Annotated in this window: 112 protein-coding genes, 4 pseudogenes and 1 riboswitch (1 of these 117 cut by a window edge); of the genes and pseudogenes, 32 read left to right on the top strand and 84 right to left on the bottom strand. The window is 67.7% G+C overall.

What is annotated here, in order from left to right; translation table 11 throughout:
• From rpoD to JKF87_RS11865, 4 genes are all read right to left on the bottom strand, one after another.
• Positions 1–928, bottom strand: the start of a protein-coding gene (gene rpoD / locus JKF87_RS11880) for an RNA polymerase sigma factor RpoD (RefSeq protein ID WP_201100111.1). Its footprint begins 1,016 nt before the window's first position; the window shows 928 of its 1,944 coding nt (coding positions 1–928); it begins with the start codon at positions 926–928; the stop codon falls past the left edge of the window.
• Positions 929–1,002: 74 nt separating this feature from the next.
• Complete coding sequence (gene dnaG, locus JKF87_RS11875) at positions 1,003–2,865, bottom strand: DNA primase (protein ID WP_201100110.1); 1,863 nt, start codon at positions 2,863–2,865, stop codon at positions 1,003–1,005.
• Between the two features lie 268 nt (positions 2,866–3,133).
• Complete coding sequence (locus JKF87_RS18595; protein WP_201100109.1) at positions 3,134–3,967, bottom strand: LD-carboxypeptidase; 834 nt, start codon at positions 3,965–3,967, stop codon at positions 3,134–3,136.
• Complete coding sequence (locus JKF87_RS11865) at positions 3,964–4,542, bottom strand: isochorismatase family protein (RefSeq protein WP_201100108.1); 579 nt, start codon at positions 4,540–4,542, stop codon at positions 3,964–3,966. The genes JKF87_RS18595 and JKF87_RS11865 overlap by 4 nt, the downstream gene beginning before the upstream one ends.
• A gap of 71 nt (positions 4,543–4,613) precedes the next feature.
• Between JKF87_RS11865 and JKF87_RS11860 the strand changes: the two genes are divergently transcribed.
• Positions 4,614–6,008 (top strand): UDP-N-acetylmuramate--L-alanine ligase, encoded by a 1,395-nt coding sequence (locus tag JKF87_RS11860; protein ID WP_201100107.1) that lies wholly within the window; start codon positions 4,614–4,616, stop codon positions 6,006–6,008.
• Between the two features lie 125 nt (positions 6,009–6,133).
• On the opposite strand, the gene JKF87_RS11855 is transcribed toward JKF87_RS11860, so the two are convergent.
• From JKF87_RS11855 to JKF87_RS11795, 13 genes and pseudogenes are all read right to left on the bottom strand, one after another.
• Positions 6,134–7,498 carry a sulfite reductase subunit alpha gene (locus tag JKF87_RS11855; protein WP_201100106.1) on the bottom strand — a complete coding sequence of 455 codons (1,365 nt, stop codon included), beginning with the start codon at positions 7,496–7,498 and terminating at the stop codon, positions 6,134–6,136.
• Positions 7,495–8,589, bottom strand: a complete 1,095-nt coding sequence (locus tag JKF87_RS11850; RefSeq protein WP_201100105.1) for an FAD:protein FMN transferase — start codon at positions 8,587–8,589, stop codon at positions 7,495–7,497. Before JKF87_RS11850 ends, JKF87_RS11855 begins: the two co-directional genes overlap by 4 nt.
• A 9-nt stretch (positions 8,590–8,598) precedes the next feature.
• Positions 8,599–9,399, bottom strand: coding sequence for a DUF4198 domain-containing protein (locus JKF87_RS11845; RefSeq protein WP_201100104.1), 801 nt, complete (start codon positions 9,397–9,399; stop codon positions 8,599–8,601).
• A gap of 11 nt (positions 9,400–9,410) precedes the next feature.
• Complete coding sequence (locus JKF87_RS11840) at positions 9,411–9,920, bottom strand: DUF2271 domain-containing protein (protein WP_201100103.1); 510 nt, start codon at positions 9,918–9,920, stop codon at positions 9,411–9,413.
• A 12-nt stretch (positions 9,921–9,932) separates the two neighbouring features.
• Complete coding sequence (locus JKF87_RS11835) at positions 9,933–10,610, bottom strand: PepSY-associated TM helix domain-containing protein (protein ID WP_201100102.1); 678 nt, start codon at positions 10,608–10,610, stop codon at positions 9,933–9,935.
• Positions 10,611–10,691: 81 nt separating this feature from the next.
• A complete protein-coding gene (locus JKF87_RS11830) occupies positions 10,692–12,701 on the bottom strand; it encodes a TonB-dependent receptor (RefSeq protein ID WP_201100101.1) in 2,010 nt (669 codons plus the stop codon).
• Positions 12,702–12,774: 73 nt separating this feature from the next.
• Positions 12,775–13,461, bottom strand: a pseudogene (locus JKF87_RS11825) (Fe2+-dependent dioxygenase).
• 75 nt (positions 13,462–13,536) lie between these two features.
• On the bottom strand, positions 13,537–15,837 hold the full coding sequence (locus JKF87_RS11820) for a TonB-dependent receptor (RefSeq protein WP_201100100.1): 2,301 nt from the start codon (positions 15,835–15,837) through the stop codon (positions 13,537–13,539).
• Positions 15,838–15,933: 96 nt separating this feature from the next.
• Positions 15,934–16,701: a peptidase gene (locus JKF87_RS11815; protein WP_236261343.1), complete on the bottom strand. Its 768-nt coding sequence runs from the start codon at positions 16,699–16,701 to the stop codon at positions 15,934–15,936.
• A gap of 80 nt (positions 16,702–16,781) precedes the next feature.
• Positions 16,782–17,621 carry a transglutaminase family protein gene (locus tag JKF87_RS11810; protein ID WP_201100098.1) on the bottom strand — a complete coding sequence of 280 codons (840 nt, stop codon included), beginning with the start codon at positions 17,619–17,621 and terminating at the stop codon, positions 16,782–16,784.
• Positions 17,622–17,623: 2 nt separating this feature from the next.
• Positions 17,624–18,562: an alpha-E domain-containing protein gene (locus JKF87_RS11805; protein ID WP_201100097.1), complete on the bottom strand. Its 939-nt coding sequence runs from the start codon at positions 18,560–18,562 to the stop codon at positions 17,624–17,626.
• Positions 18,563–19,984, bottom strand: a complete 1,422-nt coding sequence (locus tag JKF87_RS11800; protein ID WP_201100096.1) for a circularly permuted type 2 ATP-grasp protein — start codon at positions 19,982–19,984, stop codon at positions 18,563–18,565.
• A gap of 99 nt (positions 19,985–20,083) precedes the next feature.
• Entirely contained in the window at positions 20,084–21,289 is a 1,206-nt protein-coding gene (locus JKF87_RS11795; RefSeq protein ID WP_201100095.1) for an NAD(P)/FAD-dependent oxidoreductase, read from the bottom strand.
• 138 nt (positions 21,290–21,427) lie between these two features.
• On the opposite strand from JKF87_RS11795, the gene JKF87_RS11790 reads away from it, so the two are divergent.
• From JKF87_RS11790 to JKF87_RS11730, 13 genes are all read left to right on the top strand, one after another.
• On the top strand, positions 21,428–21,712 hold the full coding sequence (locus JKF87_RS11790) for a YerC/YecD family TrpR-related protein (RefSeq protein ID WP_201100094.1): 285 nt from the start codon (positions 21,428–21,430) through the stop codon (positions 21,710–21,712).
• A 10-nt stretch (positions 21,713–21,722) separates the two neighbouring features.
• Complete coding sequence (gene hisG, locus JKF87_RS11785) at positions 21,723–22,604, top strand: ATP phosphoribosyltransferase (RefSeq protein ID WP_201100093.1); 882 nt, start codon at positions 21,723–21,725, stop codon at positions 22,602–22,604.
• The gene (gene hisD / locus JKF87_RS11780; RefSeq protein WP_201100092.1) at positions 22,604–23,926 is read left to right on the top strand and encodes a histidinol dehydrogenase; all 1,323 of its coding nucleotides are present in this window, start codon (positions 22,604–22,606) and stop codon (positions 23,924–23,926) included. The genes hisG and hisD overlap by 1 nt, the downstream gene beginning before the upstream one ends.
• Positions 23,923–25,347 (top strand): imidazoleglycerol-phosphate dehydratase HisB, encoded by a 1,425-nt coding sequence (gene hisB / locus JKF87_RS11775; RefSeq protein ID WP_201100091.1) that lies wholly within the window; start codon positions 23,923–23,925, stop codon positions 25,345–25,347. Before hisD ends, hisB begins: the two co-directional genes overlap by 4 nt.
• Entirely contained in the window at positions 25,344–25,946 is a 603-nt protein-coding gene (gene hisH / locus JKF87_RS11770) for an imidazole glycerol phosphate synthase subunit HisH (protein WP_201100090.1), read from the top strand. Before hisB ends, hisH begins: the two co-directional genes overlap by 4 nt.
• Positions 25,940–26,671, top strand: coding sequence for a 1-(5-phosphoribosyl)-5-[(5-phosphoribosylamino)methylideneamino]imidazole-4-carboxamide isomerase (hisA, locus tag JKF87_RS11765; protein WP_201100089.1), 732 nt, complete (start codon positions 25,940–25,942; stop codon positions 26,669–26,671). The genes hisH and hisA overlap by 7 nt, the downstream gene beginning before the upstream one ends.
• Complete coding sequence (gene hisF, locus JKF87_RS11760) at positions 26,668–27,435, top strand: imidazole glycerol phosphate synthase subunit HisF (RefSeq protein WP_201100088.1); 768 nt, start codon at positions 26,668–26,670, stop codon at positions 27,433–27,435. The genes hisA and hisF overlap by 4 nt, the downstream gene beginning before the upstream one ends.
• A complete protein-coding gene (hisIE, locus tag JKF87_RS11755) occupies positions 27,432–28,058 on the top strand; it encodes a bifunctional phosphoribosyl-AMP cyclohydrolase/phosphoribosyl-ATP diphosphatase HisIE (protein ID WP_201100087.1) in 627 nt (208 codons plus the stop codon). Before hisF ends, hisIE begins: the two co-directional genes overlap by 4 nt.
• A gap of 60 nt (positions 28,059–28,118) precedes the next feature.
• Positions 28,119–29,576, top strand: coding sequence for a glucose-6-phosphate dehydrogenase (gene zwf / locus JKF87_RS11750; protein WP_201100086.1), 1,458 nt, complete (start codon positions 28,119–28,121; stop codon positions 29,574–29,576).
• Positions 29,569–30,285, top strand: coding sequence for a 6-phosphogluconolactonase (gene pgl, locus JKF87_RS11745; RefSeq protein WP_201100085.1), 717 nt, complete (start codon positions 29,569–29,571; stop codon positions 30,283–30,285). Before zwf ends, pgl begins: the two co-directional genes overlap by 8 nt.
• Positions 30,285–32,186 (top strand): phosphogluconate dehydratase, encoded by a 1,902-nt coding sequence (gene edd, locus JKF87_RS11740; protein WP_201100084.1) that lies wholly within the window; start codon positions 30,285–30,287, stop codon positions 32,184–32,186. The genes pgl and edd overlap by 1 nt, the downstream gene beginning before the upstream one ends.
• Before the next feature lie 29 nt (positions 32,187–32,215).
• Positions 32,216–33,187, top strand: coding sequence for a glucokinase (glk, locus tag JKF87_RS11735; RefSeq protein ID WP_201100083.1), 972 nt, complete (start codon positions 32,216–32,218; stop codon positions 33,185–33,187).
• Positions 33,188–33,260: 73 nt separating this feature from the next.
• On the top strand, positions 33,261–33,563 hold the full coding sequence (locus JKF87_RS11730; RefSeq protein WP_201100082.1) for a hypothetical protein: 303 nt from the start codon (positions 33,261–33,263) through the stop codon (positions 33,561–33,563).
• A gap of 77 nt (positions 33,564–33,640) precedes the next feature.
• Here the strand turns inward: JKF87_RS11730 and JKF87_RS11725 are convergent, their stop codons facing one another.
• The 5 genes from JKF87_RS11725 to JKF87_RS11705 form a co-directional block, all read right to left on the bottom strand.
• Positions 33,641–34,009, bottom strand: a complete 369-nt coding sequence (locus tag JKF87_RS11725) for a hypothetical protein (protein ID WP_201100081.1) — start codon at positions 34,007–34,009, stop codon at positions 33,641–33,643.
• Positions 34,006–35,304 (bottom strand): homogentisate 1,2-dioxygenase, encoded by a 1,299-nt coding sequence (hmgA, locus tag JKF87_RS11720; protein ID WP_201100080.1) that lies wholly within the window; start codon positions 35,302–35,304, stop codon positions 34,006–34,008. The genes JKF87_RS11725 and hmgA overlap by 4 nt, the downstream gene beginning before the upstream one ends.
• A 107-nt stretch (positions 35,305–35,411) precedes the next feature.
• The gene (locus JKF87_RS11715; RefSeq protein ID WP_201100079.1) at positions 35,412–36,530 is read right to left on the bottom strand and encodes an acyl-CoA dehydrogenase family protein; all 1,119 of its coding nucleotides are present in this window, start codon (positions 36,528–36,530) and stop codon (positions 35,412–35,414) included.
• A gap of 3 nt (positions 36,531–36,533) precedes the next feature.
• The gene (locus JKF87_RS11710) at positions 36,534–37,718 is read right to left on the bottom strand and encodes an acyl-CoA dehydrogenase family protein (RefSeq protein ID WP_201100078.1); all 1,185 of its coding nucleotides are present in this window, start codon (positions 37,716–37,718) and stop codon (positions 36,534–36,536) included.
• Between the two features lie 81 nt (positions 37,719–37,799).
• The gene (locus tag JKF87_RS11705) at positions 37,800–38,057 is read right to left on the bottom strand and encodes an Lrp/AsnC ligand binding domain-containing protein (protein ID WP_201100077.1); all 258 of its coding nucleotides are present in this window, start codon (positions 38,055–38,057) and stop codon (positions 37,800–37,802) included.
• Between the two features lie 243 nt (positions 38,058–38,300).
• Here JKF87_RS11705 and JKF87_RS11700 point away from each other — a divergent pair, with 243 nt between their 5' ends.
• Positions 38,301–38,978, top strand: coding sequence for a bifunctional 4-hydroxy-2-oxoglutarate aldolase/2-dehydro-3-deoxy-phosphogluconate aldolase (locus tag JKF87_RS11700; RefSeq protein ID WP_201100076.1), 678 nt, complete (start codon positions 38,301–38,303; stop codon positions 38,976–38,978).
• Here the strand turns inward: JKF87_RS11700 and JKF87_RS11695 are convergent, their stop codons facing one another.
• The 15 genes and pseudogenes from JKF87_RS11695 to JKF87_RS11625 form a co-directional block, all read right to left on the bottom strand.
• On the bottom strand, positions 38,979–39,494 hold the full coding sequence (locus JKF87_RS11695; protein ID WP_201100075.1) for a periplasmic heavy metal sensor: 516 nt from the start codon (positions 39,492–39,494) through the stop codon (positions 38,979–38,981).
• Positions 39,491–39,901, bottom strand: a complete 411-nt coding sequence (locus JKF87_RS11690) for a hypothetical protein (protein WP_201100074.1) — start codon at positions 39,899–39,901, stop codon at positions 39,491–39,493. The genes JKF87_RS11695 and JKF87_RS11690 overlap by 4 nt, the downstream gene beginning before the upstream one ends.
• Positions 39,898–40,494: pseudogene (locus tag JKF87_RS11685) on the bottom strand (RNA polymerase sigma factor); the annotation flags it as partial. The gene JKF87_RS11690 and the pseudogene JKF87_RS11685, both read right to left, overlap by 4 nt.
• A gap of 177 nt (positions 40,495–40,671) precedes the next feature.
• Positions 40,672–41,349: an EF-hand domain-containing protein gene (locus tag JKF87_RS11680; protein ID WP_201100072.1), complete on the bottom strand. Its 678-nt coding sequence runs from the start codon at positions 41,347–41,349 to the stop codon at positions 40,672–40,674.
• A 75-nt stretch (positions 41,350–41,424) separates the two neighbouring features.
• Positions 41,425–44,322, bottom strand: a complete 2,898-nt coding sequence (locus tag JKF87_RS11675; RefSeq protein ID WP_201100071.1) for a bifunctional [glutamine synthetase] adenylyltransferase/[glutamine synthetase]-adenylyl-L-tyrosine phosphorylase — start codon at positions 44,320–44,322, stop codon at positions 41,425–41,427.
• Positions 44,323–44,335: 13 nt separating this feature from the next.
• Positions 44,336–45,757: a sensor histidine kinase gene (locus JKF87_RS11670; RefSeq protein WP_201100070.1), complete on the bottom strand. Its 1,422-nt coding sequence runs from the start codon at positions 45,755–45,757 to the stop codon at positions 44,336–44,338.
• A 136-nt stretch (positions 45,758–45,893) separates the two neighbouring features.
• On the bottom strand, positions 45,894–46,565 hold the full coding sequence (locus JKF87_RS11665; protein ID WP_201100069.1) for a response regulator transcription factor: 672 nt from the start codon (positions 46,563–46,565) through the stop codon (positions 45,894–45,896).
• Between the two features lie 84 nt (positions 46,566–46,649).
• Positions 46,650–48,197: a Do family serine endopeptidase gene (locus JKF87_RS11660; protein ID WP_201100068.1), complete on the bottom strand. Its 1,548-nt coding sequence runs from the start codon at positions 48,195–48,197 to the stop codon at positions 46,650–46,652.
• A 107-nt stretch (positions 48,198–48,304) separates the two neighbouring features.
• Complete coding sequence (locus JKF87_RS11655) at positions 48,305–48,811, bottom strand: cytochrome c-type biogenesis protein (RefSeq protein ID WP_201100067.1); 507 nt, start codon at positions 48,809–48,811, stop codon at positions 48,305–48,307.
• Positions 48,808–50,796 carry a heme lyase CcmF/NrfE family subunit gene (locus JKF87_RS11650; protein ID WP_201100066.1) on the bottom strand — a complete coding sequence of 663 codons (1,989 nt, stop codon included), beginning with the start codon at positions 50,794–50,796 and terminating at the stop codon, positions 48,808–48,810. The genes JKF87_RS11655 and JKF87_RS11650 overlap by 4 nt, the downstream gene beginning before the upstream one ends.
• The gene (gene ccmE, locus JKF87_RS11645; protein WP_201100065.1) at positions 50,793–51,290 is read right to left on the bottom strand and encodes a cytochrome c maturation protein CcmE; all 498 of its coding nucleotides are present in this window, start codon (positions 51,288–51,290) and stop codon (positions 50,793–50,795) included. The genes JKF87_RS11650 and ccmE overlap by 4 nt, the downstream gene beginning before the upstream one ends.
• A gap of 70 nt (positions 51,291–51,360) precedes the next feature.
• Positions 51,361–52,182: a c-type cytochrome biogenesis protein CcmI gene (gene ccmI, locus JKF87_RS11640; protein ID WP_201100064.1), complete on the bottom strand. Its 822-nt coding sequence runs from the start codon at positions 52,180–52,182 to the stop codon at positions 51,361–51,363.
• A gap of 70 nt (positions 52,183–52,252) precedes the next feature.
• Positions 52,253–53,698: a sensor histidine kinase gene (locus tag JKF87_RS11635; RefSeq protein ID WP_201100063.1), complete on the bottom strand. Its 1,446-nt coding sequence runs from the start codon at positions 53,696–53,698 to the stop codon at positions 52,253–52,255.
• Positions 53,695–54,375: a response regulator transcription factor gene (locus JKF87_RS11630; RefSeq protein WP_201100062.1), complete on the bottom strand. Its 681-nt coding sequence runs from the start codon at positions 54,373–54,375 to the stop codon at positions 53,695–53,697. Before JKF87_RS11630 ends, JKF87_RS11635 begins: the two co-directional genes overlap by 4 nt.
• A complete protein-coding gene (locus tag JKF87_RS11625; protein ID WP_201100061.1) occupies positions 54,375–54,719 on the bottom strand; it encodes a hypothetical protein in 345 nt (114 codons plus the stop codon). Before JKF87_RS11625 ends, JKF87_RS11630 begins: the two co-directional genes overlap by 1 nt.
• 227 nt (positions 54,720–54,946) lie before the next feature.
• Between JKF87_RS11625 and JKF87_RS11620 the strand changes: the two genes are divergently transcribed.
• Positions 54,947–55,351, top strand: coding sequence for a hypothetical protein (locus JKF87_RS11620; RefSeq protein WP_201100060.1), 405 nt, complete (start codon positions 54,947–54,949; stop codon positions 55,349–55,351).
• A gap of 74 nt (positions 55,352–55,425) precedes the next feature.
• Here the strand turns inward: JKF87_RS11620 and mmsB are convergent, their stop codons facing one another.
• From mmsB to JKF87_RS11595, 5 genes are all read right to left on the bottom strand, one after another.
• Positions 55,426–56,319 (bottom strand): 3-hydroxyisobutyrate dehydrogenase, encoded by an 894-nt coding sequence (gene mmsB / locus JKF87_RS11615; protein ID WP_201100059.1) that lies wholly within the window; start codon positions 56,317–56,319, stop codon positions 55,426–55,428.
• Between the two features lie 29 nt (positions 56,320–56,348).
• Complete coding sequence (locus JKF87_RS11610) at positions 56,349–57,398, bottom strand: enoyl-CoA hydratase/isomerase family protein (RefSeq protein WP_201100058.1); 1,050 nt, start codon at positions 57,396–57,398, stop codon at positions 56,349–56,351.
• The gene (locus tag JKF87_RS11605) at positions 57,395–57,805 is read right to left on the bottom strand and encodes a hypothetical protein (RefSeq protein ID WP_201100057.1); all 411 of its coding nucleotides are present in this window, start codon (positions 57,803–57,805) and stop codon (positions 57,395–57,397) included. Before JKF87_RS11605 ends, JKF87_RS11610 begins: the two co-directional genes overlap by 4 nt.
• Positions 57,802–58,941 carry an isobutyryl-CoA dehydrogenase gene (locus JKF87_RS11600; protein WP_201100056.1) on the bottom strand — a complete coding sequence of 380 codons (1,140 nt, stop codon included), beginning with the start codon at positions 58,939–58,941 and terminating at the stop codon, positions 57,802–57,804. Before JKF87_RS11600 ends, JKF87_RS11605 begins: the two co-directional genes overlap by 4 nt.
• Before the next feature lie 136 nt (positions 58,942–59,077).
• Positions 59,078–60,580 (bottom strand): CoA-acylating methylmalonate-semialdehyde dehydrogenase, encoded by a 1,503-nt coding sequence (locus tag JKF87_RS11595; RefSeq protein ID WP_201100055.1) that lies wholly within the window; start codon positions 60,578–60,580, stop codon positions 59,078–59,080.
• A 125-nt stretch (positions 60,581–60,705) separates the two neighbouring features.
• Between JKF87_RS11595 and JKF87_RS11590 the strand changes: the two genes are divergently transcribed.
• Positions 60,706–61,599: a LysR family transcriptional regulator gene (locus JKF87_RS11590; RefSeq protein ID WP_201100054.1), complete on the top strand. Its 894-nt coding sequence runs from the start codon at positions 60,706–60,708 to the stop codon at positions 61,597–61,599.
• Here the strand turns inward: JKF87_RS11590 and JKF87_RS11585 are convergent.
• Complete coding sequence (locus JKF87_RS11585) at positions 61,596–62,216, bottom strand: LysE/ArgO family amino acid transporter (RefSeq protein WP_236261324.1); 621 nt, start codon at positions 62,214–62,216, stop codon at positions 61,596–61,598. The genes JKF87_RS11590 and JKF87_RS11585 overlap by 4 nt on opposite strands.
• A gap of 61 nt (positions 62,217–62,277) precedes the next feature.
• On the opposite strand from JKF87_RS11585, the gene JKF87_RS11580 reads away from it, so the two are divergent.
• Entirely contained in the window at positions 62,278–63,192 is a 915-nt protein-coding gene (locus tag JKF87_RS11580) for a LysR family transcriptional regulator ArgP (RefSeq protein WP_317134894.1), read from the top strand.
• Positions 63,193–63,198: 6 nt separating this feature from the next.
• On the opposite strand, the gene JKF87_RS11575 is transcribed toward JKF87_RS11580, so the two are convergent.
• Together JKF87_RS11575 and JKF87_RS11570 are read right to left on the bottom strand one after the other, a co-directional pair.
• Entirely contained in the window at positions 63,199–63,672 is a 474-nt protein-coding gene (locus JKF87_RS11575) for a cysteine hydrolase family protein (protein WP_201100053.1), read from the bottom strand.
• 9 nt (positions 63,673–63,681) lie between these two features.
• A complete protein-coding gene (locus JKF87_RS11570) occupies positions 63,682–64,530 on the bottom strand; it encodes a helix-turn-helix transcriptional regulator (protein ID WP_201100052.1) in 849 nt (282 codons plus the stop codon).
• Between the two features lie 97 nt (positions 64,531–64,627).
• On the opposite strand from JKF87_RS11570, the gene JKF87_RS11565 reads away from it, so the two are divergent.
• Complete coding sequence (locus JKF87_RS11565; RefSeq protein WP_201100051.1) at positions 64,628–65,527, top strand: SDR family oxidoreductase; 900 nt, start codon at positions 64,628–64,630, stop codon at positions 65,525–65,527.
• Here the strand turns inward: JKF87_RS11565 and JKF87_RS11560 are convergent.
• Both JKF87_RS11560 and JKF87_RS11555 read right to left on the bottom strand, forming a co-directional pair.
• A complete protein-coding gene (locus JKF87_RS11560; RefSeq protein ID WP_201100050.1) occupies positions 65,524–66,654 on the bottom strand; it encodes a cell wall hydrolase in 1,131 nt (376 codons plus the stop codon). The genes JKF87_RS11565 and JKF87_RS11560 overlap by 4 nt on opposite strands.
• A 158-nt stretch (positions 66,655–66,812) precedes the next feature.
• A complete protein-coding gene (locus tag JKF87_RS11555) occupies positions 66,813–67,397 on the bottom strand; it encodes a hypothetical protein (RefSeq protein ID WP_201100049.1) in 585 nt (194 codons plus the stop codon).
• 296 nt (positions 67,398–67,693) lie between these two features.
• Here JKF87_RS11555 and JKF87_RS11550 point away from each other — a divergent pair, with 296 nt between their 5' ends.
• The gene (locus tag JKF87_RS11550) at positions 67,694–68,296 is read left to right on the top strand and encodes a polysaccharide biosynthesis/export family protein (RefSeq protein ID WP_201100048.1); all 603 of its coding nucleotides are present in this window, start codon (positions 67,694–67,696) and stop codon (positions 68,294–68,296) included.
• 46 nt (positions 68,297–68,342) lie between these two features.
• Positions 68,343–69,152 (top strand): metallophosphoesterase family protein, encoded by an 810-nt coding sequence (locus tag JKF87_RS11545; protein WP_201100047.1) that lies wholly within the window; start codon positions 68,343–68,345, stop codon positions 69,150–69,152.
• Positions 69,153–69,168: 16 nt separating this feature from the next.
• Here the strand turns inward: JKF87_RS11545 and fliE are convergent, their stop codons facing one another.
• Genes fliE through JKF87_RS11530 form a run of 3 tightly spaced genes read right to left on the bottom strand, consistent with a single transcriptional unit; the run spans position 69,169 to position 70,336 of the window.
• A complete protein-coding gene (gene fliE, locus JKF87_RS11540) occupies positions 69,169–69,477 on the bottom strand; it encodes a flagellar hook-basal body complex protein FliE (RefSeq protein WP_201100046.1) in 309 nt (102 codons plus the stop codon).
• A gap of 14 nt (positions 69,478–69,491) precedes the next feature.
• Entirely contained in the window at positions 69,492–69,911 is a 420-nt protein-coding gene (gene flgC, locus JKF87_RS11535; RefSeq protein ID WP_370874346.1) for a flagellar basal body rod protein FlgC, read from the bottom strand.
• Between the two features lie 11 nt (positions 69,912–69,922).
• Positions 69,923–70,336: a flagellar basal body rod protein FlgB gene (locus JKF87_RS11530; RefSeq protein WP_201100045.1), complete on the bottom strand. Its 414-nt coding sequence runs from the start codon at positions 70,334–70,336 to the stop codon at positions 69,923–69,925.
• Between the two features lie 141 nt (positions 70,337–70,477).
• Between JKF87_RS11530 and JKF87_RS11525 the strand changes: the two genes are divergently transcribed.
• From JKF87_RS11525 to JKF87_RS11515, 3 genes are all read left to right on the top strand, one after another.
• On the top strand, positions 70,478–70,753 hold the full coding sequence (locus JKF87_RS11525) for a FliO/MopB family protein (RefSeq protein WP_201100044.1): 276 nt from the start codon (positions 70,478–70,480) through the stop codon (positions 70,751–70,753).
• 5 nt (positions 70,754–70,758) lie between these two features.
• Complete coding sequence (fliP, locus tag JKF87_RS11520) at positions 70,759–71,595, top strand: flagellar type III secretion system pore protein FliP (protein ID WP_201100043.1); 837 nt, start codon at positions 70,759–70,761, stop codon at positions 71,593–71,595.
• A gap of 114 nt (positions 71,596–71,709) precedes the next feature.
• Entirely contained in the window at positions 71,710–71,988 is a 279-nt protein-coding gene (locus JKF87_RS11515; protein ID WP_008263548.1) for an HU family DNA-binding protein, read from the top strand.
• A gap of 36 nt (positions 71,989–72,024) precedes the next feature.
• Here JKF87_RS11515 and JKF87_RS11510 read toward each other — a convergent pair whose 3' ends face one another.
• Positions 72,025–74,865 (bottom strand): tetratricopeptide repeat protein, encoded by a 2,841-nt coding sequence (locus JKF87_RS11510; protein ID WP_236261323.1) that lies wholly within the window; start codon positions 74,863–74,865, stop codon positions 72,025–72,027.
• Between the two features lie 172 nt (positions 74,866–75,037).
• Between JKF87_RS11510 and JKF87_RS11505 the strand changes: the two genes are divergently transcribed.
• Entirely contained in the window at positions 75,038–75,433 is a 396-nt protein-coding gene (locus JKF87_RS11505; RefSeq protein ID WP_201100042.1) for a DUF983 domain-containing protein, read from the top strand.
• A 183-nt stretch (positions 75,434–75,616) separates the two neighbouring features.
• Here JKF87_RS11505 and JKF87_RS11500 read toward each other — a convergent pair whose 3' ends face one another.
• The 5 genes and pseudogenes from JKF87_RS11500 to folP all read right to left on the bottom strand — a co-directional run bounded on the left by JKF87_RS11500 (position 75,617) and on the right by folP (position 78,593).
• Entirely contained in the window at positions 75,617–76,201 is a 585-nt protein-coding gene (locus tag JKF87_RS11500; protein ID WP_201100041.1) for a nucleotidyltransferase family protein, read from the bottom strand.
• A 3-nt stretch (positions 76,202–76,204) separates the two neighbouring features.
• Complete coding sequence (gene thiD / locus JKF87_RS11495) at positions 76,205–77,005, bottom strand: bifunctional hydroxymethylpyrimidine kinase/phosphomethylpyrimidine kinase (protein WP_201100040.1); 801 nt, start codon at positions 77,003–77,005, stop codon at positions 76,205–76,207.
• Positions 77,002–77,345 (bottom strand): annotated as a pseudogene (locus tag JKF87_RS11490) (DMT family transporter). Before JKF87_RS11490 ends, thiD begins: the two are co-directional and overlap by 4 nt.
• A 42-nt stretch (positions 77,346–77,387) precedes the next feature.
• Entirely contained in the window at positions 77,388–77,744 is a 357-nt protein-coding gene (locus tag JKF87_RS11485; RefSeq protein ID WP_201100039.1) for a DMT family protein, read from the bottom strand.
• A gap of 63 nt (positions 77,745–77,807) precedes the next feature.
• Positions 77,808–78,593 carry a dihydropteroate synthase gene (gene folP / locus JKF87_RS11480; protein ID WP_236261337.1) on the bottom strand — a complete coding sequence of 262 codons (786 nt, stop codon included), beginning with the start codon at positions 78,591–78,593 and terminating at the stop codon, positions 77,808–77,810.
• A gap of 277 nt (positions 78,594–78,870) precedes the next feature.
• Here folP and JKF87_RS11475 point away from each other — a divergent pair, with 277 nt between their 5' ends.
• On the top strand, positions 78,871–79,284 hold the full coding sequence (locus tag JKF87_RS11475; RefSeq protein WP_201100037.1) for a GreA/GreB family elongation factor: 414 nt from the start codon (positions 78,871–78,873) through the stop codon (positions 79,282–79,284).
• Between the two features lie 94 nt (positions 79,285–79,378).
• Here the strand turns inward: JKF87_RS11475 and JKF87_RS11470 are convergent, their stop codons facing one another.
• The 19 genes from JKF87_RS11470 to ruvC form a co-directional block, all read right to left on the bottom strand.
• Positions 79,379–79,975 carry a YdeI/OmpD-associated family protein gene (locus tag JKF87_RS11470; protein WP_201100036.1) on the bottom strand — a complete coding sequence of 199 codons (597 nt, stop codon included), beginning with the start codon at positions 79,973–79,975 and terminating at the stop codon, positions 79,379–79,381.
• On the bottom strand, positions 79,975–80,277 hold the full coding sequence (locus JKF87_RS11465) for a winged helix-turn-helix domain-containing protein (protein WP_201100035.1): 303 nt from the start codon (positions 80,275–80,277) through the stop codon (positions 79,975–79,977). Before JKF87_RS11465 ends, JKF87_RS11470 begins: the two co-directional genes overlap by 1 nt.
• 4 nt (positions 80,278–80,281) lie before the next feature.
• Positions 80,282–80,932 (bottom strand): hypothetical protein, encoded by a 651-nt coding sequence (locus tag JKF87_RS11460; protein WP_201100034.1) that lies wholly within the window; start codon positions 80,930–80,932, stop codon positions 80,282–80,284.
• 54 nt (positions 80,933–80,986) lie between these two features.
• Positions 80,987–82,201 (bottom strand): acyltransferase family protein, encoded by a 1,215-nt coding sequence (locus JKF87_RS11455; protein WP_201100033.1) that lies wholly within the window; start codon positions 82,199–82,201, stop codon positions 80,987–80,989.
• Positions 82,202–82,313: 112 nt separating this feature from the next.
• Positions 82,314–84,275 carry an ATP-dependent zinc metalloprotease FtsH gene (gene ftsH, locus JKF87_RS11450; protein WP_201100032.1) on the bottom strand — a complete coding sequence of 654 codons (1,962 nt, stop codon included), beginning with the start codon at positions 84,273–84,275 and terminating at the stop codon, positions 82,314–82,316.
• Positions 84,262–85,629, bottom strand: coding sequence for a tRNA lysidine(34) synthetase TilS (gene tilS, locus JKF87_RS11445; RefSeq protein WP_201100031.1), 1,368 nt, complete (start codon positions 85,627–85,629; stop codon positions 84,262–84,264). The genes ftsH and tilS overlap by 14 nt, the downstream gene beginning before the upstream one ends.
• Positions 85,620–86,471 (bottom strand): tetratricopeptide repeat protein, encoded by an 852-nt coding sequence (locus JKF87_RS11440; RefSeq protein ID WP_201100030.1) that lies wholly within the window; start codon positions 86,469–86,471, stop codon positions 85,620–85,622. The genes tilS and JKF87_RS11440 overlap by 10 nt, the downstream gene beginning before the upstream one ends.
• A gap of 40 nt (positions 86,472–86,511) precedes the next feature.
• Entirely contained in the window at positions 86,512–87,663 is a 1,152-nt protein-coding gene (locus tag JKF87_RS11435; protein ID WP_201100029.1) for a DUF3667 domain-containing protein, read from the bottom strand.
• A gap of 112 nt (positions 87,664–87,775) precedes the next feature.
• Positions 87,776–88,333, bottom strand: a complete 558-nt coding sequence (pal, locus tag JKF87_RS11430) for a peptidoglycan-associated lipoprotein Pal (protein WP_201100028.1) — start codon at positions 88,331–88,333, stop codon at positions 87,776–87,778.
• A gap of 143 nt (positions 88,334–88,476) precedes the next feature.
• Entirely contained in the window at positions 88,477–89,859 is a 1,383-nt protein-coding gene (tolB, locus tag JKF87_RS11425; RefSeq protein WP_201100027.1) for a Tol-Pal system beta propeller repeat protein TolB, read from the bottom strand.
• Positions 89,860–89,956: 97 nt separating this feature from the next.
• Positions 89,957–90,937 (bottom strand): energy transducer TonB, encoded by a 981-nt coding sequence (locus tag JKF87_RS11420; RefSeq protein ID WP_201100026.1) that lies wholly within the window; start codon positions 90,935–90,937, stop codon positions 89,957–89,959.
• Positions 90,938–90,941: 4 nt separating this feature from the next.
• Positions 90,942–91,397: an ExbD/TolR family protein gene (locus JKF87_RS11415; RefSeq protein WP_201100025.1), complete on the bottom strand. Its 456-nt coding sequence runs from the start codon at positions 91,395–91,397 to the stop codon at positions 90,942–90,944.
• A gap of 3 nt (positions 91,398–91,400) precedes the next feature.
• A complete protein-coding gene (gene tolQ, locus JKF87_RS11410; RefSeq protein WP_201100024.1) occupies positions 91,401–92,153 on the bottom strand; it encodes a protein TolQ in 753 nt (250 codons plus the stop codon).
• A gap of 196 nt (positions 92,154–92,349) precedes the next feature.
• Positions 92,350–92,775, bottom strand: coding sequence for a hypothetical protein (locus tag JKF87_RS11405; RefSeq protein WP_201100023.1), 426 nt, complete (start codon positions 92,773–92,775; stop codon positions 92,350–92,352).
• 24 nt (positions 92,776–92,799) lie between these two features.
• The gene (gene ybgC, locus JKF87_RS11400; RefSeq protein ID WP_201100022.1) at positions 92,800–93,261 is read right to left on the bottom strand and encodes a tol-pal system-associated acyl-CoA thioesterase; all 462 of its coding nucleotides are present in this window, start codon (positions 93,259–93,261) and stop codon (positions 92,800–92,802) included.
• 9 nt (positions 93,262–93,270) lie between these two features.
• Positions 93,271–93,633 (bottom strand): hypothetical protein, encoded by a 363-nt coding sequence (locus JKF87_RS11395; protein ID WP_201100021.1) that lies wholly within the window; start codon positions 93,631–93,633, stop codon positions 93,271–93,273.
• Between the two features lie 38 nt (positions 93,634–93,671).
• Positions 93,672–94,706: a Holliday junction branch migration DNA helicase RuvB gene (gene ruvB / locus JKF87_RS11390; RefSeq protein WP_201100020.1), complete on the bottom strand. Its 1,035-nt coding sequence runs from the start codon at positions 94,704–94,706 to the stop codon at positions 93,672–93,674.
• Positions 94,703–95,320 (bottom strand): Holliday junction branch migration protein RuvA, encoded by a 618-nt coding sequence (gene ruvA, locus JKF87_RS11385; protein WP_201100019.1) that lies wholly within the window; start codon positions 95,318–95,320, stop codon positions 94,703–94,705. Before ruvA ends, ruvB begins: the two co-directional genes overlap by 4 nt.
• Entirely contained in the window at positions 95,317–95,835 is a 519-nt protein-coding gene (ruvC, locus tag JKF87_RS11380; protein WP_201100018.1) for a crossover junction endodeoxyribonuclease RuvC, read from the bottom strand. Before ruvC ends, ruvA begins: the two co-directional genes overlap by 4 nt.
• A 96-nt stretch (positions 95,836–95,931) precedes the next feature.
• Here ruvC and JKF87_RS11375 point away from each other — a divergent pair, with 96 nt between their 5' ends.
• From JKF87_RS11375 to JKF87_RS18505, 3 genes are read left to right on the top strand one after another with little or no spacing between them, the layout of a single operon-like run.
• Positions 95,932–96,336 (top strand): MarR family winged helix-turn-helix transcriptional regulator, encoded by a 405-nt coding sequence (locus JKF87_RS11375; protein ID WP_201100017.1) that lies wholly within the window; start codon positions 95,932–95,934, stop codon positions 96,334–96,336.
• The gene (locus JKF87_RS11370; protein ID WP_201100016.1) at positions 96,329–97,558 is read left to right on the top strand and encodes an MFS transporter; all 1,230 of its coding nucleotides are present in this window, start codon (positions 96,329–96,331) and stop codon (positions 97,556–97,558) included. The genes JKF87_RS11375 and JKF87_RS11370 overlap by 8 nt, the downstream gene beginning before the upstream one ends.
• A complete protein-coding gene (locus JKF87_RS18505; RefSeq protein WP_275945253.1) occupies positions 97,555–97,683 on the top strand; it encodes a hypothetical protein in 129 nt (42 codons plus the stop codon). The genes JKF87_RS11370 and JKF87_RS18505 overlap by 4 nt, the downstream gene beginning before the upstream one ends.
• An 11-nt stretch (positions 97,684–97,694) precedes the next feature.
• Here JKF87_RS18505 and JKF87_RS11365 read toward each other — a convergent pair whose 3' ends face one another.
• The 3 genes from JKF87_RS11365 to JKF87_RS11355 form a co-directional block, all read right to left on the bottom strand.
• On the bottom strand, positions 97,695–98,144 hold the full coding sequence (locus tag JKF87_RS11365) for a hypothetical protein (RefSeq protein WP_201100015.1): 450 nt from the start codon (positions 98,142–98,144) through the stop codon (positions 97,695–97,697).
• Between the two features lie 12 nt (positions 98,145–98,156).
• The gene (locus JKF87_RS11360) at positions 98,157–98,675 is read right to left on the bottom strand and encodes a hemerythrin domain-containing protein (RefSeq protein ID WP_201100014.1); all 519 of its coding nucleotides are present in this window, start codon (positions 98,673–98,675) and stop codon (positions 98,157–98,159) included.
• Between the two features lie 157 nt (positions 98,676–98,832).
• Complete coding sequence (locus JKF87_RS11355; protein WP_201100013.1) at positions 98,833–99,606, bottom strand: YebC/PmpR family DNA-binding transcriptional regulator; 774 nt, start codon at positions 99,604–99,606, stop codon at positions 98,833–98,835.
• A gap of 134 nt (positions 99,607–99,740) precedes the next feature.
• On the opposite strand from JKF87_RS11355, the gene JKF87_RS11350 reads away from it, so the two are divergent.
• The gene (locus tag JKF87_RS11350) at positions 99,741–99,938 is read left to right on the top strand and encodes a hypothetical protein (protein ID WP_201100012.1); all 198 of its coding nucleotides are present in this window, start codon (positions 99,741–99,743) and stop codon (positions 99,936–99,938) included.
• Positions 99,939–99,985: 47 nt separating this feature from the next.
• On the opposite strand, the gene JKF87_RS11345 is transcribed toward JKF87_RS11350, so the two are convergent.
• Both JKF87_RS11345 and JKF87_RS11340 read right to left on the bottom strand, forming a co-directional pair.
• Positions 99,986–101,725 (bottom strand): cellulase family glycosylhydrolase, encoded by a 1,740-nt coding sequence (locus JKF87_RS11345; RefSeq protein WP_201100011.1) that lies wholly within the window; start codon positions 101,723–101,725, stop codon positions 99,986–99,988.
• Positions 101,726–101,824: 99 nt separating this feature from the next.
• Positions 101,825–102,259, bottom strand: coding sequence for an acyl-CoA thioesterase (locus tag JKF87_RS11340; protein WP_201100010.1), 435 nt, complete (start codon positions 102,257–102,259; stop codon positions 101,825–101,827).
• Between the two features lie 178 nt (positions 102,260–102,437).
• On the opposite strand from JKF87_RS11340, the gene JKF87_RS11335 reads away from it, so the two are divergent.
• Positions 102,438–103,568 (top strand): zinc-dependent alcohol dehydrogenase family protein, encoded by a 1,131-nt coding sequence (locus JKF87_RS11335; protein WP_201100009.1) that lies wholly within the window; start codon positions 102,438–102,440, stop codon positions 103,566–103,568.
• Positions 103,569–103,586: 18 nt separating this feature from the next.
• Here JKF87_RS11335 and JKF87_RS11330 read toward each other — a convergent pair whose 3' ends face one another.
• The 3 genes from JKF87_RS11330 to JKF87_RS11320 all read right to left on the bottom strand — a co-directional run bounded on the left by JKF87_RS11330 (position 103,587) and on the right by JKF87_RS11320 (position 107,924).
• A complete protein-coding gene (locus JKF87_RS11330; protein WP_201100008.1) occupies positions 103,587–106,052 on the bottom strand; it encodes an alpha/beta hydrolase family protein in 2,466 nt (821 codons plus the stop codon).
• A gap of 88 nt (positions 106,053–106,140) precedes the next feature.
• Entirely contained in the window at positions 106,141–106,989 is an 849-nt protein-coding gene (locus JKF87_RS11325) for a ribokinase (RefSeq protein ID WP_201100007.1), read from the bottom strand.
• A complete protein-coding gene (locus tag JKF87_RS11320; RefSeq protein ID WP_201100006.1) occupies positions 106,986–107,924 on the bottom strand; it encodes a nucleoside hydrolase in 939 nt (312 codons plus the stop codon). The genes JKF87_RS11325 and JKF87_RS11320 overlap by 4 nt, the downstream gene beginning before the upstream one ends.
• 83 nt (positions 107,925–108,007) lie before the next feature.
• Positions 108,008–108,117: riboswitch (TPP riboswitch) on the top strand.
• Between the two features lie 57 nt (positions 108,118–108,174).
• On the opposite strand from JKF87_RS11320, the gene thiC reads away from it, so the two are divergent.
• The gene (gene thiC / locus JKF87_RS11315; RefSeq protein ID WP_236261322.1) at positions 108,175–110,085 is read left to right on the top strand and encodes a phosphomethylpyrimidine synthase ThiC; all 1,911 of its coding nucleotides are present in this window, start codon (positions 108,175–108,177) and stop codon (positions 110,083–110,085) included.
• 240 nt (positions 110,086–110,325) lie between these two features.
• Here thiC and JKF87_RS11310 read toward each other — a convergent pair.
• Positions 110,326–110,407, bottom strand: a pseudogene (locus JKF87_RS11310) (IS5/IS1182 family transposase); the annotation flags it as partial.

The following is a 110,407-nucleotide window of genomic DNA, read 5'->3' as shown; positions in this document are numbered from 1 at the left end:
CATAAAGCTGCTCGACCAGCGCCTCGATGCGGTTGTTGTTCAGCTTCATCGTCTTCAGACGGTCCGAGATGGACAGCGTCAGCGCCCGATAGGCCTTCTCGTCCTTGGCGCTCAGAACCTCGCCCTTCAGGCGGGTCTGAACCAGCTTGTCCTGCAGGCCGCGGAACTCGCCGAAGTCGGCGGCGATGAGGTTCAGCACCTCCATCACGCCGTCGCGCAGCTCGGCTTCCAAAGCCGAGATGGACATGCCGCCGCCGTCGTCGAAATCATCGTCGTCGTCGTCGTCGGACTCAGGCTTTTCTTCAGCCGCCGGCTTGTCCTCGGCGTCTTCCTCTTCGCTCTCCGGCTGGGCGGCGCCCGGCAGGGAGGACGGGTTCAGAACGCCGTAGGTGGCGTCAAGGTCGATGACCTCGCGCAGCAGGATGCGGTTGTTCTCAAGCTCGTCGCGCCACACCATGATGGCTTCGAACGTCAGGGCGCTTTCGCACAGGCCCGAGATCATCGCATCGCGACCGGCTTCGATCCGCTTGGCGATGGCGATTTCGCCCTCACGGCTCAGCAGTTCGACCGAGCCCATTTCGCGCAGGTACATGCGCACCGGGTCATCGGTGCGGTCATAGGCGGCCTTGGCGGGCGCCTCGGCAACGCCGGTGGAGGCGGCGGCGGCGACGTCGGTGGACTGCTGCTCCTGCGCGTCCTCTTCGGCCTCGACGACGTTGACGCCCATCTCCGACAGCATGGCCAGGGTGTCCTCGATCGCGTCGGGGGTCACCTCTTCGGACGGAAGAACCTTGTTCAGCTCCTCCATCGTCACATAGCCGCGGGCTTTCGCCTGCTTGATGAACTTCTTGACGCCGGCGTCGGTCAGATCGAGCAGGGGGCCGTCGGTCGAAACCTCGGCGTCCTGCGTCTCGGTCTGTGCGTTCATATTCAGTCAGTCTCCAGCCGAGGGGGTGATCAATCCGCCCCGACGAAAAATATAATGCCTGGCGAGCCGTAAGGTTACGCGCCCGCGCTGTCTTCCCAAATCGTTCCGGCTTTGATCGCACGGCGAAGCGCATCCCGCTCGGCCTTCAGCCGACGGAAAGCTTCATCCTGCCCAGGCACATTGCGCGCCTGGGACAAGGCGTCCTCCAACGCCGCTACGCGGGTTGAAGCGTCGAACGCCTGCGACCATCGGACCCTTGCCTCGGCGAGGGGCGCATTTGCGGCCAGGAATGGCGCGCCGGACTTTGCCGCCGCCTTCTCGACCTCGCGCACTAAGGCATCATGACCCGATTGCGCCAGATGGCGTCGCAGGGCGGCAGAGTCAAGGCTCTGACCCGACAGACGCAGACGAACCAGTTCCTGAGCCAGTCCATCCAGCCCCTTGTCGCCGAATCCGTGCGCCGCGATCTCCTCCAGATGGTCGTCCATCCGCTCAGGATCATCGATGGCGCCGTGGGCCAGGGCGGCGGGCACCGGCTCTATGGCGCGGAACAGGGACTGCATCGCCTGCGCCCCCTCCGCCGTCTGGCCCAACTTGGGCGGCGGCCCGCCGAAACGCCCCTTGCCCTGCCCCGGCGTCCAGGGCGCGCGTTGCGGCGTGCGGGGGAACAGGGCGTCGAACCGCTCGAACAGATCGCGCCTGTACTGTTCGGCCAGATCCTTGTCCTGAATGGCCGAGGCGGTGTTGCGCAGCCGCGCCTTGAACCCGGCCTTGCGCTCGGGCGTGTCCAGCGGCTCCAACTCCTGTTCGCGGCGGAACAGCACCTCGGCGAACCCATGCGTCTCGGCCAAAGCCTGCCGCAACGCAGGCGCGCCCTTGTCGCGCAGAATGTCGTCAGGGTCTTGCCCGGCCCCCAGCAGCGAGAACCGGAAAGACCGCCCGGCCTTCAGCAGCGGCAGCGAGCGTTCGATGGCGCGATAGGCGGCGCGCAGGCCCGCCGCATCGCCGTCGAAACACAGAACCGGCTCATGCGACACGCGCCACAGCCGCTCCATCTGTTCCTCGGTCAGGGCCGTGCCCATCGGCGCCACGGCCGGCAGGCCCGCGCGCTGGCAGGCGATGACGTCCATATAGCCTTCGACCACGATGATGGCCTGATCGTTGCGGCTTTCAGCCCCCAGTATCCGCCGCGCTTCCGGCAGGCCGTAGAGCGTGGCCCCCTTGTGAAACAGCGGGCTTTCCGGGCCGTTCAGATATTTGGCCCGGTCGTCAGGGTTCATGGCCCGCCCGCCGAAGCTGACGATCCGCCCGCGCGCATCCAGGATCGGGAACATCAGGCGGTCGCGGAACCGGTCATAGGGTTGGCCGCCGCTTTCGGGCGAGATCAGCAGCCCCGCCTCGACCAGTTCAGCAGGCCGCGCGCCGCGCTGGATCAACGCCTGTTTCAGCCCCTCGCGGTCATTGGGCGCATAGCCCAGACCGAACCGCTCCCATTGATCCTCCGGCAGGCCGCGCTTTTCCAGATATTCGCGCGCCGCCTTGCCCGGCGTGCGGCGCAGGTTCGCGGCGAACCATTTCTGGGCCAGGTCCATCCAGTCGGACAGGCCCTGCCGTTTCTGCTCGCGCTCGGCCTCCTTGGGGTCTTCGGCCGGCAACTGCATCCCCGCCTCGCCCGCCAGCCGCTGCACCGCCTCGACAAAGCTCAGCCGCTCCGTCTCCTGCAGGAAACTGATGATGTCGCCGTGCTTGCCGGACGAGAAGTCGTGGAAGAAACCCTTGTCGTCGTTGACGAAGAAGGACGGCGACTTCTCCTTCGAGAAGGGCGACAGGCCGACATATTCGCGGCCCTGACGTTTCAGCTTCACCGTCCGCCCGATCACGTCGGACGGTCGAAGGCGGGCCTTCAGTTCGTCAATAAATCTTTCGTCGAAACGCACCGCGCGATCCTTAGGCCCTCAGGCCCTTCACGTCGATGGAGACAAGGGACGATCAGGCGGTTCATCCAGGCATCCCCCGAATTCCAGATGAACCGCCGCATCGCAGAAGGCGTAAGCCGCAGCGTCCCCCAACGCCTTGGCTTAACGAAGTCCTAACGCCTCGCGGACCCCCATCTGACGTTGAGACCGCGCGGCTGTCGAGAGGAGTGCAAGCTTAACCGTAACGATCAAGGCGAGACTGTGTCTTTTGCGCCGCGCACGGTTTGACTCAACGAGGGCCGAAAGGAACGATCTTGTTGGCGCCGTCATGCCCGATGTCGGCTGATCCCAGGTATTCTATTCCCGTTCTCACGCACCAGTAACGAACGATTTCTTCCGGGGTCAGACCAAAATCGGGATCATTTTCCGGGATTTCAGATACCCGTCCCAGGCGAATTCCGGCCACCCGTTTGATGCTGTCCTGCCCCGTCAAATGAAACATCATCCGGTCGACGCGGTAGGCGGCCTCGGCGACCTCCTCCAGCATCAGAACATGACCGCTAAGATCCGGCTCCAGGACCGTGCCCAGCAACTGGTCGATAATGGTCAGGTTGAAGGCGACGGCGGGTCGCGGATCCGCGGCCAGCGACGGTTCGATCCAGTCGCTGCGGCCCGTCGTCAGCCAGGCGATGGCGCCTTCAGCCGTTTCGTCATGCCGCACGGAATCCGAAGCCATCGGCCCGTGCGCCAGATGCTTGAACCCGGCCTTGTACATGCCCGCCAGCAGGCTGCCCGCGTCGGAATAGCCGAGATAGCGTTTGCCGCGCGCCACATCGTTCAGGCGCGGAATGACGGCTTCGGCGATTCGGCACGAGCCATAGCCGCCGCGCGCAAACCAGACGGCGTCGATGCGGGGATCATTGGCGTATTCGACGAAGGCGTCGGCGCGCGCCCGGTCGTCGCCTGCGAAATGGCCGTGCTTCAGGAAGCAGGCGGGATGGAAGACCACCGCCACCTCGCCGTCGGGGTAATGCTCGGCCATCCAGGCCTTGATCGCCTCGGCCCGCTCAGGCGCAAAGCGCGAACTGGCGCAGACGACGCCAATCTTGAACCCCGTGCTCACGCAGCCGTCTCCAGCGCGGCCAGGACCTCGGCGGTGGAACGCAGGCGCGAGACGCGCGGCAGGATCGCCGTGACCGAAAAGCCGTGCCACTCGGCCGAGAAGGTGCTGCACGCATCCTCGACCACCACCATATTGTAATCCAGCGACCAGCCCTCGCGCGCGGTGGACTCGACGCCGAAGTTGGTGGCCACGCCGGTCAGCAGCACGGTCGTGATCCCATGCCGACGCAGGGCCAGATCCAGCTCCGTGCCGTGGAAGGCGCCCCACTGGCGCTTGGTCACGATCAGATCAGGCTTCAGCGCCAGCACCTCGGGACGAAGTTCGGCGAAATCATCGGGCAAGGCAGGCAGCGCCTCCGCGTCGATCAGGCCCTTGGGCGCCAGCGATCCGCCTGGACCGAAATCCACCCGCACCGGCACAATCAGGCCGCCTGCGGCCTTCAGCGCGCGGGCGATGGTGATGTTGCGGGACAGTACGTCTTCGACCGAATGGGGCGCTCGCGGCGCACCCAGAATTCCCTTTTGCAGATCGATCATCACCAATGCGGTCTTGCGGGGATCGAGTTCCAGGGCCACGACATCTCCTGACGGATTCATTTGAGCTTCCAGGCGCCGCCGTCGGGCGCCGATGGCATTCCTATCGCACCATGACCGACACCGTCTCCTACTTCTTCTGCGGCATCGGCGGGTCCGGGATGCTGCCTCTGGCCATGATCGTCCAGGCGCAGGGCTTCCCCATCGAAGGCTCCGACCGGGCGCGGGATCAGGGCCGCACGCCCGAGAAGTTCGACTGGCTGCGCGCCCACGGCGTGACCCTGCACCCGCAGGACGGATCGGGCGTCACCCGCGCCAGCCAGCAGGTCATCGCCACCGGCGCCATCGAGGAGACGGTGCCCGACATCGGCGCCGCCAGACGCGCGGGCGCCCGCATCCAGACCCGCCCCGAACTGCTCAGCCAGTTGTTCAACGCCGCCCCGACCTCGATCGGCGTCGCAGGGACCAGCGGCAAATCCACCATCACCGGCATGATCGCCTGGATCCTGCACCAGACGGGCCGCAACCCGACCGTCGTCAACGGCGCGGTGATGAAGAATTTCGCCGACGCCGACCACCCCTTCGCCAGCGCCCTGATCGGCGGCCCTGATCTGTTCGCCGCCGAGGTGGACGAAAGCGACGGCTCCATCGCCCGCTACAATCCCACCGTCGCCGTCGTCTCCAACATCTCGCTGGATCACAAGTCGATGGAGGAGCTTCGGGACCTGTTCGGCGGCTTCGTCGACCGGGCCCAGACGGCGGTGCTGAACCTGGACAACCCCGAGACGGCCGCCCTGGCCCAGATGCTGTCTGCGGGCAAGGCGATCACCTTCGCGCTGGGCGAAGAACAGGCCGACCTGTCCGCCCACGACCTGCAGCCCCTGCCCACCGGAATGAAGTTCCGCCTGATCGCGGGCTGGAGCGAATATGACGCCGTCCTGAACGTTCCAGGCGCCCACAATGTCGCCAACGCCCTGGCGGCGCTGGGCGCGGTCAAGGCTCTGGGCGTGCCGGTGGGCGAGGCGGTCGCGGCCCTGGCGACATTTGCAGGCATCCGCCGCCGCATGGAGGTGGTCGGCACGGCGGGCGGCGTCACCGTCATCGACGATTTCGCCCATAACCCGGACAAGATCGCCGCCACCCTGAAGACCCTGCACGCCTTCGATGGCCGCCTGCTGATCCTGTTCCAGCCCCACGGCTTCGGCCCGCTGAAGCTGATGAAGGACGAGTTCATCGAAGGCTTCGCTGGTCTGATGCGCCCGGACGACGTGCTGCTGATGCCGGAGCCCGTCTATTACGGCGGCACCACCGACCGCAGCGTGGGGTCGCAGGACATCGCCTCGGGCGTCCGCGCCGCCGGCCGCAACGCCGAGGCCCTGCCCGACCGCGCCGCCTGTGGCGAGCGTATTTTGGAACTAGCCCAACCCGGCGACCGCATCATCGTCATGGGCGCCCGCGACGACACCCTGTCCACCTTCGCGGCGGAACTGCTGGGGCGCCTGGGCTGACTTTTAAGTCGTCATCCTCGCCCTTGTGGCGAGGATCCATACTCCCGATGGCGACCGTGTCTCACCTTCATCGACGGAGCGTATGGATCCTAGGCACAGGGCCTAGGATGACGGGTTTTTGGGACTCAATACACGTCGCGCCGATAGCGCCCGTCTTCCAGCATCTGCAGCAGTACCTCAGCGCCCAACGCCTGTTCCAGCGCGGCATGAACGCCCGACGCCATGCCCTCCAGGCTGCCGCAGACATAGATGACCGCGCCGCGCGAGACCCATGCCCGCAGGTCGTCAGACGCCGCCGTCACCAGGGCCTGCACATACCGGCCATCGCCTGCGTCGCGTGAGAAGGACCGGTCCAGCCGGGTCAGGACGCCTGACGTCAGCCAGGCCTGAAGCTCTGCATCGAAGAAGGCGTCGTGCGCCTGCGTCCGCTCGCCGAACAGCAACCAGGCGCCGCCCGCCGCCGACCTGGCCTTCAGATGCGCGCGCAGGCCCGCGATCCCGGTGCCGTTGCCGATCAGGATCATCGGGGTTTCGTCCGACGGGCCGTGGAAGCTGCGGTTGGCGCGCAGCCGCATGTCGATGACGTCGCCGACCTTCAGGTCCTGCGTCAGCCAGCCCGAGGCCAGCCCCGGCGTCCCGTCGGCATGGCGCATCAGGCGGATCAGGAACTCGACCCGGCCGTCCGACGGCAGGGAGGCGATGGAGTATTCGCGCGAACCGGGCGTTATGCCGTCACGCGGCGGCAGGCCGATTTCGGCTATGTCGCCAGCGGCCCAGTCGGGCAGGGTCCCGACAGGCTCGAACGCCAGATGATGCGCTTCTCCGCCCGGACTGCCCGGATTGGCCAGCACGCGCTCGACCAGTCGCCATTGATCATAGGCGGGCGGGGTCCAGTCGGGTGCGGTCACGCTGCCGGTGATCTGGTTCAACTGGTGCTGCCAGTGGCGGATGGCGCCCGCATCGCCGTCATCGACCTCAACCATGTCGAACAGGGGCTGAGCGCCCGAACGGAGCAGCCAGCCGTCCACTGCGTGACCGAAGCCGCAGAAGGCGTCATAGGACCGGTCGCCCAGCGCCAGCAGACCGAAGTGCAGGTTCGACAGGTCGGCCTCGGCGCCCATGATCTTGCGCACGAAGCGCACGGCGCTGTCCGGCGGATCACCCTCGCCCGTCGTCGACACGATCAGCAACGCCCGGTCTGTCGCCTTCAGCGTCTCGGCGTCCAGATCGCCGAACGACACGACCCGCGCCCCCACGCCGCCGTCGCCCAGCGCCCGCGCCGTCATCCAGGCCAGTTCCTCGCCAAACCCGGTCTGGCTGGCGAAGGCGACCAGCACCGCCTGGCCTTCGCCTGCCCCCGCCATGGCCGTGGATTGCGCACGCGCCGCCGCCCTGGCCCGACGCTGGCGCCAGACGGTCAGGGCGATCAGGGCCAGCCAGAGAACAACCGCCCCGACCGCCCACAGCCAGCGCTGCGGATCTGATGTCACCCGGCCTCATCCATCATGGCGGCGAAGGCGGGCGTCAGGCTTTCGACCAGACCGGCCTCGGTCCGCGCGACGAAATGGGCGGCCAGCCCAATCGCCTCGGCGTATTCAGGACCATCGACCGGCCCCAGCACCGTCAGGGCCGTGGCGTAGGCGTCCGCCATCATGGCCGAAGCGTGCAGCACGGTGACCGAGGCCAGGCCATTGTCGACTGGCTGTCCCGTCGCCCCGTTCAACGTATGCGGATAAAGACGGCCCTTGTGGGTGAAGGCGCGGCGGTAGTCGCCGCTGGTCGCCACGGCCAGATCAACCAGAGCCGCCACCGTGCGCGGCGCGGGGGAACCCTCGATGCGTTCGATCTCGACCCACCAGGGCTGGGCGTCCGGCTTGACGCCGCGCCCCTTCAGTTCGCCGCCGATCTCGATCAGGTGCGAGGTCGCGCCCAGGGCCGTCAGACGCTCCGACACCCGGTCAACCGCATAGCCCTTGGCGATGCCGGAGAAGTCCAGCTTCATCCCGCCGATCTGCACCACGGCCTGGGCGTCGCGGTGCATCCGCAGTTTCTGCCAACCCGAGACCTTGCGCGCCGCCTCGATCTCTTCATCCGAGGGCACGGGCAGCAGGGCCGAGCGCGGACCGGGCGGACCAAAGCCCCACAGATCAACCAACGCGCCCAGCGTCGGATCGACCGCGCCATTCGTCTCGTCGCCCAGGTCCATGGCTGCGTTCAGCACGGCCCACATCGGATCGGACACCGCCCATGTCCCTTCGGGCGCGGCGTTGAAGCGACTGATCTCGCTGTTGAACTCCCACGGGCTGAAGACGGCGACGACCGCAGCCAGTTCTTCTTCGATAGCGGTGCGGAGCGCCGCCTCGTCCACGCCAGGGGGTGCGATGACCCGCGCGCTCCAGGTCGTGCCCATGGTCTGGCCGTCAAGGGCGCGGATGAGGTCGCTGGGCGGACGCGGCGGGCCGCCTTCCATGACCGGGATCAGGACGCGATTGTCGGCCCGGTCCCCCAGCGGGACCGGGTCGCCGATGGTGATGGCGGGCGGCGCACCGCGCGAGCCGCGAGAGAATGGATTGTCGGACATGCCCCGGACTTAGGGCAGGACTTCCAGCGCCGCCACATAGCTGGCGTTCGTTCCCAACTCCTGACCCACGCCCGGCGTGCGGACCGAGGCGTTCAGCCAGTACAGGCCCGCCACCGGCCAGGTGATCGAGAAGGTGCCGTCTGCGCCGGTCGTGGTCGTGATCTCTTCGGGGGCGTTGCGGTAACGCTGACCGCCGCGCGCCACGGTGACCTCGACGCCCGACGCAGGCTGGCCGTCCTTCAGCAGCTTGAAGGTCGCCGCCTCGCCCTCGGCCAGATCATTGGGATGGGTCACCGGGACCAGTTCCAGACCGTGGCCGGTCGGGGCGAAGACGCTGTTGGTGGCGTTGTTCAGGGTGACGAAGGTTTCGATGCGGCTGGCGTTGCGGGTCGCCTGCACGTCGGTCGCGCCCGCAGGCAGGCCCGAAGGGAACTCCGCCGCCGCGCCGCGCCAGCGCTTCTGTTCGCCGTTCAGCTTGTAGCTGGCGTTCACGCCGCTGGAGACATTGGCGATCTTGTAGGTGCCGTTCTGCGTCAGATGCACGTCGAAGGTCGACCGATACTGCCCTTGCATCACATGTTCGGGCTGGACCGCCGATCCGTCAGGCGCGGTGATGGCCACATTGTCCAGACGCATGGCGGCGTGGTCGGCGCTGAAGACCTGGTTCGACGATCCGCCGTCGAAACCGACCCAGGCGTCATTGCCCGACAGAACGGTGGAGGTCGGGGCCAGCCAGGCGCGGTGGGCCTGAGCCGCCATCGGCGCGGCAAGGGCCGCAGCCAGGGTCAGAAGGGCGATGGTCTTCTTCATGGTTTCAGTCCTTAGCGAGAGACGGTGACGCTGACCGCGCCCAGTTCGGTTGAGCCTGCGGCGTTGGCGGTGTTGGCCGCGCCCCAGCGGAAGGGAACACGCACGACCTCGCGCCCGCCCAGTTCGCGGGCCGCCTCGACGACCAGGCTGTACTGGCCGGGCTGCAGGCCGTTCAGGCGCGCGGCGGGGACCGTGATGGTCTGGCGGCCCGGCGCACGGGTCGCGCCCGACACGCCGTCGGCAGGCAGGGCCATCGCGCGGCCGCCCTTGCGCCACCAGGTGCGCAGGTCCTTCAGCCAGTCCTTGCCGTCGCCTTCGTTGTTGCGGGTCTGCTGGTACCAGACAGCCAGGGTCCGTTCCGCCGTCTGGTCCGGCTTCTCGATCCACACGGCGACATAGGGCCGGTGATAGGATGCGGTGTTCAGGCGTGGAATCTCGACCGACACCGACAGGTCGGCGGCGAAGGCCGGGGCGGCGACTGCAAGACCAGCAGTCGTGATGACAACGGGGAGGATGCGCATCGGTTTACTCGGTCAATGAATGAAGATCAGGGCGATGATGACGGGAATGAGCAGGCCCAGCGCGGCCAGCGGCCAGGTCGACGGGCGGCCCCGGGCGTGCAGCCACATGAGGCCCAGCCCCGTCAGGGCGAAGAGGGTGCAGGCCACCGCAAAGACGTCGATGAACCAGAACCAGACCTCCCCGGTGTTGCGGCCCTTATGCAGGTCGTTGAGGTAGGCGATCCATCCACGGGTGGTCTTCTCATGCACAGCGTCGCCCGTTGAACGGTCGATGGTCAGCCATCCGTCGCCGCCGGGAATGGTCAGGGCCACATAGACTTCTTCCGGCGTGGTTTCGGTCGGCTTGCCCGCCACATCCACCTTGAAGGCGGTCTTGGCCCAGCGGGCAACCGCCTCGGGAACCGGATCGGTCGTCTCCTCGGGAAACGCGGCCAGCCGTTCCAGCAGGGGCGCGGGCAGTTGCGCCTTCTGCTCCACCGTCACCGGCGTGGCGGGGATGGAGCCCGCGTGGTTCAGGGTGATGCCGGTCACCGCAAACAGGATCATGCCCACCAGGCTGACCGCCGCCGAAATCCAGTGCCAGCTGTGCAGCTGCTTCAGCCAGAAGGAACGCGCGCTGTTCAGCGCCGCCTTGGGTTTTGCTCCCTTGACGGCGGATTCTGGCGGACGCTGTGTTGCGAGTTCGGTCACCTCGTGGCTCTGCCACTGCTGCGAACGGCTTTCAATAGCGATCCTCGCGACAAATCCTTCGCCGCCCCGCAGCCAAGCTGGTCAGTAGGTCAGACGCAGGCCCGCGCTGAGGGTGCGTGGCGGGCCGTAACCGGCGACGCCGTTGGCCGTCTGGGACACCTGCACGTCCTCATTGAACAGATTATCCGCCGCCACCCACAGCAGGGTCCGCTCGTTCACCGCCCACTCGGCCCGCGCGTCCAGGGTGAAGGCGGCGTCCAGAACCCGGCTGTTCAGATCGTCGTCGAACCGGGCGGATTCATAGCGCAGCGCTGTCGCCAGGGTCAGGCGCTGGGTCGCGCGCCAGTCCAGCCCCGCCGTCGCACTCCACCGCGGCGCCTGGGCGGGGCGCAGGCCCGTCAGTTGCGGCGCGGCGCTTCCGCCGTCCACTTCAGCGTCGGTCCAGGACACGGCGGCGTTCAGCGACAGGGCGGGCGTCAGCGCCGCCGATCCATTCAGCTCCACGCCCCAGGCGTCGATCGTCCCCGCGTTTTGGCGCTGGCGGGTCACGCCGGAGGCGTTCTCACTCAGGGTCACATTGACGATGGCGTCCTCGATCCGGTTCCAGAACAGACTGGCGCCCCAGGTCAGGCCGTCGCGGTCAAACGCCAGCCCGGTCTCCACGCCCGTCAGCACCTCCGGCTTCAGATCGGCGTTGGCGACCGTCTGATCATTGCCGACGCGGAAGGGGCGATAAAGCTCGTTCAGGGTCGCAGGGCGGAACCCGGAATAGGCGGCGACGCGAGCCGAGACATCCGGCGTCAGTTGTCGCCGCACCGCCAGACGCGCGCTGCCCACCTCGCCCGAGCGATCCTCGAACCTCACGTCGGCGCTGGGGACGCCGGTGGCGATCAGCCGTTCCAGGCGGAACCCGTTCTCATTCTTCCACTGATCCAGCCGCAAGCCCCCCGCGACCAGCCACGGCCCGCCGGTCCAGGATCCATCGACATAGGCGCCGACCACGGATGTCTCACCGCCCGCCAGCCGCTCGCGCGTGAAGCCCTGACCGACATAGGTGTAATATTCCTGGGTCTGGCCGTCGTTGAAACGGGCGTCCGCGCCGACCTCCCACTCCAGCCGCCCGCCGCCGATCTGGGCCACGCGGCGGCGCAGGGCGGCGTTCAGGCCCCAGCCGGTCGCCGGGGTCTTGTACTGGTCGTTAGCGGGGGTCGTGATCGACCGATCCGCCGAGACCGAGGCCGAACTATTGGCCAGATTGCTGTCGATCCGCCACGCCTGCAGCCGCCAGCCGTAGCCGTTCGGATCAGGCGCCTTGGCCGCCGTGGCGCTGAGGCTGTGGCCGCTGGCGTTGGCGCGGGTGTTCAGCAGACCCGATCCGCGATCCTCCTCCCAGGTCGCGGCCCGAAGCGACAGGGTCGCGCCGTGCAGGTGCAGCCCATCCAGCGGCGCATCGACCCGCAGGGCCGCGCTGCGACTGTCCAGATCCAGCGGCGTGTCCGCCGCCCCCGCCGCCGATCCGCGCACGGGCGTATAGCCGTTGCTGGTCTCATAAAGGCCCGACAGGGTCACCCCGACCGCCCCCAGCATGGTCGAGCCGGAACCCGCGAGCCGCGCCCCGCCTCGTTCGATCACCGAGGCGTCCAGCACCCCGCCTCTGTCGCGTTCGCTCAGCGCAATGGTTCCGGTCAGGGCGCCCGCGCCATAGGGTCCGGCCCCGGCGCCGCGTACGATGTCCACGCGCTCCAGCATCTCCGGCGCGGCCTGCGACCAGATCACCCAGCCCCCGAACGGATCGTTCAACGGAACCCCGTCCAGCGTCACCAATGTCCGCCCCGCCCCCGACGGCGCGATGGCGCGCAACGAAATCCCCTGGGTGGTCGGATTGGCCGCCAGACTGCTGGTGCGCCGGAACAGCGACACCGCAGGCACGGACCGCAGCGCCTCGTCCAGCCGCGTCGAGCGCGCCAGCACCGCCTGATCCAGCCGCACCACCGAAAAGGCGGCGTCGGCGGCCGCCGGCGGCAAACGCGCCGCCGTGACCACGACTTCAGACAATTGGGCGGGCGCAGGGGGCGGGAGATCTTGCAACATCAAGCGTTACAATAGGCCAGACCCGCAGACGGTTCACTGCGCTGGGCTTAAAAACCGCAGGGTGACCCCTGGGTCACACCTCGGACCAGCGCCGCAGCAGGTTGTGATAGACGCCAGTCAGTTCGATCACGGCCTGATCCTTGGGCCCCTTTTCGACCGCCACCCGCTGGGTTGCGATGTCCAGACGGAACAGGGTCTCGCGGTCGGCGTCGTCGCGCACCAGGCTCTGCAGCCACATGAAGGACGACACCCGCGCGCCGCGCGTCACAGGCGTAACCCGGTGCAGGCTCTAGGACGGATACAGGACCAGATCGCCTGCGGGCAGCTTGATCGACTGGGCTCCGTACATCTCCTCGATGATCAGTTCGCCGCCGTCGTAGTCCTCCGGCTCTGACAGGAACAGGGTCGCGGACAGGTCGCTGCGGATGCGGACGGTCCCGCCGTCGCGCGACTGGCGGATGGCGTTGTCGACATGAAGCCCGAACTCGCCGCCGCCTTCGTATCGGTTGAACAGCGGGGGGAAGATGGTGTGCGGCAGGGCCGCCGCCACAAACATCGGATTGGCGTTCAGCGCCTGCACCACCAGGGCCGAGACCTCCTTGGCCGCCACCGAGTCCTCGGGCAGTTGCTGGTTCCGTTTCGCCGTCGCCGACTGGTGGCCCGAGGTGACATTGCCGTCCACCCACGGCCCCGCGTCCAACCGTTCGCGCAACGCCTTCACTTCGGCCTTGGAGAAGACTTCAGGAATCTGGAGCAGCACGTCGAGCCTCGCTCAAAAAGAAGACGGCCCCGCGGGGAACACGGGGCCGTCCAGAATAGGCCGGGGAAACGGCCTTTAGAAGCGCAGGTTCAGGGCCAGGGTGGCCGAACGACCCGGCGCCGGATCGGCATGGTGAACGCCGTTGGTGCGGATGATGTAACGCTCATCACCCACATTCTGCACGTTCAGCTGCAGGGCCGCACGATCGGTCAGGGCGTAGGAAGCGAAGGCGTCAACGCGAGTATAGGCCGGGGCATAGACGCCATTGGCGCCGCCGCCTGCGCCACCCTGATTGCCGCCGTTCGAACGCGACACATAATAGACGCCGCCGCCCGCCGTGAAGCGCGAGGTGACCTTGTAGGTCGAGAACAGACTGACGTTGTGCTTGGGCGTATTGGCCAACTCAAGCCCGACAAGAGGATTGGGAACCACGACGCGCGGCGGGCCTGCCAGAACGCTCACGGCGCCCTTCACCAGTTCGGAATCCTGGAAGGTGTAGCCGCCGAACACCTGCCACTTGGGCGTGATGTTGCCCGACACGCCCAGTTCGACACCCTTGACCTCGACCTCGCCAGCCTGGGCATAGACGCCGTCGTCAATCTGGATCTGGGCGTTCTTTCGCGTCAGATGGAAGGCGGCGACGCTCAACTGCAGTTGATCGCGGAACAGGCTGGCCTTGGCGCCGATCTCGTAGCTGGTGGTGTCTTCAGGGTCGAGGACTTCGGTCAGCAGATTGCCGGTTCCATTGCCGCCGCTGTTGTTCTGGTCGCCCGCGCTGATGGTCGGCGGCGTCGAAGACGTGGCCCAGGATGCATAGACGCTGGTGTTCGGCGTCGGCTTATAGACCAGACCCGCCTGATAGTTGACGAAGTCCCAGGAATTCTTGGCGACCAGCTTCCCGGTCGAGTCAACGCCGCCTACGGCGTATTCATCCCACCGAACGCCCAGGTTCAGCAGCCACCGCTCGGTCAGCTCGATCGAGTCGAACGCGAAGACCGACTTGGTGGTGGTCGAGTTCTTGGTCACCGCGCCCAGAACCTTGGTCCCGGTCCACGGGTCGCTGGGGTTGGGATTATAAAGCAGGGTGCAGTCATAGGGCACGCCCGTCTGCAACTGCGTCGGGCAGCTGGAGCCCGATGTGGTCGTGACGGTCCACGACGCGTTCTTGTTGATCTCGTGCGTGAACTCGGCGCCCACGTCGAAGCTGTGCTTGATGGCGCCCGTGTTGAACGTGCCGAACAGTTCGGTGACGTTCGCCGTAGTGTCTGCGGGGTTCCAACGCGACTTCAGACCGCGCTTCATCCACCAGACGCCGTTGACCAGAACCGCATTGCCGCCATCGCCCGGGTTGGTCACGACATAGTCGTTCAGGGTTTCGGAATAGCGGGTGGTGTTGCGGATCGCCAGGTTCGGCGAGAAGCGGTGCTCCAGCTTCAGGGTCGCGCTCTTGACCGTATTGTTCAGATAATCGCGCGCCGTCAGCCCGTAGAAGGTGTCATAGGGCACATCCAGAACGCCCTGGGCGTTCTCACGCGGAGCCGTGGCCCCGCCGCGCTTGGTGTAGAGCGGGATGCCGTAGTCAGGCATCTGGTTGCTGTCGAGATAGTTGAAGCTGAGGGTCGCGGTGGTGTCCGTGCCCAGGCCGACACCCAGAGCGGCGGCGACGCCGAACTTGTCGTAATCGACGGCGTTGCGGCCTGCGACGTCACCCGACGCCGACAGGATGTTGATGCGGAAACCGGCCGTCTCGCCGATGCGCCAGTTCTGGTCGATGGTGCCGCGCCAGTAGGAGTCCGTGCCTCCGCCCAGCGAGACATTGGTGAAGTCGGTCAGCTTGGGCGACTTGGACGACAGGTTGATCGACCCGCCGCCAGAACCACGGCCCGAATAGACCGAGTCAGGCCCCTTGATGACTTCGACCTGCTCCAGGTTGAAGACTTCGCGCTGCTGGCCGCCCGTGTCACGAATGCCGTCGACGAAGATGTTATTGCCCGAGGCCTGACCACGGATGAACGGACGGTCGGCCAGCGGCTGGCCGCCCTCGCCTGCGCCGAAGGTGATGCCGGGCGAGGTGCGCAGCAGGTCCTGCAGCGAGGTCGCGCCGATCTGTTCGATGACCTGCTGCGGAATGACGGTGACGGCGCGCGGGGTGTCGACCAGCGGCGCAACATATTTCGAGCTCTGCGGCTCACGGCGCTGCGCATGACCGTTGACGTCGACGGTGCCCAGGTTCGTGGGCTGTTGCTGCTCAACCGCCGCGACGGTCGCGCCAGCTTCAGCGGCGTCGGCGGCTACGGCCGGAGCAGCGACCAGCATCCCGGCTGCGCTGGAGGCGAAAAGAAGTGCGCGGAGAGACGATGCGCGAGAGTCGGACATATTGCTGCGACCTTTTGGTCTGATTTTGCGATGCGGTCGCAATAAACAGCTTCAATATGTCGCACAAGCAAAATTGCGAACACCTCGCAGTCTTAGCTAGGTCACAATCGTCATCGGCCTCAACGCAGGCTCTTCATTCAGATCCAGCCAGGTCGGATCGGGCATGGCTCTGTGTGCGGACGCCAGGGCTTCGGACCAGCGGCGGCCCAGGTCTCGGAAATAGGGATCATCGACGTCGATGCGACGCTCCATCCCTGACAGTTTGCCGCGCGGGATGACGATCAGGTCCAGCGGCGCGCCCACCGCCAGGTTGGAGCGGATGGTCGAATCGAACGAGATCAGCCCGATCTTCACCGCCTCGGACAGGGGGGTGGAGTTATGCAGGGCGCGGTCCAGGATCGGCTTGCCGTACTTCAACTCTCCGATCTGGAGGAAGGGCGTGTCGGGGCCGCATTCGATGAAATTGCCCTGACCATAGATCAGATACAGCCCCATCTTGCCGTCGCCGATCTGGCCGCCCAGCAGCATGGAGGCGTTGACGTTCAGCGCATCGGCAGTGGGCGAAGGCGGGGTGTTGATCGTGGCCCGCACCGTCGCCAGCGCATGACCCAGAATCTGGGCGGCGCGGAACAGGGTCGGCGCCGTCTCCAGCGTCTCGGGCGCATTGGCGTCCGGCAGCTTCACGCCCTCAGCGACCATGGCCAGAGCCGTCTGGGTCACCGACAGATTGCCCGCCGTCGCCACGGCCAGAATACGCTCGCCCGGCGTCTTGTAGATGTGAAGCTTTCGGTAGGACGAGATGTTGTCCACGCCCGCGTTGGTCCGAGTATCGGCGATCATCGCCAATCCCTCGTCAACCAGCATACCCACGCAATAGGTCACTTCGCTCTGACTGCTCCCCGATGCGAATCCGACGACGCTAACAGATTCGTCGGACTTGCCTATTAACCCCAACCTCTGGACTGCAGTTGCTGCTGGCTCTGTTGCACAGGCCGCACATGAAGGGCGACCGTCAGGCTTTCCTGGCCGCCGCCGTAGCTGGTCCCGCGGATCGGCGTCGCGCCCAGCGCATCCAGCCCCACCGCCACCCGCACATACTGATCCGTCGGACAGATGCCGTTGGCGGGGTCGAACCCGACCCAGCCCAGCCCCTCGATCCAGGCTTCGGCCCAGGCGTGGGCGGCGTCCTGATCGTGCTGGCCGTCGGAACGGTTCAGGTGGCCAGAGACATAGCGAGCCGGAACCCCCAGCCTGTGCGCCGCCGAAATGAAGATCTGGGCGTGGTCCTGACAGACGCCGCGTCTCTGGGCGAAGGCCTCGGCGGCGGTGTGCGTGGCGGAGGTGGAGCCGACCTCGAACGCCACATCCCTGTGCAGCGCGCCCATCAGGCGGTGCATCCGGTCCAGCGGATCGCCCTGCCCTATCGCCTGGGCGAAATCCAGGATGGCGGCGTCGGCGCGGGTCAGGGCCGTGTCACGCAGGAAGACCAGGGGCGACAGGCGTTCAGACTGTCCCCGGATCACCCCGCCCGTATCCACGGTCGAAACCTCGCCCATGACCCGGATCGTCAAGGAGTCCGTCGGCCGCTCGGTGTAGAGGCTGTGGACGATGTTGCCGAAGGCGTCCTCGCTGCGGCGAAGACGGGCGTCCACGTCGGTTTCGATCCGCCAGTCGCCGACCTGCTGGCTCTCGCACGAACGCGGCGTCAGGCGCAGCATCTGGACGATGAACCGCGCCGGGCGGGCGTAGCCATAGCGGGTGGAGTGATCGATCCTTATCCGCATGGTCAGACCAGATACTGTTCGTGGATGGCGCCCGCCAGGGCGTTGTTCTCGTTCAGGAAGTTCTGGATATATTCGTGCAGGCCGGCCTGGAAGATGTCCTCGATCCTGGCTTCGTTGAACTGGGTCAGGCGGCTTGAGGCCAGACGCTGGGCGGGGCCGCGACGGCCGTAATCGGCGGCCAGTTTCTCCAGATAGCTGACGATCATGCCCTGGCAGCTGGCCAGGGAGCGCGGCATCTGGCGGTTCAGCACCAGCAGGTCGGCGACCAGCCAGGGCCGCACGCTTTCGCGGTAAACCCAGCGATAGGCGGTCAGGGCCGAGACCTCGCGCAGCAGGGTCGTCCACTGGAAATAGTCCAGCTGCCCGCCCACCCGTTCGCCGGGCGGCAGCAGCAGATGGTATTTCACGTCCAGAAGGCGCGCGGTGTTGTCGGCCCGCTCGATCGCCATGCCCAGACGCAGGAACCAGTAGGCGTCATTCCTCAGCATGGTCCGCGACGAGGCGCCCTCAACCGCCAGAGAGGTCGATTTGACGAAGTCGAGATAGCTGGTGAAATCGTCCCGCTTGGTCGGCTCGCCCAGTTCGTTCAGGCCGTTCCAGGCCCCGTTGATCGCCTCCCACAGCTCGATGGTCAGGGCCGTGCGGACCGAACGCGCATTGGTCCGTGCGCGCGTGATGCAGGCCTTGATCGAGGTGGAGTTGTCCGCGCCGAAGGCCAGGTACTCGCGCACCGACTTTTCGGACGGCGTGCGGCCAGAGGCGTCGAATGCGCTCTTCACCCCCGACGAGGCGATGGCCCCGGCCCAGGCGGTGACGGTGGCCTGATCCTTGGCCGGCAGCGCGGCCAGACGGATCGCCGCCTCCAGAATCCGCGCAAGGAAATCCGCCCGCTCCATATAGCGGCCGGTCCAGTACAGGCTGTCTGCTGTGCGTGAGAGCATCTAGTTGTCCAGCACCCAGGTGTCCTTGGTTCCGCCGCCCTGGCTGGAGTTCACCACCAGAGAGCCCTCTTTCAGCGCCACCCGCGTCAGGCCGCCGGGCGCGACGCGCACGCCTGCCGGGCTGGACAGCACGAAGGGCCGCAGGTCGACGTGACGGGGCGACAGGTCGCCGCCGTTCAGCGTGGGGGCTGTCGACAGACTCAGCGTCGGCTGGGCGATGAAGTCGTCGGGATCGGCGATCAGCTTGGCGCGGAAGGCCTCGATCTCGGCCTTGGTCGCGGCCGGTCCGACCAGCATCCCGTAGCCGCCCGATCCGCCGACCTCCTTGACCACCAGTTGGTCCAGCTTGCCCAGCACCTCCTTCAGCGCCTCCGGCTCGCGGCAGCGCCAGGTCGGGACGTTCTGAAGGATCGCATCCTCTCCGGTGAAGAAGCGGATGATCTGCGGCATGTAGGTATAGACCGCCTTGTCGTCGGCGACGCCGGTCCCGACCGCATTGGCCAGGGTCACGCGTCCGGCGTGATAGGCCGACATCAGTCCCGGCACCCCGACCGCCGAGTTCGGCATGAAGGTCAGGGGGTCGATGAAGTCGTCGTCGATGCGGCGATAGATGACGTCGACGCGTTTGGGGCCTTCGGTCGTGCGCATGAAGACGGTGTCGTCATTGACGAACAGGTCCCCGCCCTCGACCAGTTCGACCCCCAGTTTGTCGGCCAGGAAGCTGTGCTCATAATAGGCGGAGTTGAACGGCCCCGGCGTCAGCACGACGATGGTGGGATCTTCGCCCGCCCCATCCGGCGCCGAGGCCTGCAGCGATCGCAGCAGCATGTCGGTGTAGATCTCGACCGGGCGCACGCTGTGTTCCGCGAACAGGTCGGGGAACAGCCGCATCATCATTTCGCGGTTCTCCAGCATGTAGGAGACGCCCGACGGCGTGCGGACATTGTCCTCCAGCACATAGAAGCCGTCCTCGCCCGTGCGGACCAGATCGACGCCCGCGATATGGCACCAGACATCGCCCGGCGGACGGCGGCCCTGCATTTCAGGCCGATAGTGCGGGTTGGTCAGGATCAGGTCGGCCGGGACGACGCCCGCCTTGATGCATTCCTGCGGACCATAGATGTCTTTCAGAAACGCATTGATCGCAGAGACCCGTTGCTTGAGCCCCGCCTCCAGCCCAGACCATTCGTCGGCGCCGATGATGCGCGGCACGACATCGAACGGGATCAGCCGCTCATTGGACTCTTCATCACCATAGACGGCGAAAGTCACGCCCATGCGTCGAAAGAACAGTTCCGCCTGGCGCGAGCGCGCTTGCAGCAAATCGGGCGGCGCATTCTGTAGCCATGCCGCCAAAGTCTTATAGCTGTCGCGGATCGACCCTGATCCGCCGCCATTCATTTCGTCGAAAGCCTTCGTCATCCGCCCCCGCCGTGTGGAAGTCACAGTCTGTTCAGGACACGAGCGTTTGCGCAACAGAAATGTTGCGGCGCAACGAAGCTTTTCTAAATCACAACGCCGTCAGAGGGCGACGGCCTTCATGGACACGGCGGGATCGGACAGTTTTTCGACATCCACCGGCGTGGCCTTTCCGATCAATTGCTTGCCCGCCATGAACTCGGGCGGCGCATTGACGGCCTCCACCGAGACGATCCTGTCGCCCGCCAGATGGAAGACGGCGAAGCCGGACGCGGACGGATCGCCCCGCACGACCTGGCGGTCGGCGTCGAACGGCAGGCCCGCGATCTGCAGCTTGAAATCATACTGGTCGGACCAGAACCACGGCACTTCGGGCGAGGGCCCAGGGCGGCCGACGATGGCGGACGCCGCCTGTTTCGCCTGCTCCAGGGCGTTGGGCACGCTTTCCAGACGGTGATGCACGCCGCCATGAACCGGGATCGGACGCCGCGTCATGTCGCCGACGGCGAAGATGGCGGGGTCGCTGGTGCGCGCCTGATCATCGACCACCACCCCGTCGTCGCAGCGCAGCCCCGCCGACCGCGCCAGACTGTCGCTGGCCAGAGCGCCGACGCCGACCAGCACCGCATCGGCCCGGACCACCGAACCGTCAGCCAGCGTCACCCCGTCGTGGGCGATGGCCGTGACCTCGGCGTCCGTCAGGATCTCGACCCCATGCGCACGGTGCTGGGCGGTGAAGAAGGCCGACAGGGTCTGCGACGCCACCCGCGCCAGCACGCGCGGCGCCCGTTCGATGACGATGGCCTCTGCGCCCAGGGCGCGGGCCGAGGCCGCCGCCTCCAAGCCGACATAGCCGCCGCCAACCACCGCCAGACGCTTGCCCGGCCCAAGCACGGCCTTCAGCCGTTCGGCGTCCTTCAGCGTCCGCAACTCCAGCAGATCGGGATGATCGCCGCCGGGGATCGGCAGCTTGCGCGCCGTCGATCCCGTCGCCAGCACCAGGATGTCATAGGTTTCCGACGACCCGTCATGGAAGGCGACGGTCCTGGCCGCCACATCCACCGACACGGCGATGGTCGAGGGACGAAAGTCGATGTTCTGCTCGGCATAGAAACTGAGGGGGCGCAGCAGCAGCGCCTCCAGATCAGCCTCGCCCTTCAACCACGCCTTGGAAAGGGGCGGGCGCTGATACGGCGGCGCATCCTCTTCGCCCGCCAGAATGATCGGCCCCTCATGGCCGTACTGCCGAAGAAAGGCCGCAACCGAGCCGCCCGCGTGTCCCGCGCCGATGATCAGAACCTTGGTCATGGGGTGCATTTAGAGCGGCGAGCGGCGGGTGGCGAGTGGCGAGAACCAGACAAATGGCCGAGCCTCCTCGCCACTCATCACTCGTCACGCGCCACTCAGCCCTTGACCGTTCCACTGTTACAGCATAGTGGAACGCGCATGACGACCCCGCCCGCCCGCGCCGCCCTCTATGACGCCCTGCTGTCGATGCAGACGCGTGAGGAGATCGACGCCTTTCTGGCCGACCTCTGCACGCCCGCCGAACTGCGCGCCTTTGCAGAGCGGTGGGAGGTGGCGCGCCTGCTGGACGCCGGGGGCAAATCCTATCGCGAGATCGCGGCCGAGGCCCACGCCAGCCCCACCACCGTCGTCCGTGTCGCCCGTTATCTGAAAGACATGCCGCACCAGGGATACCGCATCGCCCTGGACCGGCTGAAAAACTGAGTATCCAAACATGAGCACTGTCCAGGGGCGGCTCCGCATCGCCGTCCAGAAATCCGGCCGTCTGGCCGACCGCAGCCTTGATCTGATCCGCGACGCGGGTCTGAAATGGGTCAAGGGTCACAACGACCTGCTGTACCGGGTTGAGAACTACCCCATCGACCTGCTGCGCGTGCGCGACGACGACATCCCCACCTTCGTGGCGGACGGGGTCTGCGATCTGGGCATCGTCGGCGAGAATGTGCTGGAGGAAGGCAAGAACGGCGGGACCAACGCCTCCATCGTCATGCCGCTGGGCTTTGGCCGCTGCACCCTGAAGATCGCGACGCCGCCGACCCTGGCCTATGAGGGCCCGGCCTCGCTGGACGGCCTGCGGATCGCGACCTCCTATCCGAAGATCCTGCGCAAATATCTGAACGACAACGGCGTCTCGGCCGACATCGTCACCATGCGCGGCGCGGTCGAGGTGGCCCCGCGCCTGAAGCTGGCCGCCGCCATCTGCGATCTGGTGTCGACCGGCGCCACGCTGGAGGCCAACGGGCTTCAGGCCAAGGACACGGTGCTGGAAAGTCAGGCGGTCCTGATCCAGTCGCCCGTCGCGCCCGAACCGAGCCTGCAACACCTGCTGGACAGCATCATCGAGCGGATGGCGGGCGTCGTGTCGTCTCAGGGCGCCAAATACGTCATGCTGAATGCGCCCCGCGCCTCGCTGGACCAGATCACCGCCATTCTGCCCGGCGCCGGTTCGCCGACCGTCATGCCCCTAATGGGCCGTGACGATGCGGTCGCCGTTCACGCTGTCTGTCAGGAGGCCGTCTTCTGGGAGACGCTGGAGAAGCTGAAGGCCGCCGGCGCCTCTGCCATCCTGGTCCTGCCCATCGAGAAGATGATGTGATGACCGACACCGCATTCAAACGCATCGACTGGTCGTCGCTGGACGCGGCCGGAAAGAAGGCCGCCCTGGCCCGCCCGACCCAGCGCACCGCGGGCGACGTGACCGAGGTGGTCCGCACCATCCTGAACGACGTGCGCGAGCGCGGCGGCGCAGCGGTGACCGAATGGTGCCTGAAGCTGGACAAGGCGCCGCCCCGCCGCATCGCCATCACGCCCGGCTCTATCGCCGAGGCGCGCAACGCCCTGCCGCCCGCCGACACCCGCGCCCTGCGCTTCGCCGCCGACAACATCCGCGTCTTCCATCAGGCGACCCGGCCCGAAGACACCCCCTATGTCGAGACGACGCCCGGCGTGCGCTCGAAACTGGCGTGGCGGCCCATCGCCTCGGCGGGTCTCTATATTCCCGGCGGCACCGCGCCGCTGTTTTCGTCCCTTCTGATGCTGGCCATTCCGGCGGAAGTGGCGGGCGTGCGCGAACGGATCGCCGTGACCCCGCCGAACAAGGAGGGCGGCGTCCACCCCGCCATGATCCTGGCCGCCGCCGAAGCCGGTCTGGACGCCATCTGGCTGATGGGCGGGGCGCAGGCCATCGCCGCCCTGACCTTCGGCGTCGAACTGGAGGACGGGATCATCCCGCCTTGCGACAAGCTGTTCGGACCGGGCAACGCCTATGTCGCCGAGGCCAAGAAACAGGCGTCCGCCCTTCCGGGTGGCCCCGCTGTCGACATGCCCGCAGGCCCGTCGGAACTGATGGTCATCGTCGACCGCGACGCCGCGCCCGAGATCGCCGCCGCCGACCTGCTGAGCCAGGCCGAACATGACGCCGACGCCCAGGTCCTGCTGGTCTCCACCAGCCGCGCCACCATCGACTACATCCTGACCGAGGTTGAGGTTCAGGTCGCGACCCTGCCCCGCGAAGCCATCGCCCGCGCCTCGCTGAACGAGGCCCGCGCCATCCTGGTGCGCGATCTGGACGCCGCCGCCGAGGTGGCCAATCTGTACGGCCCCGAGCACCTGGCCATCCAGGTCGAGGAGGCCGAAGAACTGGTCGAGTCCATCAACGCCGCCGGGGCCGTCTTCGTCGGGCGTTTCGCCGCCGAGACCCTGGGCGACTACGCCGCCGGGCCCAGCCACGTCCTGCCGACCGACGGCGGGGCCAAGACCTTGGGCGGGGTGACCACCGCCAGCTTCATGACCACCATGTCGGTGCAACTGGTCACCGAGGACGGCGCCCGGCAACTGGCGCCCATCGCCGCCCGTCTGGCCCGGATGGAGGGTCTGGAAGCCCACGCCCGCGCCGCCGACCTGAGGGCCGACGCATGACCCTGCCCGCCCCCTATGCCCCTCTGGTGTCCGGCGGCGACGGTCTGGACCGTTATCCCGGCGACGCTTCGGCTCTGACCGCACGCATGGCCGCCATTTACGCCACGCCGGTCGAGACGGTTCTGCCCGTTCGCGGCCTGACCCATGGGCTGGAGTTGGCCTATCGCCTGGCTGCCCGCGACGGCGGTTCGGTCGAGGCGCCCAAGGCCGAGCCCTATGACCGTCTGGCCGCCATCTATCCGTCGAAGGGCGACCCCGCCGCCGTCATCATCCGCGCCCTGGGTTCGCCCGAGGCCGTGGCGGAAATGGCCGCCCGCGTGGCCCCGGCCCTGTTGGTCGTGGACGAAGGCCTGATCGAGTTTTCCGACAGCGCCTCCGCCGTCACCGTCATCGCGGACCAGCCCAATCTGGTCGTGCTTCGCAGCCTGTCGCTGGCCTATGGGCTGGCGGGCGCGCGGGTCGGGGCCGCCATCGCCCAACCCCAGACGCTGGCGCGGCTGGCCTCGGTGTTGGAGCCCTACGCCCTGCCCGAGCCTCTGGTGCGACTGGCGCAGCAGGCGCTGGACCCGTCGCGGATGATCGAGACGGCGGAACGCATCGCCACCGTCCGCCGCGAGCGCGAGAGGGTCGCCCGCGAACTGGGCCGTCTGATGCCGGTCGAAGCGGGCGTCGGCCCCATTGTCATGACGCGGCCCGAAGACCCCGCGGCGGCGCTGGCGGGTCTGAAGTCCTATGGCGTCGAGGGCGACCTGTCGGGCGACCGTCTGCGCCTACCCGTCTCGATCAAGCCCGAGGTCAACGACCGGCTGCTGGCCGCCTTCGGCCTGACGCCCGCCCAGCGCCGCCCGTCCCGCGTGGGTCAGGCCGTGCGAGACACCAAGGAGACGCGCATCGTCTGCGCCGTCGATCTGGATGCGCCCGGCCCGATCAAGATCGAAACCGGCGTCGGCTTCTTTGATCACATGCTGGAGCAGATCGCGGCCCACGGCGGCTTCTCGCTGCGCCTGCAATGCGAAGGCGACCTTCACACCGACCCGCACCACACCATTGAAGACAGCGCCATCGCCCTGGGCCAGGCGTTGAAACAGGCGCTGGGCGAGCGCAAGGGCATCGCCCGCTACGGCTTTGTCTTGCCGATGGACGAGGCCAATGCGACCCTCTCTATAGACCTGTCGGGACGGCCCTATCCGCTGTTCGAAGGCACGTTCGAGACGCCCTATATCGGCGACTACCGCACCGACCTGACCGCCCACGTCTTCCGCTCGCTGGCCGAGGCCATGGGCGCCGCCATCCACATCACCGTCACAGGCCAGGACGACCACCACAAGACGGAGGCCGTTTACAAGGCCTTCGGTCGTGCGCTGCGTCAGGCCATCCGCGTGGAGGGCGATGCGGTCCCCTCGACCAAGGGCGTCCTGTGACCCAGGTCGCCGTCGTTTCCTACGGCGCAGGCAATGTCGCCTCGGTCCAGTTCGCGCTGGAGCGGCTGGGCGCGACCGTGCGCCTAACCGCAGATCCAGTCGAGATCGCCGAGGCCGAGCGGCTCATCCTGCCCGGCGTCGGGGCTGCGGGCTATGCCATGTCGCGGCTGGCGGAGTTGAACCTGATCGCGCCGCTGCGCGCCTTTAAGCGCCCCCTTCTGGGCGTCTGTCTGGGCCAGCAGCTTCTGTTTGAGCGCAGCGACGAGGGCGACGGCGTCGAACTGCTGGGCTTCATCCCCGGCGCGGTGAAACGTCTGGAGCCGGGCGCCGCCCTGCCTGTGCCGCATATGGGCTGGAGCCGCCTGACGCGCGACCATGACGACCCGCTGCTGGCGGGGGTCGAGGACGGCGCCTACGCCTATTTCGTGCACGGCTTCGTCTGCCCGGACGGTCCCGCGACCGTGGCCCGCGCTGACTACGGCGGCCCCGTCCCCGCCGTCGTGCGATCCGCCAACCGCTGGGGCTGCCAGTTCCACCCCGAACGCTCGGCCCAGGCCGGCGCGACCATTCTCAAGAATTTCCTGAGCCTGACATGCTGATCTACCCCGCCATCGACCTGAAGGCCGGCGTCTGCGTGCGCCTGATGCACGGCCGGTTTGATCAGGTGACGCAATATGACGAACAGCCCGCCGCGCGCCTGACCGCCTTCGTCGCGGAAGGGGCCGAATGGATTCACATCGTCGATCTGGACGGCGCCGAGGCCGGTCAGGCCATGCAGCACGAACTGATCGGCGAACTGGCCAAGGCCATCGACGTCAAGATTCAGTCGGGCGGCGGCGTGCGCAGCCGCGACGACGTGGCCAAGCTGTTGGCCTCCGGCGTGGATCGGGTGGTCATCGGGTCCCTGGCGGTGACCCGACCGGACGATGTCGCCGACTGGCTGGGCGAGTTCGGGCCGGAGCGGATCACCCTGGCCCTGGACGTCAAGATCGAAGACGGCGTCCCCGTGCCCGCACTGAAAGGCTGGACCCAGTCGGCGGGCGTCGATCTGTGGACTGCGCTGGATCGCTATCCGAAGGGGGCGTTCAAACATGTGCTGGTCACCGACGTGGGCCGCGACGGCGCCCTGACCGGCCCCAATCTGGAGCTGCTGGCCGAGATCCGCCGCCGACGCCCCGACCTGGTGCTTCAGGCCTCAGGCGGAGTGTCGTCTCTGGACGACCTGAGCGCGGTCAAGGCGCTGGGCTGCAACGGCGCCATCGTGGGCCGCGCCCTGTACGAAAACCGCTTCACCCTGCCCGAAGCCATCGCGGCCGCCGCATGACCGCCCGGCGGATCATCCCCTGTCTGGACGTGAAGGACGGGCGGGTCGTCAAGGGCGTGAAGTTCGTCGGCCACACCGACATGGGCGACGCGGCTGAGCTGGCTGCGCGTTATCGCGACGAGGGCGCCGACGAACTGGTCTTCTACGACATCACCGCCAGCCCGCAGGGGCGGACGTTGGACTATGGCTGGATCAGGGACATCGCCCGCCTGCTGGACATCCCCTTCTGCGTCGCGGGCGGCATCCGCAGCGTGGAGCAGGCGGCGCGCTGTCTGGATCACGGGGCGGACAAGGTGTCGATCAACTCCCCCGCGCTGGAGCGACCCGAACTGATCGCCGAGATGGCCGAACGCCTGGGCTCGCAATGTGTCGTCGTCGGCGTCGACAGCCGCCTGGAAGACGGCGAATGGGTCGTGCACAAATACACCGGCGATCCCGACGCGCGCCGCCGTGCGGGCAAGCGGACGCTGGACTGGCTGGATCAGGCGCAGGGACTGGGCGCGGGCGAGATCGTGCTGAACTGCATTGATCAGGACGGGGTGCGTCAGGGCTATGATGTGGAGCAGTTGTCCGCCGCGCGGGCGCGCCTGACCATCCCCCTGATCGCGTCCGGCGGCGCAGGCGCGCCCCAGCATTTCCGCGATGTGTTCGAACAGGCGGACGTGTCGGGCGCCCTGGCCGCCAGCGTCTTCCACACCGGCGCGATCGCCATACCGGACCTGAAACGATACCTGGCCGACGAAGGCCTGGAGATGCGGATATGACCCTCGATCCATCCACCATCGACTTCGAAAAGGGCGGCGGGCTGGTTCCCGTGGTGGTGCAGGATGCGGCGACGCTGCAGGTCCTGACCCTAGCCTATATGGACCGCGCCGCGCTGGACGAAACGATCACCTCCGGCGAGGCCACCTTCTTCTCACGCTCGCGCGGCGGGCGCTGGAGGAAGGGTGAGACGTCGGGCGACCGGCTGCATGTCGTGGGCGTCACGCCCGATTGCGACAATGACGCCCTGGTTCTGTCGGTCCGGCCGGTCGGCAACGCCTGCCACCTGAACCGCGTCAGCTGTTTCGGGAATGCGGATGCGCCGGGTCTGGGCCGGATCGCGCGGCTGGAGCAGACCATCGCCGTGCGCGCCGCCGCCGATCCGTCCGAAAGCTGGACCGCCAAACTGGTCGCCGACGGCCCCAAACGCATCGCCCAGAAGGTCGGCGAAGAGGGCGTCGAGACTGCTCTGGCGGGCGTCGCAGGCCCTGATGAAGAGCTGGCCAGCGAGGCGGCGGATCTGATCTATCACCTGCTCGTTCTTCTCCATGCCCGTAACATGGTGTTTCAGGACGTGCTGGACGTGTTGGCGTCACGCGCGGAAGCGGGCAAAGCCCATCCATAGCGACAGGCCCGGTCATAAAGGGCGTGCATACCCGGCGACGGGCTACTTGAGGGGATATCGATGGCGGCTTTGATCTTGTTCGGCGGCGGCGGCGATCTGGCGATGCGCATGCTGTTGCCATCGCTGTATTTCCTTGAGCACGACGGCCTGCTGCCGGAAGGGCTGAAGATCATCGGCGCCGCGCGTTCGGAAGAAACCGCCGACGAATACATCGGCAAGGTCCAGGATGCGGTGAAGGCCAAGGCCGAGGCCGACAAGGCCTGGGACGAAGACAGCTGGGCCCGGATGAAGGCCCGCCTGGACTATCTGGCCATCGACGCCACCAGCGCCGAAAGCCTGAAGCGGCTGAAGGCCAAGGTCGGCGACGGCGAGGTCACCTCCTTCCTGGCGGTGTCGCCTTCGCTGTACGGCCGCATCGTCACGGCGATGAAGGAGGCCGGTCTGGCTGAACGCAACTGCCGCATCGTGCTGGAGAAGCCGGTCGGACGCGACCTGAAGTCCTTCCTTGAGATCGACGACGCCGTGGGCCACGCCTTCCGCGAGGATCAGGTGTTCCGCATCGACCACTATCTGGGCAAGGAGACGGTCCAGAACCTGACGGCCCTGCGCTTCGGCAACACCATCTTCGAGCCGCTGTGGAACAATCTGACGATCGACCACGTCCAGATCACCATCGGCGAGACCGTCGGCGTCGGCGACCGCTGGCCCTATTATGATGAATACGGCGCCCTGCGCGACATGCTGCAGAACCACATGCTGCAGCTGCTGTGCCTGGTGGCGATGGAGCCGCCCAGCGATCTGGACCCGGAATCCCTGCGCAATGAAAAGGTGAAGGTGCTGCGCTCGCTGCGCCCCATCACCCCCGAAGAGGCGGAACGCGTCACCGTGCGCGGCCAGTATGTGGCGGGCGTGTCCGAGGGCAAGCCGGCCAAGTCCTACGAAGAGGAACGCGGCCAGCCGTCCGACACCGAGACCTTCGTGGCCATCCGCGCCGACATCGACAACTGGCGTTGGGCGGGCGTGCCCTTCTTCATGCGCACGGGCAAGCGTCTGCCGGAGAAGCGCACCGAGATCGTCATCCAGTTCAAGCCGGTGCCGCACTCGATCTTCGACAATGACGAGGGTGAGGCCCCGGCCAACCGCATGATCATCGAACTGCAGCCCGAGGAAGACATCTCGCTGACGGTGATGAACAAGCGCCCCGGCCTGGACAAGCGCATGCAGCTTCAGCCCATCACCATGAGCCTGTCGTGGGGCGTCGACGGCAAGTCCGCCGCGCCGCCGCGCCGCCGCATCGCCTATGAGCGGTTGCTGCTGGACGCCATGCACGGCGACTCCACCCTGTTCGTGCGTCGCGATGAGGCGGAACAGGCCTGGAAATGGGTCGATGAGGTCGCCGACGCCTGGGCCGAGTCCGGCCAGAAGCCGGATCAATATGTGGCTGGCACGTGGGGGCCTGACAGCGCCGACATGCTGATGATGCGCACCGGACGCGACTGGAACACGACCAATGTCTAACACGCCCCAGATCGAAGCCTTCCCCTCCGTCGACGCCTGGGCCGAAGCGACCGCCGCGCGTCTGGGCGAGACCCTGGCCGCCGCCGTGCGCGACAACGGCTCCGCCTTCTTCGCGGGACCGGGCGGTTCGACGCCTGCGCCGGTCTATCGCCATCTGGCGGCCATGGACCTGGACTGGGCCAGGATCGCCGTCACCCTGGTGGACGAGCGTTATGTCCCCGAGACCTCGCCGGAATCAAACGCCCGCCTGATCCGCGACGTGCTGTTGCAGGACAAGGCGGCCGCGGGCCGCTTCATCCCCCTGTTCACGCCGGAGGTCACCGTGGACCGCGCCGCCATCGTGGCGGCCAAGGCCCTGGCGGAGGCGGGCGGTCGTTTCGATGCGGTCCTTCTCGGCATGGGTGAGGATGGCCATATCTGCTCCATGTTCCCTGAAAGCCCCACGCTGAAGACCCTGCTGACGCCGACGCTGAAGCCGACCGTTCTGGGCGTGCCGCATGGCCGCGACGGCATGGCGCCGAGCATCGAGCGCCTGTCGATCAACCTGCCCTATCTGATGCAGGCCGAGCGCGTGATCCTGGGCCTGAAGGGCGAAACCAAACGACGCGTGTTCGAGGAACAGGCCAAGGGCGATCCCAAGATCCAGCCCATCGCCGCCCTGATCGCCGCCGATGTTTCTCTTGAAGTTCTCTGGACGGAGGAAGGCTGATGGCGCCCCGATACGAATTGCATCCTACGGTCGCTGCGGTCACCGCCCGCATCATTGAAAAAAGCCGCCATACGCGCGCCGACTATCTGCGCCGCATGGACGCCGCCCGCGACAGCGGCGCCGGGCGCGCCAAGCTCAGCTGCGCCAACTGGGCCCACGCCTTTGCGGGCCAGACCATCGCCGACAAGCTGACCTCGATGGACGGGTCCAAGCCGAACCTGGGCATCGTCACCGCCTATAACGACATGCTGTCGGCCCACCAGCCGTTCGAGCGTTTCCCCGATGTGGTCAGGAAGGCCGTCCGCGAAGTCGGCGCCACGGCCCAGGTCGCAGGCGGCACCCCCGCCATGTGCGATGGCGTGACGCAAGGCCGCCCCGGCATGGAGCTGTCGCTGTTCAGCCGCGACGTCATCGCCATGTCGACCGGCGTGGCCCTGACGCACGACGCCTTCGACGCCGCCCTGATGCTCGGGGTGTGCGACAAGATCGTTCCCGGGCTATTTATGGGAGCGCTAGCATTCGGGCACCTGCCTGTCGTCTTCGCCCCCGCAGGCCCCATGCCGTCCGGCATTCCGAATGCGGAAAAGGCACGCGTCCGCGCGGAGTACGCCCAGAACAAGGTTGATCGTCAGACCCTGCTGGAAAGCGAGATCGGCTCCTATCACTCGCCCGGCACCTGCACCTTCTACGGCACGGCCAACTCCAACCAGATGATGATGGAGCTGGCGGGGCTGCACATGCCCTCGACCGCCTTCGTCCACCCGGACACGGGCCTGCGCGACGCCCTGACGGCCGCCGCCGCCAAACGCGCCGTCGAACTGGCCCGCAGCGGCGAATGCCGCATGGCCGACGTCATCAGCGAGAAGTCCATCGTCAACGCCATCGTCGCCCTGCTGGCCACGGGCGGTTCGACCAACCACGCCATCCACCTGGTCGCCATGGCGCGGGCGGCGGGCGTGCTGATCGACTGGACCGACATGGATGAGCTGTCTTCGGTCACGCCGCTGCTGGCGCGCGTCTATCCGAACGGTTCGGCCGATGTGAACGCCTTCCAGGCCGCAGGGGGCGTCGCCTTCATCGCCCGCGAACTGGCTCAGGCCGGAAACATCCACTCCGACGTCGTCACCATCATGGGTCAGGGCATCGAGGCCTATTTCCAGGAGCCGTCGATGGTCGACGGCGAACTGGTCTGGCGCGACGGGGTCACCGAAAGCCTGGACCTGGACATCCTGCGCCCCGCCTCCAACCCCTTCGACAAGGAAGGCGGCCTGCGTCTGGTCAAGGGCGATCTGGGCCGGGCGGTCATCAAGATCTCAGCGGTCAAACCCGAGAACCGCATTGTCGAGGCCCCCGCCGCCGTCTTCGAAACCCAGGAAGACGCCCTGCAGGCCTTCAAGGACGGCAAGCTGTATCGCGACGTCGTCGTGGTCCTGCGCTTCCAGGGCCCCAAGGCCAACGGCATGCCCGAACTGCACAGCCTGTCGCCCGCCCTGTCGATCATTCAGGACAAGGGCTTCAAGGTCGCCTTCGTCACCGACGGCCGCATGTCGGGCGCCAGCGGCAAGACGCCCGCCGCCATCCACGTCTCGCCCGAGGCCCTCGCAGGCGGCCCCCTGGCCCATGTGAAGGACGGCGACATCATCCGTCTGGACGCCGAGGCCGGAGTGCTGACCACGGTCGGCGTCGACGGCCTGACCGACCGCCCCGCCGCCACGCGCACGCCCGCCATCGCCCAGGGTTCGTCCTGGGGTTATGGCCGGGAGCTGTTCGGCGCCTTCCGCCACGTCGTCACCACGGCCGAGCAAGGCGCCACCGTCTGTTTCGCCCTGCCCTCCGAAGGCAACGGCCACGATGACACGCCGCCCAATCCCAACTTCGTCGACCGGACTGTGGACGCCTGATCCGCCCAACCGATCGCAGGAAACGACCCATGAATGACAAGACCCTTCTCGTCGGCGATGTCGGCGGCACCAACGCCCGCTTCGCCGTGGCCCGCATGGTCGATGGCCAGCCGGTCCTGGACCATCACGAAAGCTTCCCGGCCGAGACCTATCCGACCTTCCTTGAAGGCGTCGCCGCCTTCATCGACGGCTGCGAGGTCAAGCCGACCGGCGGCGTGATCGCCGTCGCAGGGGCCGTGACCAATGGCGAGATCGACCTGACCAACTCGCCATGGCGCGTGTCGGAAGCCGAGCTTCAGACCCTGGGTCTGGAGCCGGTCAAGCTGATCAACGACTTCGAGGCCCTGGCCTGGGGCGCGCCCATTGTTCCGGCGGATCAGTTGGAAAGCCTGGGCGGCCCCGTGGACGGCGATCCGCACGCCACTGTGGCCGTGCTGGGCCCCGGCACCGGTTTCGGCGTCTCGGCCCTGGTTCGCGACGCCCATGGCAAGGAGATGGCCATGCCGTCGGAAGGCGGCCACGCCTGCTTCCCGCCCGGCGATCCGGTCGAGGACGAAATCCTGCGCATCCTGCGTCGCCGTTATGACCGCGTCTCCATCGAGCGCCTGATCTGCGGCCCCGGCCTGCTGAACATGCACCGCGCCCTGGCCGAGATAGACGGACGCGAGACCCATATCGAAGACCCGGCCGAGATCACCACCACCGCGCTGGCCGACCCCGACAGCCCCTGCGGCGCCACCCTAGCCCGGTTCTGCGCCATCCTGGGCGCCGTCGCCGGCGACATCGCCCTGACCACCGGCGCGCGCGGCGGCGTCTATATCGCCGGCGGCATTGTTCCGCGCATCCTGCCCTTCATCAAGGCCAGCCCCTTCCGCAAGCGTTTCGAGCGCAAGGGCCGGTTCCAGGACTATATGGCGGCCATTCCGACCAAGGTGATCATGCACAAGCACGCCGCCCTTCTGGGCTCCGCGCGCGTCGCCTTTGCTGAAGCGGGAGAATAAAAGTAACGGCGGCGTGAACCCTTCGTGATGCCCTGCGTTTTCCAGACCTCAACAAGCTGAGGAAGGAAGCACCGTGAAGAAACTTGCTGTTACCGCCGCTGCCCTGTTCGCCGTCGCTGGTCTGGCCGCTTGCCAGCAACCCGCACAAAAGGCTGCGGACGCCCAAGCTGACGCCGTTGTCGCCCAGGGCGACGCTGCAGCCGACCACCTGAAGGCCCAGGCCGACGCCACCGTGGCCCAGGCCAACGCCGACGCCCAGACGGTCAAGGCAGACGCCGACCGTCAGGCCGAGGCCCTGAAGGAGCAGGCTGACAAGACCCAGGCCGCCGCTGATCAGCGCGCTGGCGAAATCAAGGACGCCGCCAAGGGCCACTAAGCCGCCCTGGCGTTGAAACGAATGAAGCCCCCGTCGTTCGCGACGGGGGCTTTTTCATGGGCGCCGTGTCGGTCGCCTCAGTCGATGCAGAGCGTGGGTCCGGCCTTGCCGTTCTCGACAGGGGTGCTGCAGCCAAAACGGTTGCTGGTCGCCTGACAGACGCCTGAAGTCGTCGCGCCGGGCGTCTTGTCCGTGGCCTCTCCAGCCAGACAACTGCCCTGGCACTGGCTGCTGCTGGTGCAGACCTTGCCCGCATCGGCGTAGCGGATCACGCACTGCCAGGACTGCAGCTTGCCAACCTGTCTCATCGTGCCGTTGCGCGCGGCGCAGGCGGCGGCGTCCGCGCTCTGAACCGGGGCGCTGGCGGCCGTGTTCGTGTTCACTGTCTGCGGCGCGCAGGCGGCGGCCAGCAGGGCGGCGGCGGTGATGGCGAGGAAGCGTTTCAAGAGACCTGTCCTTTGGTGAACCCGGACCAGACATCGTCGTAGTCGAGCTGCATCTGTGGGGCCTCTTGCGCCCATTTGGTGACGCGGATCGGCATTCGCGTTTCGAACATGAAGGCCAGTGTATTTTCAACCTTGTGCGGCTTCAGCTCCGCCTTGACCGCGCCGTCATAGCTGGCCTGATCCGGGCCGTGGCCGCTCATGCGGTTGTGCAGCGAGGCGCCGCCCGGCGCGAAGCCGCCCGCCTTGGCGTCATAGGCGCCGGTCACCAGCCCCATGAACTCGCTCATGACGTTCCGGTGGAACCACGGCGGACGGAAGGTGTGCTCGGCCACCATCCAACGCGGCGGGAAGATGACGAAGTCGATGTTTGCCGTGCCGTGCGTGTCGGACGGGCTGGTCAGGACGGTGAAGATCGAAGGGTCCGGGTGGTCGTAGCTGACGGTGTTGATCGTGTTGAACCGCGCCGTGTCATAGCGGCAGGGGGCCAGATTGCCGTGCCAGCCCACCACGTCCAGCGGGCTGTGATCGAATGTCGTGGCCCACAGTTTGCCGCCATATTTCTGGACGCACTGGGTCGGGCGGTCCACGTCCTCATACCAGGCCACGGGCGTTTCGAAATCGCGCGGGTTGGCCAGGCCGTTGGAACCGATCGGCCCAAGGTCCGGCAGGCGGAACGGCGCGCCATAGTTCTCGCACACATAGCCGCGCACCGGCCCATCCACCTCGACCCGGAACCGGACGCCGCGCGGGATCAGGACGATATGGCCGGGCTGGGCGTCGATCACGCCCATCTCGGTGACGAACCGTTGCCCGCCTTCCTGCGGCACGATCAGCAGTTCGCCGTCGGCGTCATAGAAGACTCGGTCGGTCATCGAGCGATTGGCGGCATACAGGTGGATTCCCGATCCGGCGCCGTGATCCGGCTCGCCATTGCCGCCATAGGTCGTCAGCCCCTCGACCCAGTCGGTCGGCGCCGTGGGGATCGGCAGAGGGTCCCAGCGCATCCGGTTGGGGTTGGGCGGCGTCTCGTCAAAGGGGCCGGAGCGGACCTGCCCCTGATCGAACGGCTGATACGGCCCGTGCTGGGCCGAGGGGCGCAGCCGGTACAGCCAGCTGCGGCGGTTCTCGGCGCGCGGCGCGGTGAAGGCCGTGCCGGACAGCTGCTCCGCATACAGGCCCATCGGCGTCTTCTGCGGCGAGTTCTGCCCGACCGGCAGGGCGCCGGATACAGCCTCGGTCGCGAAATGGTTGCCAAAGCCGGTCAGATAGGCGGGCGCGTTGTTTTGCAACGTCATGTGCGTGTCTCCCTTGTCGGGAAATCTAGGACGACACGACGCGAGACGCCACACCAAGTCGAAAACCTTGCCCCTTCGCCGCATGGGAAGGGGCAAGATTATGCGATCTAGAAGCCCTGCGCCTGGGCCAGTCGTTCGGCGTGGAAGCCTGCGTCGCCCAGCAGTTCGTTCAGCACCCGGACCCGCTTCATGAACAGGCCCACGTCGAACTCGTCGGTCATGCCGACGCCGCCATGCATCTGCACGGCCTCCTGCACGGCCAGTTCGGCAACGCGTCCGGCCTTGGCCTTGGCGATGGAGGCGGCCAGCGCCGCATCGTCACGTCCGGCGTCGATGGCCTGAAGCGCGCCCAGGGCCGCCGCGCGCGACAGCTCCAGTTCAGTGAACAGATGGGCCGCGCGGTGCTGCAGGGCCTGGAACTCGCCAATCAGCTTGCCGAACTGTTTGCGGGTCCGCAGATACTCCAGCGTCACCTTGAACGCCTGATCGCCCGCGCCCGTCAGGCTGGAGGCCGCGCAGGCCCTGCCCAGCGTCAGGGCTGCGTCCAGCAGGGCCTCGCCGCCGCCGACCTCGCCGATCACCGCATCCGCATCAACCGCGACGTCGCTTAGGGTGATGCGCGCGGCGTTATGGCCGTCCACCATGATGGTGCGTTCGATCTCGACGCCCGCCGCCTTGGGATCGACCAGGAACAGGGTCGTCCCCTCGTCCGCCTTGGCCGCGACGATCAGGGCGTCCGCGACATGGCCGTCCAGCACGAAGCCCTTGGCCCCATTCAGCTTGAAGCCGTTGCCCGCGCGTTCGGCCCGCGCATTGATGCGCGACGGGGCGTGTTTGGCGCCCTCGTCCACGGCCAGGGCCAGGATGGCCTCGCCCGCGGCGATCTTTGGCAGCCACGTCTGCTGCGCCTCGGACCCGCCGTCCGTCAGCACCTTGGCCGACAGGATGGCCGATCCCATGAAGGGCGACGGCGTCAGGGTGCGGCCCAGGCTTTCAGCGATGACGCCCGCCTCGACGGCGCCCAGTCCCAGGCCGCCGTGGGCCTCAGGGATGATGACGCCGGCGAAACCCATCTCGCCGAACGCCCGCCACAGGTCGCGGGAAACGCCGTCGGCGTCATGGCTGTCGCGCAGGGCGCGGAAATGGGCGATGGGCGCATTGTCGTTCAGGAAGCCGTCGGCGGCCTCCTGCAGCATGGTCTGCTCTTCGGTCAGGATCAGGGGCATGGTTCAGGCTCCCGGCAGTTGCAGCAGATGCTTGGCGATGATGTTCAGCTGAACCTCACTGGTCCCGCCCTCGATGGAGTTAGCCTTGGTGCGCAGCCAGTCGCGGGCGGCCGAACCGCCGCGCGAACGCTCGCTCTCCCACTCCAGCGCATCGGCGCCGCCTGCCGCCATCAGCAGTTCATGGCGGCGCTTGTTTAGCTCCGAGCCATAGTATTTCAGCATGGAGGCGATGGCGGGATGCGCCTGTTTGGCCTTCACCTGATCCCCGACCCGCTCCATCGCCAGACGGAAGGCCGCCTGGTCGATCTCAAGATCGGCGATCCGCGCGCGCAGCATTGGATCGTCAAGTCGACCGTCCTCGGCCGCGCCAACGGCGTCCAGCGCCACCTGACCGACCGGGCGACCGCCCGCGACCTCGCCCATGGCGCCGATCATGGTGCGTTCGTGCGCCAGCAGATGCTTGGCCACGTCCCAGCCCCGGTTCAGCGTGCCGACCAGGTTCTCCTTCTCCACGCGCACGTCGTCGAAGAAGGTCTCGCAGAAGGGCGACTTGCCCGAGATCAGGGTGATCGGCCGCGTGGTCACGCCCGGCGTGCGCATGTCGAACAGGACGAAGCTGATGCCCAAGTGCTTGGGCGCGTCCGGGTCGGTCCGCACCAGGCAGAAGATCCAGTCGGCCTTGTCGGCGTACGAAGTCCAGATCTTCTGGCCGTTGACGATCCAGTGGTCGCCGCGGTCCTCGGCCTTGGTCTGGATCGAGGCCAGATCAGACCCGGCACCCGGCTCGGAATAGCCCTGGCACCACCGGATCTCGCCGCGCACGATCTCGGGCAGGAAACGCTTCTTCTGTTCCTCGCTGCCGAACGCCAGCAGCGCCGGGCCCAGCATCCAGACGCCGAAGCTGTTCAGCGCGGGCTGGGCCTTGATGCGGCGCAGTTCGGACGCCAGCACCTTGGCCTCTTCACGGCTCAGTCCGCCGCCGCCGTATTCGGCGGGCCATTCCGGCGCGGTCCAGCCGCGCGCGCCCATCCGCTCCAGCCAGAGCTTGTGACCGGGGGTCGCGAAGACCGCGTCGCGTCCGCCCCAGATCATCTCGGCTTCCGACTTGATCGGCCCGCGAACCTCCGCCGGACAATTCTCCTCCAGCCAGGCCCGCGTCTCCGCGCGGAAGACCTCCAGATCGCTCATCAACTCTACTCCCCGCTTGTCCTTATGACCGGAAGGCTAGCAGCCGATCCAAGTTTACGCATGGTCAAGAGCGGCTGATTTTCAGCCCTTTTTGGGCAGGAATGGCGAGAAAGTTATCACTGTAAACGTATCGCGCACGTGGGGCCGGGTCTGGACCTCTTTGGTCACGAATGTGCCGATGTCGGCCTCGCGCGGCAGGTTGAACTTGGCCAGCAGGTCGTGCTGCCCCGAGGTGGAATAGACCTCCGAGACGTTCTCGACATTGTCCACGATGTCGGCCGCCACCTCATTGGCGTAGCCCAACTCGCATTTGATGAAGACGAAGATGGCGGTCATCATGGCGGGGTTGTCCTCTGCTGTGCGATGTTCCTAGCCGATGATGAGGTGACGGGTAAGCCGCCAGACCCTGCAACCGGCCTTAGGGCCAGGTGAAACAATATGTTTCGCCGTTCTGGCAAAACCCGCCCCTGCCCGCGTTCGCATTTTCCCCGCCGTGGGATAAGCAGTCGGGCAGAACCGGCGCGGCCGGTCATCGCAACAGATACGGGTTCCGCAAAGCGCCGGGACCAAGCGGAGGTGAACATGGCCCACGATCGCATCAGCGTCCTGAAAGGTCTCGAACAGCAGGGCGTCTGCCCCGTCTTCTATCACCCCGATCCCGAGGTCTGCCTGAACGTGATCCGCGCCAGCGCGCGCGGCGGCGCCAAGGTGGTCGAGTTCACCAATCGCGGCGACTTCGCCTGCGACCTGTTCGGCGAGATCAACCGTGAACTGATCAAGACCGACCCCGACATCGTGTTGGGCATCGGCTCGGTCGTGGATGCGGGCACCGCCGCCCTCTATCTGAACCGTGGCGCGCGTTTCGTGGTCAGCCCCTGCCTGGTGCCGGACGTGGCCAAGGTCTGCAACCGCCGCATGGTCGCCTATTTCCCCGGCTGCGGCTCGGTGACGGACATTGGCGAGGCCCACGAACTGGGCTGCGACATCGTCAAGCTGTTCCCCGGCTCGTCGGTCGGCGGCCCCGACTTCGTCAAGGCGATCAAGGGGCCGCTGCCGTGGGTCAAGATCATGCCGACGGGCGGCGTCGACCCGGACGAGGCCTCCATCGCCAAATGGTTCGGCTCCGGCATCGTGGCGGCGGGCATGGGCTCCAAGCTGATCACCGACGCCGCCGTCAAGGCCGGCGACTGGGCCGGGATCGAAGCTCAGGTCAAGAAGACGGTCGAAGCCGTCGCCGCCTTCCGCGCCTCCAGAGGCTGATCAGTGGCGCGTGTCGGGGTGCGGCGGTCGGTTCGGCTGCCCATCCCGATGCGGCTCCCTGTGGACGCCGCCCTTGCGCTGCAGGATCGGCGACAGGGTCTTGCGTTGTTCGGGCGTCAGGCCGCCCAGCACGGCAATGGCGTCATTCTCCAGCCGGGCGCGCCCGCGCAGCTCCGCCGAACGCGACTGCTCCAGCAAAGCCTGCACCCTGGCCGCATCAAAGGTCGGCGCACCCGCGACATCGACCGCCTCGCGCCGCGCCGCGCGCGCCGCCTCAAAATCGGGTCGGGCGGCCAGAGCGGATTCGCGCAGGCTGGTGTGGACCTTCTCGCGCACATCCTGCGGCAGGCTGGCCAGCATTTCACCGAACGGCCCCTGACGGCCCGGCTTGTTCTGGGCCTCGATCTTGCGATCCGCCTGGGCTCGGCTGACGCCGTAGGCCACCCCGCCCGCCACCGCGAACAGGTTCAGGGCGACCGACACGGCCAGCGCGATCTTCAGCGTCTTGTTGCTCATCCCAGAACCTCGGTGTCGTCAACGCCGCTCAGCGTCGCCTGATAGAGAATGGCGTCCGCCCGTTCGTTGGCCGTGACATGCGATGTCAAACCCACGCCTGCGACCACGCCGGCGCAGGCCGCCGCCGCCCAACCGGCGCCCAGAATCCAGAACACCCGCCCCAGATGACCGCGCGACGCCTTGCGCTTCGGCGCCGAAGCCAGCACCCGTGCGGTCAGAGCTGCGGACGCAACGATGCGCGGCGAGGCGTCCAGCAGGGCGTCCAGCGCCGCCGCATCCTCCAGCACGGCGCGGGCGGCCGGGTCCGCCGCGATCAGGCTCTCGGCGAAGGCGCGCTCGTGCGCAGGCCAGCGGCTCAGGTCCGCGCCATAAGCCTCCGCCAGCACTTCAAGCCGATCGATCTTCATCGTCCGTCTCCTGCACGTCGCCCGTCAGATCGGGGCGACAGATCCGCCAGGGCCGCGCGCAACGCCCGCCGCCCCCGCGACAACAAACTCTCCAGCGCCTCGACGCTGATCTCCATCAGAGCCGCCGCCTCGATATTGGTCAGCTCCTGATAATGACACAGCACGATGGCCTCGCGCTGCCGTTCCGGCAGTCTGGCCAGCGCCGCATCGACGCGCCTGCCCGTCTCGGCGGCCAGCAGGCCGCGATCCGGCGCCGGTCCCTCGTCGGGTCGATCCGGCGGGGCGTCGGTCGGGATTTCGCGTCGCCGCCGCAGCCGGTCGTAGCAGAGGTTCAGCGCCACCCGGTGCAGCCAGGTGTCGAACTTGGCCTTGCCCGCCTGCCAGGTCGGCGCCTGTCGCCAGGCCTTCAGCATGGCCTCCTGCGCCACATCCTCGGCCTCGGCGGCGTCGCCCAGCATCCGCTGCGCCAACGCCAGAATGCGCGGCAGCTTGCGTTCCACCAAGGCCTGAGACGCCGCCGGATCGCCAAGACCCACACGGCGCACCAAATCCTCGTCGGGGTCGACGACTGCGACCAATCCAGCCTCTTTCGTTCGAGCCTGGTCGGTTGAGGCGGGATCGCTGCGCGATCTCGCCGACGCCGTGAATCAGGCTCTTAAAAAATGCCGGAGCGAAATCTGGGCTGAGCCGGCCTGCAGCCAACTCATCCGATTTCGCTCTGGCGGCGAAAGGGACCGATTCGCGCACTACGGACGACCCCGACATCTTTCTTACTCCGAAGCCGGAGCCGGGGAAGCCGGTTGTTGCCCCGGACGATGCTGGCCACGACCCTGATGGTGGGCTGCGCGGCCTTCACGACGTTGCTCCCCCCGCGCCTGCCAGCCTGCGCGACGCTCGGCCGCCGTCAGGACGCCGTCGTGGTTGGTGTCCAGCTTGGCGAACTGCTCGGTCAGCTTGGCGCGGACGTCGGCGATGACGATGGGGCCGCGTTCACGCGCGCCTTCGGGACCACGGGCGCCGCGATGCGCCGCACGCATGGAGCCGCGATGACCGCCGCGTTGCCCGGTCCATCGCCCCGCCCGTTCCGCACGCGGACCACGCTCGGCGCGCGGCGCATTGGCGGCGTCGAACTCGGCCCGGCTGATGGAGCCGTCGCCGTTGGCGTCCAGCTTGGCGAAACGCTGGTTCAGACGTTCGGTGCGCTGGGCCTGACGGGCGGTCTGCATTTCCTCCGGCGTCACGGTCCCGTCGCGGTTCGTGTCGGCGGCGATCAGCCGCGCCAGACGGCCCTCGACGAACTCCGCCTGGGTGACGGAGCGTTCCGCCGCCTGCGCCCGTGCGGCGTTGGGCGCGCGGTTGGTGCCAGGAGCAGCCGTCTGGGCCACGGCCATGCCGGACACTGCGGCCAGGGCGATGGCGGCGGCGCCGCCGATCATGGTCTTCTTCATCTTGTGGTCTCCTTGAGCCGCCCTGACGACGGCCTTTGTTCAACCCTGTCGAGAAGTTGAACGGAGAGCCGAAGATTATCCGTCGCGCGCCGCCGGAACGGCCTGTTCGAACGCCGCCCGCGCCCGGGCGCGCAGATCCGTCAGATCATGCTTCAGGGTGTCGAAATCCGACACCCCGACCGCCTCGGCCAGACGCAGCCGGAAGACCTCGGGCTCGGCTTCAGGATCGACGCGCCCCTCGAAGGCGGCGGACAGCAGGTGGTTGATCCGCTGCTGGGTGCGCCACGCCTCGGCCAACACCGGATCGTCCTGAAGAGCCTTCAGGGTGGAGACTGTCAGCGGCTGACCCGTCGCCGCCGCCTGAAGCTGGCGGTACTGGGCCGCGAACTCGGCGTCCACCTGCCCGCCCGGCGACAGTTTCAGATCCCAGAAGCCGTGCGGACGCCGCTCGCGGTCCATCAGGGCGCGCATCTTGCGTACATCCGCCCCGACATCGACGCCGGGGCGCGGACGGCGCAGCACCGTCTCCAGCGTCTGGGACACCCGCTCCCCGAACGCCGGATCACTGGCCCAGACGACGCGCGCGCGGGTCAGGACCATGAACTCCCAAGTCTCGGCCTCATGTTCGTAATAGTCGACGAAGGGCGCCAGCCGCACCGACACCGGCCCCTTGGACCCCGTGGGCCGCAACCGCATGTCGACTTCATAAAGCCCGCCCTCGGCCGTATGGGCCGACAGGGCCGAGATCAGCCGCTGGGTGAACCGCACATAGAAGACGTCGGCGCTCCAGCCCTTGATCTCCGACAGGGCGCCGTCGGGCGCATCGTACAGGGTCATCAGGTCCAGGTCAGATCCCGCCGACATCTCGCGCGACCCCGCCTTGCCCAGGGCCACCACCGCCACGGCGCCGCCGGGGAAGGCGCCGCCCAGACGCTCCGTCTCGGCCAGGGCCGCCGGGGCCAGGGTCCGCATGGCGGCGTCGGCCAGGGCGGCATAGGCGCGTCCGGCTTCTTCCGGCCCGGTCCGCCCGCTGATGGCGTGGATGCCGATGCGGAACATCTGTTCGCGGTGCAGGCGGCGCACGGCGTTCATGGCCCCTTCGAAATCGCCCTCCTCCTCGGCCTCGCGGATCATCTGTTCGACCAGACCGGTGTCCTCCGACAGGTCCGTCAGGAACCGCGCGTCCAGAATCCCGTCCAGCGCGGCGGGCTGGCGGCCCAACTGGCGCGCCAGTCGGGGCGCAAAGGCCATCACCCCCAGCACCATGTTGAACAGTTTGGGCTGGTTCAGGAACAGGGCCTGCACCTGCACCCCCGCCGCCAGTCCCGAGAAGAAGGTGGCGAAACGGCGAAAGGCGTCATCCGGCGCCCCCGTCCGCGCCAGCGCCTGCAGCAGACGCGGCGCCAGCCGGGTGAACAGCTCGCGCCCCCGCGCCGTCCGCGTCGCCGGGATGCGGCCATGGTGCCAGCTGCGGATGGTGTCAGACACGGTCGGGGCCTCGGTGAAGCCCATCCGCTTCAGCGTCTCCAGCGTCTCCGGGTCGTTCTCGACGCCGGTGAAGACCAGACTGCCATAGGGCGAATCCAGCTCCTCTCCGCCCTCGAACAGTTCGCCATAGCGGGTGTTGACCCGGACCAGCAGGTCTTCGATCCCCGCATCGAACCGCGCCAGATCGCCCTCGCCCGCCAGCGCCGCCACCGCGCCGCGCCGTTCGGCGTCGACCGGCAGCTTGTGCGTCTGCTCGTCGTCCAGCATCTGCACGCGGTGCTCCAGCCCGCGCAGTTCGACATAGGCGGCGGACAGCTCCTCGGCGACCTGCGGGGGCACATGGCCCGCCTGCGACAGCGCGGCCAGGGCGTCCAGGGTGCGCGGCGCCCGCAGCTCGGGATGGCGCCCGCCCAGGATCAGTTGCTGCGTCTGGGCGTAGAATTCGATCTCTCGGATGCCGCCGCGCCCCAGCTTCAGATTGGCGCCCGCCGCCTGCAGCCCCTCGCCGGTCTTGTAGGTGTGGATCTGTTTCTTGATCGACTGGATGTCCAGCACGGCGGCGTAGTCCAGGCTGCGCCGCCAGATGAAGGGGATCATCGCCTTCAGGAACCGACCCGCCGCCCGCATGTCGCCCAGCACCGGCCGCGCCTTGATGAAGGCCGCCCGCTCCCAGTTCTGACCGACGCTTTCATAGTAACCCAGGGCGGCAGGCGCTGCGACCACCGGCGGGGTCGAGGACGGATCGGGCCGCAGCCTCAGATCGACCCGGAAGACGTATCCGTCCGCCGTCCGCTCGGTCAGCAGGGTGGCCAGCACCCTGGCGGCGCGGTTGACGAAATCCTGCATCTCCACGCCTTCGCGCAGGGCCAGCGTCAGCAGGCGCGGCTCGTAGAAGAGCGAGATGTCGATGTCCGAAGAATAGTTCAGCTCGTTGGCGCCGTGCTTGCCCATGGCCAGACCGAACAGGCCGGGCACGGGGCCGCGTGAATCGTCGGGCGCGGTCAGCAGCCTGCCCTTGTCGCGCTGCTCATTGCCCACCGCCCGCAACGCCGCACGGCACGAGGCGTCGGCGAACCGCGACAGGGCCGCCGTCACCGAATCCAGCCCCCACACCCCGCCCAGATCGGCCAGCGCCGTCAGCAGATGCAGGTCCGCCTTCAACACCCGCAGCGGCGACTTCATCGCCTCCGCGTCGCCGGTCAGGGCGTCCGTTTCAGCGATGATGACCTCCAGATGCCGGTCGGGGTCGCTCTCCAGAATCCGCCGCAGCTGCGCGGGCCGCCGCCGCATCAGGCCTGACAGATAGGGCGACGCCCCCGCCACCGTCGCCAGGGCGGGCCAGGCGGCAGTCAGCATCTGCAGCCAGCCGTCAGCGGTCGCCGCCTCGACCAGAGCCTCATGCAGCCGTTCCGCCGCGCCCGGGCTGTGGACGGCACCGGCGGGTTTCAGAATTTCAAACAGCGGCCGGGACCTTTGCGTGGGCATTCAACTCTTCCGCTTATGAATTTCCCGGCGCCGGCGGCAGGACCAGCGCCACCCGCAGACCCGGACCGAAATCGCCGTATGCGCCCGGTCCTTCGTCCAGCACCACCCGCCCGCCGTGCGCCTCGGCCACCGCCGTCACCAGCGACAGGCCAAGGCCCGATCCCGGCTCGGTGCGGCTGTTGTCCAGGCGCACGAACCGCTGGACGACGCGCTCACGGTCCTCCTCAGGCACGCCGGGGCCGGTGTCGGTGACGGAATATTCGATCTCGCCCGACGAACGCCTACGCGCCCGCAGCTTCACCGCGCCTCCCGCAGGCGTGTATTTGATGGCGTTGTCGATGATGTTGGCCAGGGCCTGGGCCAGGAAGGGCTGGTTGCCCTCGATCATCAGTCCCTTCTCGACCTCGGCCGAGAAGTCGATCTCCTTGTCCTCGGCGGCGGGTTCGTAAAGTTCGGCCATGTCGGCGGCCAGATCGGCGGCGTCGATCACCTTGGGGTCCGGCGCCCCGCCCGCCTGCAGACGCGCGATGGCCAGAACCGTGTTGAAGGTTTTCAACAGGTGGTCGGCTTCGTCCAGCGCGATGCCCAGTGCATCCACCCCGTCGATCTTGCCCGCCTCGGCGTCGATCAGCGCCACCTCAAGCTTGGCCCGCATCCGCGTCAGGGGCGAGCGCAGGTCATGAGCGATGGCGTCGCCCGCGTGCCGGATCGAAGCCATCGACGCCTCCAGCCGGTCCAGCATGAGGTTCAGCCCCTGGCCCAGTTCGTCCAGTTCGTCGCCCGAGTGACGCACCGGCGCCCGCTGTTTCAGGTCGCCCTCCTGCACCGCCTGAACCACCTGGTTCAGCCCGGCCATCGCCTGTTCGACCTTGCGGCTGATATAGAGCCCGCCCGCCAGCCCCAGCAGCATGACCAGCGCCATCGCCCCCCACAGGGCCTGGGTCAGGCGCGCCAGATATTCCTCGATGTCGCCGATGTCCTGACCGACGAACAGATGCTCGCCCCCCGTCAGGGTCATGACCACGCCGATCGCGCGGCGACGTTGAACCTTGCCCGACGGATCGGTGTCGGTCAGGCGGAACGTCTCCCAGTCGCCCTGACCGACCGGCAGGGTCTCGTCGATGTCGATGGGGGACTCGGTGATGTTTCCCGTGATCGTCTTTCCGCCGGGATCGGACAGCAGATAGAGATAGGGCCCGCCCCGGATCGACCGCTCCACCAGCGCCTGGTTCAGGGCGTCGATCCCGCGCGTGCGGTGTATGGCCGTCAGTGCGCCCAGCTCAGTCTCGACATCCGTCCGCGCCCGCGACTGCGCCTCCGACGCCGAGGCGAAATAGACATAGGCCAGGATCGCCCCCGCCGCCGCCACGAACAGCGCCAGAAACAGCAGCGTCAGCCGGAAGGGCGTGCGGCGAAGGAGGGATGGAAGGCGCATGGGGATTTAGTGGTGAGCGGCGAGTGACGAGTGGCGAGCAAACCGGCGCACAGGAGCGTTTCGGCCCCTGACCTCATGTTTGCGCCAGACGCTCCTCACCCTCTCGCCACTCGCCACTCGTCCCTCATCACCAGCCTCACGCCTCCAGCCTGTATCCCGCCCCGCGCACGGTCTGCAGCATGGCCTTGTCGAAGCCCTTGTCGATCTTGGAGCGCAGGCGGCTGATGTGGACGTCGATGACGTTGGTCTGTGGGTCGAAGTGGTATTCCCACACCTTCTCCAGCAGCATGGTGCGCGTCACCGACTGACCGGCGTGGCGCATCAGGAACTCCAGCAACTGGAACTCGCGCGGCTGCAGGTCGATCTCCCTGTCGCCGCGATGCACGGTACGGGCGATCAGGTTCATCTCAAGGTCACCGACCTTCAGCACCGTCTGCACCCCGCCCGTCTCACGACGGCGCGCCAGGGCCTCGACCCGCGCAATCAGTTCGGCGAAGGCGTAGGGTTTGACCAGATAGTCGTCGGCGCCCGCCTTCAGGCCCGTGACGCGGTCCTCGACCTCGCCCAGGGCGGACAGGAACAGGACCGGCGTCTGATCGCCGCCCTTCCTGACCATCTCGACCATGCCCACGCCGTCCAGGCGCGGCATCATCCGGTCCACCACATAGACGTCGTAGCCGCCCTTTTGCGCCTCAAGCAGGCCAAAGGCACCGTCCACGGCGTGGGTCACATCATGTCCGGCCTCGGACAGTCCCCGCACCATGGCGGTCGCCGCTTCGGCGTCATCCTCGACCACCAGAATACGCATTCAGCCCTCTCCGGAATCAAAATCGCCGCCGATGGTAACCCATCGGCGGCGATTCAGTGAGTTAAGCCTTGGTCAGAAAACCAATCACTCGCCGCCTGTCAGCGGCAGGACCACCGGCGTGTTGCCGCGCGGGGTGCGGACCAGCAGCAGAATGCCCGGACGGCCTGCGCTCTTGACCGTCTGGACCGCGCCCTTCAGGTCGGCGACCGAACTGACCGAACGACCGTTGGCCTGGATGATGACCAGACCCGGCTGGAAGCTCATGCGGGCCGCGCGCGAGGACTGATCCACCGCCGTAACGACCACGCCCTGAACATCGGCGGGCAGTTCATAGCGGGTGCGGAGCGCCGCGCTGATGGGGGCGACGGTCAGACCTTCGACCACTTCGCCCGCCGTTGCGCTGGGCTTGCCGGGCGTTTCCGCGCCCTCGTCTTCGCCCGCCGTCGAGGTCGACAGATTGCTGGGGCGCGTGCCCGAACGCACGGTGACGGTCTGACGACCGCCGTCGCGCAGCACGTCCAGACGCAGGGTGTCGCCTGGCTTGGCGTTGCCGACCGCACGGGTCAGTTCAGTCGAGGTCTGGATCGGACGGCCGTTCAGGGCCACGACCACGTCGCCCGCCTTCAGGCCCCCGCGCGCGGCGGGCGCGTCCGCCGTGACCTCGGCGACATAGGCCCCCTTGGTCGAGGCGGCCAGGCCCAGGCTTTCGCGGTATTCGTCGCTCAGGGTGATGATCTGCACGCCCAGATAACCGCGCTCGATCGTCTGGCCGCTCATCAGGCGCGAGGTGATGGTCTTGGCCGTCTCCGCCGGAATGGCGAAGCCGATGCCGACCGATCCGCCCGTCGGCGAATAGATGGCCGAGTTCACGCCGATCACGCGGCCGTGAATGTCGAAGGTCGGACCGCCCGAGTTGCCCCGGTTGATGGCGGCGTCGATCTGCAGGAAGTCAGTATAGGGATTTTCGCTGCCGCCGATGTCGCGCGCCTTGGCCGAAACGATGCCCGCCGTCGCCGTCCCGCCCAGACCGAACGGGTTGCCGATGGCGATGACCCAGTCGCCGACGCGCGGGTCAGCCGTTTCTTCAAAGCTGACGTATTTGAAGTTCGAACCGTCCACCTTGATGACCGCCAGGTCGGTGGCGGCGTCACGGCCGATCAGGCGCGCGGGCAGTTCGCGCCCGTCCGACATCTTCACCTTGATCTCGGTGGCGTCGGCGACGACGTGGTTGTTGGTGACGATGAAGCCGTCCTGCGAGATGAAGAAGCCCGAACCGGCCCCTTGCGTCGTCTGCGGCTCGGCGTCCTGGCCCTGACGTCCGCGGCCCTGGGGCGGGGCGAACTGGAACGGCAGGCCTGGGATCTGGAAGGCGCCGGATTGCGGCGTGACCGGCACCTTGACGTCGATCTGCACCACGGCGGGCGCGACCTGTTCGAAGATGTCGGCGAAACTGCTGGGCGCGCCCGGCGGCGGGGTGAAGGCGTCGCCCGTGGCCGGAACCGGGGTCAGGCGGTTCACCGCCTGCGGATCAGCGTGCGCCCCGGGCCAGTTGATGACGCCGCCGGCGGTCGCCGCCGCCGCCAGGGTCAGGCCGGCCGCGGCCCCGAGAATGAACTCTTTGCGCTTCAGCATCGTGGTCCTTGCGATCCTCTGTCCGGGACCGAGCGGGCCCCGTGTTCGCTTTTGATATAGTCTCAACCGGCCTGACGCCAATTGTGACGATCAATGGTTGGCCCTGACTAGCGCCCGTCGTGAGGCGAGGTTGCGTCAGGATCGCGGCGAAGCTTCTCATTTCGGAGAACTTCGTCCAGTCGAGCCTCTTCTTCGGGCGAAAGCGGCGTCGTTTCAACTGCACGTCGCCGTGAACGCAGGACCAAAATCAATGCGGCCAGCGCGACCAGGGCGAACGGACCAAACCACAGCAGCCAGGTTCCCGCCCGAACCGGCGGGGTGAACAGCACATAGTCGCCGAACCGCCGCACCAGATCGTCGCGCACCTGCTGGTCGGTGGCGCCCGATGCGATCTCTTCGCGGATCAGGCGGCGCATGTCGCCCGCCACGCCCGCCGGGCTGTCGGCGATGGCCTCATGCTGGCAGACGACGCAGCGCACGTCCTTGAACAGGGCCTGGGCGCGGGCCTCCTGCCCCGCATCCGTCAGCGGACGATCCAAGGCGGCCGGGGGCTCCGCCGCCGTCAGCATCACCGCCAGCAGGGGCGCGGCCATCAGGGTCAGCAGGCGCCTCACGCCGTCTTCCTTCTGCGCGAACCCACGCCCACGCGCAGCCGCCGGTCCAGCAGGGACAACAGCCCGCCCAGGGCCATGATCGTCGGCCCCAGGAAGATCAGCCGCGCCCACGGGTTCCAGTACAGACGCACCACCCAGGCCGGTTCGGCCGGACTGCCCGCGCGTTCGCCGATCACCACATAGACGTCGTCCAGACCCCGGAAATCCAGACCGACCTCGGTCGTCGTCTGGCCGCCTGCGGGGAAGAAGCGGCGCTCGGAGGTGATGGTCTCGGCGCGGCCACGGTCATTGGACGGACGCACGGTCAGACGCCCCTGCTCCGCCAGATAGTTCGGACCCTCGACCACACGCACCTCGTCCAGCGTCACCGTCCACGGCCCCGCTGACACGCTCTGGCCGATGGTCAGGGCGCGCGCCGCCTCGACCTTGAAGCCGGTCTCGACCACCGCGCCCAGGATGAAGACGCCGAGGCCCAGGTGCGCCAGCGTCATGCCCCAGGCGCCCAGCGGCAGACCCTTCAGGCGACGCATCACCTCGGCGCCCGAGGCGCGGAACAGTCTGGCCCGCTCGGCCACCTCGGCCAGCGATCCTGCGATCAGCCAGGCGCCCATGCCGATCCCGGCGGCGGCGAAGGCGTTTCTCGGCTCCCACAGGGCGTAGGCGGCGAGAGCGGCCAGAATGGACAGACCCGCCGCGACGGCCAGCCTCTGCATCGCCCCCCGCAGATCGCCCCGCTTCCATGCCAGCAGCGGACCGGCGGGCAGGATGACGAAGGCCACCATCATCAGAGGCGTGAAAGTGGCGGCGAAATAGGGCGGCCCCACCGAAATGGTCGCGCCGGACGCGGCCTCCAGGATCAGCGGATACAGGGTGCCCAGCAGCACCGTCGCCGCCGCCGCCGTCAGGAACAGGTTGTTCAGCACCAGCGCGCCCTCGCGGCTGACCGGCGCGAACAGGCCCCCGCCCTTCAACTGCGGCGCCCGCCAGGCGAACAGGACGAAGGCGGCCCCGGATGCAATGCCCAGTATGGCCAGCAGCATCATGCCCCGCTGGGGATCGACGGCGAAGGCGTGAACGCTGGTCAGCACGCCGGACCGCACCAGGAACGCCCCCAGCATCGAGAAGGTGAAGGCCAGCAGGGCCAGGAACACGGTCCACCCCGCCAACGCGCCGCGCCGCTCGGTCACCACCGCGCTGTGCAACAGGGCCGCGCCCGCCAGCCACGGCATGAAGGAGGCGTTCTCCACCGGGTCCCAGAACCACCAGCCGCCCCAGCCCAGCTCGTAATAGGCCCAGAACGACCCCAGGGTGATGCCCACCGTCAGCAAGGCCCAGCTGGCCAGGGCCCAGGGCCGCACCCAGCGTCCCCATGCGGGCCAGAAGGCCGTCTGCGCCCGTCCCTCGATCAGGGCCGCGACCGCCAGCGAGAAACAGACCGAAAACCCGACATAGCCCGCGTAGAGCAGCGGCGGATGCACGGCCAGCGCCGGGTCCTGCAGCAGCGGGTTCAGCGACGCGCCCTGGAACGGCGCGGGGTCCAGACGGGTGAAGGGGCTGGAGGTGAAGACGGCGAAGGCCAGGAACAGCGACCCCAGCGCCCCCTGCACCGCCACCGCCGACGCCTTCAGCCCGAACGGCAGGCCGCGCGCCCGCGCCAAGGCCCCGCCGAAGACGGTCAGGACCAGACACCACAGCAGAAGCGAGCCCTCGTGGCTGCCCCAGGCGCCCGCCACCTTGTACAGCATCGGCTTGTCGGTGTGGCTGTTGGCCGCCACGTTCGACACCGAGAAGTCGGACACGACGAAGGCGAAGATCAGGGCCGCGAAGGCCAGGGCGATCGCGCCCGCCGCCGCCAGGGACGCCCCCTGGCCTGCGCCCGCCAGAACCGGGCTGCGCCGCACGCGCGCCGCCGTCGACAGGGCCGTCTGAAGAAGAGAAAGCGCCAATGCCAGCGCAAGGGCGAACGCCCCGAACTCGGCGATCACAGGGACGAGGCTCCCTGACGGATATCGCCCTGCGACGGCGCGCCGTCAGGCCGCCACTCGCCCTTTTCCTTCAGGCGGTCGGCGACCTCGCGCGGCATGTAGTTCTCGTCGTGCTTGGCCAGGACCTGGCTGGCGTGGAAGGTGCGGTCGGCGGTGAACGCCCCCTGCGCCACGATCCCCTGGCCCTCGCGGAACAGGTCGGGCAGGTCGCCGTGATAGACGACCTGGGTCGTGGCGGCGTTGTCGGTGACGGCGAACATGACCACCCCGTCGCCGGACTTGTGCACGCTGCCCGCTTCGACCAGCCCGCCCAGACGGATGTTGCGGCCTTCCGGCGCCTTGTCCGCCGTGGCCTCGGACGGGGAATAGAAGAACGTCACGCTGTCCTGCATGGCCCACAGCGACAGGCCGACGGCCAGGGCCAGGATCGGCGTCACGGCGGCGACGACCCACAGGCGGCGACGCGCCTTCGGCGATTTGGGCAGCCAGCTCATGCGACAGAGGTTCCGACAACGGAGGACAGACCGCCCGCATATACCGGCGTCGCTTCGGCCAACCAACGTGTCATTCCGCCCCCGCCTTCGGCATCCGCCGCTCCAGATCGATCCGACGCGGATCGGTCGGCTCCAGCGCGGCGATCAACGGCGACCACATGACCCGCACCGCCGCCGCGTCGCCCCGCGCCAGCGCCGCCTCGCCCAGGAAGAAGCGCGCGCCCAGTTGCTCAGGGTCCAGTTTCACGGCCTGAATGACGGCGGCCTCGGCGTCGCCGCCGACCTTGCCGTCATTGGCCCGCACCAGGCTTTCCCCCAGCCGCGCCCAGGCTTGGGCGTCCTTGGGGTCCAGTTCGATCAGACGACGAAACGCCGAGGCGGCGCCCAGCGGATCGTCCGCCGCAAACCGGGCCGCGCCCAGCATGGCCAGCGCCTGTCGGTCGCCGGGGCGTTCCTTGACCACGCGCGCGGTGACGGCGGCCAGCTGCGCGGGCTCCAGCGTCTCCAACTGGGTCGACCAGGCGTCCACGCGGGTTTCATAGGCCTGATCCGGCAGGCCGGGCGAGCCGGTGGCGACATACAGACCCAGCGCGGCGGCCACGGCTGCGGCGAGCCCGCCCAGCACCCACAGCCGATCCTTTGATCCCGCGACAGGGCGCGGCGCCGCCGCACCTTGCGCCAGCAGCCGTCGTCCCGCCTCCGCCCGCGCCGCCGCATGGGCCGCCTCGTCCAGCAGGCCGCGCGCCTTCAGCCGATCCAGTTCGTCCAGTTCACGCGTCCCCGCGTCGCTGTCGGCCTCGACCGCGGCGTCGGCGCCCCGCCGTGCGCCAGCCAGCACCAGCAGCCCCGCCAGGGCCGCAGCCAGTCCCGTCATCATCCAGAAGGCGATCATGCCTGGCCGTCTAACCCATCAGGCCGAAGTGGGCGAGCGGCAGTTGCAGCCTGCTTCGATGCGGCGCGGATCAGGTCTCGGCCGCAGGCAGCTCCAGCACCGCCTTCAGGCCGCCCATGTCGCTGTCGCTCAGGGTCAGACGCCCGCCATAGGCCCGCGTCAGATCATCGACGATGGACAGGCCCAGACCCGAACCGGGCGCGCTTTCGTCCAGCCGCGAACCGCGCTTGATCACCTCGTCACGCTGGTCGGCGGGCAGGCCGGGGCCGTCGTCCTCGACCACCACCACCATCTGGCCCAGGCCGCTGGCGCCCGCCGAAACCCGCACGCGGCGGCGGCTGAACTTGGCGGCGTTCTCGATCAGATTGCCCAGGATCTCCTGCAGGTCCTGACGCTCGCCCAGGAAGGCCAGTTCGTCCGGCGCGCGCCAGTCGATCTCGACATCCTTGGCGCGGAAGACCTGTTCGATCATGACCGCCAGTTCGTCCAGAACCTCTGGCACCGGCGTCTTTTCGCCCAGGCCGTGCGCCGCGCGCGCCGCCGCCCGCGCCCGGCGCAGATGGTGGTCGACCTGGCCCTGCATGACCTTGGTCTGGCGGCGCACCAGTTCGGGCAGCGCGCCCTCCTGCGTCCCCGCCTCGGCCAGCATGACCGAGATCGGCGTCTTCAGCGCATGGGCCAGATTGCCGACATGGGTGCGCTGGCGGTCGACGACCTCCTGATTGTGATCCAGCAGGCGGTTCACCTGCTCGGCCAGCGGCTGGATCTCCAGCGGATAATCGTGAACGATCCGCGCCGCACGGCCCTTGCGCACGGCGGCGATCTCGTTGCGCAGGTCGAACAGCGGTCGCAGGCCGAACCTCACCTGAATAAAGACCGCCGACACCAGCCCCGCCCCCATGACCAGCAGCGCGATCCACGTCAGGGTGGCGAACTGGCGCGTGTCCGCATCGACCTCCGACCGGTCCAGCGCGGCCAGGAAGATGATCGGCCGGTCATGGCGCGGAATGGTCTTCATCGACGCCGCGACCCGCAGGGGCTCCGGCTTCTTCGGCTCATCCTTGGGGCCGTCGGTGTTGAAGGTGATGACGTCGCCGAGCACCCGCTCCAGCCGTTGCGGCAGGTCGGCGGGCAGGTTCAGATCATAGTTCCAGAGCGAGGTCGAACGCGCCAGCGGCGTCAGGCGACCGTCGGGCTGAACCTCCAGAATCTGCCAGTATTTGCCCGACAGCAGACGCAGGGTCCGGGCGTCCTGGATCTGTTCGACCCGTTCGCCGGGCGGGGTGCGGCTGGCGGCGACGACGATCTCGTCGATCGTCTCATTGAGCATATTGCCCAGACGACGCAGCGCCGATTCCTGAAAGGCGTGGGTCAGGGCCAGGGCCGCGATCACCAGCGCCAGCAGAATCCACGTCGAAGCCAGCCAGATCAGCCTGCGGGTCAGCGACTGGCCGGGCCGCCCGAACAGACGCCCCCAGTCAAAACCGCCCGACCGGACAGGCGCCGTGTCGTTCACGCCGCTTCGGTCTCGCCCGCCAGAGGCGTCAGGCGATAGCCCAGACCGCGCACCGTCTCGATCCGGTCAGAGCCGACCTTCTTGCGCACGCGGCCGATGAAGACCTCGATGGTGTTGGAATCCCGGTCGAAATCCTGATCATACAGGTGTTCGACCAGTTCCGTGCGGCTGATGACGCGGCCCTGATGCATCATCATGTAGTGCAGCAGGCGGTATTCCAGGCTGGTCAGGCGCAGCGGTTCGCCGTTGACGCTGGCCCGCGCCGCGCGGGGATCAAGCCTCAGACCGCCGCACGACAGGGTCGCCGAAGCGATGCCCGCCGAACGGCGCAGCAGGGCCCGCAGGCGCGCCAGAAGCTCTTCGGTGTGGAAGGGCTTGGTCAGATAGTCGTCGGCCCCGGCGTCGAAGCCCGACACCTTGTCCGACCAGGCGCCGCGCGCGGTCAGGATCAGGACCGGCGTGGTCTTGCCGTCCCGGCGCCAGCGCTCCAGCACCGACACCCCGTCGATGCGCGGCAGACCCAGGTCCAGCACGATGACGTCATAGGGTTCGGTGTCGCCCAGATAATGGGCTTCCTCGCCATCCGCCGCGTGATCGACCGCATAGCCGGCATCGGCCAGGGCGTTCTTGAGCTGACGCGACAGATCCACGTCGTCTTCAACCAGAAGAATACGCATCAGTTCGGCCTGCGACGCGGGTCGTTGTTGTTGTTCGAATTATTGTTGTCGCCCTGACGCGGGCGTCCGGTCTGGCCGTCGACCACCACGTCACGCACGCGGCCGTCGCGTTCGACCAGAACGCTGTAGTTGCCGTCACGGCGCGGCTGGGTGTCGATGGGTCGGCCGTACTGACCGGCGCTGCGGCGCGCCTCGTCAGGACTGACGCGCGGGGGCGCGCGGCGGTCGTCCTCCGACTGCTGTTGACGTGGGTCGCGGGACTGGGCGACCGCCTCTGTCGTCATGACAGGGGCGAAGGCCAGGGTCGCGACGGCGACGATAAGACTGGCGGCTTTGCTGAACATGATCGCCTGTCTAATCCTGATCTTCTGAACGGGTGCTGAATGACTTGTATAGGTCATCGCGCGTGCAACGCCAGCATCCCCGCGGCGGATCAGTGCGCAACCTTGCCGATTTCTCATCTAGATGAACCGTCCCTGAGCGTGCCTGTTCAGGTCGGGATCAGCCGCCGGATGGTCATCTGTGCTCATCGCTGGTCACCCCGACCGGCCCGACGCTCAAGGAGACTGTCATGCGGAACTTCGTCATTCCCGCCCTTGCTCTGGCCGCTGCTGCGGTCGCCCTGCCCGCCGCCGCCCAGTCGTATGGCCACGCCCCCGGCCGCGCCCCCGCCTATCAGGCGCCGGTCCATCAAGCCCCTGTCCGTCAGGTCAGCTATGGCCGCTGGCAGCCGATCGGCGCCCGTCAGGCCGAACTGGACCGCCGCATCGACCGCGCCGTCCGCTCGGGTCAGATCAGCAACCGCGAAGCCTACCGCCTGCGCGGCGAGTTCAATGCGCTGAAGCGTCTGGAAGCCGACTACCGGCGCGGCGGCCTGTCCTCCTGGCAGCGCGCCGATCTGGACCGCCGCTATGACCGCCTGTCGGCCCAGGTCCGCTACGACCGCTACGGCTACAACGCTCCGCGCAGGGGCTAGACATTCAGCCTCCCGCATTCCCTGTCACGGGAGGTTGAACAGGGCGCGGTCCGAACGGATCGCGCCCTTCTTCATTACAGTTCGCCCGCTTGGCCGCGCAGCAGCTGCAGCATGGCCGAGAAGTCCCGCCCGCCGTGGCCCATGCCGTCGAACAGGGCATACAGCGCCTCGGCCTGCGCGCCCATCGGCGTGGAGGCGCCCGACTTGGCCGCCGCGTCCTGGGCCAGTTTCAGGTCCTTCAGCATCATGGCCGTGGCGAACCCGCCCTGATAGCCGCGATTGGACGGCGCCGTCGGCACCGGCCCCGGCCAGGGGTAGTAGCTGCTGACGCTCCAGCACTGGCCCGAGGATTTGGAGGCGATCTCGAAGAACCGCTCCGGGTCCAGGCCCAGCTTCTCCGCCAGGGCGATGGCCTCGCAGGTGCCCAGCATCGAAATGCCCAGCAGCATGTTGTTGCAGATCTTGGCCGCCTGTCCGGCGCCGTGGTCGCCCGCGCGGATGGTGATGCGGCTCATCGGCTCCAGCGCGGCTTCGACGCGGGCGAAGTCGCCTTCGTCGCTGCCGACCATGAAGGCCAGGGTCCCCGCATCCGCCGCCGCCGTGCCGCCCGACACCGGCGCGTCGGCAAAGGCATAGCCCGCCGATTTCGCCAGCCCCGCAACCTTGCGCGCCGTCTCGACGTCGATGGTCGAACAATCCAGCAGCAGGGCGCTGGCCGGGGCCACGCCGATGATCTGCTCGGAATAGACGCTCAGCACATGCGGACCGGCGGGCAGCATGGTGATCACCACCTCGGCGTCCTTGACCGCCTCAGCCACCGATCCGACGGGCGTGCAGCCCTGGGACGCGGCCCGCTCCAGCGCGCTGGGCGACAGGTCGAAGGCGGCGACCGCATGACCCGCCTTGGTCTGGTTCGCCGCCATGCCCCCGCCCATGTTGCCCAGGCCGATGAAGGCGATCTTGGTCATGGTCTCTCTCCCTATTTGCGGCGTCGCGGTCAGGCCAGCGGCGTCCATTTTTCGTTGTCGGCCAGGGGCGCGAACAGGCCGTCCAGCGTCGCCTGCGTAACGCCCGACAGGTCCGCCGGGGACCATCTGGGCGCATTATCCTTGTCCACGATCACGGCCCGCACGCCTTCCTGGAAGTCATGGGTGGCGCCGATCCGGCCGCTGACGGCGTATTCGACGGCCATGTTGTCGCTGAACGACGCGGCCTTCGCCCCCTCGCGGATGTGCCGCAGGGTGACCTTCAGCGAGGTCGGCGACTTGGTCTTCAGCGTCGCCAGCTGCGCCAGCGCCCAATCCGATCCGTCGGCCTCAAGGGCGGCGAAAATCTCCTCCACCGTGTCGAAGGCGAACAGCCGGTCGATGGCCTCGCGGCGCGGAAGCAGGGGCGCAGGCCCCGCGTCCCGGCCATGGCGCGCCGCCACCGCGGCGGGATCAGCCGCCTCGGCCAACAGGTCGGTCTTCAAGGCCTCTACGCCTTCAGACGGCACGAAATGGGTGTGGATGCCCAGGGCCACCGTGTCCGCCGCCTTCAGCCGCGCGCCCGTCAGGCCGATCCACACGCCCGTCTGGCCCGGCAGACGCGGCAGGAACCAGCCGCCCCCGACCTCGGGATACAGGCCGATGCCCGTCTCCGGCATGGCGTAGGTGGTGCGCTCAGTAGCGATGCGGACATCCGCCGGCTCCGAAATCCCGACACCGCCGCCCATGACGATGCCATCGACAATGGCCGTGATCGGCTTGGCGTATCCGAACATCAGGTCGTTCAGCCGGTATTCGCTCAGGAAGAAGGCCTTCGCATCCACGCCGTCGCCCGCGCCAGAATCCGCGATCATGCGGATGTCCCCGCCCGCGCAAAAGCCGCGCTCGCCCGCATGGTCGATCAGGACGGACTGCACCGCCGCATCGTCATGCCACGCCAGCAGGGCCTCAATCATCACCTCGCACATCGAACGGTTCAGCGCATGGATCGCCTTGGGCCGGTTCAGCGTGATCCGACCGACGCCGTTGTCGATGCGGGTGATGATTTCGGGTTCGCTCATTTGCCGTTTCCTAAACAGGTCGCTGCTAGGGTCTTCAACGCGTGAGCCTCGCCAAGATGCCAAGGCTCATCCATCTCGTTGGGTGCATCGAACTCCACCCACTGGCCGCGTTGCAAGGCGGCGACACCAGCCTCGTCGATGACATATTCCGCAACACCTGTCCGACGCATTTCGAAGGCGTCGCCATCGACAAACAGCGTGGTCTTCGGGGCGTCTCGCGGCACGACGTCGTCACCGTAATAGTCGATGGCGACCTCGTGATTTCTGCATGTGGCGCGCAGGATCACCGACGAAAAGTCCCAGGACAGAAAGGAGGCGACAGGATCCCTGTCCTGAATACGACCCGTGACCCATTGGGGTTCGTTTCCGGCCTGCATGGCCGCCACCAGAGCAAGCAGCGCAATCATCCCCGCCCCATCTCCCGCGCGATAATCACGCGCATGATCTCGTTCGTGCCTTCAAGGATGCGGTGGACCCGCAGGTCGCGCACGATCCGTTCCAGCGGATAATCCTTCAGATAGCCGTATCCGCCGTGAAGCTGCAGGGCCTCGTCGGCGATCTGGAAACAGGCGTCGGTGGCCAGACGCTTGGCCATGGCGCACCATTTGGTCTTTTCCGGGTGGTCGTTGTCGATGGCCCAGGCGCCGCGCAGCACCATCAGACGCGCCGCCTCAAGGTCCGTCGCCATGTCGGCCAAGCGGAACTGAAGCGCCTGAAACTCGCCCAGCGGCTTGCCGAACTGTTTGCGGGTGGCGACATAGGCCTGGGCCGTCTCCAGCGCCAGCCGCGCTCCGCCCAGCGAACAGGCGGCGATGTTCAGCCGCCCGCCGTCCAGCCCGGCCATGGCGTAGCGGAAGCCCGCCCCCTCTTCACCCAGCAGGTTGGCGACCGGCACGCGGCAGTCGTCGAACTGGACGATGGCGGTCGGCTGGGCGTTCCAGCCCATCTTCTTTTCCTGCGCGCCGAACGACAGGCCGGGCGTCCCGGCCTCGACCACGATGGCGCTGACGCCTTTCGGACCATCCCCACCCGTGCGGACCATGACGACATAGACGTCCGACGTCCCGGCGCCCGAGATGAAGGCCTTGGAGCCGTTCAGCACGAAATGGTCGCCGTCACGCACCGCAGTCGTCCGCAGCGCCGCCGCGTCTGACCCCGATCCCGGTTCAGTCAGGCAATAGGAGGCGATTTTCTCCATGCCGACCAGATCGCTGACGAACCGTCCGCGCAGATCATCCGATCCGAAGCGGTCGATCATCCACGTCGCCATATTGTGGATCGAGATGAAGGCCGCCGTCGCCACGTCGCCGCGCGAGAGCTCTTCGAAGATCAGCGCCGCCTCGACCCGGCCCAGGGCCATGCCGCCGTGCTCTTCACCCGTATAGATGCCGCAGAAGCCCATCTCGGCCGCCTGTTTCATCACATCGACGGGGAAGTGCTTGTCCTCGTCCCAGCGGGCCGAATGGGGCGCCAGTTCGGCGTCGGAAAAGGCGCGGGCGGCGTCCTGAATGGCGCGCTGATCGTCGGTAAGGGCGAAGTCCATGATCTCTAAACCTGCTCCGTCATCCTCGGACTTGATCCGAGGATCAGACGCGGTAGCGCTCATTGCGCCCCCGTCGTCACATTAGCGGCGGACAATCCGGCCCTCGGGTCAAGCCCGAGGGTGACGGATCAAAAAATCAGCGCATCGTCGGAATGACGAACGACGAATCCGCATGTTCCAGTTCTGAGTCCGGCCAGCGCGCGGTCACGGTCTTGGTCTTGGTCCAGAAGCGGACGCCCTCCATGCCGTGCTGGTTGATGTCGCCGAAGGCCGAACGCTTCCAGCCGCCGAAGCTGTGATAGGCGACCGGCACCGGGATCGGCACATTGATGCCGACCATGCCGACATTGACGCGGGCGGCGAAGTCGCGGGCGGCGCGGCCGTTCTGGGTGAAGATGGCGACGCCGTTGCCGTACTGGTGGTTCGACGGCAGGGACAGCGCCTCCTCGAACGTCTCGGCGCGCACGATCTGCAGCACCGGGCCGAAGATCTCCTCCTGATAGGACGACATCTCGGGCTTCACATGGTCGAACAGCGACGGGCCGATGAAATAGCCCTTCTCGTGCCCCTGCAGGCTGAAGTCGCGGCCGTCGACGACCAGTTCGGCGCCTTCCTGGACGCCCTTTTCGATCCAGCCGGCGATGCGGTCGCGGTGCTGGGCGGTGACCACGGGGCCATAGTGGGCGCCCGCGTCGGTCGAGACGCCGACCCGCATCGTGGGGATTTCCGCCACCATCCGCTCGCGCAGCTCATCCGCCGTCTTCCTGCCGACCGGCACCACCACCGGAAGCGCCATGCAGCGCTCGCCCGCCGAGCCGTAGGCGGCGCCCGAAAGATCCTTGATGACCTGATCCATGTCGGCGTCAGGCAGGACGATGCCGTGGTTCTTGGCCCCGCCCATGGCCTGCACCCGCTTATGGTTGGCCGCGCCGGTCTGATAGACATAGTGGGCGATGTCTGACGAACCGACGAAGCTGACGGCATGGACCAGCGGATGGGTCAGGATGGCGTCCACCGCCGTCTTGTCGCCATGCACCACGTTCAGCACGCCGTTGGGCGCGCCCGCTTCCAGCATCAGTTCGGCCAGGCGCACCGGCACCGATGGATCACGCTCCGACGGCTTCAGCACGAAGGTGTTGCCCACGGCGATGGCCACGCCGAACATCCACATCGGGATCATGGCCGGGAAGTTGAACGGGGTGATGCCTGCCACCACGCCCAGCGGCTGACGCATCGAATAGACGTCGATGCCCGGCCCGGCGCCCCAGGTGTATTCGCCCTTCAACGCATGGGGGATGCCGCAGGCGAACTCGATCACCTCCAGACCGCGCTGGATGTCGCCCTTGGAGTCGGCGATGACCTTGCCGTGCTCGCTGGACAGCAGTTCGGCCAGTTCGTTCATGTTCGCCTCGACCAGGCGTTTGAACTCGAACATGACGCGGGCGCGACGCTGGGGATTGGTCGAGGCCCAGCCGTCAAAGGCGTTCTGGGCGGCCTGGACCGCGCGATCGACCTCGCCGGTCGTGGCCAGTTGCACGCGGGCCTGAACCTCGCCCGTATTGGGATCGAACACGTCGCTGAAGCGGCCGGATGCGCCCTCGAACGCCGCACCGTCGATGAAATGGCGAATGTCGCGCATGGCGATCTTCCTTTTCTAACGTTCGTCCCGATGGGCTCTGAAGTCCCTTGCCCAAGGACATAGCAACCCCGGCGCGGACGGCGTAATGCAAATATGCAATCACACTTACGCACAGATGCATCATCATGTTCGACTGGGAAGACGCTCACATCTTCGTCGAGGCCGCCCGCGCAGGATCTCTCAGCCGCGCGGCCCAGCGGCTGGGCGTCGATGCGGCGACGGTCGGGCGGCGCGTGTCGCGGCTGGAGACGACGCTGAAGGCGACCCTGATCGTGCGCTCGGCCTCGGGGTTGCAGCTGACCTCGGCGGGGGCCGAGTTTCTGGACGTCATCGCAGCGGCGGAACGGGCCATGACCGCCGCCGCTCAACTGGGACTTCAGGATTCCGCGGGCGGCACTGTCCGCATCAGCGCCTCCGAAGGCTTCGGATCGGCCATACTGGCCCCCGCCCTGCCCCGTCTGGTCGAACAGAGGCCGGACGTCCGCGTCGAACTGGCCGCCAATCCCGGCTTTCTGTCCCCATCCCGGCGCGAGGTGGATCTGGCGGTGACCCTCAGCCCGCCCGACGCCGCCCGCCTGTGGGTCGAGCCCCTGACCGGATACCAGCTGGCCCTCTACGCCGCGCCTGAATATCTGGCTCGGGCGGGAGCGCCGGGGTCGGTCGAAGACCTGCGCGGCCATGCCGTCGTCGGCTATGTCGACGACCTGATCTACGCGTCGGAGCTGCGCTATCTGGACGAGGTGCTGCCGGGCCTGCGCCCGCATCTGGCCAGTTCCTCCATCCGCGCCCAGCGTGAGATCATCGCGGCCGGCGGCGGGATCGGCGTCCTGCCCTGTTTCCTGGCCGAGGGGCTGACGCGTCTGCTGCCGGACGCGGTGCTTCTGACCCGGCGCTTCTGGCTCAGCGCCCACCGCGACATCCACGACACCGCCCGCCTGCGCGCCATCCGCCACTGGCTCCGGCAGTTGTGCGCCGATCAGGCCGACCGGCTGAACCCTTGCAGTCCCGCTGGCGGCTAGAGAATGATCTGGCCCGCGCCCCACAACAGCTTGGCGGCGATGGCGAACATCATGACGGCGACGACGGCCTCGATCACCCGCCAGGTCCTGGGCCGCGACAGGATGGGCGCCAGCAGCCGCGCGCCAAAGCCCAACCCCGTGAACCAGACCACGCTGGCGAAGGCCGCGCCCGCAACAAAGACCGGGCGAGCCTCCGTCGCCTGGGCCGCACCGATCGATCCAATCAACAGCACCGTGTCCAGATAGACGTGCGGGTTCAACAGGGTGAAAGCCGCCGCGCGGGCCAGGGCGGCGGCAAGGCTGGACGCCCCCTCACCCTTCGTCGGATCCAGCGCCCCCGGCGCGGCCGCCCGTCTGGCTGCACCCACGCCGTACCAGATCAGAAACCCCGAACCCGCCAGCGCCATCGCCACCCGCAACATCGGCGCCGCCCCCAGCAGCGAACCCAGCCCGCCGACGCCCGCCGCAATCAGCACTGCATCCATCAAGGCGCAGAAGACCACCACCGGCACGACGTGCTGGCGCAGAACGCCCTGTCTCAGCACAAACAGGTTCTGCGCCCCGATAGCCATGATCAGCGGGGCGGCGACGGCGAAGCCTTGCAAGAAAACAGTCATTGTCATCTGGCGCAGATCGGCCACGACGCGCATTAAGAACAGCTCATTTCTCTAATGCTGCATTAGGAACGCTAAACTGCTGGACTATCCTTCACTAGCCGCGGTCGCCGCTGTCGCCCGGACAGGATCATTCGACGCCGCCGCCCAGACGCTAGGCGTCACGCCTTCTGCTGTGTCGCAGCGGGTGAAGGGGCTGGAGGAACGGCTGGGCGCACCCCTGATCGTGCGCGGGTCGCCCTGCACGGCGACCGAGGCAGGCGTGCGCCTGTGCGCCCATTTCAATCAGGTCGCCCTGCTGGAGCATGACCTGCTGACAGACGAACCGGGCTGGAGCGGAACCGTGGACGCCGGGCCGCCCAGCCTTCGCATCGCCCTGAACGCCGACAGTCTGGCGACCTGGTTTCCAGCGGCGGCGGTTCGGTTCGCATCCACAGGCGCAGCCACCCTGGACCTGATGTTGGATGATGAGGCCCACACCGCCGAACGCCTGCGTACAGGTCAGGTGCTGGCCGCCGTCACCACCACGGGAAAAGCCATTCAGGGCTGCCGCACCACGCCGCTGGGCGCCCTGCGCTATCGGGCGACGGCCAGCGCGGCCTATTGCGCCCGCCACTTCCCGCACAGGGTGACGCCGGATACACTGGCCCTTGCGCCGGTGTTGCGTTTCGATGCGCGTGATGCGCTGCAAGATCGCTGGATGACGCAGAAGTTCGGCGCCCCTGTCGCCGCGCCGACCCATCAGGCGCCGTCGACGCAAGCCTTTCTGGACCTGACGCTGGCAGGTCTGGCCTGGTCGATGACGCCGGAGCCGCTGGCCGCGCCCCTGATCGCGCAGGGCGAACTGATCGATCTGGACCCAGCCGTCTTTGTCGACGTCCCCCTGTTCTGGCGTCGCCCGCGTCTGTCCAGCCGTCTGATCGCGGCGTTGACGCAGGCCGTGCGCGACGCGGCGACGCAACAGCTGGCTCCCCTGTGACGACGTTCAGTCCAGCGTCAGTTCCTGGGGCGAGCGCAACACCGGGCCGAAATGGTGCGCCCACAGCCGTGCGCCCAGTTCGCCGGATCGGTCCAGCGACGAACCGACCGTCAGCCAGGACAGCAGAGTCGGCCTAAGGCCCGCATCGAACAGGCAATAGCCCGCCCCCAGCACGCAGGTGTCCGCCTGGATGCCGCAGACCAGCACCCGCTCCACGTCCAACGTCTTCAGATGGGTGATCAGTTCGGGCGGCGGCAGATAGCCGTGCTTGACGAAGACCCGGTCGGCCGGAACCAGACTGTCGTCGCTCAGCCCCGGCTTCCATCCCAGCTGCGCCTCAAACGGGGTGACCGTCTCGTCGTGGCGCTCGACCGTGGCGACCGAAGGCAGGGTCGCGGCCAGGGCCGTAATGTCGCGCACAAGGGGTTCGGGCGGCGAAAAACTGGGTTGAACATCGATGATGAGGATGGCCTGGCGCATCCTCAGTCTCTACAGCGCGCCGCGACCGGATTGGCAAGCCTGGCCACACAGCGTCCGTATCCGCTCGGCATCCTGCGGCGTCACCGGATTATAGACGATCAGGCCCAGGTCCGGCCGGGCGTCCACGGCGAAACTGGAGAACTCCAGCATGATCTCCCCGGCCAGCGGATGGTTCAGGCGTTTGGTCCCCTCGCCGTAAATGCGGACCTCGTTATCGCGCCACATGGCCTCGAACTCGGGGCTTGAGGCGCACAGTTCGGCGACCAGATCCGCGACCTCGGACACGGCCCCGGCGCGGGCCGCATCGGCGCGGAAGGCCGCAACGACAAAGCGGGCCATGTCCTGCCAATCGGCCGGGGCGGTGCGGCTGCGGGATGAACCGAAGATCAGCTTCAGAATGTTGCGTTCGCGCGGCGCCAGCGCCCCATAGTCGGTCAGGACGGCGGCGGCGGCGCGGTTCCAGGCCACCACGTCCCAGGTCGCCGTCTTGATCAGGGCGGGACTGACCTCGAACGCATCCAGCAGGCGTTGCAGCCGGGGCGTGACGCCTTCCACGGCGCGATAACGGACCTGCGGCGGACGGCCAAGACCCAACATGAACAGATGCTCGCGCTCCGCCTCGGTCAACATCAGGCCGACCGCGATCCGGTCCAGCACCTCGGCGGAGGGCGCGCCGCCCCGCCCCTGCTCCAGCCAGGCGTACCAGGTGGGGCTGATGTTGGCGCGCTGCGCCACCTCCTCGCGGCGCAGGCCCGGCGTGCGACGACGCCCCGTCGGCAGGCCCAGCGCCGCCGGATCGATCCGGGCGCGGCGGTCGCGCAGATAGGCGCCCAGCGGCGTCCCCGACGTATCTGTCATGCGGTCCTGCCAGTCATTATAATAGGATAAAGTCACGGCTTTAACAGGATCAGAATGCGGTCTTTCCTGACCTCCGACAAGATCGGAGTTCAGAGTCATGCGTATCTTCCTGACCGGCGCGACCGGCTTCATCGGCTCGGCCATCGTCCCGGAACTGCTCAGGGCCGGGCATCAGGTTCTGGGCCTTGCACGGTCTGAGGCAGGCGAACAGCGGCTGCGAAACGCCGGGGCCGAACCGCACCGGGGCGACATCGCCGACCTGGACAGTTTGCGCCAGGGCGCCGGACAATGCGACGGCGTGATCCACACCGCCTTCGACCACGACTTCTCGCGGTTCGCCGAGAACTGCCGCAAGGACGCCCGCGCGGTCGATGCGCTGGGTCAGGCGTTGACCGGGTCAGACCGCCCGCTGATCATCACCTCCGCGACGCCCATGGGAATGCTGACGTCCGACCGCCCAGCCCGCGAGGATCAGTTCGACCCCGCCTCGCCCAATCCGCGCGTGGCCTCGGAACAGGCGGGCGAACGGCTGCTGCAGGCCGGGGTGAATGTCCGCATCGTGCGCCTGTCGCAGATTCACGACACCGTCAGACAGGGGCTGGTGTCCGACGTCGTTGCACTGGCGCGGCGCACCGGCGTGTCCGCCTATGTCGGCGGCGGGCTGAACAACTGGTCGGCGGCCCATGTCGGGGATGCGGCGCGTCTTTACCGGCTGGCGCTGGAGAAAGGCCAGGCCGGCCGCCGTTATCATGCGACGGCGGAGAACGCCCTGCCCTTCCGCCAGATCGCCGCAACGGTCGGACGGGGCCTGGGCCTGCCTGTCGTCTCGCTGTCGCCAGACGAGGCGGCGCAAAGTCTGGGACATCTGGCCGCCTTCGCGGGCAAGGAAATGTCGGCCTCCAGCGACATCACCCGCCGCGAACTGGACTGGTCGCCGACCGGACCCGGCCTGATCGCCGATATCGAGGCGATGCTGGCGCGGGAAAGCCGATCCTAGAAGGGGGTGGCGATGCGCGAGCGGCGACGCTCGGGCTGACCGGCCTGCGGCGGCGTCAGGGGGCTGGCCATGATGGTCGGGCCGGGCGGCGGCGCAGGCGGAGCGGCGACCGGCGCGGGGGCGGCGGCGTGGACGGCGGCGGCGTGCTCCTCGTGCGGTTCGACGACGACGATGGCGGGCGGCGGCGCGCGCAGGATGATCGGCGCGATCGGCTCGCTCGGCAGCGGCAGCTCCGCCGTCAGGTCCAACGCCTCCAGCGGTGCGGACAGGGCCGCCATCTGGGCGATGGTCGGCTCCACATCGCCATGACGCACGGTGAAGGCGCCCGGCAGACCCCAGGTCCCGGCCCAGCGATAGAAGATGTGCGCCCCGATCTGGCGCATCTTGACCAGACGCTCGGCCCAGTAAGGCGCGACATAGTCGGTGTGGTAGTGGGTCGCCATGCCCACGCCCGCGGCGACCGAGCCGTTCAGGGCCGACGACGCCACGGCCTTGGCCCGCGCCCAGCCCTCGATCGAGGGAACCCGGTTCATGGCGCCGTCGCAGGTAAAGCTGAACTGGCAGCCGGTCGGACGCTCCGAACCCTGGAAGACCACGCCGCAGACCGTGCTGGGATAGGCCGGGTGACGCACGCGGTTCAGCACCACCTGGGCCACGGCGGCCTGACCCTCGGTCGTTTCCGAGGCGGCCTCATAATAGACGGCGGCGGCCAGGCAATCGACGGCGCGGGTGTAGTCCTCCAGCCGGTCGGCCGGGATGATGAAGGGCTTTGCAGCCAGGATCGGCAGGGTCGAGAACGGCAGTCCGGCGTTGAAGGCGCGGGCCTCATCCTCCGAAATCGGCATCACCTCGTCCGGGGACAGGGTGAACTCCAGCGGGCGCTGCTGGACCATGGGGACCGACGCCGGCAAGCCGATGGTCTGGGCCGACTGACCGGCCAGCTCCTCCAGACGCTGGGTCAGAAGCACCGCGCCGGACAGGGACAGGATGAACAATACGCCCAGCAGCGAGACCAGCATGGGCGTCAGCTCGCTGAACGCCATGCGGGCGCCCAGACGCCGAGCGACGACACGGATGCGATCGACAAAGGTCGAGCCTGTCAGGATCACGTCCTCGTTCGTCGTCATGCGCCCCTCGAATACAGCCCAGCTAGTTTTCAACAGGGCGCATATCACATCGTTGCAGCAAATACCGCCCCCGCGAGAAACGACGGGCGTCCGAACCGCTACGGTGGTGCTGGAGCCACACCCATTGGCGAGCAAAGGCGTGCAGATCGCCTTTGAGATCAGGCCGCCTCGGCCGCCTCGCGGGCTTCGCGATCGCGTCGGGCGTCGCCCTGTCCCAGCCGACGGATCATCTCGGCGGCCAGACGACCAGAGGGGTTCTCGATGGTGCGGATCGTGTCACGGGCCACTCCGCCGCGATAGCGCGACAGGACACGCAGTTCGTCCGACGCCTGGCTGCGCAGCGACGGCGTCAGCTCCGACCAGTGTTCGAACATATAGCGCACGCGCCAGCGGCTGATGTCCGGCCCATACGGCGCCACCGCATAGGACCGCTCAAGATTGTCCAGCGCCGCCGGGGTCATGACGGTCGAGCGGCTGCGGTCGATATAGGCCAGCCGCGCCCAGGCCGCTGCGTTCATCGGCGCCTGGGCCAGTGCGGCCTTGGTTTCGGCGACGGCGGCCTCTGTGTTCGGCGGACTTTCCGCCAGCAGGGCCTCGGCCCGGTTCTCATGCAGGCCCGCCAGATCCATCAGCTCGGACCCGCCGCCCAGCGTCAGGGCGGCCGCCCCTGCCGACAGGACGCAGGCGCCCGCCAGAACAGCAGCGGCGCTGAGCTTCAGTCCATAGACGACGCTAGGCTTCATGAAAGATGCTCCCCGCCGACGCCGCAGCGTCCTCATGCGCTGATCCGACGCATTCGAACATCGAAGCGGCGGACCCGCGCCTGCACCGCTTACAGTCCGCGCGCCCGCAACGCAAAATCTGCGATCATCCGTACAGGCGCTTTTCATCCAGGGGCGAATGACTGACAGACCGCGCTTGAAGATCGGGCCGTAATCGCCGCCGGGCCCCCAATGCTGCGCTGCAGTCATCGATGACTTGGAAATGGACTTCACCTTACGCTATAGAAAGGCCAAGTTTCGATCGGGGACAGCTACAAATGCTGAATTGGTTGCGCGCAGGGCTTGTGGGCCTGATGCTGGTTGTCGGCGTGTCCGGCTGCGCCTCGTCGCCGGCGGGCGCCGAATCCCTGGCGGCCATCATCGCTCCGTCGGGCGATGAGCCCGTCGCCGTCCGTTCGGTGCCGGAGTATCGCCTGGGCGCCGCAGACAAGGTCCGCGTCAACGTCTTCGGCGAAGAAGCCCTGACCGGCGAGTTCATCGTCGGCGGCAGCGGCAAGGTCTCCCTGCCCCTGATCGGCGAAGTTCAGGCCGCCGGCCTGACCATCGGCCAGTTCCAGGAAGAAATCGCCCAGGCCCTGCGCCAGGGCTATATCAACGAGCCGCGCGTTTCCGCCGAAGTGCTGAACTATCGCCCCTTCTACATCCTGGGCGAAGTGAAGAAGCCGGGCGAATATCCGTACACCAACAATCTGACGGTGCTGAACGCCGTGGCGACGGCCGAGGGCTTCTCGTACCGCGCCAACACCCGCGTGGTTTACATCAAGCGCGCGGACGGCGTGGGCGAACAGGCCTTCCCGCTGACCACCGCCACCCAGGTGGCGCCGGGCGACACCATCCGCATCGGCGAACGCTTCTTCTGATGAGACGACGCTTGCCAAGCGTCGCCAGACCGCTGATCAAGGCCTGATGTTCGGCAAGCTGTTCAAATCCCGCCCAAAGGCCGCGCCTGCGCGCACCGCCGCGATCCCGGACGACACCGTCGTCTGGGCCGTCGGCGACGTGCATGGACGTCTGGATCTGCTGGAGCCGCTGGCGGATGCGATGATCGAGGACCTGATCCGCTCGCCTGCGCGGCGAAAGGTCATCGTCTTCCTGGGCGACTACATCGACCGGGGACCGGATTCGAAGGGCGTCATCGACCGCCTGGCCGCCATCAAGGCCGAAGGCCTGATCGAGACCCATTTCCTGCGCGGCAACCACGAAGAGCGCATGGAGGCCTTCCTGACCGACCCGGAGCTGGGGCCGGGCTGGTGCGACTATGGCGGGCGCGAAGCCCTGCTGTCCTATGGCGTCATTCCGCCGATGCTGAAGACCGACGCCGAGGGCTGGGCCGCAGCCTGCGAGGCGCTGAACGCCGCCGTCGGCGACCGCCAGCGCGCCTTCCTGAACGGCCTGCAGTACAGCGTCTCTATCGGCGACTATTTCTTCGCCCATGCCGGGGCCGAGCCGGGCGTGCCGCTGGACCAGCAGGACCCGCGCCAGCTGATGTGGGTGCGTCAGGCCTTTCTGGAGAACCCCGAACCGTTCGAGCGGGTGGTGGTTCACGGCCATACGCCGTCAGAGGCGGTTCACGCCGACTATCGCCGCATCGGGGTGGACACCGGCGCCTATGCGACCGGCGTGCTGACGGGCCTGCGCCTGGAAGGAACCGCGCGCGAACTAATGCAGACGGCGGGCGGGCGCTCCAAGGTGACGATCAGCCGTCACCCGCTGTAAGGCCGACGAGCCCGCCTTACAGCGGCATCGCCATGATTTCCTTGTAGGCCGAGATGACCTGATCGCGGACCGAGATGACGGTTTCCAGCGAAGCCTCGGCCGAACTCAGCGCCGTGACCACGTCGATCAGATTGCCCTGTCCCTGAATGGAGCTGGCCATCTGGGTTTCCGCCGCCTTCGACTGCTGGGCCATGTCGGTCATGGCGTTTTTGACTAGGTCGGCGAAGCCGCCGTCGCCGACGCCAGGCGCCTGGGCGGCGGGCGCGGTGGGCATGGCGACGCCCTGAACGGCGGCGTAGGCGCGGGCGGCCATCATGGGGTTCATGACTTAAGCCCTCCTCAGCGCTTGATGATGTCGAGGGTGCGGGCGTCCATCGACCGCGCCGTCTCGATGACGTTCAGATTGGCCTCATAGGCCCGCTGCGCCTCGCGCATGTCCATCGCCTCGACCAGGGTGTCGACATTGGGACGCAGGACATAGCCCTGGGCGTTCGCCGCCGGGTGCGACGGATCATAGTCCATCTTGAAGTCGCCTTGATCGGGGCGAACCTCGGCCAGGGCCACGCCCGTGGCGCCGTCGACTTCACGCGGCTGGAAGACGGGGATCTGACGGCGGTACGGCTCGCCGCCCGGCGTGCGGGCCGTCGACTGGGCGTTGGCGATGTTCTCGGCGATGACGCGCATCCGCGACTGCTGCGCCTTGAGCGCCGAAGCCGCGACGGCCATGGCGCTGTTCGAGGGCGGAATGGGATCAGGCATGGATCAGTTCCTCAGCCCGCGCCGGGCTTCTTGGCCGCCAGACGAATCATCGACATGGACTTCTGATAGAAGCCGATGGCCGCGTCATAGGCCATGCGGCTCTCGGCCATCTTCAGCATCTGCTCTTCGACCACGACCGAGTTGCCGTCCATCGTGGTTTCCGAATCCGGCGACTTGGTCGTCTCGAACCGATAGCCCGATCCCGGCGGCGTGAAATGGGCGCCGCTGGCGCGCTCCATCTGCACCGCGCCGCCGCCGCGCGAGCGCATGGCTGCGGCGAAGTCGGTCGGCATCTTCAGGTCACGCCCGACGAAGCCAGGCGTGTCCGAGTTGGCCACGTTCTCCGCGATCAGGCGCTGGCGCTCGTCCAGCCAGCCCAGACGGCCCTTGATCTGGCCCAGCAGAGGTATGTCGGCGACGCCCATGGCGGTCTCCCGTGCAACGCGGATGCGCGCGATGGGCAGAAAATGCCGCGTGCATGGTTAATAGGCCGTTATCTCAACGGCTCGTTAACCGTGGTGGTTAAGACTTATGGGACAGCGCCGACCGCGCGGGGCCATAAGCGTATGAATTTCCTCGATCTTGCCCGTGCCGTCTTCGGCCTGGCCTTCACCCTCGGTCTGATCGGCGTCGCCGCCTGGGCCGCGCGTCGCTATGCGCCCAAGCTGATGGCCCGTCTCAGCGCCGAAAAAGGCGCCCGGCGGCTGCAGGTGGTCGAGACCCTGGTTCTGGACCCGGCGCGCCGTCTGGTTCTGGTGCGGGTCGATGACGAGGAGCGCCTGATCCTGCTGGGCGAAGGCCGCGAACTGATCGAACCCCGCCAGCCGGGAGCGATCCAGTGAAATCCTTGCCCAGACGTCTCCCCCGCGGCGGGAGGGAGAGCCTCTTCGCCACACCCACGGGCGCGGAGCTGAAACGCGCCGCCATTCTGTCGCTGTTCACCACCCTTGTCTGTCTGGCCTGGCCCGTGGCGGCCCTGGCCCAACAGGCGGCTCAGGGCGGTTCGGCCATCAATATCGACCTGGGCAACGGCGCGGGCCTGACCCAGCGCGTCGTCCAGCTGGTCGGGCTGATGACGGTGCTGTCGCTGGCCCCGTCCATCGTCATCATGACCACCAGCTTCGTGCGCATCGTCGTGGTTCTGTCGCTGCTGCGCACGGCGCTGGGCCTGCAGCAGTCGCCCCCGAACGCCGTTCTGATCTCGCTTTCGCTGTTCCTGAGCGCCATCGTCATGGCCCCGACCTGGCAGGACGCCTATGATTCGGGCATCCGTCCGCTGATGGATCAGCAGATCGAACTGCCCCAGGCCTTCGATCAGGCGTCGGAACCTGTGAAGACTTTCATGCTGGGTCAGGTGGACCGCGCGGACCTGGCCCTGTTCACCCGTTTGAGCCAGGTCCAGCCGACCCCGAACCTGCAGGACTTGCCACTTCGGGTCGTCACGCCGGCCTTCATGATCAGCGAGTTGAAGAAGGCGTTTGAAATAGGATTTCTCCTTTTCGTTCCGTTCCTTGTGATCGATTTGGTGGTGGCCAGCGTGCTGATGTCCATGGGCATGATGATGCTGCCTCCGGTGGTTGTATCCCTGCCGTTCAAACTGATCTTCTTCGTGCTGGTGGACGGCTGGAGACTGGTGGCTGGAAGCCTGGTCGAGAGCTTCCAGAGAGGGGCCGGAACCGGATAATCCCCCGCCCTGTAAGGCTTTCAGCGTTTTCGGCGCTTGCAATGCCCCCCGATTTCCGTGTTGATCCCTTAGTCCTCGCCCTGAATCGGGCGACTAACACTGGAAACGACCCCTATGACCACTCAAGCCGAACTGATCGCCGCCGTCGCCAAAGACGCCGGTGTCTCGCAGGCCGACGCAGGCAAGGTGCTGACCGCCATCGTCGAAAACATCCACGCCAGCCTGAAGGCCGGCGGCGATGTCCGCATCTCGAACCTGGGCGTCTTCGACACCGCTGCACGCGCCGAGCGTGAAGGCCGCAACCCGGCGACGGGCGCGACCATCAAGATCGCGGCTTCCAAGGCTGTGCGCTTCCGCGTCTCCAAGCCCCTGAAGGACGCCGTCAACGGCTAAGCCTTCTTGATCCCATCCGGGATCAATAGCGCTGATTTAACGGGCGGGGGTCGCGGGGCGATCTCCGCCCGTTTCCTTTCGGAAGTCCTGTTTGGCCGCCGTCACCCAGCCGACGAAGGTGTCGGCGCCCGCGGTCAGGCCCGCGAAATCGCTCGTCCCGGCCACGCCGGACAGGCTGTCGTCCAGCGCCACCCGCATGGCGTTGGCGGATCGTGCGCCCGCGATGAAGGGCGAATACTGGCCCTGCAGACGCGTCAGGGCCGCGCGGTTGCTGCTCAGCGAATAGCCGACGCCCGCCCGGATCAACCACCCCTCCTCTGACGGGCTCAGCGGCGTCCCAGGCGTCTTGTAGCGGTCGCCCAGACGCCCCTCGTACTGCTGCGCGGCTTCGGTCCATTTCTGCTGTTTCCACAGCACATCGGCGCGAACCTCGCGCGCGGGCGGCGACTGGTCGCGGTCCAGCACCTCCATGGCGTGATCAAACCGTCCCAGGTCCATCAGAGCGCGGGCCTCCAGCGCCCGGCGCTCGCTGTTCATGGCGGCGGGCAGAAGCGTGGTGCGCGAGCCCCAGATGGCCTGCAGCGCCTTCTCCGGCTGGCGGTTCATCAGATAGACGGTGGCCAGATTGGTGGCGACCTGGGCCTTGGCCACGCCGTCCAGACGCTCGTCCACCTGGTGTTTCAGCAGTTCGGCGGCCTGATCCAGCAGGTCGACATCGATCAGGCGGCGCGACAGACGCCGCACCATCTCATCGCCGTCCGCGCCGATGGGCGTCAGTTCGCGGAAATCATAGAACAGCGCCAGGGCCTGAACCGGCTGCAGCCCGTCGGCGGCGCCTTCCAGGAACAGGGCGCGGAAGGCGTTGGACTGGTCGGCCTGGACCTCCGCCGCGCCGGGCACGCCCGCCATCCGCTTGCCCGCCCCGCGCAGCGCCTCCAGCGCCTCGCGATAGCGGCCCTGCTGCAGATAGATGTCCGACAGCTTGCGGATCACCGACAACTCGGTGGCGTCGCCGCGCCAGCGCCATTTCAACTGCTCCAGCCGCTGCGCCGCCTTGTCCGGGGTCAGGGCGCCCCGCTCCAGCTCCAGCGAGATGGCGCCCAGTTTGGCCGGGGTGGCGATGCCGTCCAGCGGCGCCCGCGCCACGGCCTTGTAGATCGCCAGCGCCCGATCCTTGTCGCCGCTCAGCTCGAACAGGCGGGCCTGCACCAGCCGCGCCGTCAACTGGTCGGCGGCGGGGGCGTTCTGGCTGAAGACATAGGCCAGCAGTTGTCGCGCGGCCGGCAGGTCCCCCGTCTGCACGGCGGCCATGGCGTGGGCGGCGCCGAAGCGGGCGCGCCATTCCTTGGGGAACTGATCGACCACCGACGCCCCGGCGGCGAAGGCGCGGCGCGCGCCCTCCCAGTCGCCCTGTTCGGCGGCGATATAGCCCTGCCAGACCTTGGCGGCGGGATCATTGGCCAGGGCGCCGATGGCGAAATCGGCCTGGGCCTCCTCCAGGCGCCCGACGCCGACGCGGGCGGCGCCGCGCAGGCCCCGCACCTCCGGCTCGCCCTGCATGCTGGGCGACTTGGCGATGATTCCGTTCAGCACGCCGATGGCTTCGTAGTTCAGACCCGACCCGACCAGGAACCGGGCGAAGGCCACGCGCGCGGCGATGGGCGCGCGCGGATTGTCGTCCGACGCCGCCGCCTCGGCCATGGCCTCGTCCTGAAGCCGCTGATAGCGGTCCGAGAAGCCCGCCGCCCCTACGGCGGCCCAGTCGGCCAGGATCAGGGCCGGATCATTAGCCTTGGGCGGCGCATCGACCAGGGACCCCGCCGCCTGCAGCAGGGCCGAGGGCGGCGACAAAGTCAGGCCGCGCGGTCGGCTCAGCGTGACCAGATCGCCTGCCGCATCCACCTTCAGGTCATCGGTCGCCGTCTCGATGGCCAGACCCTGGGCGGTGGGCAGCAGGGTCAGGTCGACGGTGGACCGGCGCTCGGCCATGCCCTTGCCGGGGGCCAGGGCCGTCACGGCGGCGAAACGGTCGCCGACCAGCGGATCGGTCAGCCAGACCGTCTTGGTCGCCCCGGCCATGCGCGCCACCAGGGTCGAGGCCCCGTCGTCGGAACGATCGACCTCCACGCCCGATCCGCCCGCGCCGTTCCCGCCGATGGAGACGGTCCATGTCCCGCCCTGCCCCTGAGCCGAGACGGACAGGTCGCCGGGCGCGGCGATGCGCAGGGCGGTATAGCCGGGGCCCGCGGCCCATCGGGCGCCGCTTGCAGGTCCAGAGGCCTTGCCGCCCCTCAGGGCGCCGTTCAGGTCCAGTTTGGCGGCGGTGTCGAACACCACCCAGACGGCCTCGCCCCGACGAAAGACGGCGGCGCCGACCGGCGCGCCCCACTGGAAGGTCAGGACGGTCTTGTCCGCCGACGTCTCGGCGCGCACCGGCACGACGGCGTTGACCCTGGCGACCGTCTCGGCCGCCCGCTCAGGCGCCTTGCCGGGGGCATAGAGGTTCAGCCACACGGCCCCGTCGGCGACACCCGAGCGATAGTCGGCGCCCTCGGCCAGGGTCAGGATCAGATCGGTGCCGCCGCCGCGCGCCATCCGCGTCTCGACCGACGTCACCCCCTGCGGCGGATCGACGCGCAGGCGCGACACATCGGGCGCCGCCGAGACCCCCAGGCGGACGTACAACCTGTCCCCGTCGCGACGCACCTGGCTGCGCAGGCCGATCACGCCGCCGAACTCGACGCGTGTGAAGCCGCTGTTCTGGCCGATGGAGATGGAAAGCGGGTCGCGGCCGCGGCCGACGTCCTGCGCCAAGGGGGCCAGCGGCGCGAACGCGACAGCGCCCGCCGCAGCGGCCGCCACGGTCGTCTTCAGCATGCGCGTGGTCGGCGACGGCCCTGACATTACCCGCCAGCTATGCCGCCAAAGCCCTTTCGTCACGGTTAATCGGCGGTCGGCCAGGCCATCATTCGTCCCGGACTGAAACAGTGTTCGTCCATGGACAAACCGTCCACGCGACAGACCCGACGCAAGCGGATAGGGTTGTCCCATGGCCGATCCGCAATATCCCCCGCTCAGCACCGTCAAGACAGGCCTCGCCTGCCGTTGCCCCCGCTGCGGCAAGGGCCCGCTGTTCAAGGGTTATCTGACCCTGCGCGCGGAATGCCCCGAGTGCGGCCTCAGCTACGCCTTCGCCGACCCGGCGGATGGCCCGGCCTTCTTCGTCATGTCGGCGGTGGGCATCATCGGCATGATCCTGCTGATGGCGTTCGAGTTCACGGTCCACCCGCCCATCTGGGTCCACGCCGTCGTAACCCTGCCCCTGCTGGTCGCCATGTGCCTGGGCTGCCTGCGCCCGTTCAAGGCCTGGCTGGTCGCCGAACAGTTCATCCACAAGGCCGCCCCGCCTGAGTTCTCCTCCAACGGCAAGCACGGGCCTTACTAGCTCGGTTCGGGCTTCAGTTTTCCGACCACTCGGCTTGTCATTCCGGGGCGTCCGCAGGACGAACCCGGAACCCAGGAGGGTCGTGCCATTGATGACGGCTGGCGATGAGAATGTGGTCCTGGATTCCGGGTTCTTCGCTTTGCTCAGCCCCGGAATGACGGTTTGGGCTAAGCCTCGAAGAAACTAGATCGGCTCCACCACCATCAGTTCCGGCCAGCGTCCGCGCGCATTGGCGATGGTCTTGGCCCAGCCCTTGGCCAGCGGGCGCAGCGGATTGGGCCGGATGGTCATGGAAAAGACGTCCTCCAGCCCGAACGGCGCGGCGACGGTGATGGCGTCATCCGCCTCCAGCCGCACTCCGATGGCAAAGGTCGGGGCGACGAACCGGTTCAGCGCCTGATCGGTCGAGGACAGGGCGTCATAGGGCTCGCCGAAGCGGTTCTCGAACCACAGATGCACCCGCGCCTGATTGCGGACCTCGGCCTGACTGCGGAACGGCTCGTCAAAGGCTGCGGCGACGCGTTTGATGACCTCGTCCTCGGCCTCATAAGACACGTCCGAGGCGTCGAAATAGGCCAGGTCATAGTCCTTGACCCCATAGCCCGCCGCGCGGCCCGTCTGGGCGTTCCAGACCGCCTGATAGACGGCGCCTGACACCAGCCGCCAATCGGGCAGGTCCAGCGCCCGCACCGTGGTCAGGACGTGCATCAGATTGGGGTCGGCGCGCACGACCTCGACCAGCCGCGCCTCAAGATTCGTCGTCGTCATGGTTCAGCCCCGCACCGGCCAGGCGTGGTCCAGCGGGCCGTGGCCGCCGCCCAGGCCGGGCGCACGACGGATGGCCTCGGCGACATAGGCCCAGGCCTCGGCGACCGCGACCTCCAGCGGACGGCCCAGCGCCAGACCGGCGGCGCAGGCGCTGGCCAGGGTGCAGCCGGTGCCGTGGGTGTGACGGGTGTCGATCCGCTCGGATTCCAGCACCGTCTCGCCGTCCGTGGTCATCAACAGATCGATCACGGTCGTGCCCGGCACATGGCCGCCCTTCATCAGCACCGCCCGCGCGCCCATCGCCAGCAGGGCCTCGCCGGCGCGGCGCTGACCGTCCAGATCATGGACCGCGAACCCGGTCAGGGCCTCGGCCTCGGGCGCATTGGGGGTCAGCAGCGCCGCGCGCGGGATCATCAGCGCCTTGACCGCCTCGACGGCCAGATCAGGCAGCAGGGGATGGCCGCCCTTGGCCACCATGACGGGATCGACCACGGCGGGGGCGTCGGCGGTGTCCAGCAGGGCGGCGACGGTCTCGACCACCTCGACCGAACCCAGCATTCCGGTCTTGAAGGCGTCGGTGCCGATGTCGTCCAGCACGGCGCGGGCCTGTGCGGTGATGACATCCAGCGGCAGCGGATGGACGCCGTGGACGCCCAGGGTGTTCTGGATGGTGATGGCGGTGATGGCGGTGGCGGCGTATCCGCCCATCATGGTCACGGCCTTGATGTCGGCCTGGATTCCAGCCCCGCCGCCCGAGTCAGAGCCAGCCAGAATCAGGACCCGGCCTTGATGAAGGGCGCTCATGCGGCCGCTCCCGAAAACAGCTTCAGCCCGACGATGCCCGACACGATCAGCAGGATGCAGACCGCCCGCACCGCCGTGGCCGGCTCATTGTAGAACAGGATGCCGACCAGCGCCGCGCCCACGGCGCCGATGCCGGTCCAGATCGCATAGGCCGTGCCGATCGGCAGTTTCTGCGTCGCCACCCACAACAGGATCATGCTGCTGGCCAGGGCGATCAGCACCCCAGCGACGTCAGGGGCCTTTGCAGGCTGACGTTCTTGAGGCCCGAGGCCCACAGAACCTCCAACAGACCGGCGACGACCAGCGTCACCCACGGATTGATCGACATGACCCAGGACATGAGGGGTCAGATGACCCAGCCCGTCCCTGAGGGCAAGGCGGTTCACGCGCCCAGCGGCCCCTTGAAGATGAAGAAGGCGCCCAGACCGATGAAGGCGAACCCGACCAGATGATTGATCGTCAGCTTCTCGCCCAGATACAGGACCGAAAACCCGGCGAAGACCAGCAGGGTGATCACCTCCTGCATCGTCTTCAGCTCGGCGGGCGAATAGACGTGTATGCCGATGCGGTTGGCCGGAACCGCCAGCCAGTATTCGAAGAAGGCGATGCCCCAGCTGGCCATGACCAGCAGCCACATCGGCTTGTGGTCAAACTTCAGATGTCCGTACCAGGCGAAGGTCATGAAGACGTTCGACAGGCACAGCATCAGGATGGGGGCGATATAGGAACCCAGATTCATGGACGGCGGCCGTTGGTTGTTGCCCGACCGCTCTACAGCCGCCGCGACCGGATGTCGCGGGTGTCAGCCGTTCGCCACCGCCGCCTGAACCTTCAACGCCTGAACCGTCTCGCGCACGTCGTGGACGCGGACCATGCGGGCGCCCCGCCGCGCCCCCTCCAGCGCAAGGGCCAGCGACCCGCCCAGCCGGTCGTCGGCCTGGGTCGCCGTGGCGTCGATGGCCTGGATCGTGCGCTTGCGGCTGGCGGCGTAGAGGACGGGAAAGCCCAGCGCGGTCAGGGCCTGCAGATGCGCCGTCAGGGCCATGTTGTGCGCCAGGGTCTTGCCGAAGCCAATGCCGGGATCCAGCCAGATCCTGTCGCGCGCCACGCCCGCCCCCATCGCGGCCTGGGCCCGGTCGTTCAGATAGGCCGCGACCTCGGCCACCACGTCGTCATACCGGGGATCGGCCTGCATGGTGCGCGGCTCGCCCTTCATGTGCATCAGAACCACGTCGCAGCCCAGTTCTGCGGCCACGGCGGCGCTGTCGGGCGCATGGGTCAGGGCCGTGACGTCGTTCCACATGGCCGCACCCGCAGCGAAGGCGGCGCGGGCCACGGCGGGCTTCATGGTGTCGATGCTGATCACGCCGTCCCATCGCGCGCGGATCGCGGCGATGACGGGGGCGACGCGGTCGATCTCCTGGCCTTCCGTCACCGGATCGGCGCCCGGACGGGTGCTTTCACCGCCGATGTCCAGAACATCCGCCCCCTGCTCCGCCAGCCGCAGCGCCTGTTCGACCGCCCGCTCCGTCGTCGCCCAACGCCCCCCATCGGAGAAGCTGTCCGGCGTCACATTGACGATTCCCATGACCAGCGGAACGCCCCCGTCGGGCACGGCGTGCGACAGGCCGACCAACGGCGGAGTTTGACTTTCACGCGACATGGGATCAGCCTCTAGCCGTGAACACACGTTTCGTCAGCCAGGCTCGACGCCTTTCCCACGCGGGACGCCTCGTCGCAGGCTTCTGACCCGGAACGGCTGCGTGCCTTTTGCCCGTTCCGGGCGACGATCTGAAACCCCTCTTCCAGCCGACGCCTGACGCCGAACGCGCGCAGGGCGGCCTATGCCTTTGCGAGCAAACCCCATGTCCAAGTCCGCCCTTCCCGTCCGCCCCGACATCTTCCTCAGCGCCGAGGATCACGAAACCCTGTCGCGTCTGGTCGGGGACATGCCCGGCGAAGGCGTCGCCGGCATGTTGCAGGACGAGCTGGAGCGCGCGGTCATCTGCGAGCCCGCCGACCTGCCCAAGGGCGCCGTGCCCCTGCACCGCTGGCTGCACTATGTCGACGGTCGTTCGTCGGACCCGCGCCGCATCCAGATCGTCCTGCCCAACGAGGCCGATATCGACGCGGGCAAGGTGTCGGTCCTGTCGCACGTCGGCGCGGGCCTGATCGGCCTGGTCGAGGGCTACACCATCTCCTGGACCGACCCCTCGGGTTCCGAGCGCAGCCTGACGCCGGTGATGATCGAGGACGCCGAGGTGCTGCCGGAGGTTTGATCGCCTCCCTCTGCGTCACCCTCGGGCTTGACCCGAGGGTCGGACATTCCGCCCGCACTGCGCCGAACGGATGCGGAAAAACAAACTCGCCTTCTCAGGCCCTCTTCTGCGGATAGGGGGTCTCGCCCCGCGCCAGCATGGCGGTCAGTTCGGCGATCTTCTTCCTGCGCCCGGCCTCGGTCTTCATGCCCTGGGTGCGGAAGATCAGGGCGAAACGGTTCTGGGCGGTCAGGATGTCGAAGGTCGCACGCGCCTGCGGATCGGCGTCGATGGCCGCCATCAGATCGTCCGGCGCGGCCGCGTTGCTGGTGCGATAGGCCGCGTCCCAGCGTCCGTCCGCCCTGGCCGCCTCGACGTGTTTCATCCCGTGCGGGGTCATCGCCCCCTCTTCGATCAGGCGGGCGACATTGCCGACATTGACCTGGCTCCAGACGCTCTTTCTGCCGCGCGGGGTGTAGCGCTGCAGGAAGCTGACCTCGTCCAGCCCCTTCTTGATCCCGTCGATCCAGCCCCAGCACAGGGCCACGTCGATGGTCTCGGGAATGGTGATCGAGGCCACGCCCGACTTCACCTTGAACACCCTGATCCACAGCTCCGTCTCACGGTCATGGTTCCGGCCCAGCCAGTCATAGAAGGACGCCTTGTCCTCGAAGGTCCGCACCTTGGCCGGATCGACCACCATGGGCGCCATCAGGCCTTCCTTCCGATCAACCCGCCCAGCGCCTCCAGATAGGCGGCGAAGGCCTTGCGCCCCTGGGGCGTGATCGAGACGCGTGTCAGGGGCTTGTTGTTCACGAAACTCTTGGCCACGGCGACATAGCCCGCCTCCTCCAGCTTCTTGATATGGACGGACAGGTTGCCCTGGGTGGCTTCGAGCACCGTCTTCAGCTCGGTGAAATCGGCGGCTTCGGCGTCGGCCAGATAGACCATGATCCCCAGCCGCAGGCGACCGTGGATGACCTCATCGATCTTGCCGAGTTGATCCAGACTCATAGGGTCAGCCGACCTGCCCGCCAATGGCGGCGCGCGCCTTCAGGGCCCCGCTCAACATGACCCAGCCGGGCGCCGCGAACAGGCCGAACAGCGCCAGGGTGCAGACGAACAGATAGGCGACAGGCTCGCGCACCAGCAGGCCCAGCGCCACCGCCGTCGCCAGACCGCCCAGCGAGGTCGCCAGCATCCACATCGACCGGCGCAGGCTCCACGCCACCCACCACGCCGCCGCCTGAACGGCGAAGACCATGGCCGGATAATAGAGCCACACGGCGAAGTCATGGTCCCGCATCGCGCCCATCCCGAACACCAGGATCACCGCCAGATTGACCATGCCCGTGGCGCTGAAGGCGGCGTTCAGGGTGCGGGTGACCATGGGGCCGGGGCGCGGTCCCTTGCGATCCTCGCGCGCCGCCCAGATCAGTATGCCGATCATGGCGATGGTGATGCTGCTGACGAAGATCAGGGTGGCCAGCCCCGGCCAGTTGATCCAGCCCACCGCCTGACCGACGTGGAACAGGCACTGGAACCCGTACAGCAGCCCGCCCGCCAGATAGGCGACGCCCATGGTGAAATGACCCTGGGGGCCTGCGCCTGAAACGACGGAGCGCAGAAAGGCCAGATCGGCCTCGGCGGAGCGAGCGGGATCAGTCATGAGGAATCCTCGGATGATGCGGTCTGGGTGGACGAGCGGCGTCTGATTGGCAAGCTATTCGGCGGGCGCGAGCGTCGGCTGGCGCGGCTGACGCCACGGCACGCGGCGGCCGTTCAGCCAGCGTCCCATGAAGCTGTGGCGGATCAGCAGTTCATAGCTGGCGACCGAGACGGCCAGAACCCCTGCGACGACCACGGCCAGTTTGACGAACCACGGCAGGCTCCAATCCTGCACCAGAACCTGGGCCGCCATCACCAGCGGCAGATGGACGATGTAGATCCAGTAGGAGGCGTCAGCCAGATAGCGGCGCACCGCGCTGCGGCCCGAGGCGAGCCTCAACGCCAGACCGACCGCGGCGAACATCGCGGCATAGGTCGCCACGCCGAAGGCCGCCGCGGCATAGGCCTTGAGCGCCGGATCGGTCAGGGGCGCCAGATGCGGATCGGGTCCGCCCGCCAGCATCAGGGCAATCGCGCCCGCGCCAACCGCCAGCCCCAGATAGGCGGGCGTCCAGGCCTGGATGCGGCTCAACAGGTCCCGGCGTCGGTCCAGCATGACGCCAAAGGCGAAGGCCAGGCAGAACCCCACGGCGGCGGAAACATTGGGGATCAGGCCGTGATCCGGCGTGGGAATGCCGAAAAAGGCGATCCAGTTCGGCTCGAACCACAGGGCGACGGCCAGCGGCGCACCCAGCACGAACGGCCCCCACGGCCCGATCAGACCCGCCGTCAGCCGGTCCAGCATCCGCGCGCCATCACCCTTGCCGTCCAGCGCCTTGAACCCCGCCCGCAGGATCACGAACCCGGCGTAGAAAAGCATCAGCACCCACAGGAACCACAGGTGGGTCAGGGGGATGTTGGTCCAGTCATAGGTCGGCGGCGGCGGCGCGTCGGCGGCGGTCAGGCCTTGCAGCGAGGCGTTCCAGATCAGCACGGCGATGATCGCCGCCATCCCCGGCGTCCAGAACACCCCGAACGGGGCTGCAATGCGGATCAGCCGGTTCCTGACGAAGCCCGCCACGCCCCGCCGGTTCAGCATCATATGCGCGAACAGACCGGCGATCAGGAAGAAGCTGGCCATGCGGAAGACGTGGATGACGAAGAACAGGCCGCTGGCCCAGACCGACCTCTGATCGTCCGCGACGATCCAGATCTGGGTCGGAAAAAAGGACATGGCGGCGTGCAGCACCACCCCCAGCAGCAGAGCCGCGCCACGCAGCGCATCAAGGCTGTGAAGCCGCTCTGAACGATCGATTTCGGATGCCGTCATGGCGACCCCTCCCGTTAGGAACGAGAGCGATATCTCATAGACTAGTCTGAAATGCAAACTAGTTCACGAAAGAGAACCCGCCGAGGATTTCTCCGCGGCGGGTTCGGCAGACTTAGTGGACCGTCGGCACGCTTGTGGCGGCGGGGGTCGGCGGCACCTCGACCGAGGCTTCATCCACCGGCGTCACCGGCACCGAGACCGAGGGCCCGGCGTTGGGGAAGTTGTTCTCGTCGCGGTTCGGAGCGACGCCCTTCTCCAGCAGGTCCTTGATCTCTTCACCCGACAGGGTTTCGTATTCCAGCAAGGCCTGGGACAGTTTCTCGTGGTCTTCGGCCTTGGTGGTCAGGATGTGGCGCGCCTCATCCCAGCCCGAGGTGACCAGACGACGCACTTCGTCGTCGATGGTGCGGGCCGTTTCTTCCGAGACGTTCTGGCTGCGCGCGACCGAGTGGCCCAGGAAGACCTCTTCCTGGTTCTCGCCGTAAGCTACCGTGCCCAGCTTCTCGGAGAAGCCCCAGCGGGTGACCATGGCGCGCGCCAGTTTGGTCGCCTGTTCGATGTCCGACGATGCGCCCGAGGTGATGTTCTCCTTGCCGAAGATCAGCTCCTCTGCGACACGGCCGCCCGCCATGATGGCGATCCGGTCGATCATCTGCTGGTACTTCATCGAATAGCGATCGCCTTCCGGCAACTGCATCACCATGCCCAGGGCGCGGCCGCGCGGAACGATGGTCGCCTTGTGCACCGGGTCGGCCATCTTGACGTTCATGGCGACGATGGCGTGACCGGCCTCGTGATAGGCGGTCAGGCGCTTTTCTTCCTCGTTCATGGCCATGGAGCGACGCTCCGAGCCCATCAGCACCTTGTCCTTGGCGTCTTCGAAGTCGCGGTGCGTGACCATGCGGCGGTCCTTGCGGGCCGCGGTCAGGGCCGCTTCGTTGACCAGATTGGCCAGGTCGGCACCCGAGAAGCCGGGCGTGCCGCGCGCAATGGTCTTGACGTTGACGTCGGCGGCCAGGGGCACATCCTTCATGTGGACGCGCAGGATGCGTTCGCGGCCCGACACATCGGGGTTCGGCACCACGACCTGACGGTCGAAACGGCCGGGACGCAGCAGGGCCGGGTCCAGCACGTCGGGACGGTTGGTCGCGGCGATCAGGATGATGTTCTCGGACGCCTCAAACCCGTCCATCTCGACCAGCAGCTGGTTCAGGGTCTGTTCGCGTTCGTCATTGCCGCCGCCCAGGCCTGCGCCGCGATGGCGACCGACGGCGTCGATTTCATCGATGAAGATGATGCACGGAGCATTCTTTTTCGCTTGTTCGAACATGTCGCGCACGCGGCTGGCGCCGACGCCGACGAACATTTCGACGAAGTCCGAACCCGAGATCGAGAAGAAGGGCACGCCCGCCTCACCCGCGACCGCGCGGGCCAGCAGCGTCTTGCCGGTGCCGGGAGGGCCGACCAGCAGGGCGCCCTTCGGGATCTTGCCGCCCAGACGCTGGAACTTGCCCGGATCCTTCAGGAAGTCGACGACCTCCTGCAGTTCGTCCTTGGCCTCATCGACGCCTGCGACATCGTCAAAGGTCTTGCGGCCCTTGTGCTCGGTCAGCAGCTTGGCCTTGGACTTGCCAAAGCCCATGGCGCCGCGCGCTCCGCCCTGCATCTGGCGCATGAAGAAGATCCAGACGCCGATCAGCAGCGCGATGGGCAGAATGCCGATCAGCAGGCTGGCCCACCACGATTGACGCGTGGTCTTGGCGTCAACATTGACGCCCGCCGCCAACATGGAGTTCACCAGGGTCTCGTTCGGGAAGACGGTCGTGGCGGTGAAACGGTTGTCGTTCTTGAAGACGCCCGTCACCTGGTCGCCGCGCACGGTGGCTTCCTTGACGTCGCCGGCCTCCACCTTCTGCACCAGCTGGGAATAGGTGATTTGCTCGGGGCGGCCGCCGGCGGCCGCGCCCGCAGGGCCGCCCATGCCGGTCATGGCACCCCCTTGCGAGATGGCCGCATAGCCCGCCAGCAAGGCCAGGATGATGACGCCGGTTATCGCCAGATTACGCAGGTTCATTGAGGTCCTCGGTCGTCCGCAGGCCCAGAGTGGGTCCACGGTCTGGAATGTCTTTCCGTGAAAATAGGGGGTTCCACGGCGTTACGCCATCGGGCGCATGATTCAGATCGTCTTCGTGCGTCGTTTCGTCCAACGCAAGCCTGAGCCGTTCGGCCGTCAGATCGCGTTGTTCGACGCTCTTCCCTGCAAGAACCGGCGCAGTTTCATCGTCCCGCAACAGGACGGGGACGGCGGCGCGGGCGGCAGGCGGCAGGCGGTTCAGGGCCGTGCGGTCCCGCACAGTCAGGCTGGACAGGCGTCCGCGCGCCGCAACCACCGTCCAGCCGGGCTCGCGCGCGGTGAAGAGACACCGCCCGTCCCAGACAGCGGCCTGTCCGGGCTCCAGCCTCAGCGGCGCGATGGGACGCCGCGACCACTCGCCCGCCTCACGCATCACGATCACGCGATCCGCCGTCGCTTCCAGCCTGGCGCCGCTCAAAACCGCGACGAAATCGTCCGCAGCGCGCAGCCGATCCAGCACAGCGGACAGCCGGTCGCCGCGCGGCGGCGTCGATCCGCCGCCTGTACAGACAAGGGCGGCGGCGAGGGTTGCTGCGCGGACGTCGCGGTCCAGCTGGATGATTCCGCCGTCCAGAATGATGGGCTGCACGGTGGGCGTGGCGACGACACGCGACGGCGCAACGGGAGCGGATGTGCTGGCCTGCAACGCCTGTCGCGCGCGGCTGCGGCCATAGCGCGGGTCGTCATTAGCCGGGTCGTCGATCCAGTCTGCGCCCTGCCCGCTCAGCCAATTCCGCAGCGTCTCGCGGCGTTCGGACAACAGAGGCCGGGCCAGCATCAGGCCGCGCCCCTCAGGCCAGACAGGCGACGGGGTCCAGTCGCGCAGGCGGCCCAGCGTCGATCCCTGCGCCCGCATCCAGTCGGCCTCTGCGATGTCGTCGGCGTTGTGGGCGAACAGGACGACCCGCGCCCCGGCGTCACGGGCGGCGTTCGCTATCAGGCGATGACGGGCCAGGCGGGCGGCGGCTGTAATGCCGGTCGTAGGTTTGTCACCGCGCCAGTCCAGTCCCACCCACGTCGCGCCCTGCGTGCGTGCGGCCTGGGCGGCGAAGGCGGTCCAGGCGGCGCTGTCCGCCTGAAGCCCGTGATCAACGGTCAGGGCCAGCAGGCGGCGCCCTCGCGCCCTGGCCCAGGTCGCCGCCAGCCGCAGCAGGGCGATGGAGTCCCCGCCGCCGGACAGGGCCAGGGCGACGGGATGATCGACATCACGCGACAGTCGCTGATCCAGCCGCGCATGGACGCGCGCCGCCAGACCGGCTTGATCCGTCCCCCCGATGTCAGGCGTCAGCTGCACCCGCCCGAGGTGCGCAGCTGGGCCGCGCGGGCCTTCTGCGGGTCGGACGCGGTCGGCGCATAGCGGCGCGTGAACTCGCCCAGGGCGGCGCACCCTTGCGTCTTGCGGTCGGTGGCGAACAGGGCGTCAGCCAGTTTCAGCGTGGCGTCGGCGGCCCAGCCGATGCGCGGCCAGTCCTTCAGCGCGGCGGCGAAATAGGGCACGGCGCCCGCCTTGTCGTTGGCCGAGACACGCAGGTCGCCCAGACGCGAGTTTGCCTCACGCGACTGGGGCGTGTCGGGCCAGGTGACCACCACCGTCTCCAGCGCCCGCTCGCCGCGCGGACGATCCGTGCCGATCAGGCGGACCGCCGCAGCCAGATCCTGGGCCGCATCGCCGGTTGGGGTGTTGACCTGGATCGGGGCGTTCAGCTCCGCCGCCGTCTCCAGCTTCTGGATGCGGGCCTCGGCGTCGGCCAGACGACGACGCAGGGCGGTGTTGTCGCGCTGGCTTTCATCCAGCTGGAAGGTCACCCGCTCGCCGTCGCCGGTGATGCGACGGATGGTGGACGACAGGTCGTTCAGACGCTGCTCCAGAATATCGACCCGGCCCTGCAGGGCGATCACCTCGGGGTCCGGCTCGACCAGAACCGGCTGGCCCGCAGCGTTGCGCTGGGTCAGGGCGCGCTCCAGACGGCGGACGTTGCGGTCCAGCTGGTCCAGGCGGCGGTTGTCCCACTCGGTCCGCTCCATGATGTTGGGCGGGGCGGGCTGCTGGGCGACGGCGCCGCCTGCGATCAGGACCACGCCCAGGGCGGCGGCGGCGATGGCGCGATTGCGCGTGAAGGAAAGCTTGAGCGTCATGGCTGACTAGGTTCCACCGATTTGGGGCCGCCGCAAGGCGTCAATGGCCAAAGCCGAGATACAGGACCGCCACCAGGAACAGCGTGGCCACGAACTCGCAGAACAGCACCAGCAGCACCGTGCGCCACAGGGCCGAAAACACCCGCAGACTATAGGCGCCCTTGAGCTGGGCGAACATATGCACCGGCGCGATCAGCGCCGCGATCAGCCCCGCCACGACCCCCGCCCCCTTCAGCACCGTGGCCAGCAGGACCACGATCATCAGCAGCAGCGCCATGAAGGTCAGCGAATACAGGACGAAGACCCCGTGGTCGTACAGGGTGAACCCCCGCTTCCACAGGAACAGCAGCGCCATGAAGGGGATCGAGAACGGCACCAGCAGGAAGGCGAATTTGTAGATGGTCTGCTGCAGCTTGTAGAGCGCCAGATCCGGGTTCTTCAGCTTCTTGGCGACGGCGCCGACGATGCCGTGGTTCTGGCCGCTGTCGCTGACCTCCTGGGCCATGTCGGCGACCTGGGCCTGCCAGGTGCCGGTGGTCAGCCCGTCCTTGCGCCCTTCGACGGCTTCCTTCTCCAGCTGCGCCAGCTTGGCCTTTTCGTTGTTCAGACCGGCCTGGGCGCCCGCCATCACGCCCGCCGCAGCGCCGGCGCGAATGCCGATCCCGGACGGCGGCGGGCCGCCGTCGGCGGGTTCGGCCGCCTCTTGGATGTCGGCGATCTCTTTCTCAGCCGCCGCCACGACCTGTTCGGCCTGCGCCACCACGGCGCGCTGGGCCTCGATCTGCTGCGCCAGAGGCAGGGCGTGCTCTTCCTTGTGCGGCATGAAGCTCAGCGCAAAGAACATGACGAACAGGGTGAACAGGAACATCGCCAACGGCGAGACATAGCGGGTCCGCCTGCCGTCGACCCATTCCCGCGTCAGCTTGCCCGGATTGACCAGCAGCAACGGCAATGTGCGCCAGAAGCGGCCGTCGAAATGCATGACCCCGTGCAGCAGCTCCTCGCCCAGGTGCAGCAGGGTGCGGTGGACATGGGTCGGCTGGCCGCAGTTCGAGCAGAAGTTTCCGCTGGTCTCCGCCCCGCAATCCGCACAGACGCCGTGGTCGTGTTCGCCCGCCGTTCCCGTGGGTTTCTCGATCGCGCCCGCGACCAGCCCCGCCGTCACGACGCCGCCGACACCTTCGATATCCATGCGCCTGATCCCCCTGGCGTTGCTGCGCCGACCTTTAGAAATGCGCTGCTGAAAAGAAAAGAGGCGCCGGCTTTTCAGCCGACGCCTCCAATCCCTGATCCGACAGATCGTCTTAGCGCGGCGCGCCCGAGACGATGGCGGTGTGGGCGTTGCGGTTGCGCGCCCAGGCGTCCTCGTTCGAACCCTCGGCGATCGGGCGCTCCTTGCCGTAGCTGATGGTGGTGATGCGGTTTGCCGGGATGCCGCGGCCGATCAGATAGGTGCGGACGGCCTCGGCGCGGCGGGCGCCCAGGGCCAGGTTGTACTCACGCGTGCCGCGTTCGTCGGCATTGCCTTCGATGCGGATGGTGACCGCCGGATAGCGCTGCAGCCACTGGGCCTGGGCGTCCAGACGCGGGCGGGCTTCCGGGCGGACTTCGATGCTGTCCAGGTCGAAATAGATGCGGTCGCCGATATTGACGACGAAATCCTGTTCCGAGCCGGGAACGGCCGAACCGACATTGCCGCCCTGGATCGGGCCGGTCGGGGCGGTCGGATACGAGGGCTGGGTCGGGACCGGGGTCGCCGGACCGGGAATGCCGGTGTCGACGGGCGGCTTGCGCGTGCAGGCGGCCATCGCGGCGACGGCGCAACCGACCATGGCCACGGTGATGATGCGGGAAGTCTTCATTGGGGTCGTCTCCATAAGATGTTTTGAGGACGGCGGCCTCAAGCGCTGCAGTATCTATTGCCCCGGTCCATTTGGGGACGCCAGGTCGGATAACGCACTGTTGAGATTAAAGGCTCCGGTTATTGGAAACCGGCGTTAGGCGGTTACGACGAACAACTGTCCGGCCCCTGGTTGAAGCCCAGGTTGGCGGGCGGGCCGTCCAGCAGGGGCGACCACGCCGGGTCGGTGCCGCGCCCCTGATAACCGGCCTGCGACACGACGCGGCCCGACAGGTCCACGGTCCACAGACGGGTGTCGCCGCCGCGCGTCTGGCGGGCGAACATGATGTAGCGGCCATTGGGCGCCCAGCTGGGTCCTTCCTCGAAATAGGAGGACGACAGGATGCGCTCGCCCGAGCCGTCGGCGTTCATCACCCCGGTCGAGAAGCGCCCGCCGCCCGACTTGGTGAAGGCGATCATATTGCCGGTCGGGCTCCAGGCCGGAGCCGTATAGGAGCCGCCGCCCCGGCTGATCGGGCGCTGGCCCGAGCCGTCGGCGCGCATGACATACAGGCGCGGCTGGCCCGAACGGTCCGAGTTGAACACGATCTGGCTGCCGTCCGGGCTGAACGACGGCGAGGTGTTGATGCCGGGATCGGTCGTCAGACGCGACAGCTGGCGGCTGCGCAGGTCCATCACATAGATGTCGGTGTTGCCGTTCCTGATGATCGAGAAGGCGATCTTGTTGCCGTCGTTCGAGAAGCGCGGCGCCAGGACCTGACCATCGAACTCGCCCAGGCTCTCACGGCGCCCCGTCGTCAGGTTCAGCAGATAGATGCGGCTGTAGTCCTTGCCCAGCGCCACATAGGTGACCTCGTCCGGCTGGTTGGGCGAGAAGCGGGGCGACATGATCACCTCGTCGCCCTGCGTCAGATAGATGGGCTGGAACCCGTCCTGGTCGGCGATGGTCAGGCGGTTCTTGCGGTTCAGCTGATCGCCTTCTTCCGACACGAAGATGACGCGGGAATCGAAGAAGCCCGGCTCGCCGGTCATGCGCTGATAGATGATGTCGGAGATCTTGTGCGCGATGCGGCGGTACTGTTCCGGCGTGGCGGTGAACTGATAGCTGACCAGCTGGCACTGGCGGTACGGATCATACAGGCGGAAACCCACGTCCACCCGGTTGTCGGCGCGCGGCGTCACCGCCCCGTACAGCACCGCCTGGGCGCCGATCTGGGTCCACTGCGGGAAGTTAGGGGCGTTGGCCAGGGTCAGGCCCGTCTCGATGAAGCTGGCCGGGTTCAGCGGGTCGAAATAGCCCGAACGCTTCAGGTTGCCGCTGACGATGGCGGAGATGTCCGACCCGCGCTCGCCCCGGAACGGCACGACGGCGATGGTCAGCGGACGCAGCACGCCCTGATCGACCACCACATCCTGCACAGCGCCGTTGGCGGGCGCCGCCTGGGCCTGCACGGGGCTGCTCTGCACCAACAGCGGCGCGGCCATCACAAGGGCCGTCGCGGAGGCCAGAAGAAGGTTCAGACGCATGGTGCGCTCCCAAAGTTCTTGAGACAGGTTCGACCCTTATCACCGGGCCTTGTGACAATCGCCAGCTTCACGGCGATTGGGGCGACTTCACGACCGATCAGCGATTGGCGCATTGGCGCGCGGTCTCGAATCGGAACGGCACTTCCTGGGACTGGAACCCCGCCGGGACATTGAAGGGCGCAGTGGCCCGCAGCGCCCGCAGCATGGCGTCCGACGCCGCCCGCCATGTGGGGTCCAAACGCGGCTCCTGCAGCTGGGGCGAGCCGACGATATGGCCGTCCGCCGTCAGGCGCACCGTCACGCGGATGACCAGTGCGTCCATGCCCGGCAGGTCGCAGTTCAGGTTCCAGTTCGGCGTGACCTGGGCGCCCAGGGCGGCCAGTTGCGGTCCTGTCGCGCGGCTGGCGGTCCCCGCGCCGGTCTGGCCTGTCGCGGGACGGCCCGGATTATTGGTGTTGCGCGGCGGTCCGGCCAGGGCGGCCAGATCCAGACCCGGCTCGGCGCGCGGCGGCGTCGGACGCGGCGGCGCGGTCGTCGCTCCCTTGGTCGGAGGCGCAGGCGTCGGCGGCGTCGGGCGCGCAGGCGTGGGCGCAGGCGGCGTCGGACGCGCGGGGGCGGGCGGCGTGGGCCGTGGCGGGGTCGGCGCAGGCGGTGTCGGACGCGGGGGCGTCGGCGTGGGACGCGGCGGCGTCGGCGTCGGGGTCGGACGCGGCGTGGGCGCGGGTGCAGGCGGCGTCGGGCGCGGCGGGGTCGGCCTTGGCGGCGTAGGCGTAGGCGCAGGCGGTGGCGGCGGCGGAGCGGGCTGCGGCGGCGCAGGCGTAGGCGCAGGCGTCGGGGGGCTGGGCTCCGGCTCTGGCTCTGGCGGCGGCGCCGTGGCCCCGTCTTCAGGCGAGGGCTCGGGCTGCGGATTATTGGCGGCGGCCGCCCGGATCGTCTCCTCGGACACGATGGAGACCGGCACAGAGGCGACCAGCGGCGTCAGTTCGTCCTTCTTCTCCGTGAAGGTGACGAAGGCGAGCGCAACCACCCCGGCGTGCAGGGCGATGGATCCCAGAATGGCAGGGCTGGGACGGCGCAAGGGCTCAGGCCTCCGGCGCCGTGTCGGTGATCAGGTTCAGCTTGGTGAAGCCGTTGGCGCTCAGGCGCGCCATCACGCGGGCCACGGCCTGATAGGGCGCACGGCCGTCGGCGCGCACGAAGACCGGACGCTCGGCCGCCTTGTCCGCCCCGCCCGCCTCGGTGAACAGGCGCGTGGTCAGGTCGTTGAAGTCGGCTTCGCTGTCGCCGATGAAGATGGCGCCGTTCTGGTCGATGCTGACCGACAGGGGCTCCGACTTGATCTCGACCGCGCTGGCCTCGGTCTTGGGCAGTTCGACCGGAACCCCCACCGTCAGCAGGGGCGCCGAGATCATGAAGATGATCAGCAGCACCAGCATTACGTCGACCAGAGGCGTGACGTTGATTTCCGTCAGCGGGCCCTTGCGCCCCCTGCGTCCCCTGCGACCACCGCCGCCGCCTGATCCACCGCCCATGGCCATGGCTCAGACGCCCCGGTTCAGGCTGAGGTCGCTGGTCGGCGCGGGCGGCGGCGGCGGGGCGGACGGGCTGCCCAGACGGCGCGCCACGGCGGCCTGCAGGTCGTCGGCGAAGGCTTCCAGACGGCCGGTGAACTTGCCCGCGTCGATGGAGAACTTGTTGTAGGCGATATAGGCCGGAATGGCCGCGGCCAGACCGATGGCGGTGGCGAACAGGGCCTCGGCGATGGCCGGGGCCACCGTGGTCAGATTGGTGTTGCCGGCCGCCGCGATGCGGCCAAAGGCGTTCATGATGCCCCAGACCGTGCCGAACAGGCCGATGAAGGGTGAGGCGGTGGCCACCACCGACAACACGCCCAGGCCGTTCTCGATCCGCTGGCCCTCGCGTGAGATCAGGCTGTTCAGCGCCCGGTCGATGCGGGTCATCAGCAGATCGCCCTGATGTTCGTTCAGCACCCCGCGCTGGCGCGCCTCGCGCCAGTCCGACAGGGCGATGACCAGCATCCGCGGCAGGGCGTGTTCCGGCTGGGGTCCGGCCTGGGCCGCCACATCCTCCAGCGAACGGCCCGACTGGACCGCCTTTTCAAAATCGTCCGCCTGCCTGTTCAACAGGGTGAAGCGGAAGGCCTTGTCGATGATGATGGTCCAGGACCACAGGGACGCCACGGCCAGGCCGATCATCACCGTCTTCACCACCCAGTCGGCGGTCAGGAACAACTCGACGGGATTGAGCATCGAGGCGTCGACGGGCGTGGTCATTCAGGCGCTCCGGGCGGATTCGAAATCGGTCATTTCCCTTCGACCGACTAGGCGTGACTATTGTGTGGCGCGCACGACAGCGTGACCGTCGCACCTGCCCTCTGACAGCCGCGAAAATGGTTACCAGCCGGTTTACTCTGAGCCCGGAAACGGTCGGAATCAGCCGCTTGTGATCAACAGCCTGTGCAGCCCGCCCTTATTCGCCCGAACGGCCCTTGTTCGGGTCGACGGCGACCGAGACGGGCGCGCCGACGCTGATGATCACGCCCTCATGGCCTTCCTTGGCGATGGAATAGGTGGCGGCGTCTTTCAGCAGCTGCTCCTCGCACTGGCGGTCGCCCGGTCGGCCCAGTTCGGCGCAGCCGCGCTTGGCGGCGTCTGTCCAGCCCAGCACCCGGCGCGTGGCGGCCTCGGCCCGCTTGATGGCGGCCTCGTCCTCGGCGGCGGCCTGGGCGATCAGGGCCTGACGCGCACCCTGCTGGTATTGCAGTTCGGCCTGCCCGGCCATCTTGCGCTCCCAGACCTTGTAGTAGGGACAACCGGCCAGACCCCCGCCGACCAGAAGAACCAGCAGCAGAAAAGTCACAATAACGGCGCTGGTGGTGATGGTTTGATCGTTCATATCGCTCCCCTTTACCCGCCTGTTTTACCCGGCCTGCGCCGTGCTCGCCAGCCACGGCGTGACCTTCTCGATCAGCCCCTTGGACGGGCGGCGCGGGCGGCCGTCCAGATGGATGCAGACGGCGGTGACCTCGGCGCGGCACAGCACCTCGCCCGCCCGCTCGACCGACTGGCGGATGATCAGACGCACCCCCTTGACCGTCTCATAGACGGTGCGAACCACCAGGGCGTCGTCGATGCGGGCGGGCTTGATGAAGCGCAGGTTCATGTCGGCGACGACAAAGGCCAGCGGGGACTCGTCCTCCAGCAAATCGCTGTGGCCCACCCCGATGGCACGCAGGAAATCGGACCGCCCCCGCTCAAAATAGCGGACATAGTTGGCGTGATAGACCAGGCCGGTGAAGTCCGTGTCCTCGTAATAGACGCGCACGGGCAGCAGATGGTCATGGCCGTCGAAACGGCCGGCGGTGGGAAGATCGTCGCTCATGCCGACAGTCTATCGCCTCGGGCGGGCGGTCAGGAAGCCGGGACAGTAGCGTTCACGCATTTGCCGGAACTCGGTCGGCATCGGATCGTCGCTGAACAGGATGCGGTTGGGGGTGGAGACGAAGGCCACGGCCTCGCCCTTGCGGGTCCGCCCCACATAGCCGCACATGCCGCGACGCTGGCCCGGCTCCGCATAGCGCAGCACGGCGCCGGGGCCGATCTGGGTCTCGATCTGGCGCGCCACCCGGTCGCCCGGCGCCTCCAGCGGATCAATCCGGTCCCCCTTCGCCGACAGCCAGAAGGCCAGCCCGCCCAGCGCCAGAACCGCCGCCGCCAGTCCGATCAGCCAGATGTCTCGGGTCTTGCGTTTCATGGCGGCAAAGAACGATGCGCCCGCCAGCTTGGCAAGACCTAGTCGAACAGATCGCCGGGAACGACGGCGTTCGGGTTCTTGGGCGGTTCGGACAGACCCAGGTGGGCGTAGGCCTTGGCGCAGGCCATCCGCCCGCGCGGGGTGCGCATGATGAAGCCCTGCTGCAGCAGATAGGGTTCGATCACGTCCTCGACCGCATCGCGCGCCTCGGCGATGGCCGCCGCAAGGGTGTCCATGCCCACGGGGCCGCCGCCATAGTTCTCGATCAGGGCCTTCAGGAAGCGGCGGTCCAGACTGTCCAGCCCGGCTTCGTCCACCTCCAGCCGCGCCAACGCCCGCGCCGCGACCAGCCTGTTGATGACTTCCGCCCCTTCCGCCGAGGCGAAGTCGCGCACCCGCCGCAGCAGGCGTCCGGCGATCCGGGGCGTGCCGCGCGCGCGGGACGCGATCTCGAATGCGCCCGCCTCGTCGATGGCCGCGCCCATCTTGCGCGCCGTGCCGCGCACCACCGCCGTCAGTTCTTCGGGGGTGTAGAACTCCAGCCGCAGCGGAATGCCGAACCGGTCGCGCAGCGGCGTGGCCAGCAGGCCCGCCCGCGTCGTGGCCCCCACCAGGGTAAAGGGCGCCAGGTCGATCCGCACCGAGCGCGCCGACGGCCCCTCGCCGATGATCAGGTCCAGCACATGATCCTCCATCGCGGGATAGAGAATCTCCTCGACCTGGGGGCTGAGGCGGTGGATCTCGTCGATGAACAGGACGTCGCGCGGTTCGAGATTGGTCAGAATGGCCGCCAGATCGCCCGCCTTGGCCAGGATCGGACCGGAGGTGGCGCGAAAGCCCACGCCCAGTTCGCGCGACACGATCTGCGCCAGCGTCGTCTTGCCCAGTCCCGGAGGTCCGAACAGCAGGACGTGGTCCAGCGCCTCGGCCCGCCCCCGCGCCGCGTCGATGAAGACCTTCAGATTGCCCTTGGCCTGCGACTGGCCGACGAACTCGGACAGGGTCTGGGGCCGCAGCGCACGGTCGAAGGCTTCGCCCTGGGCGGCGTCAGGGGAGATGATGCGGTCGGTCAACGCCCCAACTCCTGCAGGGCCGCGCGGATGACCGCAGGCAGTTCAGCCTCGTCGCCCAGACGGATCAGGGCCTGATCGACGGCGCGGCGGGCGTTGACCTCGGCGACGCCCAGCCCCAGCAGGGCCGACACGGCCTCTCCCGCCAGGCTGGGTGCGGGCGGAGCAATCTCGACATGGACGCCCGGCGCCATGGGCGCAAAGGTCACGTCGCCCAGAGGCTTGCCCTTCAGTTCGGTGACGATGCGCAGGGCCAGTTTGGGGCCGACGCCGTTGGCGCGGGCGACCGCCGCCTTGTCCTCACGCGCCACGGCGCCCGCCAGTTCGCCCGGCGGAAGCACGTCCAGCACGGCCAGCGCCGCCTTGGGCCCCACGCCCTGAATGGCCAACAGCGTGGTGAAGGCGCGGCGTTCGTCCCGCGTCAGGAAGCCGTACAGACGCGGGCCTGCATCCTCGCTCCATTGCGAATGGACATGGACCGTCGCCTCGTCGCCGGGCGCCGGCAGACGGCCCAGGGTCCTGGCCCCGCATGACACCATATAGCCCACGCCCGCACAGTCGATCAGGCAGTCCGCCTCGCCGACCTCGGCCAGCACGCCTCTCAAACGCCCGATCATGCGGCGCCTCGATGCAGGGTTTCCAGCAAGGACCGTTTCCTCAGTTGCGCATGAGTGATGGCGACGGCCAGGGCGTCGGCGGCGTCGGCCTTCACATCCCCCGCGGTTGGCAGCAGGCGTTTGACCATGAAGGCGATCTGGCTCTTGTCCGCATGGCCTGCGCCGACCACCGCCTTCTTGACCAGATTGGGCGAATATTCCGCGACCAGAAGGCCGCATTTGGCCGGCGCCAGCATGACGGCGGCGCGGGCGTGTCCCAGCTTCAGCGTCGAGGCCGGGTTGACGTTGACGAACACCTCTTCGACCGCCGCCTCTTCGCAGCCATGATCGGCGCAGATCGCCCCGACGTGATCCAGCAGGTGCAGCAGCCGCTCGCTGAAGGGGGCCTTTTCGGGCGGGGTCACCACCCCGTGCGCCACCCAGCGCAGGCGCGCGCCGTCACTGACGATCACCCCCCAGCCGGTGCGTCGCAGACCCGGGTCCAGCCCGATGATTCTGACAGGTTCGTTCGCCATCCGTTCCCCTCATGCCGCAAAGAGAGTTAGCAAACAATCACCAGCGGCCCGACAATCCCTATTGCATATGCAACGCGACGGCGTATTGCATATGCAATGAACGATGATGGACCCTGCATCTGCGGCCGTCTGCGGCGCGCCTCGCGCACGCTGAGCCGCCTTTATGACGCCGCCCTGGCGCCGGTCGGGCTGACGGTGAACCAGTTCTCGATCCTGCGGAATCTGGCGCAGCTGGACCTGCCCAGCCTGAACGAGATCGCCGAGCGCACCGCCCACGAGAAAAGCGCCATGTGGCGCACCCTCCAGCCGATGATCCGCCAGGGCTGGGTCGCGGCCGAACCGGGCCGCGTCCAACGCTTCACCCTGACCGGCGCCGGGCGCGAACGCCTGGATCTGGCGCGGCCGATCTGGATGGAGACCCAGGGCCGGGTCAGCCAGACCCTGGGCGAACGCGAAGCCGCCTTGATCGACCTGCTGCACGAAATCGAGACCCATGCCTGACGCCGCCCCCTCCCCGATGTCCCGTCGCGCCTGGATCATGATCCTGGCCGGGGCCACCATGGTCACCCTGTCGATGGGGGTGCGCCAGTCGTTCGGCCTGTTCCTGACGCCGATGGGCATGGAGCTGGAGATCAACCGCCAGACCTTCGGCCTGATCATCGCCGCCCAGAACCTGTTGTTCGGCCTGATCCAGCCCTTCATCGGCGCCATGGCCGACAAGCATGGCGCGGGACGAATCGCGGTGATCGGGGGGTTGGTCTATGCGGGCGGTCTTGTCGTGTCGGCTCTGGCGGCCAGTTCTCTGGGCCTGATGATCGGCTTCGGCGCCATGGTCGGTCTGGCCATGTCGGGCGTGACCTTCGTGGTCGTGCTGGGCGCCGTGGGCAAGATCGTGCCGCCCGAGAAGCGGACCCTGGCCTTCGGCATCGTCACCGCCGGCGGCTCGTTCGGCCAGTTTCTGGTGGTGCCCGCCGCCCAGGCCCTGCTGGACGCCTATGACTGGCGCATCACCCTGTTCATTCTGGCGGCGGTGGCCGCCCTGATGATCCCGGCGGCGCTGGGCGTGGCGGGCAAGCCGCCTGCGCGTGGCAGGGTCGAGGGTCCGCCGCTGAAGGCCGCCCTGGCCGAGGCGTTCGCCCATCCCAGCTTCTGGCTGCTGAACTTCGGCTTTTTCGTCTGCGGCTTCCACATCGCCTTCGTGGGCACCCACCTGCCCGCCTATCTGCGCGACCTGGGCCTGTCGCCGTCCGTGGGCGCCAACTGTCTGGCCCTGATCGGCCTGTTCAACATCGCCGGGTCGTGGCTGTGGGGCGCATGGGGGTCCAAGGGGTCCAAGAAGAACCTGCTGGTGCTGCTCTACAGCCTGCGGGCCGTGACGCTGGTCGTCTTCATCCTGGTCCCGCTGTCGCCCGCCAGCGCCCTGATCTTCGCGGCGACCTTCGGCTTCCTGTGGCTGGGCACCGTGCCGCTGACCAATGGCCTGGTGGCCCAGATCTACGGGCTGCGGAACCTGTCGGCGCTGGCGGGGATCGTCTTCATGAACCACCAGATCGGCGCCTTCTTCGGCGCCTGGCTGGCCGGCGTGGCCTTTGATGCGACCGGCTCGTACATGCTGATGTGGATCGTCTCGATCGGCCTGGCCCTGACGGCGGCGGCGGCCAACGCCCCGATCAGGGAGGCGCCGCTGGTGCGCGGCCGAGCCTCGCCCCTGGCGGCGGAATGAAGTCCCGCGCGATCCGGGTCGGTCTGGGCGCCCTGGCCCTGCTGGCCATCGGCGGGGCCATATGGCTGTGGGGCCGGGTCGGTGTCGCGGTCTGGCTGGACGCCGCCATCGCCTTCTGCGCCTGAAGCCCCGCGCCTCAGTGCTGCATCAGCCGGGGCCGTTTGGGCGCCGCCTCAGCCGGGGATGGAGCAGGCGGCGGCGCCTCCCTGACTACAGGTTCCGCCGTCTGGCCTGAAGCCCGTTCCGGCGGGATGTAGAAGGGCGCGATCTGCTCAGGCGTGGCCGGGGCGTAGATGGGATCGACCGGCGGCCGCACGACGTCCGGCGCGGCGCGGGACGGTTCGACCGCCGCCGGCGCCTGAACCGGAACATCAACCGTCTCGACGACGACACGCTCGGTCGGCCCAGGCTCGGCCTTTTCGCGGTTCAACAGGGATGAGACGCCCATCGTAACCACAGCGGCGGCGCACAACAACAGGACGATCGCCCCGCCCCAAGCGGCCAGCTTGACCCAGAACCAGCGAGAGCCGTCGATGGGCGGACTGGCGCTGCCCGGCAGATCAAGGCGTGGATCATGTTCCGGCATCAGCGGCGTCCGTCAGGCGTGTTTCTCGACATAGGCTTCGGGGTCCTTGTTCACCGGCTTCACGCCCGTGATGTTGGCCGCCTCAAAGGCCGCGAACTTGACCGCCAGATCATGGCGGGTGGCCACGCTGGAGTTCAGGCGGAAGTCGGTCAGGCCCTGACGCTCTTCCTCGCCCATGTGCTTGGAGTTGACGACGTTCGCCTCGCCCACGGCTTCGAACCAGGCCTTGGTGCCCACCTTGTGCTTGGCGACCGCCTTCACCGCGTCACGCAGCTTGTTGTGGTCTTCGATGGCGTCCTCGGTCTCGCCTTCGACCGTGCCGTCCTCGGCGTCATTGGCGCCGTCGCCCTTTTTCATCAGGTCGGGATAGAAGAACCGTTCCTCAGCCTCGGCGTGCACATCCAGAAAGGCCGACAACCGCCCCCAGACCGCGCTCAGCGCCTCGATGTCCTTGGGATCAATCTGTTCGATGATCGAGAACAGGCGACGCTGTTCCGCATGGTCGTCGAGAATCAGTTGAGTGATGTCCATCAGGGCGCTCCGGCAAGGCTTGAACGAAACTAATCGCCTCCCGCCCGCCGGGTTCCCCGCTAACGACTCGCAAGCTTTGCTCTAGCTTCGTCTGGCGCCTGAACGAGCCAGGACACGCGCGGAGGGCCAGCATCCCGCCGCGCGTTTCAACCCGACCTCAGCCCGCGTATTTGGCGGCGTCTTCGTCGGAGATGTCTTCGTTGGAATAGACGTTCTGCACGTCGTCTTCGGCGTCCAGGGCGTCCAGCAGCTTCAGCAGGGTGCCGACGGCCTCGCCCGTGACGGGCACTTCGGACTGGGGCTTCCAGACGATGGCGGTGGACTTGGGATCGCCCAGCACCTTGGACATGGCGTCGGCGACTTCGTTCAGGTCCTCGAAGGCGGTCCAGATGGTGTGGCCCGGCGCGTCCTCATAGATGTCCGGCTTGACCAGATCGCTTTCGACGTCCGAGGCGCCGGCTTCGATGGCGGCCTCCATGACTTCGTCTTCGGTGCCTGCCTCGGCCTTGTAGATGATCTGACCGACCTTATCCCACATGAAGGCGACCGAGTTCATTTCGCTCAGCGCGCCGCCGTTCTTCTTGAAGGCCGCGCCGATGTTGGAGGCGGCGCGGTTGCGGTTGTCGGTCAGGGCCTCGACGATGATGCCGACGCCGCCGGGGCCGCGGCCCTCGTAGCGGACCTCCTCCATATTATCGACGTCGCCGCCCGCCGCCTTGTTGATCGCGCGCTGGATCACGTCCTTGGGCAGGCTTTCGGCCTTGGCGTTGTTGACCGCCAGACGCAGGCGCGGGTTGGCGGCCGGGTCAGGCAGACCCGACTTCGCCGCCACCGTGATGTCGCGTGACAGCTTGGAGAACAGCTTGGAACGCTGCGCGTCGGCGCGTCCCTTGCGGTGCATGATGTTCTTGAATTTCGAGTGGCCGGCCATGGGATCGTCTTCGAGAGTGCTGGAACCTGTCGCGCGTCTAGCGGATGAGGGCCATCGTGTCACGACAGGCTGAAAAGGTGGAACCTCGACCGTTTGCGGGTATTGATCCCCCGCGAGCAAGACGGAGTGCAGCCATGAACGCCGATGACACCATCTATGAAGCCGAAGGCTACACCGACGACGACCTGTTCGACGCCGATATTGTCGAATGGTACGAGGCCCGCCCCATCACCATCCCGACGGCCATCGCCACCGGCGCCGTGGTCAGCGCCTTCGCCCTGGGCGCACTGACCGCCACGGCCCTGTTCCTGCTCAACCGCCTGGACGACTGAAACAGGGCTGGCCATGCCGGGCGCAGGCATGGCCAGACCTCCGCCTCTTAGCGCACCGCGCCGATATTCAGCGCCTTGACCGTGCAGGACGTGCAGTCCTCGACCTTCAGGATCAGGGTGTTGGTTCCCTGCTGGAAGTTCAGGGCCGATGTGGCGACCTCATGCCAGCCGGGACCGGCGGGCAGGTTCACCTCCACCGGCGTCCCGCGGTTCAGCGACACCGAAACCCGGCCCCCGCCCGAACCGACGACCGTGATCGGGCGCGCGCCCGCCTGATCCGCCGTCAGGGTGTAACGCAGCCATTCTCCGGTCTCGAACTCGGCGACGACGGGCTGGCCCGCGTCGATGGCGATGTCCACGCCGTCGTTGCGCCATGTGCGGCCCGTGTTCCACCAGGGATCGCGCGGCCCGGGCCCGTCGGTGTCCGAATCATAGACGTCGGACCAGGCCACGCCTGACCGCCCCAGGTCATAGTCCGCCGCCCGGATCACCCCGCCCTGACGTCCGAACCGACGCTCCACGAAGGGAATGGCGACGTCCGAATGCGGCTGGCGGATCATGGCGTCCACCACGTCGTGGTGTTTGAAATTGTTCTCGTAGAGGATGTCGTGATTGGCCAGCTGCATCAGGGTGCGCTCGGCCTCTGCCGCCGACGGACGCGGTCCCTTGCCGGTCAGATAGGCCACCAGGGCAGGCCAGCCCGCATTGGGCGTGATCTCCAGGGGCTGGTTGAAGCCGATCTTCTTCAGCGGCCAGAAGGCCCAGCCGACGCCCTCGTTCTCGACCGTGGCGATGGTTTCGGTGAACCAGCGATTGGAGTTCTCGCCCGACTCGCCCAGCCAGATCGGGGCGTTGTTCTCGTCGCGCAGCTTCAGGAACTCGGCGATGGAATCCCGGTCCGTCGCGTTCCAGTATTTGTGGAAACTGATCGCCATGTTGTCGTCCCACAGGGGCATGACGCCGCGATAATTATTGCCCCAGCAGTTGCCCTCGATGATGACCAGATGGCGCTTGTCCACCTCGCGGATGGCGGCGGTGATGTCGACCATCAGCTTGCGCAGCGGCGCATTGCTGTTTTCGTTGCAGCCGTTGCCGGGCTCGGCGCCTTCGAAGTTCCAGTTGGGTTCGTTGATGATGTCATAGGCGCCGATGGAGGGTTCGTCGGCATAGCGTTCAGCCAGCTTGCGCCAGATCGCCACCGTCTTCCTCTGGTTCTCGGCGCTGTCCCACAGGGACGGCTTGTTCGGGTCACGGTCCGCGATGGCCAGGTCCGAGCCCTGGCCGCCTGGCGCGGCGTGCAGGTCCAGGATCAGGTACATGCCGTTGGCCTTCACCCAGTCCAGCAGGTCGTCGATCTGTTTGAAGCCTTCTTCCTTCCAGGTGTCCTGGCCCGCGACCGGCTCCTGATCGGCAGCCAGGGTCAGCTGGTCGTAATGCAGCGGGATGCGCACCGAGTTGAAGCCCCAGCGCCCCATGGCGTCGATGTCGGCCTTGGTCGTGTAGTTGGCTCGCCAGGCGCGGTAGAAGGCCTCGGTCTTCTCCTCGCCGATCAGGTCGGCGATGCGCGCGCGGATGACGTGCTGCTGACCCAGTTCGCCCAGCTGCAGCATATAGCCTTCCTGCAGCACCCAGCCGCCCAGACCCATGCCGCGCAGGATGACGGGCTCACCCTCTTCGTTGACGATCCGCGTGCCGTCCGCGCGCAGGAAGCTCTGCGCCTCCGCCAACCCAGCCGACAGACACAGCGCCGCCGTTGCGACCGAAGCCGCAATCCAGTTCTTCCTCATGACGTCCTCCCAACGTGATTTTTGGGAACGTTCACATGGAAAGATTTGAAACGCCAGAGCCGAAGCGGAGCTGCGACGATCACGCCTTGTGTCAGGGCGTCAGCCCGCCTTCAGGTTCTCCACGACCGCTCTCAGCTTGGTCGGCAGGGGCTTGGGCCGACGCGTTTCCGCATCCACATAGACATGGACGAAATGGCCGATGGCGGCGGGCACGTCGACGCCGCGCTTGAAGACGGCGAACCCATAGCTGACGCTGGAGGTGCCGATGCGGTCGACCTTGATCCCGACCTCGATCACGTCCGGGAACTTCAGCGACGAGGTGTAGCGGCAGCCCGAATCCACGACCAGGCCGATGGACTCGTCCAGCGCATTGGCGATCAGCAGGTGGGCGTTCACCGCCGAGTCCACGAACTCGTAGAATTTGGCGTTGTTGATATGGCCGTACTGATCGTTGTCCGCCCAGCGGGTCGAGACCATGTGAAAGGCCCGGTAGGTGGCCCGCTCCGCCAGGGCGCCTTCGTCACGCTTCGCCATCGTTCCTCATCTCCCCAAGCACGGCGTTCGCTCGCCGTCTGAGGTTGAACGCTCGGGCTTGGACGACGTGGCGTCAAGCGCCTATCGGTGACGCAGCGATCACGAACGCGCGGCGACCGCGCGCTCAAGCAGCTGGCGACCGCGTCGACAGCGATAGCGCACAAAGAAAGGCTTGAGCATGAGCATTAAGACCAGAGCCGCTGTCCTGTCCGCGATGGGCGCCGGGCATCCCTATGCAGACAGCCGTCCCCTTTCGATCGAAACCGTCACCCTGTCGCCGCCCGGCCCCGGCGAGGTTCTGGTGGCGATCAGGGCGGCGGGTCTGTGCCACTCGGACCTGTCCGTCATCAACGGCGACCGCCCCCGCCCCCTGCCCATGGCCCTGGGCCACGAAGCGGCGGGGGTGGTCGAGGCCCTGGGCGAGGGGGTGAACGACCTGCAGATCGGCGACCACGTCGTCATGGTCTTCATGCCGTCCTGCGGCCATTGCGCCCCCTGCGCCGGGGGCCGCCCCGCCCTGTGCGAGCCGGGCGCCGCCGCCAATGGCCGGGGCGAACTGCTGGCGGGCGGACGCCGCATCTTCCGCGAGGGAGAAGCCGTCAACCACCACCTCGGCTGCTCGGCCTTCGCCGAACGGGCGGTGGTGTCGCGCCGGTCGCTGGTCAAGATCGACCCGGAGCTGTCGTTCGAAGAGGCGGCCCTGTTCGGCTGCGCCGTCCTGACCGGCGTGGGCGCTGTCGTGAACACCGCCGCGGTCAAGGCGGGCCAGAGCGTCGTCGTCATCGGCCTGGGCGGCGTGGGTCTGGCCAGCGTCCTGGGCGCCCTGGCCAGCGGCGCCAGCCCCGTCGTCGCCGTCGATCTGTCGCAGGACAAGCTGGCCCTGGCCCGCAGTCTGGGTCCTGTCCAGACCGTCAACGCCGCCGATCCCGATGCGGTCGATCAGGTCCGCGCCCTGACCAGCGGCGGCGCCGACTTCGCCTTCGAAATGGCCGGATCGGTCCGCGCGCTTGAGAACGCCTGGAAGATGACCCGGCGCGGCGGAACCACCGTCACGGCGGGCATTCCGCCGCCCGATGCGGCCCTTGCCGTCAATGTGGTGTCTCTGGTGGGCGAGGAGCGCACGCTGAAAGGCTCCTACATCGGCGCCTGCGTGCCCAGCCGCGACATCCCCCGCTACGTCGCCCTGTACCGCCAGGGCCGCCTGCCGGTGGACCGCCTGATGAGCGGCGTCATTCCTCTGGACGACATCAACACGGGCTTCGACCGCCTGCACGCCGGCGAGGTGGTCCGGCTGGTGGTCCGGCCCTGACCACCAGCCCGTCGTCTCTTACTTCGCCGCGCGCGGGGGCGCGTTCTTCACATACAGGTCCATCCAGCGGGTCATCTCCCACAGGGTGTGGCCCACCGATTCCCGCGCGCGATAGCCGTGGGCCTCCAGCGGCAGGGTGACATAACGCGCCGTCGCCCCCAGCCCCTTCAGCGCCGCATAGAAGCGTTCCGACTGAACCGGGAAGGTGCCCGAGTTGTCGTCCGCCTCGCCGTGGATCAGCAGGATCGGCTCATTCAGCTTGTTGGCGTAGGTGAAGGGCGACATCTCGGTATAGACCTCGGTCGCATCCCAGTAGTTGCGCTGCTCGGCCTGGAAGCCGAACGGCGTCAGGGTGCGGTTATAGGCGCCCGACCGCGCGATCCCGGTGCGGAACAGGTCGGTGTGGACCAAGAGGTTGGCCGTCATGAAGGCGCCGTAGCTGTGGCCGCCGACCGCGATCCGGTCCCGATCCGCAACCCCCATCCGCACCACCGCATCGACCGCCGCCTGGGCGTCCGCCGTCAGTTGCTCGACATAGGTGTCGTTCGGCTCCGCCCCGTCCTTGCCGATGATGGGCATGGAGGGGTTGTCGAAGATGGCGTAGCCCTGGGTCAGCAGGAACAGGTGGCTGGCGCCCCCCGGACGCACGAAGCGGTTCTGCACATCCACGGTCTGTCCGGCGACAGAGGCGTCGGTGAACTCGGCCGGATAGGCCCACATCAGCATCGGCAAGGGGCCGTCGCGGTCCTTGTCATAGCCTGCAGGCAGATACAGCGTGCCCGACAGCTTCACCCCGTCCGCCCGCTCATAGGTCACAAGCTGGCGGGTGGCCTCCGCCAACTGCGGCGCCGGATCGGGGAAGTTGGTCAGGCGGGTGACAGACCCGTCCGTCAGGTCGCGGATCTGCAGGTTCGGCGGGTCCAGGCGGCTTTCGCGCTGGGTGACGACGCGTCTGCCCTCCGCATCCAGGAAGCCGACCACCGCCTCATAGTCGGTGTTGGCCGAGGTCCACAGCCGCTCGCTGCGCCCCGTCGCCGGGTCCATGGCCGCCAGGAAGGGGAACTCGCCCTGGGCCGTCGCGCCTGCGCCCGACATCAGGATCTTCCCGTCCGGCGCAAAACGGATCACCGAACGGCCCGCCGCGTTCGGCTGGGTCACCGGCATGCCCGGATTGTCGTAGCGGGCCTGATAGTTGCGCTCCAGAAGCACCCGCTCTTGCCCCGGATTGGACGGATCGACCACAAAGCGCGTTTCGTGCCGGGTGTTGAACCAACGGCTGTAAACGATGGCCAGATCGTCCTTGCCCCAGCTGACGCCGCCATAGCGCTCCTTCAGGTCGATCAGCTTGACCGGCTCGGCGGTGAAGGGCGCGGCCTGCATGAAGACGCGGTCGCGGAACTCGGCCTCGCGACGGATGTCGCCGCCGTCCAGGGCTTCAACCCAGGTCAGGGTGGCGGGAGCGTCCGCGCGCCAGTCGACCGAGCGCGGCCCCGGCGCCACGGCGTCAAAGGCGGTCGGCACATCATCGCGCAGCGGCAGGCTGGCCACCTGCCGCACGACGCGGCCGTTCAGGTCCGTGACCAGGATGTCGGTCGGAAACAGCCCGCTGGGCACCACATAGGAATAGGGCCGCTTGGCGATCTCCTGCAGGATGTAACGCCCATCCGGCGACAGGGTGACGTCCAGATGCACGGCGGGCTGGCCGATCGTCCGGGCCCGTCCATTCAACGGAACCAGCGTCAGCTGGGACGTGAAATAATGATCGAACAGGGCTTCGTCGCCCGGGTTCGACAGCAGGTCCTGATAGGTGCGGACCGGCGCCACGCGACCGGCGGTCTCATCGATATTCGGTCCCGTCGGCGCGCCGCTCACATCCGGCGCCGGGCCGCGCCCTGCAGGCACGGCCTCGACCAGAACGCCCGAACTGTCGGGCAGCCACTGATAGCCGCTTCCGCCCGTCATATTGACCACCGGATCGGTCAGCTTGCGCGCCCGCGCCGTCGCCACATCCACGACCCACAGCTCCAGCCCCGTCGGGCGGTCCATGACCAGGGCCAGGCTCCTGGCGTCCGGCGCGAAACGCACCGCCGTGAAGCGCGCGCCTGCGGGCAGGGCGACGACACGCTGCGCGCCGCCGTCCACGGCCTGCAGCGTCAGGCCGGTCAGCCAGGCCACGCGGCTTTCCGCCAGCCCGTTGTTGCGGGGATTGATTCGCGATCCGCCCAGCCGCAGCATCGGCTCAGCCAGGGCCTTGATGCTGGGCAGGTTCGACCGGTCCAGCAGCGCCAGCGTGCGCCGATCCGGGCTCAACATCGGCGCGGGCGTCGGCTTGGCGTCCAGAATGTCGGCGATGGGCGCAGGCGGCTGCTGATAGGCGCTCACCGCCGGGGCCTGCCCCGCATTCTGAGCCAAGGCCCCGCCCGCCGCCGAAGCCAGCAACACCGTCGCCAGCACAAGCCCGGCGCCACGCACACGCATCATCATGATTGGAAACCCCACAGTTTTCCCAACCAGACTAGCGACACGGACAGACCAGCGACACCCTCTTTCGCCGTTACAGTGTTACATAACCTCAGCCCCCGTTCAGCAACCCCTCTACGTCCGCGCGCTCCGGCGCTGACGGCTGGGCGCCGGGGCGTGTGGCGGCGAAGGCTCCGGCGGCGCAGGCGAACTTCAGCGCCTCAGCCGGGTCCATGCCTTCCAGCAGGGCCACGGTGATCGCGGCGACGAAGGCGTCTCCGGCGCCGGTGGCGTCGACGGCGGTGATGACGGGCGGGGTCGCCCAGGCCATCTCGACGCCGCGCTGGTACATGGCCGCGCCCTTGGCGCCCTTGGTCACCACCACGCGCCCCCCGCCGTGATGCAGGCCGTCGCCATAGAAGGCGGCTTCCGTCTCATTGACCACGATCAGGTCGGCGCGGCGCAGCAGCAGCTCCGACACCGGCGCGGCGGGCGCCAGATTGGCGCAGACGAAGCCGGTCGCCCGCCCCACAGCCGCCTCGACCGTCTCGACGGGCAGCTCCAGCTGGACGATCAGCGCGCCCTCGATCCGCTGGGGCAGCTGTTCCGGCGTGACCATCAGGTTCGCTCCAGGCGCCACGACGATCTGGTTCTCGCCCGACGGATCGACGGCGATCAGAGCCACCCCGGTCGGAGCGGCGACATCGACTTCGACCCCCGCCAGATCGACGCCGATGTCCTGCATCAGCGACAGGGCCTCGCCCGCCATGGCGTCGTCGCCGACCCGGCCGATCAGACTGACCTCGGCGCCCAGCTTCTCGGCGGCGAAGGCCTGATTGGCGCCCTTGCCGCCGGGGTGGCGGGCCAGGGTCGCGCCCGTCACCGTCTCGCCCGGCGCAGGCAGGCTGGGGGCGGTGGCGACCAGATCCAGGTTGATCGAACCGACGACGGTGATCCTCATGCCGCGTTCCTCAGGGTCTCGACGATCAGATCGAACACCCCCTGCCCGTCCGCCGCAACCGCCCAGTGGTGGCGCGCGGTCGCCGGATCGACCCGGAACTCCACCGCCGTATGGCCGCGCGTCAGGTCCGAGTTGGTCTCGACCTCGATCCGGCAGGGCCGGGTCTGGAACAGGTCTGGCCGCATCAGCCAGGCGATGGTGCAGGGGTCATGCAGGGGCGAGGCCTCGCCGCCGACCACCTCCCGCTCGACCCGCTGGGAGAAGCGCAGCAGGGCGGCGGCGGTGCGCGCCGCCTCGCTGTCGACCGCCTCGATGGCGGCGATCCGGTCTTCGTCGGCGCGCACCTGATGGGTGGCGTCCAGACCCAGCACGATCACCTGACAGCCCGATCCGAAGACCACCGCCGCCGCCTCCGGGTCGGCCCAGATGTTGAACTCGGCCGAGGCGGTGATGTTGCCGCCCTCCGCCCGCGCGCCGCCCATGACCACGACCGGCCCCAGCCATTCGGCCAGCCGCCGCTCGCGCCGCATGGCCAGCGCCAGATTGGTCATCGGCCCGATCACGGCGACCGCGACCGATCCCTGCGGGCGGCTCATGACCAGATCGACGATGGCGTTGGCGGAGGGGCCGTCGCCAATGATGCCCGCAGGCTCGAACGGCTCCAGATCGCCCAGCCCCTCGGCGCCGTGAAACGCGCCCGCGCCTGCAGGAGGACGCTTCAGCGGGCGTTCGGCGCCGCGATGAACCGGCACGTCTTCGCGTCCGGCGATCTGGCGGATGATCCGCGCATTGCGCTGGGTCAGGTGGGCGGGAACATTGCCCCCGACGGTGGTTACGGCGAGCAGCTCCAGCTCGGGCGCGGCGAAGGCCAGGAACAGGGCCACGGCGTCATCCACGCCGGGGTCGCAGTCGATTATCAAGGATTGAACAGTCACGCCCCTGACTAGGCCGCCCGCCTCCCTCGCGGCAAGCCCCGGCGACCGGCGCTTGACGCAGGCCCGACACGGCGTCACCCTGATGCTGTTCTCCGGGGGGTCGCAATCGAGCGGCTGAGATAGAGGTTTCTCCTCTGACCCGTCGAACCTGATCCGGGTCATGCCGGCGAAGGGATGAGTACGCTGCCGGTCCAAACCACAGGACCAACACGCCCGACGTCGGCGGACCTCAAACGTTTTTGAGGCCGCCATGAATATTCAAGTCACGCCCCCCGCCCTGCCGGAAGAGCCCAACATCGAGCTGCCTCTGGCCGATGCGCGCAAGGCCGTCGCCGCCGAGCACGGCCGCATCCCCACCGGCCCGCGCGCAGGCGGGGTGAAGGTCTATGTGGCGGGCGAGCTTTATCCCGACATCCGCGTGCCGTTCCGCGAGGTCGCCGTCCACCCGTCCGCCAACGAGCCGCCGGTGACGATGTATGACTCGTCGGGCCCCTACACCGACCCGGCCGTGACCATCGACATCAAGAAGGGCCTGCCCAGGGTGAAGTCGTCGTGGCAACTGGATCGCGGCGACATCGCCCCGGTCCTGAACCCGCGCGAGGTCAAGCCCGAGGACAACGGCCACGCCAGCGGCAAGCACCTGGCCCCCCGCTTCGACACCTCCAACCACCGCGTGTTCAAGGGCGTCGAGGGCCGCCCCGTCACCCAGTACGAATACGCCCAGGCCGGGATCATCACGCCCGAGATGGAATATGTCGCCATCCGCGAGAACATGCGGCGCGAGCAGAACGCCCCCTGCATCCGCGACGGCGAGGATTTCGGCGCCTCGATCCCCGACTTCGTGACGCCCGAGTTCGTGCGCCAGGAGATCGCCCGCGGCCGCGCCATCATCCCGCACAACATCAACCACCCCGAGGTCGAGCCGATGATCATCGGCCGCAACTTCCTGGTGAAGATCAACGCCAACATCGGCAACAGCGCGGTCCTGTCCAGCGTCGATGACGAGGTGGACAAGCTGGTCTGGGCCACCCGCTGGGGCGCCGACAACGTCATGGACCTGTCGACGGGCAGGAACATCCACAACATCCGCGACTGGATCATCAGGAACTCGTCGGTCCCCATCGGCACCGTGCCCATCTATCAGGCGCTGGAGAAGGTGAACGGCATCGCCGAGGACCTGACGTGGGAGGTGTTCCGCGACACCCTGATCGAACAGGCCGAACAGGGCGTGGACTATTTCACCATCCACGCGGGCGTGCGCCTGCCCTTCGTGCCGATGACGGCCAAGCGCGTGACCGGCATCGTCTCACGCGGCGGCTCCATCATGGCCAAGTGGTGCCTGGCCCACCACAAGGAGAGCTTCCTCTACGAGCATTTCGAGGACATCTGCGACATCATGCGCGCCTATGATGTCTCGTTCAGCCTCGGCGACGGCCTGCGCCCCGGCTCCATCGCCGACGCCAATGACGAGGCCCAGTTCGCCGAGCTGCGCACCCTGGGCGAACTGACGAAAATCGCCTGGGCCAAGGGCTGCCAGGTCATGATCGAAGGCCCCGGCCACGTGCCGATGCACAAGATCAAGGCCAATATGGATGAGCAGCTGAAACACTGCCACGAGGCGCCCTTCTATACGCTTGGCCCGCTGACCACCGACATCGCGCCGGGCTATGACCACATCACCAGCGCCATCGGCGCGGCCATGATCGGCTGGTTCGGCACGGCCATGCTCTGCTACGTCACGCCCAAGGAGCATCTGGGCCTGCCGGATCGTCAGGACGTCAAGGACGGCGTCATCACCTACAAGATCGCCGCCCACGCCGCCGACCTGGCCAAGGGCCACCCCGCCGCCCGCCTGCACGACGACGCCCTGTCGCGCGCCCGGTTCGAGTTCCGCTGGGAGGACCAGTTCAACCTGGGTCTAGACCCCGAAACCGCCCGCAAATACCACGACGAGACCCTGCCGAAGGAAGCCCACAAGACCGCCCACTTCTGCTCCATGTGCGGACCCAAATTCTGCAGCATGAAGATCAGCCAGGACATCCGCGACGCCGCCAAGGCCCAGAACGACGCGGGCGCCAGCCTGACGGACGCCGAGGCGGGCATGGCCGAGATGAGCGCCAAGTTCAGGGCCGGGGGCGGGGAGATTGAGGTGAAGGTGTAGACGCTCAGATCAGGCACTGGGCAGAACTATGGACGCGAGGCTGCTTAAATTCGCCTCGCGCCAATCCACTGTTTTTACCTGAGAATATCAGATTATCACAACCGTGATAGTCGGAGTGTCAACTAGGTGTCGCGCCTAGAGTTCAGCCAAGAGTAGAAGGTGCGGTGAGGAGCCGAAGACGTTCAAGTTTTGTCCATACGTATCTCGATGATTTTTTCGAAGACGCGTTAGGCTCAGGACTCATAGCCAGAAGAGGACGGTTGCAGCGAGAGCTATGGCGGAGAGGAAGACGGTCGGGCATCGATCATAGCGCGTGGCGACA

The organism is Brevundimonas nasdae, from assembly GCF_016654005.1.
Classification (GTDB): domain Bacteria; phylum Pseudomonadota; class Alphaproteobacteria; order Caulobacterales; family Caulobacteraceae; genus Brevundimonas; species Brevundimonas nasdae.
The sequence above is the reverse complement of the archived record's forward strand: the minus strand, read 5'-3'. Positions and strand labels throughout refer to the sequence as shown.

Excerpts from the sequence above, each read along its gene's own strand:
- JKF87_RS11570 (WP_201100052.1), bottom strand. The coding sequence starts at position 64,530 with ATGACAGATACGTCGGGGACGCCGCTGGGCGCCTATCTGCGCGACCGC.
- JKF87_RS11375 (WP_201100017.1), top strand. The coding sequence starts at position 95,932 with ATGAACGATGATGGACCCTGCATCTGCGGCCGTCTGCGGCGCGCCTCG.
- JKF87_RS11505 (WP_201100042.1), top strand. The coding sequence starts at position 75,038 with ATGGCCGATCCGCAATATCCCCCGCTCAGCACCGTCAAGACAGGCCTC.
- JKF87_RS11700 (WP_201100076.1), top strand. The coding sequence starts at position 38,301 with ATGGCCCACGATCGCATCAGCGTCCTGAAAGGTCTCGAACAGCAGGGC.
- tolQ (WP_201100024.1), bottom strand. The coding sequence starts at position 92,153 with ATGACCACGCCCGTCGACGCCTCGATGCTCAATCCCGTCGAGTTGTTC.
- ruvC (WP_201100018.1), bottom strand. The coding sequence starts at position 95,835 with ATGGCGAACGAACCTGTCAGAATCATCGGGCTGGACCCGGGTCTGCGA.
- JKF87_RS11325 (WP_201100007.1), bottom strand. The coding sequence starts at position 106,989 with ATGAGGATCACCGTCGTCGGTTCGATCAACCTGGATCTGGTCGCCACC.
- JKF87_RS11625 (WP_201100061.1), bottom strand. The coding sequence starts at position 54,719 with ATGTTCAGCAAAGCCGCCAGTCTTATCGTCGCCGTCGCGACCCTGGCC.
- JKF87_RS11560 (WP_201100050.1), bottom strand. The coding sequence starts at position 66,654 with ATGACGACGAACGAGGACGTGATCCTGACAGGCTCGACCTTTGTCGAT.
- ccmI (WP_201100064.1), bottom strand. The coding sequence starts at position 52,182 with ATGATCGCCTTCTGGATGATGACGGGACTGGCTGCGGCCCTGGCGGGG.
- hisF (WP_201100088.1), top strand. The coding sequence starts at position 26,668 with ATGACCGCCCGGCGGATCATCCCCTGTCTGGACGTGAAGGACGGGCGG.
- hisB (WP_201100091.1), top strand. The coding sequence starts at position 23,923 with ATGACCCTGCCCGCCCCCTATGCCCCTCTGGTGTCCGGCGGCGACGGT.
- pgl (WP_201100085.1), top strand. The coding sequence starts at position 29,569 with ATGTCTAACACGCCCCAGATCGAAGCCTTCCCCTCCGTCGACGCCTGG.
- JKF87_RS11530 (WP_201100045.1), bottom strand. The coding sequence starts at position 70,336 with ATGGGCGTCGCCGACATACCTCTGCTGGGCCAGATCAAGGGCCGTCTG.
- JKF87_RS11370 (WP_201100016.1), top strand. The coding sequence starts at position 96,329 with ATGCCTGACGCCGCCCCCTCCCCGATGTCCCGTCGCGCCTGGATCATG.
- thiC (WP_236261322.1), top strand. The coding sequence starts at position 108,175 with ATGAATATTCAAGTCACGCCCCCCGCCCTGCCGGAAGAGCCCAACATC.
- JKF87_RS11600 (WP_201100056.1), bottom strand. The coding sequence starts at position 58,941 with ATGGACTTCGCCCTTACCGACGATCAGCGCGCCATTCAGGACGCCGCC.
- JKF87_RS11605 (WP_201100057.1), bottom strand. The coding sequence starts at position 57,805 with ATGATTGCGCTGCTTGCTCTGGTGGCGGCCATGCAGGCCGGAAACGAA.
- JKF87_RS11585 (WP_236261324.1), bottom strand. The coding sequence starts at position 62,216 with ATGACTGTTTTCTTGCAAGGCTTCGCCGTCGCCGCCCCGCTGATCATG.
- JKF87_RS11820 (WP_201100100.1), bottom strand. The coding sequence starts at position 15,837 with ATGTCCGACTCTCGCGCATCGTCTCTCCGCGCACTTCTTTTCGCCTCC.
- JKF87_RS11405 (WP_201100023.1), bottom strand. The coding sequence starts at position 92,775 with ATGAACGATCAAACCATCACCACCAGCGCCGTTATTGTGACTTTTCTG.
- hisG (WP_201100093.1), top strand. The coding sequence starts at position 21,723 with ATGAGCACTGTCCAGGGGCGGCTCCGCATCGCCGTCCAGAAATCCGGC.
- JKF87_RS11715 (WP_201100079.1), bottom strand. The coding sequence starts at position 36,530 with ATGCCCCTGATCCTGACCGAAGAGCAGACCATGCTGCAGGAGGCCGCC.
- JKF87_RS11465 (WP_201100035.1), bottom strand. The coding sequence starts at position 80,277 with ATGAGTCTGGATCAACTCGGCAAGATCGATGAGGTCATCCACGGTCGC.
- JKF87_RS11795 (WP_201100095.1), bottom strand. The coding sequence starts at position 21,289 with ATGACCAAGGTTCTGATCATCGGCGCGGGACACGCGGGCGGCTCGGTT.
- JKF87_RS11815 (WP_236261343.1), bottom strand. The coding sequence starts at position 16,701 with ATGCTGGTTGACGAGGGATTGGCGATGATCGCCGATACTCGGACCAAC.
- JKF87_RS11690 (WP_201100074.1), bottom strand. The coding sequence starts at position 39,901 with ATGAAGATCGATCGGCTTGAAGTGCTGGCGGAGGCTTATGGCGCGGAC.
- JKF87_RS11620 (WP_201100060.1), top strand. The coding sequence starts at position 54,947 with ATGCGGAACTTCGTCATTCCCGCCCTTGCTCTGGCCGCTGCTGCGGTC.
- JKF87_RS11475 (WP_201100037.1), top strand. The coding sequence starts at position 78,871 with ATGTCCAAGTCCGCCCTTCCCGTCCGCCCCGACATCTTCCTCAGCGCC.
- fliE (WP_201100046.1), bottom strand. The coding sequence starts at position 69,477 with ATGAACCCCATGATGGCCGCCCGCGCCTACGCCGCCGTTCAGGGCGTC.
- JKF87_RS11665 (WP_201100069.1), bottom strand. The coding sequence starts at position 46,565 with ATGCGTATTCTGGTGGTCGAGGATGACGCCGAAGCGGCGACCGCCATG.
- JKF87_RS11695 (WP_201100075.1), bottom strand. The coding sequence starts at position 39,494 with ATGAGCAACAAGACGCTGAAGATCGCGCTGGCCGTGTCGGTCGCCCTG.
- JKF87_RS11670 (WP_201100070.1), bottom strand. The coding sequence starts at position 45,757 with ATGCGCCTTCCATCCCTCCTTCGCCGCACGCCCTTCCGGCTGACGCTG.
- thiD (WP_201100040.1), bottom strand. The coding sequence starts at position 77,005 with ATGAGCGCCCTTCATCAAGGCCGGGTCCTGATTCTGGCTGGCTCTGAC.
- JKF87_RS11470 (WP_201100036.1), bottom strand. The coding sequence starts at position 79,975 with ATGGCGCCCATGGTGGTCGATCCGGCCAAGGTGCGGACCTTCGAGGAC.
- JKF87_RS11515 (WP_008263548.1), top strand. The coding sequence starts at position 71,710 with ATGACCACTCAAGCCGAACTGATCGCCGCCGTCGCCAAAGACGCCGGT.
- JKF87_RS11545 (WP_201100047.1), top strand. The coding sequence starts at position 68,343 with ATGTTCGGCAAGCTGTTCAAATCCCGCCCAAAGGCCGCGCCTGCGCGC.
- JKF87_RS11630 (WP_201100062.1), bottom strand. The coding sequence starts at position 54,375 with ATGCGTATTCTTCTGGTTGAAGACGACGTGGATCTGTCGCGTCAGCTC.
- mmsB (WP_201100059.1), bottom strand. The coding sequence starts at position 56,319 with ATGACCAAGATCGCCTTCATCGGCCTGGGCAACATGGGCGGGGGCATG.
- JKF87_RS11355 (WP_201100013.1), bottom strand. The coding sequence starts at position 99,606 with ATGGCCGGCCACTCGAAATTCAAGAACATCATGCACCGCAAGGGACGC.
- JKF87_RS11565 (WP_201100051.1), top strand. The coding sequence starts at position 64,628 with ATGCGTATCTTCCTGACCGGCGCGACCGGCTTCATCGGCTCGGCCATC.
- ccmE (WP_201100065.1), bottom strand. The coding sequence starts at position 51,290 with ATGAGCTGGCTGCCCAAATCGCCGAAGGCGCGTCGCCGCCTGTGGGTC.
- JKF87_RS11525 (WP_201100044.1), top strand. The coding sequence starts at position 70,478 with ATGAATTTCCTCGATCTTGCCCGTGCCGTCTTCGGCCTGGCCTTCACC.
- JKF87_RS11365 (WP_201100015.1), bottom strand. The coding sequence starts at position 98,144 with ATGCCGGAACATGATCCACGCCTTGATCTGCCGGGCAGCGCCAGTCCG.
- JKF87_RS11800 (WP_201100096.1), bottom strand. The coding sequence starts at position 19,984 with ATGACGAAGGCTTTCGACGAAATGAATGGCGGCGGATCAGGGTCGATC.
- JKF87_RS11435 (WP_201100029.1), bottom strand. The coding sequence starts at position 87,663 with ATGGATATCGAAGGTGTCGGCGGCGTCGTGACGGCGGGGCTGGTCGCG.
- pal (WP_201100028.1), bottom strand. The coding sequence starts at position 88,333 with ATGAAGACTTCCCGCATCATCACCGTGGCCATGGTCGGTTGCGCCGTC.
- ybgC (WP_201100022.1), bottom strand. The coding sequence starts at position 93,261 with ATGAGCGACGATCTTCCCACCGCCGGCCGTTTCGACGGCCATGACCAT.
- JKF87_RS11845 (WP_201100104.1), bottom strand. The coding sequence starts at position 9,399 with ATGAAGAAGACCATCGCCCTTCTGACCCTGGCTGCGGCCCTTGCCGCG.
- JKF87_RS11345 (WP_201100011.1), bottom strand. The coding sequence starts at position 101,725 with ATGAGGAAGAACTGGATTGCGGCTTCGGTCGCAACGGCGGCGCTGTGT.
- JKF87_RS11830 (WP_201100101.1), bottom strand. The coding sequence starts at position 12,701 with ATGTTGCAAGATCTCCCGCCCCCTGCGCCCGCCCAATTGTCTGAAGTC.
- JKF87_RS11595 (WP_201100055.1), bottom strand. The coding sequence starts at position 60,580 with ATGCGCGACATTCGCCATTTCATCGACGGTGCGGCGTTCGAGGGCGCA.
- JKF87_RS11680 (WP_201100072.1), bottom strand. The coding sequence starts at position 41,349 with ATGAAGAAGACCATGATCGGCGGCGCCGCCGCCATCGCCCTGGCCGCA.
- glk (WP_201100083.1), top strand. The coding sequence starts at position 32,216 with ATGAATGACAAGACCCTTCTCGTCGGCGATGTCGGCGGCACCAACGCC.
- JKF87_RS11590 (WP_201100054.1), top strand. The coding sequence starts at position 60,706 with ATGTTCGACTGGGAAGACGCTCACATCTTCGTCGAGGCCGCCCGCGCA.
- JKF87_RS11500 (WP_201100041.1), bottom strand. The coding sequence starts at position 76,201 with ATGACGACGACGAATCTTGAGGCGCGGCTGGTCGAGGTCGTGCGCGCC.
- hisIE (WP_201100087.1), top strand. The coding sequence starts at position 27,432 with ATGACCCTCGATCCATCCACCATCGACTTCGAAAAGGGCGGCGGGCTG.
- JKF87_RS18505 (WP_275945253.1), top strand. The coding sequence starts at position 97,555 with ATGAAGTCCCGCGCGATCCGGGTCGGTCTGGGCGCCCTGGCCCTGCTG.
- JKF87_RS11335 (WP_201100009.1), top strand. The coding sequence starts at position 102,438 with ATGAGCATTAAGACCAGAGCCGCTGTCCTGTCCGCGATGGGCGCCGGG.
- JKF87_RS11360 (WP_201100014.1), bottom strand. The coding sequence starts at position 98,675 with ATGGACATCACTCAACTGATTCTCGACGACCATGCGGAACAGCGTCGC.
- JKF87_RS11455 (WP_201100033.1), bottom strand. The coding sequence starts at position 82,201 with ATGACGGCATCCGAAATCGATCGTTCAGAGCGGCTTCACAGCCTTGAT.
- JKF87_RS11510 (WP_236261323.1), bottom strand. The coding sequence starts at position 74,865 with ATGCTGAAGACGACCGTGGCGGCCGCTGCGGCGGGCGCTGTCGCGTTC.
- JKF87_RS11395 (WP_201100021.1), bottom strand. The coding sequence starts at position 93,633 with ATGAAACGCAAGACCCGAGACATCTGGCTGATCGGACTGGCGGCGGCG.
- JKF87_RS11610 (WP_201100058.1), bottom strand. The coding sequence starts at position 57,398 with ATGAGCGAACCCGAAATCATCACCCGCATCGACAACGGCGTCGGTCGG.
- JKF87_RS11415 (WP_201100025.1), bottom strand. The coding sequence starts at position 91,397 with ATGGCCATGGGCGGTGGATCAGGCGGCGGCGGTGGTCGCAGGGGACGC.
- JKF87_RS11550 (WP_201100048.1), top strand. The coding sequence starts at position 67,694 with ATGCTGAATTGGTTGCGCGCAGGGCTTGTGGGCCTGATGCTGGTTGTC.
- JKF87_RS11440 (WP_201100030.1), bottom strand. The coding sequence starts at position 86,471 with ATGACGCTCAAGCTTTCCTTCACGCGCAATCGCGCCATCGCCGCCGCC.
- JKF87_RS11575 (WP_201100053.1), bottom strand. The coding sequence starts at position 63,672 with ATGCGCCAGGCCATCCTCATCATCGATGTTCAACCCAGTTTTTCGCCG.
- JKF87_RS11660 (WP_201100068.1), bottom strand. The coding sequence starts at position 48,197 with ATGCTGAAGCGCAAAGAGTTCATTCTCGGGGCCGCGGCCGGCCTGACC.
- JKF87_RS11555 (WP_201100049.1), bottom strand. The coding sequence starts at position 67,397 with ATGAAGCCTAGCGTCGTCTATGGACTGAAGCTCAGCGCCGCTGCTGTT.
- JKF87_RS11340 (WP_201100010.1), bottom strand. The coding sequence starts at position 102,259 with ATGGCGAAGCGTGACGAAGGCGCCCTGGCGGAGCGGGCCACCTACCGG.
- ruvA (WP_201100019.1), bottom strand. The coding sequence starts at position 95,320 with ATGATCGGGCGTTTGAGAGGCGTGCTGGCCGAGGTCGGCGAGGCGGAC.
- hmgA (WP_201100080.1), bottom strand. The coding sequence starts at position 35,304 with ATGACGTTGCAAAACAACGCGCCCGCCTATCTGACCGGCTTTGGCAAC.
- zwf (WP_201100086.1), top strand. The coding sequence starts at position 28,119 with ATGGCGGCTTTGATCTTGTTCGGCGGCGGCGGCGATCTGGCGATGCGC.
- JKF87_RS11675 (WP_201100071.1), bottom strand. The coding sequence starts at position 44,322 with ATGCCCACGCAAAGGTCCCGGCCGCTGTTTGAAATTCTGAAACCCGCC.
- JKF87_RS11850 (WP_201100105.1), bottom strand. The coding sequence starts at position 8,589 with ATGTCCGACAATCCATTCTCTCGCGGCTCGCGCGGTGCGCCGCCCGCC.
- JKF87_RS11710 (WP_201100078.1), bottom strand. The coding sequence starts at position 37,718 with ATGAGCGATCTGGAGGTCTTCCGCGCGGAGACGCGGGCCTGGCTGGAG.
- hisD (WP_201100092.1), top strand. The coding sequence starts at position 22,604 with ATGACCGACACCGCATTCAAACGCATCGACTGGTCGTCGCTGGACGCG.
- folP (WP_236261337.1), bottom strand. The coding sequence starts at position 78,593 with ATGGGAATCGTCAATGTGACGCCGGACAGCTTCTCCGATGGGGGGCGT.
- tolB (WP_201100027.1), bottom strand. The coding sequence starts at position 89,859 with ATGCGTCTGAACCTTCTTCTGGCCTCCGCGACGGCCCTTGTGATGGCC.
- JKF87_RS11805 (WP_201100097.1), bottom strand. The coding sequence starts at position 18,562 with ATGCTCTCACGCACAGCAGACAGCCTGTACTGGACCGGCCGCTATATG.
- JKF87_RS11460 (WP_201100034.1), bottom strand. The coding sequence starts at position 80,932 with ATGACTGATCCCGCTCGCTCCGCCGAGGCCGATCTGGCCTTTCTGCGC.
- JKF87_RS11840 (WP_201100103.1), bottom strand. The coding sequence starts at position 9,920 with ATGCGCATCCTCCCCGTTGTCATCACGACTGCTGGTCTTGCAGTCGCC.
- ftsH (WP_201100032.1), bottom strand. The coding sequence starts at position 84,275 with ATGAACCTGCGTAATCTGGCGATAACCGGCGTCATCATCCTGGCCTTG.
- hisA (WP_201100089.1), top strand. The coding sequence starts at position 25,940 with ATGCTGATCTACCCCGCCATCGACCTGAAGGCCGGCGTCTGCGTGCGC.
- flgC (WP_370874346.1), bottom strand. The coding sequence starts at position 69,911 with ATGCCTGATCCCATTCCGCCCTCGAACAGCGCCATGGCCGTCGCGGCT.
- JKF87_RS11790 (WP_201100094.1), top strand. The coding sequence starts at position 21,428 with ATGACGACCCCGCCCGCCCGCGCCGCCCTCTATGACGCCCTGCTGTCG.
- JKF87_RS11810 (WP_201100098.1), bottom strand. The coding sequence starts at position 17,621 with ATGCGGATAAGGATCGATCACTCCACCCGCTATGGCTACGCCCGCCCG.
- JKF87_RS11485 (WP_201100039.1), bottom strand. The coding sequence starts at position 77,744 with ATGAATCTGGGTTCCTATATCGCCCCCATCCTGATGCTGTGCCTGTCG.
- JKF87_RS11330 (WP_201100008.1), bottom strand. The coding sequence starts at position 106,052 with ATGATGATGCGTGTGCGTGGCGCCGGGCTTGTGCTGGCGACGGTGTTG.
- JKF87_RS11350 (WP_201100012.1), top strand. The coding sequence starts at position 99,741 with ATGAACGCCGATGACACCATCTATGAAGCCGAAGGCTACACCGACGAC.
- JKF87_RS11705 (WP_201100077.1), bottom strand. The coding sequence starts at position 38,057 with ATGATGACCGCCATCTTCGTCTTCATCAAATGCGAGTTGGGCTACGCC.
- JKF87_RS11860 (WP_201100107.1), top strand. The coding sequence starts at position 4,614 with ATGACCGACACCGTCTCCTACTTCTTCTGCGGCATCGGCGGGTCCGGG.
- edd (WP_201100084.1), top strand. The coding sequence starts at position 30,285 with ATGGCGCCCCGATACGAATTGCATCCTACGGTCGCTGCGGTCACCGCC.